The organism is Haemophilus sp. oral taxon 036, assembly GCF_002998595.1.
GTDB classification, from domain to species: Bacteria; Pseudomonadota; Gammaproteobacteria; order Enterobacterales; family Pasteurellaceae; genus Haemophilus; species Haemophilus haemolyticus_K.
The window spans coordinates 1244556-1359898 of record NZ_CP027235.1; the positions used below are offsets into that span (position 1 = coordinate 1244556).

121 protein-coding genes, 1 tRNA gene, 1 other RNA gene, 1 pseudogene and 1 riboswitch (2 of these 125 cut by a window edge) are annotated in these 115343 nt (G+C 37.9%); of the genes and pseudogenes, 77 read left to right on the top strand and 47 right to left on the bottom strand.

The features are described 5' to 3' along the window. From C3V42_RS06020 to C3V42_RS06030, 3 genes are all read left to right on the top strand, one after another. Positions 1-274: the 3' portion of an ATP-binding cassette domain-containing protein gene (locus tag C3V42_RS06020; RefSeq protein WP_106013971.1), read on the top strand. It extends 488 nt beyond the left edge of the window; the window shows 274 of its 762 coding nt (coding positions 489-762); the start codon falls outside the window, past its left edge; the stop codon is at positions 272-274. A gap of 10 nt (positions 275-284) precedes the next feature. Continuing rightward, positions 285-1193: a siderophore ABC transporter substrate-binding protein gene (locus C3V42_RS06025; protein ID WP_106013972.1), complete on the top strand. Its 909-nt coding sequence runs from the start codon at positions 285-287 to the stop codon at positions 1191-1193. A gap of 112 nt (positions 1194-1305) precedes the next feature. Further along, positions 1306-2121, top strand: coding sequence for an alpha/beta hydrolase-fold protein (locus C3V42_RS06030; protein WP_106014320.1), 816 nt, complete (start codon positions 1306-1308; stop codon positions 2119-2121). Positions 2122-2189: 68 nt separating this feature from the next. Here the strand turns inward: C3V42_RS06030 and C3V42_RS06035 are convergent, their stop codons facing one another. Then, positions 2190-2477 carry a YfcZ/YiiS family protein gene (locus C3V42_RS06035; protein WP_106013973.1) on the bottom strand — a complete coding sequence of 96 codons (288 nt, stop codon included), beginning with the start codon at positions 2475-2477 and terminating at the stop codon, positions 2190-2192. 198 nt (positions 2478-2675) lie between these two features. Between C3V42_RS06035 and C3V42_RS06040 the strand changes: the two genes are divergently transcribed. The 5 genes from C3V42_RS06040 (at position 2676) to tsf (ending at position 7247) form a co-directional block, all read left to right on the top strand. Further along, the gene (locus C3V42_RS06040) at positions 2676-4061 is read left to right on the top strand and encodes an outer membrane protein transport protein (RefSeq protein ID WP_106013974.1); all 1386 of its coding nucleotides are present in this window, start codon (positions 2676-2678) and stop codon (positions 4059-4061) included. Positions 4062-4138: 77 nt separating this feature from the next. Then, positions 4139-4678: a methylated-DNA--[protein]-cysteine S-methyltransferase gene (locus tag C3V42_RS06045; protein WP_106013975.1), complete on the top strand. Its 540-nt coding sequence runs from the start codon at positions 4139-4141 to the stop codon at positions 4676-4678. Next, entirely contained in the window at positions 4675-5340 is a 666-nt protein-coding gene (gene mutH / locus C3V42_RS06050; protein ID WP_106013976.1) for a DNA mismatch repair endonuclease MutH, read from the top strand. Before C3V42_RS06045 ends, mutH begins: the two co-directional genes overlap by 4 nt. 199 nt (positions 5341-5539) lie before the next feature. Then, complete coding sequence (rpsB, locus tag C3V42_RS06055; RefSeq protein WP_046949980.1) at positions 5540-6262, top strand: 30S ribosomal protein S2; 723 nt, start codon at positions 5540-5542, stop codon at positions 6260-6262. A 133-nt stretch (positions 6263-6395) separates the two neighbouring features. Beyond that, a complete protein-coding gene (gene tsf, locus C3V42_RS06060; RefSeq protein WP_005627519.1) occupies positions 6396-7247 on the top strand; it encodes a translation elongation factor Ts in 852 nt (283 codons plus the stop codon). A 185-nt stretch (positions 7248-7432) separates the two neighbouring features. Here the strand turns inward: tsf and C3V42_RS06065 are convergent, their stop codons facing one another. Next, entirely contained in the window at positions 7433-9001 is a 1569-nt protein-coding gene (locus tag C3V42_RS06065; protein ID WP_106013977.1) for a sulfatase-like hydrolase/transferase, read from the bottom strand. A gap of 215 nt (positions 9002-9216) precedes the next feature. On the opposite strand from C3V42_RS06065, the gene pyrH reads away from it, so the two are divergent. The 5 genes from pyrH (at position 9217) to C3V42_RS06090 (ending at position 14024) form a co-directional block, all read left to right on the top strand. Then, the gene (gene pyrH, locus C3V42_RS06070; RefSeq protein WP_048952828.1) at positions 9217-9930 is read left to right on the top strand and encodes a UMP kinase; all 714 of its coding nucleotides are present in this window, start codon (positions 9217-9219) and stop codon (positions 9928-9930) included. 211 nt (positions 9931-10141) lie between these two features. Further along, positions 10142-11089, top strand: a complete 948-nt coding sequence (gene accA / locus C3V42_RS06075; RefSeq protein ID WP_106013978.1) for an acetyl-CoA carboxylase carboxyl transferase subunit alpha — start codon at positions 10142-10144, stop codon at positions 11087-11089. A 73-nt stretch (positions 11090-11162) separates the two neighbouring features. Beyond that, positions 11163-12029 carry a pyridoxal kinase gene (pdxY, locus tag C3V42_RS06080; protein WP_106013979.1) on the top strand — a complete coding sequence of 289 codons (867 nt, stop codon included), beginning with the start codon at positions 11163-11165 and terminating at the stop codon, positions 12027-12029. Next, positions 12029-13327 carry a tRNA lysidine(34) synthetase TilS gene (gene tilS / locus C3V42_RS06085; RefSeq protein ID WP_106013980.1) on the top strand — a complete coding sequence of 433 codons (1299 nt, stop codon included), beginning with the start codon at positions 12029-12031 and terminating at the stop codon, positions 13325-13327. Before pdxY ends, tilS begins: the two co-directional genes overlap by 1 nt. A 79-nt stretch (positions 13328-13406) precedes the next feature. After that, a complete protein-coding gene (locus C3V42_RS06090) occupies positions 13407-14024 on the top strand; it encodes a MarC family protein (protein WP_106013981.1) in 618 nt (205 codons plus the stop codon). 66 nt (positions 14025-14090) lie between these two features. On the opposite strand, the gene znuB is transcribed toward C3V42_RS06090, so the two are convergent. Both znuB and znuC read right to left on the bottom strand, forming a co-directional pair. Beyond that, positions 14091-14876, bottom strand: coding sequence for a zinc ABC transporter permease subunit ZnuB (gene znuB, locus C3V42_RS06095; protein WP_106013982.1), 786 nt, complete (start codon positions 14874-14876; stop codon positions 14091-14093). Beyond that, the gene (gene znuC, locus C3V42_RS06100; RefSeq protein WP_106013983.1) at positions 14876-15682 is read right to left on the bottom strand and encodes a zinc ABC transporter ATP-binding protein ZnuC; all 807 of its coding nucleotides are present in this window, start codon (positions 15680-15682) and stop codon (positions 14876-14878) included. The genes znuB and znuC overlap by 1 nt, the downstream gene beginning before the upstream one ends. A gap of 177 nt (positions 15683-15859) precedes the next feature. On the opposite strand from znuC, the gene mepM reads away from it, so the two are divergent. Together mepM and C3V42_RS06110 are read left to right on the top strand one after the other, a co-directional pair. Then, on the top strand, positions 15860-17302 hold the full coding sequence (mepM, locus tag C3V42_RS06105) for a murein DD-endopeptidase MepM (RefSeq protein ID WP_106013984.1): 1443 nt from the start codon (positions 15860-15862) through the stop codon (positions 17300-17302). 120 nt (positions 17303-17422) lie between these two features. Beyond that, positions 17423-18379 (top strand): sigma 54-interacting transcriptional regulator, encoded by a 957-nt coding sequence (locus C3V42_RS06110; RefSeq protein WP_106013985.1) that lies wholly within the window; start codon positions 17423-17425, stop codon positions 18377-18379. Between the two features lie 11 nt (positions 18380-18390). Here the strand turns inward: C3V42_RS06110 and hflX are convergent, their stop codons facing one another. The 6 genes from hflX to cmoA all read right to left on the bottom strand — a co-directional run bounded on the left by hflX (position 18391) and on the right by cmoA (position 23099). Continuing rightward, positions 18391-19752, bottom strand: a complete 1362-nt coding sequence (hflX, locus tag C3V42_RS06115) for a ribosome rescue GTPase HflX (protein ID WP_106013986.1) — start codon at positions 19750-19752, stop codon at positions 18391-18393. A gap of 14 nt (positions 19753-19766) precedes the next feature. Beyond that, on the bottom strand, positions 19767-20042 hold the full coding sequence (hfq, locus tag C3V42_RS06120; RefSeq protein WP_106013987.1) for an RNA chaperone Hfq: 276 nt from the start codon (positions 20040-20042) through the stop codon (positions 19767-19769). A 91-nt stretch (positions 20043-20133) separates the two neighbouring features. Continuing rightward, complete coding sequence (gene rluC / locus C3V42_RS06125; protein ID WP_106014321.1) at positions 20134-21102, bottom strand: 23S rRNA pseudouridine(955/2504/2580) synthase RluC; 969 nt, start codon at positions 21100-21102, stop codon at positions 20134-20136. A gap of 49 nt (positions 21103-21151) precedes the next feature. Then, entirely contained in the window at positions 21152-21820 is a 669-nt protein-coding gene (gene rnt / locus C3V42_RS06130; protein WP_106013988.1) for a ribonuclease T, read from the bottom strand. A 73-nt stretch (positions 21821-21893) separates the two neighbouring features. Continuing rightward, on the bottom strand, positions 21894-22301 hold the full coding sequence (gene gloA / locus C3V42_RS06135; RefSeq protein WP_005628548.1) for a lactoylglutathione lyase: 408 nt from the start codon (positions 22299-22301) through the stop codon (positions 21894-21896). Between the two features lie 75 nt (positions 22302-22376). Continuing rightward, on the bottom strand, positions 22377-23099 hold the full coding sequence (gene cmoA / locus C3V42_RS06140; RefSeq protein ID WP_106013989.1) for a carboxy-S-adenosyl-L-methionine synthase CmoA: 723 nt from the start codon (positions 23097-23099) through the stop codon (positions 22377-22379). 198 nt (positions 23100-23297) lie between these two features. On the opposite strand from cmoA, the gene aspS reads away from it, so the two are divergent. The 8 genes from aspS to ruvB all read left to right on the top strand — a co-directional run bounded on the left by aspS (position 23298) and on the right by ruvB (position 30679). After that, positions 23298-25064 carry an aspartate--tRNA ligase gene (gene aspS / locus C3V42_RS06145; protein ID WP_106013990.1) on the top strand — a complete coding sequence of 589 codons (1767 nt, stop codon included), beginning with the start codon at positions 23298-23300 and terminating at the stop codon, positions 25062-25064. Positions 25065-25336: 272 nt separating this feature from the next. Further along, positions 25337-26605 (top strand): NRAMP family divalent metal transporter, encoded by a 1269-nt coding sequence (locus C3V42_RS06150; RefSeq protein WP_106013991.1) that lies wholly within the window; start codon positions 25337-25339, stop codon positions 26603-26605. 100 nt (positions 26606-26705) lie between these two features. Further along, a complete protein-coding gene (gene nudB, locus C3V42_RS06155; RefSeq protein WP_106013992.1) occupies positions 26706-27158 on the top strand; it encodes a dihydroneopterin triphosphate diphosphatase in 453 nt (150 codons plus the stop codon). Between the two features lie 12 nt (positions 27159-27170). Further along, on the top strand, positions 27171-27911 hold the full coding sequence (locus tag C3V42_RS06160; RefSeq protein WP_048952842.1) for a YebC/PmpR family DNA-binding transcriptional regulator: 741 nt from the start codon (positions 27171-27173) through the stop codon (positions 27909-27911). Between the two features lie 16 nt (positions 27912-27927). Then, positions 27928-28362: a hypothetical protein gene (locus C3V42_RS06165; protein WP_106013993.1), complete on the top strand. Its 435-nt coding sequence runs from the start codon at positions 27928-27930 to the stop codon at positions 28360-28362. 52 nt (positions 28363-28414) lie between these two features. Further along, complete coding sequence (gene ruvC / locus C3V42_RS06170; RefSeq protein WP_106013994.1) at positions 28415-28987, top strand: crossover junction endodeoxyribonuclease RuvC; 573 nt, start codon at positions 28415-28417, stop codon at positions 28985-28987. Positions 28988-29049: 62 nt separating this feature from the next. Then, a complete protein-coding gene (ruvA, locus tag C3V42_RS06175) occupies positions 29050-29664 on the top strand; it encodes a Holliday junction branch migration protein RuvA (protein WP_046938633.1) in 615 nt (204 codons plus the stop codon). Between the two features lie 7 nt (positions 29665-29671). Next, entirely contained in the window at positions 29672-30679 is a 1008-nt protein-coding gene (ruvB, locus tag C3V42_RS06180) for a Holliday junction branch migration DNA helicase RuvB (RefSeq protein WP_106013995.1), read from the top strand. Between the two features lie 7 nt (positions 30680-30686). Here ruvB and C3V42_RS06185 read toward each other — a convergent pair whose 3' ends face one another. From C3V42_RS06185 to C3V42_RS06210, 6 genes are all read right to left on the bottom strand, one after another. After that, entirely contained in the window at positions 30687-31121 is a 435-nt protein-coding gene (locus C3V42_RS06185) for a SoxR reducing system RseC family protein (protein ID WP_106013996.1), read from the bottom strand. Next, entirely contained in the window at positions 31115-31888 is a 774-nt protein-coding gene (locus tag C3V42_RS06190; RefSeq protein ID WP_106013997.1) for a class I SAM-dependent methyltransferase, read from the bottom strand. Before C3V42_RS06190 ends, C3V42_RS06185 begins: the two co-directional genes overlap by 7 nt. Continuing rightward, positions 31870-32961, bottom strand: a complete 1092-nt coding sequence (trmA, locus tag C3V42_RS06195) for a tRNA (uridine(54)-C5)-methyltransferase TrmA (protein ID WP_106013998.1) — start codon at positions 32959-32961, stop codon at positions 31870-31872. The genes C3V42_RS06190 and trmA overlap by 19 nt, the downstream gene beginning before the upstream one ends. A gap of 143 nt (positions 32962-33104) precedes the next feature. Further along, positions 33105-33440 (bottom strand): DUF413 domain-containing protein, encoded by a 336-nt coding sequence (locus tag C3V42_RS06200; protein WP_106013999.1) that lies wholly within the window; start codon positions 33438-33440, stop codon positions 33105-33107. 61 nt (positions 33441-33501) lie between these two features. Then, the gene (locus tag C3V42_RS06205; RefSeq protein ID WP_106014000.1) at positions 33502-34119 is read right to left on the bottom strand and encodes a DsbA family protein; all 618 of its coding nucleotides are present in this window, start codon (positions 34117-34119) and stop codon (positions 33502-33504) included. A 12-nt stretch (positions 34120-34131) separates the two neighbouring features. Beyond that, positions 34132-34398 carry a YihD family protein gene (locus C3V42_RS06210; RefSeq protein WP_005631120.1) on the bottom strand — a complete coding sequence of 89 codons (267 nt, stop codon included), beginning with the start codon at positions 34396-34398 and terminating at the stop codon, positions 34132-34134. A 64-nt stretch (positions 34399-34462) separates the two neighbouring features. On the opposite strand from C3V42_RS06210, the gene mobA reads away from it, so the two are divergent. The 12 genes from mobA to C3V42_RS06270 all read left to right on the top strand — a co-directional run bounded on the left by mobA (position 34463) and on the right by C3V42_RS06270 (position 47509). Continuing rightward, entirely contained in the window at positions 34463-35059 is a 597-nt protein-coding gene (mobA, locus tag C3V42_RS06215; RefSeq protein ID WP_106014001.1) for a molybdenum cofactor guanylyltransferase MobA, read from the top strand. Positions 35060-35061: 2 nt separating this feature from the next. Beyond that, a complete protein-coding gene (locus C3V42_RS06220; protein WP_106014002.1) occupies positions 35062-36861 on the top strand; it encodes an ATP-binding protein in 1800 nt (599 codons plus the stop codon). Positions 36862-37013: 152 nt separating this feature from the next. Beyond that, complete coding sequence (locus tag C3V42_RS06225; RefSeq protein ID WP_106014003.1) at positions 37014-38453, top strand: sodium:alanine symporter family protein; 1440 nt, start codon at positions 37014-37016, stop codon at positions 38451-38453. 75 nt (positions 38454-38528) lie between these two features. Then, a riboswitch (PreQ1 riboswitch) is annotated at positions 38529-38573 on the top strand. Between the two features lies 1 nt (position 38574). Next, complete coding sequence (queC, locus tag C3V42_RS06230; protein ID WP_106014004.1) at positions 38575-39258, top strand: 7-cyano-7-deazaguanine synthase QueC; 684 nt, start codon at positions 38575-38577, stop codon at positions 39256-39258. Then, entirely contained in the window at positions 39251-39676 is a 426-nt protein-coding gene (gene queD / locus C3V42_RS06235) for a 6-carboxytetrahydropterin synthase QueD (RefSeq protein WP_106014005.1), read from the top strand. Before queC ends, queD begins: the two co-directional genes overlap by 8 nt. Beyond that, positions 39677-40312, top strand: coding sequence for a 7-carboxy-7-deazaguanine synthase QueE (locus tag C3V42_RS06240; RefSeq protein WP_106014006.1), 636 nt, complete (start codon positions 39677-39679; stop codon positions 40310-40312). A 174-nt stretch (positions 40313-40486) separates the two neighbouring features. Continuing rightward, positions 40487-41242 carry a Nif3-like dinuclear metal center hexameric protein gene (locus C3V42_RS06245; protein ID WP_106014007.1) on the top strand — a complete coding sequence of 252 codons (756 nt, stop codon included), beginning with the start codon at positions 40487-40489 and terminating at the stop codon, positions 41240-41242. A gap of 106 nt (positions 41243-41348) precedes the next feature. Then, on the top strand, positions 41349-43529 hold the full coding sequence (gene uvrD, locus C3V42_RS06250) for a DNA helicase II (protein WP_106014008.1): 2181 nt from the start codon (positions 41349-41351) through the stop codon (positions 43527-43529). An 88-nt stretch (positions 43530-43617) separates the two neighbouring features. Beyond that, positions 43618-44619, top strand: coding sequence for an ABC transporter permease subunit (locus C3V42_RS06255; RefSeq protein WP_164994225.1), 1002 nt, complete (start codon positions 43618-43620; stop codon positions 44617-44619). Positions 44620-44633: 14 nt separating this feature from the next. Beyond that, positions 44634-45521 (top strand): ABC transporter permease subunit, encoded by an 888-nt coding sequence (locus tag C3V42_RS06260; protein ID WP_106014009.1) that lies wholly within the window; start codon positions 44634-44636, stop codon positions 45519-45521. Positions 45522-45530: 9 nt separating this feature from the next. Beyond that, the gene (gene dppD / locus C3V42_RS06265) at positions 45531-46523 is read left to right on the top strand and encodes a dipeptide ABC transporter ATP-binding protein (protein WP_106014010.1); all 993 of its coding nucleotides are present in this window, start codon (positions 45531-45533) and stop codon (positions 46521-46523) included. A 2-nt stretch (positions 46524-46525) separates the two neighbouring features. Beyond that, positions 46526-47509: a peptide ABC transporter ATP-binding protein gene (locus C3V42_RS06270; protein ID WP_048952861.1), complete on the top strand. Its 984-nt coding sequence runs from the start codon at positions 46526-46528 to the stop codon at positions 47507-47509. 28 nt (positions 47510-47537) lie between these two features. Here C3V42_RS06270 and C3V42_RS06275 read toward each other — a convergent pair whose 3' ends face one another. Then, complete coding sequence (locus C3V42_RS06275; RefSeq protein WP_048952862.1) at positions 47538-48344, bottom strand: DNA ligase; 807 nt, start codon at positions 48342-48344, stop codon at positions 47538-47540. A gap of 207 nt (positions 48345-48551) precedes the next feature. Between C3V42_RS06275 and lpcA the strand changes: the two genes are divergently transcribed. From lpcA to artM, 5 genes are all read left to right on the top strand, one after another. Further along, on the top strand, positions 48552-49136 hold the full coding sequence (gene lpcA / locus C3V42_RS06280; protein WP_065265332.1) for a D-sedoheptulose 7-phosphate isomerase: 585 nt from the start codon (positions 48552-48554) through the stop codon (positions 49134-49136). A gap of 125 nt (positions 49137-49261) precedes the next feature. Continuing rightward, a complete protein-coding gene (gene artP, locus C3V42_RS06285) occupies positions 49262-49993 on the top strand; it encodes an arginine ABC transporter ATP-binding protein ArtP (protein ID WP_106014011.1) in 732 nt (243 codons plus the stop codon). Positions 49994-50010: 17 nt separating this feature from the next. Next, positions 50011-50730: a lysine/arginine/ornithine ABC transporter substrate-binding protein gene (locus C3V42_RS06290; protein ID WP_046950422.1), complete on the top strand. Its 720-nt coding sequence runs from the start codon at positions 50011-50013 to the stop codon at positions 50728-50730. A 3-nt stretch (positions 50731-50733) separates the two neighbouring features. Further along, a complete protein-coding gene (gene artQ, locus C3V42_RS06295; protein WP_048952864.1) occupies positions 50734-51399 on the top strand; it encodes an arginine ABC transporter permease ArtQ in 666 nt (221 codons plus the stop codon). Next, the gene (artM, locus tag C3V42_RS06300) at positions 51399-52082 is read left to right on the top strand and encodes an arginine ABC transporter permease ArtM (RefSeq protein WP_048952865.1); all 684 of its coding nucleotides are present in this window, start codon (positions 51399-51401) and stop codon (positions 52080-52082) included. Before artQ ends, artM begins: the two co-directional genes overlap by 1 nt. A 425-nt stretch (positions 52083-52507) precedes the next feature. Here the strand turns inward: artM and C3V42_RS06305 are convergent. From C3V42_RS06305 to C3V42_RS06350, 10 genes are all read right to left on the bottom strand, one after another. Next, a tRNA-Lys gene (locus C3V42_RS06305) sits at positions 52508-52583 on the bottom strand. A gap of 155 nt (positions 52584-52738) precedes the next feature. Next, the gene (gene pal, locus C3V42_RS06310) at positions 52739-53200 is read right to left on the bottom strand and encodes a peptidoglycan-associated lipoprotein Pal (protein WP_048953946.1); all 462 of its coding nucleotides are present in this window, start codon (positions 53198-53200) and stop codon (positions 52739-52741) included. Between the two features lie 24 nt (positions 53201-53224). Beyond that, a complete protein-coding gene (tolB, locus tag C3V42_RS06315; protein WP_048953945.1) occupies positions 53225-54508 on the bottom strand; it encodes a Tol-Pal system beta propeller repeat protein TolB in 1284 nt (427 codons plus the stop codon). Positions 54509-54549: 41 nt separating this feature from the next. Beyond that, complete coding sequence (tolA, locus tag C3V42_RS06320) at positions 54550-55737, bottom strand: cell envelope integrity protein TolA (RefSeq protein WP_048953944.1); 1188 nt, start codon at positions 55735-55737, stop codon at positions 54550-54552. Positions 55738-55751: 14 nt separating this feature from the next. After that, positions 55752-56171, bottom strand: a complete 420-nt coding sequence (gene tolR / locus C3V42_RS06325) for a colicin uptake protein TolR (RefSeq protein WP_106014012.1) — start codon at positions 56169-56171, stop codon at positions 55752-55754. Positions 56172-56235: 64 nt separating this feature from the next. After that, a complete protein-coding gene (tolQ, locus tag C3V42_RS06330) occupies positions 56236-56922 on the bottom strand; it encodes a protein TolQ (protein WP_106014013.1) in 687 nt (228 codons plus the stop codon). A 17-nt stretch (positions 56923-56939) separates the two neighbouring features. Further along, positions 56940-57350 carry a tol-pal system-associated acyl-CoA thioesterase gene (gene ybgC / locus C3V42_RS06335; protein ID WP_106014014.1) on the bottom strand — a complete coding sequence of 137 codons (411 nt, stop codon included), beginning with the start codon at positions 57348-57350 and terminating at the stop codon, positions 56940-56942. 78 nt (positions 57351-57428) lie between these two features. After that, entirely contained in the window at positions 57429-57722 is a 294-nt protein-coding gene (ybgE, locus tag C3V42_RS06340) for a cyd operon protein YbgE (protein ID WP_005641612.1), read from the bottom strand. Positions 57723-57832: 110 nt separating this feature from the next. Continuing rightward, the gene (cydB, locus tag C3V42_RS06345) at positions 57833-58969 is read right to left on the bottom strand and encodes a cytochrome d ubiquinol oxidase subunit II (protein ID WP_106014015.1); all 1137 of its coding nucleotides are present in this window, start codon (positions 58967-58969) and stop codon (positions 57833-57835) included. 14 nt (positions 58970-58983) lie between these two features. Continuing rightward, positions 58984-60549, bottom strand: coding sequence for a cytochrome ubiquinol oxidase subunit I (locus tag C3V42_RS06350; RefSeq protein ID WP_106014016.1), 1566 nt, complete (start codon positions 60547-60549; stop codon positions 58984-58986). A 455-nt stretch (positions 60550-61004) separates the two neighbouring features. Here C3V42_RS06350 and C3V42_RS06355 point away from each other — a divergent pair, with 455 nt between their 5' ends. From C3V42_RS06355 to pdxH, 5 genes are all read left to right on the top strand, one after another. Then, complete coding sequence (locus C3V42_RS06355; RefSeq protein ID WP_048953940.1) at positions 61005-61292, top strand: DUF5339 domain-containing protein; 288 nt, start codon at positions 61005-61007, stop codon at positions 61290-61292. Between the two features lie 92 nt (positions 61293-61384). After that, on the top strand, positions 61385-61900 hold the full coding sequence (gene mobB / locus C3V42_RS06360) for a molybdopterin-guanine dinucleotide biosynthesis protein MobB (protein ID WP_106014017.1): 516 nt from the start codon (positions 61385-61387) through the stop codon (positions 61898-61900). Then, a complete protein-coding gene (locus C3V42_RS06365; RefSeq protein WP_106014018.1) occupies positions 61897-63285 on the top strand; it encodes an MDR family MFS transporter in 1389 nt (462 codons plus the stop codon). The genes mobB and C3V42_RS06365 overlap by 4 nt, the downstream gene beginning before the upstream one ends. 150 nt (positions 63286-63435) lie before the next feature. Continuing rightward, on the top strand, positions 63436-65079 hold the full coding sequence (locus tag C3V42_RS06370; protein ID WP_106014019.1) for an ABC transporter substrate-binding protein: 1644 nt from the start codon (positions 63436-63438) through the stop codon (positions 65077-65079). A gap of 55 nt (positions 65080-65134) precedes the next feature. After that, positions 65135-65767, top strand: coding sequence for a pyridoxamine 5'-phosphate oxidase (gene pdxH / locus C3V42_RS06375; RefSeq protein ID WP_106014020.1), 633 nt, complete (start codon positions 65135-65137; stop codon positions 65765-65767). An 86-nt stretch (positions 65768-65853) separates the two neighbouring features. On the opposite strand, the gene C3V42_RS06380 is transcribed toward pdxH, so the two are convergent. The 3 genes from C3V42_RS06380 to C3V42_RS06390 all read right to left on the bottom strand — a co-directional run bounded on the left by C3V42_RS06380 (position 65854) and on the right by C3V42_RS06390 (position 68238). After that, a complete protein-coding gene (locus tag C3V42_RS06380; RefSeq protein ID WP_106014021.1) occupies positions 65854-66399 on the bottom strand; it encodes a YggT family protein in 546 nt (181 codons plus the stop codon). Continuing rightward, positions 66399-67346 carry a magnesium/cobalt transporter CorA gene (corA, locus tag C3V42_RS06385; protein WP_106014022.1) on the bottom strand — a complete coding sequence of 316 codons (948 nt, stop codon included), beginning with the start codon at positions 67344-67346 and terminating at the stop codon, positions 66399-66401. Before corA ends, C3V42_RS06380 begins: the two co-directional genes overlap by 1 nt. Positions 67347-67638: 292 nt before the next feature. After that, positions 67639-68238, bottom strand: a complete 600-nt coding sequence (locus tag C3V42_RS06390; RefSeq protein ID WP_106014023.1) for a YajG family lipoprotein — start codon at positions 68236-68238, stop codon at positions 67639-67641. 92 nt (positions 68239-68330) lie between these two features. Here C3V42_RS06390 and C3V42_RS06395 point away from each other — a divergent pair, with 92 nt between their 5' ends. From C3V42_RS06395 to mnmA, 10 genes are all read left to right on the top strand, one after another. Beyond that, positions 68331-68642, top strand: coding sequence for a BolA/IbaG family iron-sulfur metabolism protein (locus C3V42_RS06395; protein ID WP_106014024.1), 312 nt, complete (start codon positions 68331-68333; stop codon positions 68640-68642). A 293-nt stretch (positions 68643-68935) separates the two neighbouring features. Further along, complete coding sequence (locus C3V42_RS06400; protein WP_005636870.1) at positions 68936-70279, top strand: Na(+)-translocating NADH-quinone reductase subunit A; 1344 nt, start codon at positions 68936-68938, stop codon at positions 70277-70279. 2 nt (positions 70280-70281) lie between these two features. Next, positions 70282-71517, top strand: a complete 1236-nt coding sequence (locus tag C3V42_RS06405) for an NADH:ubiquinone reductase (Na(+)-transporting) subunit B (protein ID WP_005636872.1) — start codon at positions 70282-70284, stop codon at positions 71515-71517. Beyond that, the gene (locus tag C3V42_RS06410) at positions 71510-72295 is read left to right on the top strand and encodes a Na(+)-translocating NADH-quinone reductase subunit C (protein ID WP_005633382.1); all 786 of its coding nucleotides are present in this window, start codon (positions 71510-71512) and stop codon (positions 72293-72295) included. The genes C3V42_RS06405 and C3V42_RS06410 overlap by 8 nt, the downstream gene beginning before the upstream one ends. Continuing rightward, positions 72295-72924: an NADH:ubiquinone reductase (Na(+)-transporting) subunit D gene (locus C3V42_RS06415; protein WP_005633380.1), complete on the top strand. Its 630-nt coding sequence runs from the start codon at positions 72295-72297 to the stop codon at positions 72922-72924. The genes C3V42_RS06410 and C3V42_RS06415 overlap by 1 nt, the downstream gene beginning before the upstream one ends. 3 nt (positions 72925-72927) lie before the next feature. Continuing rightward, positions 72928-73524: an NADH:ubiquinone reductase (Na(+)-transporting) subunit E gene (gene nqrE / locus C3V42_RS06420; protein ID WP_005633378.1), complete on the top strand. Its 597-nt coding sequence runs from the start codon at positions 72928-72930 to the stop codon at positions 73522-73524. 10 nt (positions 73525-73534) lie between these two features. Next, positions 73535-74770, top strand: coding sequence for an NADH:ubiquinone reductase (Na(+)-transporting) subunit F (gene nqrF / locus C3V42_RS06425; protein ID WP_005636875.1), 1236 nt, complete (start codon positions 73535-73537; stop codon positions 74768-74770). A 144-nt stretch (positions 74771-74914) separates the two neighbouring features. Next, positions 74915-75955, top strand: a complete 1041-nt coding sequence (locus C3V42_RS06430) for an FAD:protein FMN transferase (protein ID WP_048953932.1) — start codon at positions 74915-74917, stop codon at positions 75953-75955. Positions 75956-75957: 2 nt separating this feature from the next. Next, positions 75958-76218, top strand: a complete 261-nt coding sequence (gene nqrM, locus C3V42_RS06435; protein WP_005633372.1) for a (Na+)-NQR maturation NqrM — start codon at positions 75958-75960, stop codon at positions 76216-76218. 116 nt (positions 76219-76334) lie between these two features. Further along, on the top strand, positions 76335-77489 hold the full coding sequence (gene mnmA, locus C3V42_RS06440; protein WP_106014025.1) for a tRNA 2-thiouridine(34) synthase MnmA: 1155 nt from the start codon (positions 76335-76337) through the stop codon (positions 77487-77489). Positions 77490-77534: 45 nt separating this feature from the next. On the opposite strand, the gene rplS is transcribed toward mnmA, so the two are convergent. From rplS to rpsP, 4 genes are read right to left on the bottom strand one after another with little or no spacing between them, the layout of a single operon-like run. Beyond that, positions 77535-77885: a 50S ribosomal protein L19 gene (gene rplS / locus C3V42_RS06445; RefSeq protein ID WP_005626422.1), complete on the bottom strand. Its 351-nt coding sequence runs from the start codon at positions 77883-77885 to the stop codon at positions 77535-77537. Positions 77886-77921: 36 nt separating this feature from the next. Further along, the gene (gene trmD, locus C3V42_RS06450; protein ID WP_048953930.1) at positions 77922-78662 is read right to left on the bottom strand and encodes a tRNA (guanosine(37)-N1)-methyltransferase TrmD; all 741 of its coding nucleotides are present in this window, start codon (positions 78660-78662) and stop codon (positions 77922-77924) included. A 37-nt stretch (positions 78663-78699) separates the two neighbouring features. After that, entirely contained in the window at positions 78700-79227 is a 528-nt protein-coding gene (rimM, locus tag C3V42_RS06455; RefSeq protein WP_065265330.1) for a ribosome maturation factor RimM, read from the bottom strand. 44 nt (positions 79228-79271) lie between these two features. Continuing rightward, positions 79272-79520 (bottom strand): 30S ribosomal protein S16, encoded by a 249-nt coding sequence (rpsP, locus tag C3V42_RS06460; RefSeq protein WP_005626429.1) that lies wholly within the window; start codon positions 79518-79520, stop codon positions 79272-79274. A 310-nt stretch (positions 79521-79830) separates the two neighbouring features. Between rpsP and C3V42_RS06465 the strand changes: the two genes are divergently transcribed. Together C3V42_RS06465 and nadN are read left to right on the top strand one after the other, a co-directional pair. After that, the gene (locus C3V42_RS06465; protein WP_048953928.1) at positions 79831-80610 is read left to right on the top strand and encodes a hypothetical protein; all 780 of its coding nucleotides are present in this window, start codon (positions 79831-79833) and stop codon (positions 80608-80610) included. A 24-nt stretch (positions 80611-80634) separates the two neighbouring features. Further along, positions 80635-82446, top strand: coding sequence for an NAD nucleotidase (nadN, locus tag C3V42_RS06470; RefSeq protein ID WP_048953927.1), 1812 nt, complete (start codon positions 80635-80637; stop codon positions 82444-82446). A gap of 145 nt (positions 82447-82591) precedes the next feature. On the opposite strand, the pseudogene C3V42_RS08720 reads toward nadN, so the two are convergent. Then, a pseudogene (locus tag C3V42_RS08720) lies at positions 82592-83432 on the bottom strand (transposase); the annotation flags it as partial. Between the two features lie 310 nt (positions 83433-83742). Between C3V42_RS08720 and C3V42_RS06475 the strand changes: the two are divergent. Genes C3V42_RS06475 through fecE form a run of 4 tightly spaced genes read left to right on the top strand, consistent with a single transcriptional unit; the run spans position 83743 to position 87372 of the window. Continuing rightward, on the top strand, positions 83743-84633 hold the full coding sequence (locus C3V42_RS06475) for a Fe(3+) dicitrate ABC transporter substrate-binding protein (RefSeq protein WP_106014026.1): 891 nt from the start codon (positions 83743-83745) through the stop codon (positions 84631-84633). Next, on the top strand, positions 84633-85622 hold the full coding sequence (gene fecC / locus C3V42_RS06480; protein WP_106014027.1) for an iron-dicitrate ABC transporter permease FecC: 990 nt from the start codon (positions 84633-84635) through the stop codon (positions 85620-85622). The genes C3V42_RS06475 and fecC overlap by 1 nt, the downstream gene beginning before the upstream one ends. Then, positions 85622-86605, top strand: coding sequence for a Fe(3+) dicitrate ABC transporter permease subunit FecD (gene fecD, locus C3V42_RS06485; protein ID WP_106014028.1), 984 nt, complete (start codon positions 85622-85624; stop codon positions 86603-86605). Before fecC ends, fecD begins: the two co-directional genes overlap by 1 nt. Then, positions 86605-87372: a Fe(3+) dicitrate ABC transporter ATP-binding protein FecE gene (fecE, locus tag C3V42_RS06490; protein ID WP_106014029.1), complete on the top strand. Its 768-nt coding sequence runs from the start codon at positions 86605-86607 to the stop codon at positions 87370-87372. The genes fecD and fecE overlap by 1 nt, the downstream gene beginning before the upstream one ends. Before the next feature lie 65 nt (positions 87373-87437). On the opposite strand, the gene clpB is transcribed toward fecE, so the two are convergent. The 3 genes from clpB to ssrS form a co-directional block, all read right to left on the bottom strand. After that, complete coding sequence (clpB, locus tag C3V42_RS06495) at positions 87438-90005, bottom strand: ATP-dependent chaperone ClpB (RefSeq protein WP_048953922.1); 2568 nt, start codon at positions 90003-90005, stop codon at positions 87438-87440. 128 nt (positions 90006-90133) lie between these two features. Continuing rightward, positions 90134-90697, bottom strand: coding sequence for a 5-formyltetrahydrofolate cyclo-ligase (locus C3V42_RS06500; protein WP_106014030.1), 564 nt, complete (start codon positions 90695-90697; stop codon positions 90134-90136). A 17-nt stretch (positions 90698-90714) separates the two neighbouring features. Further along, positions 90715-90912: non-coding RNA, 6S RNA (ssrS, locus tag C3V42_RS06505), on the bottom strand. A 184-nt stretch (positions 90913-91096) separates the two neighbouring features. Between ssrS and yaaA the strand changes: the two genes are divergently transcribed. The 3 genes from yaaA to pfkA all read left to right on the top strand — a co-directional run bounded on the left by yaaA (position 91097) and on the right by pfkA (position 93519). After that, entirely contained in the window at positions 91097-91873 is a 777-nt protein-coding gene (yaaA, locus tag C3V42_RS06510) for a peroxide stress protein YaaA (RefSeq protein WP_048953920.1), read from the top strand. Beyond that, positions 91866-92447 (top strand): hypothetical protein, encoded by a 582-nt coding sequence (locus tag C3V42_RS06515; protein WP_048953919.1) that lies wholly within the window; start codon positions 91866-91868, stop codon positions 92445-92447. The genes yaaA and C3V42_RS06515 overlap by 8 nt, the downstream gene beginning before the upstream one ends. 106 nt (positions 92448-92553) lie before the next feature. After that, positions 92554-93519 carry a 6-phosphofructokinase gene (pfkA, locus tag C3V42_RS06520; protein ID WP_048953918.1) on the top strand — a complete coding sequence of 322 codons (966 nt, stop codon included), beginning with the start codon at positions 92554-92556 and terminating at the stop codon, positions 93517-93519. 87 nt (positions 93520-93606) lie between these two features. On the opposite strand, the gene C3V42_RS06525 is transcribed toward pfkA, so the two are convergent. Beyond that, positions 93607-94377: a M48 family metallopeptidase gene (locus C3V42_RS06525; RefSeq protein WP_048953917.1), complete on the bottom strand. Its 771-nt coding sequence runs from the start codon at positions 94375-94377 to the stop codon at positions 93607-93609. 140 nt (positions 94378-94517) lie between these two features. Between C3V42_RS06525 and mtr the strand changes: the two genes are divergently transcribed. Then, positions 94518-95774: a tryptophan permease gene (gene mtr, locus C3V42_RS06530; RefSeq protein ID WP_106014031.1), complete on the top strand. Its 1257-nt coding sequence runs from the start codon at positions 94518-94520 to the stop codon at positions 95772-95774. Positions 95775-95859: 85 nt separating this feature from the next. Here mtr and ychF read toward each other — a convergent pair whose 3' ends face one another. The 4 genes from ychF to C3V42_RS06550 form a co-directional block, all read right to left on the bottom strand. Further along, positions 95860-96951: a redox-regulated ATPase YchF gene (ychF, locus tag C3V42_RS06535; protein ID WP_005627284.1), complete on the bottom strand. Its 1092-nt coding sequence runs from the start codon at positions 96949-96951 to the stop codon at positions 95860-95862. A 47-nt stretch (positions 96952-96998) separates the two neighbouring features. Then, complete coding sequence (gene pth, locus C3V42_RS06540; RefSeq protein WP_106014032.1) at positions 96999-97583, bottom strand: aminoacyl-tRNA hydrolase; 585 nt, start codon at positions 97581-97583, stop codon at positions 96999-97001. A 126-nt stretch (positions 97584-97709) separates the two neighbouring features. Then, a complete protein-coding gene (locus tag C3V42_RS06545; protein WP_106014033.1) occupies positions 97710-99017 on the bottom strand; it encodes an MFS transporter in 1308 nt (435 codons plus the stop codon). 47 nt (positions 99018-99064) lie between these two features. Next, positions 99065-99766: a 7-cyano-7-deazaguanine/7-aminomethyl-7-deazaguanine transporter gene (locus C3V42_RS06550; RefSeq protein ID WP_106014034.1), complete on the bottom strand. Its 702-nt coding sequence runs from the start codon at positions 99764-99766 to the stop codon at positions 99065-99067. 209 nt (positions 99767-99975) lie between these two features. On the opposite strand from C3V42_RS06550, the gene C3V42_RS06555 reads away from it, so the two are divergent. The 3 genes from C3V42_RS06555 (at position 99976) to purN (ending at position 104341) form a co-directional block, all read left to right on the top strand. After that, positions 99976-102198 carry a FepA family TonB-dependent siderophore receptor gene (locus C3V42_RS06555; RefSeq protein WP_106014035.1) on the top strand — a complete coding sequence of 741 codons (2223 nt, stop codon included), beginning with the start codon at positions 99976-99978 and terminating at the stop codon, positions 102196-102198. A 372-nt stretch (positions 102199-102570) separates the two neighbouring features. Next, complete coding sequence (gene purM / locus C3V42_RS06560; RefSeq protein WP_106014036.1) at positions 102571-103608, top strand: phosphoribosylformylglycinamidine cyclo-ligase; 1038 nt, start codon at positions 102571-102573, stop codon at positions 103606-103608. Positions 103609-103702: 94 nt separating this feature from the next. Then, on the top strand, positions 103703-104341 hold the full coding sequence (gene purN / locus C3V42_RS06565) for a phosphoribosylglycinamide formyltransferase (RefSeq protein ID WP_106014037.1): 639 nt from the start codon (positions 103703-103705) through the stop codon (positions 104339-104341). A 36-nt stretch (positions 104342-104377) separates the two neighbouring features. On the opposite strand, the gene cpdA is transcribed toward purN, so the two are convergent. Together cpdA and nudF are read right to left on the bottom strand one after the other, a co-directional pair. Next, positions 104378-105202: a 3',5'-cyclic-AMP phosphodiesterase gene (gene cpdA, locus C3V42_RS06570; protein WP_048953908.1), complete on the bottom strand. Its 825-nt coding sequence runs from the start codon at positions 105200-105202 to the stop codon at positions 104378-104380. A 9-nt stretch (positions 105203-105211) separates the two neighbouring features. Next, positions 105212-105844: an ADP-ribose diphosphatase gene (gene nudF / locus C3V42_RS06575; protein WP_106014038.1), complete on the bottom strand. Its 633-nt coding sequence runs from the start codon at positions 105842-105844 to the stop codon at positions 105212-105214. A 376-nt stretch (positions 105845-106220) separates the two neighbouring features. Here nudF and acpP point away from each other — a divergent pair, with 376 nt between their 5' ends. The 9 genes from acpP to hflC all read left to right on the top strand — a co-directional run bounded on the left by acpP (position 106221) and on the right by hflC (position 113633). Then, positions 106221-106451, top strand: a complete 231-nt coding sequence (gene acpP / locus C3V42_RS06580) for an acyl carrier protein (protein ID WP_005627318.1) — start codon at positions 106221-106223, stop codon at positions 106449-106451. Positions 106452-106654: 203 nt separating this feature from the next. Further along, a complete protein-coding gene (locus C3V42_RS06585; protein ID WP_046949579.1) occupies positions 106655-107986 on the top strand; it encodes an anaerobic C4-dicarboxylate transporter in 1332 nt (443 codons plus the stop codon). A gap of 60 nt (positions 107987-108046) precedes the next feature. Further along, positions 108047-108754 carry a 4'-phosphopantetheinyl transferase superfamily protein gene (locus C3V42_RS06590; RefSeq protein WP_106014039.1) on the top strand — a complete coding sequence of 236 codons (708 nt, stop codon included), beginning with the start codon at positions 108047-108049 and terminating at the stop codon, positions 108752-108754. Positions 108755-109105: 351 nt separating this feature from the next. Next, on the top strand, positions 109106-109501 hold the full coding sequence (locus C3V42_RS08725) for a hypothetical protein (RefSeq protein WP_240610342.1): 396 nt from the start codon (positions 109106-109108) through the stop codon (positions 109499-109501). 19 nt (positions 109502-109520) lie between these two features. Continuing rightward, the gene (locus tag C3V42_RS06600; RefSeq protein WP_106014040.1) at positions 109521-109724 is read left to right on the top strand and encodes a hypothetical protein; all 204 of its coding nucleotides are present in this window, start codon (positions 109521-109523) and stop codon (positions 109722-109724) included. 277 nt (positions 109725-110001) lie between these two features. Then, positions 110002-110172: a polymorphic toxin type 50 domain-containing protein gene (locus C3V42_RS06605; RefSeq protein WP_106014041.1), complete on the top strand. Its 171-nt coding sequence runs from the start codon at positions 110002-110004 to the stop codon at positions 110170-110172. A gap of 6 nt (positions 110173-110178) precedes the next feature. Then, positions 110179-110481, top strand: a complete 303-nt coding sequence (locus C3V42_RS06610; protein ID WP_106014042.1) for a hypothetical protein — start codon at positions 110179-110181, stop codon at positions 110479-110481. A gap of 1029 nt (positions 110482-111510) precedes the next feature. Further along, a complete protein-coding gene (gene hflK, locus C3V42_RS06625) occupies positions 111511-112746 on the top strand; it encodes an FtsH protease activity modulator HflK (RefSeq protein ID WP_164994226.1) in 1236 nt (411 codons plus the stop codon). Beyond that, the gene (gene hflC, locus C3V42_RS06630; RefSeq protein ID WP_106014045.1) at positions 112746-113633 is read left to right on the top strand and encodes a protease modulator HflC; all 888 of its coding nucleotides are present in this window, start codon (positions 112746-112748) and stop codon (positions 113631-113633) included. The genes hflK and hflC overlap by 1 nt, the downstream gene beginning before the upstream one ends. 42 nt (positions 113634-113675) lie before the next feature. On the opposite strand, the gene C3V42_RS06635 is transcribed toward hflC, so the two are convergent. Next, entirely contained in the window at positions 113676-114110 is a 435-nt protein-coding gene (locus C3V42_RS06635) for an isoprenylcysteine carboxylmethyltransferase family protein (RefSeq protein ID WP_106014046.1), read from the bottom strand. 63 nt (positions 114111-114173) lie between these two features. Continuing rightward, positions 114174-115343 carry the 3' portion of an N-acetylglucosamine-specific PTS transporter subunit IIBC gene (gene nagE / locus C3V42_RS06640; RefSeq protein WP_106014047.1) on the bottom strand. The gene runs 294 nt beyond the window's last position, so 1170 of the gene's 1464 nt are visible here — the last part of the coding sequence; its start codon lies off the right edge, out of view — the gene reads right to left on this strand; it ends in the stop codon at positions 114174-114176.

A 115343-nucleotide genomic window follows, 5' to 3' on the forward strand; every position in this document is an offset into this window, starting at 1 on the left:
ACTGAATAATTTAGATATGAAACATTCGGTACAAATTATGCAAGTATTGAGAAAGCTTGTGACGGAACTGAACAAAACAGTAGTCATTGTGATTCATGATATTAATTTCGCCTCTTGCTATTCTGATTATATGGTTGCGATGAAGCGAGGGAAGCTGGTCGCTCAAGGCTCAGTAGATGAGATAATGCAGTCAGAGGTGTTGCTGAATATTTATGATATGGAAATTCCAATTCAAGAAATTAACCAACAAAAAATTGCCGTGTATTTTAAATAGGAGATCCCTTATGAAAACATTAAAAAAATTAACCGCACTTAGCTTTATTTTGTTTGCTTCTACGATGGCAAATGCGCAGGATATTATTGTTAAAAATGCAGCAGGAGAGCAAACCGTGCCGCAAAATCCACAAAAAGTAGTTGTGTTAGATTTTGGTGTAGCTGATACCCTACGCGCATTAGGAGAAACTGATAAAATAGTGGGCTTCCCTAAAGCAGGACATATTCCAACTTATTTAGATGAGTTTAAACAAGATAAATTTAAAGATGTTGGTTCATTACCTGAGCCAGCATTTGAGTCGATTAATGAACTGAATCCTGATCTAATTATTGCCGCACCGCGTCAACAAAAATTATTGGATAAATTGAAAGAAATTTCGCCCGTGTTCTATGTGGAAAATGATTACTCGAATTATTATCCAAGCTTCCAAGAAAATGTTACTGCATTAGGTAAAATCTTTAATAAAGAAGCACTAGCAAAAGCAAAATTAGATGCATTAGATGCTAAAGTGTCACAAGTCGCGAATGAGACAAAAGGAAAGACTGCCTTACTTGTGTTAGTGAATGAAAGTAAAATTAGTACCTTTGGTGATAATTCTCGTTATAGTATGGTCTTCCAGAAATTTGGTTTTAAACCTGCTGATCCCAATATTAAGTCATCGACACATGGTATGAGTGTTGGATTTGAGTATATTTTAGAAAAAAATCCAGATTATTTGCTTGTGGTAGATCGTACGGCGGCGGTGACAGATAAAGTCAATAATGCACAAAAGGTATTAGATAATGCCATTGTTCAACAGACTAATGCTTATAAAAATAAGCACATCATATATTTAGATGCGGCGAATTGGTATTTGGCGTTTGGTGGACTAGAATCGATGGCAGTGATTGCCGCAGAACTTGAGAAAGCCATAAAATAATTTTGACTATATCATCGGCCGTAGTAATACGGTCGATATTTTAATAATGAAACGAATCTTCTTAACTCTTTTGGCATGTATTGGTGCGTTATTGAGTGTTTTTTATACGCCCATGATTTTTGCAACTCCTGATTTTATCATTCCTAAAATTAACGAAAATATGAATACACTTTATAAGATTCATCAAAAAGACTTTCTTTTTGAAAGTAAGCCATATCGTTTATTTATTGCGGAACCTAAGGCTAACAATAAACCATTATCAGTGCTTTATATGCTTGATGGTAATGCACAATTTCCCATTGCGGTTAATACGGTGGATCCCACTCAAGCGTTGCCGCTTATTGTCGGAATTGGTTATGTGTCAGAGAATGCCTATGCCATAGCAGAACGTCAACGGGATTATACTTTTCCAGTGAATGGGGAGGATTTTAAAAATGGTGGAGGGGCTTCAGATTTTCTGCGTTTTATCCAAACCCAAGTTAAACCAGAAATTGAACAGCAATACCATATTAATCCAGAGAAACAGTTTTTCTTCGGGCATTCATTTGGTGGCCTATTCGGATTATATGTATTATTTCACCAACCTGATTTATTTCAATATTACGCATTAGCAAGTCCATCACTTTGGTGGGGGAATGGTTCATTTTTACCACAAACAATGCCTTGGATTAAGTCAAGTCCTAAGCATATATTGATCACTTTAGGTGAGTATGAAGAATATCCTGAGCGAGATCCCAAGCTTACATCAGAACAACTTCAACGTATTGAACAACGTAAGAAAATGCGACCGTTTAATGCGCCAAAATTGGCAGAGAAATTAGTACAGCAGGGTTATCCTGTGATATTTCGATGGATTTCTCATAAAAATCATGGGGATTCAATTGAGGATGCAATAAAACAAATGATGGAAGATTTACAATCAAAATAGGAAGAAGAAATTAACCGCACGTTAAAAAGTGCGGTTAATTTTTTGAGTATTTAGTGTGTTATTAAATACTAACGATTCGCCAGTTCAAAAATCATCGCTTCTGCTTGGCAACTAAAAGTGAAAGAGGCATTTAATTGAAAGCCGTTTTCAACTGCCACGATTTCGCTTTTAATTTCGCAAGGATCACTTTCTGTATCGCGAGCTTTCTTTGTTAATTGTTCCAGAGCTGCATTGGCATCAGCTTCAGTACTATAAAATTGATGTACTTCTACAGTGCAGTCAGAACCATCAATAATTGTGCCCACATCAACGCAGCTACAGGTTAAGGATTCTTCTGCTTTACATTTTACGGTCATTTTCTTTTCCTTATATGAATTTTTGTACATTTTATCATTTTTCTTATGAATGACAAAAATTGAACAAAATAGCCCATTAAATGCAAAAAGTTCCCGATAACTGGTCGGAACTCTAATAAAAACAAGGAAATGGATTTGCACTCAATAGATTCGGGTTTTAGAATCGCCCAGATTTTTATTTATAACAAAGGTTTCCAAATGAAAAAATTTAATCAATCTGTCTTAGCAACCGCAATGTTATTCGCTGCTGGTGGGGCAAGTGCGGCAGCGTTTCAATTATCTGAAGTATCGACTTCTGGTCTTGGTCGAGCATATGCAGGTGAAGCGGCGATTGCGGATAATGCCTCTGTCGTGGCAACTAACCCAGCGTTGATGAGTTTATTTAAAACGAATCAATTTTCTGTGGGGGGCGTTTATGTGGATTCTAAAATTCACATGAGTGGTCCAGTTACAGTGACTTCTCCGCTGAATCGAACCCAAAAAAATCCAACAGGTACTTTAGTAACAGGTTCTGCGCATTATAATAATGTTGTTCCTGGTTCATTGATTCCGAATATGTATTTTGTAGCACCAATCAATGACAAATTTGCTATCGGTGGTGGTATGAATGTGAATTTTGGATTGAAAAGCGAATACAGTAATACCTATGATGCAGGTACATTTGGTGGGACTACAGATTTAAGCGCAATTAATTTAAATTTAAGTGGTTCATATAAAGTAACTCAAGGGTTAAGCGCAGGATTAGGATTTAATGCTATTTATGCTAAAGCAGAAGTTCAACGTCGAGCTGGGATTTTATCAGATGCAGCGAAGAATCCAGATGTTATGACTGTTATGCTTCCTAATCTTAGAAAGATGGGACTATTTGATCGAAATACAGCAGTATCATTGAAGAGATTACGAGCACTAGAGAAAGATAGCACTATTACACATTTACAAGATAAAAATGCATGGGGTTTTGGTTGGAATGCAGGTTTAGTGTATGAGTTCAATGAAAATAACCGTGTTGGTTTAGCCTATCATTCAAAAGTTGATATTGATTTTAAAGATGATTCAGCGATTGGAAATGGGCGTACTGGTCCTGGTGGATTAACATTACACTTACCAGATTATTTAGAATTATCAGGTTTCCACCAAGTGACAGATAATTTAGCATTGCACTACAGCTATAAATTTACACATTGGAGCCGTTTCAAAGAGTTACACGCAACCTTTAATGACGGTGAGCTCGCTTTCCATAAAGATGAAAAATATCGTAGCAATTCTCGTTATGCATTAGGTGCAACCTATAATGTAAATGATAAATTAACGCTTCGTACTGGTATTGCTTATGATGAAGCTGCTGCACCAACAGAACATGCAAGTGCATCTATTCCAGATACTAATCGTATGTGGTATAGCGTAGGGACAACTTATAAATTTACCCCTAATCTTTCTATTGATGCGGGCTTTGCGCACTTACGTGGTAAAAAAATTCACTTTACCGAAAGCCAACCAATTCGAGGGTTAGCGACAATAACAGCGAATTATACCTCTAAAGCAAGCGCAAATCTTTACGGCTTAAACTTAAATTATAGTTTCTAATCCGTTAAAAAATTTAGCATAATAAAGCACACTTCCAATCGAGGTGTGCTTTTCTTTTTTATAAAACAAGGCGAAAAATGACCGCACTTTATTACACTTATTACCCCTCGCCAGTCGGACGGCTTTTGATTTTATCTGATGGTGAAAGTATTACACATATTGATTTTGAAAAAGAACAATATGTGCCTAATCCCAAATGGCTCAAGCAAGATGAATTGCCAGTTTTTCAAAAAGTGCGGTTGGCTTTTGAACGATATTTTAATGGGGAAGTTGAGCGTTTTTCCGACATTCCCTTAAAACCAGAGGGCACGGCGTTTCAACAAGCCATTTGGCAAGCCTTGCTCGAAATTGATTATGGCGAACTTTCAAGTTATGGTGAGCTGGCGTTAAGGATTAATAATCCTAAAGCAGTTCGTGCCGTGGGAGGTGCTGTAGGGAGTAATCCGATTAGTATTATTATTCCTTGTCACCGCATTTTAGGCAAAGATCGTACTTTAACTGGTTTTGGTGGTGGCTTAGAGGCAAAACGTTTTTTATTACAGTTAGAGAAAATTCCCTATATTGATAAAGGTACAGAAAATACTAAGCCTCGCTTTTTTAAGAAATATCACGAATGATTCCACAAACCCTTGAACAATTACTTTCCCAAGCGCAATCAATTGCGGGCTTAACTTTTGGAGAGTTAGCTGATGAACTGCATATTCCTGTCCCACCAGATTTAAAACGTGATAAAGGCTGGGTGGGCATATTATTAGAGCGTGCTTTAGGCGCAACGTCAGGGAGTAAAGCTGAACAGGATTTTTCTCATTTAGGTGTTGAACTTAAAACATTGCCGATTAATTCTGAGGGTTATCCTCTCGAAACGACCTTTGTGAGCCTTGCCCCATTGGTGCAAAATTCAGGGGTTAAATGGGAAAATTCTCACGTTCGTCACAAACTTTCTTGTGTACTTTGGATGCCTATTGAAGGCAGCCGTCATATTCCATTACGTGAACGCCATATCGGTGCACCAATTTTATGGAAGCCAACTGCTGAGCAAGAACGTCAATTAAAACAAGATTGGGAAGAATTGATGGATTTAATTGTACTTGGCAAATTGGATCAAATAACGGCTCGAATTGGTGAAGTGATGCAACTTCGCCCGAAGGGGGCAAATAGTCGGTCGATAACGAAAGGAATTGGGCGAAATGGTGAAGTGATAGAAACTTTACCTTTAGGATTTTATTTAAGAAAAGCATTCACAGCGGGTATTTTAAACGATTTTTTATTAAATGATTAGGCTTACTAAAGTCGCCTAAATGCCAAAATTAACTAGCATTCTACTGTGCTTTATGATATAAATCGCACCGCTGTTTTTGCCTTTCAAAAGCAGTTTTTTAATTACTAACAACACACACATATCAACAAGGCTTAATCGGGGTGCCAAACGGTCGATTAGCTGATATGTGGAGGCTCAACCCCAACAAAAGGAAAATATTATGGCACAAGTTTCAATGCGCGACATGATCAACGCGGGCGTACACTTCGGACACCAAACTCGTTACTGGAACCCACAAATGAAACCTTTCATTTTTGGTGCTCGTAACGGTGTTCACATCATCAATCTTGAAAAAACTTTACCTTTATTCAACGAAGCTTTAGCGGAATTAACTCGCATTGCTAGCAACAACGGTAAAGTATTATTCGTTGGTACAAAACGTGCAGCGTCTGAAGCAGTTCAAGCAGCAGCATTAGATTGTCAGCAATATTACGTAAACCACCGTTGGTTAGGTGGTATGTTGACTAACTGGAAAACCGTTCGTCAATCAATTAAGCGTTTAAAAGATTTAGAAACCCAATCTCAAGACGGTACTTTTGACAAATTAACCAAAAAAGAAGCGTTAATGCGTACCCGTGAGATGGAAAAACTTGAATTAAGCCTTGGCGGTATCAAAGATATGGGCGGCTTACCAGATGCGTTATTCGTTATCGGTGCAGACCACGAACATATCGCAGTTAAAGAAGCAAACAACCTAGGTATTCCTGTGTTTGCTATCGTTGATACTAACTCAACTCCAGCTGGTGTAGATTTCGTTATCCCTGGTAACGATGATGCGACTCGTGCTATCCAACTTTACGTTTCTGCAGCTGCAGCAGCGGTTAAAGAAGGTCGTGGTAACGAAGCTCAAGTTGCTGAAGAATTAGCAGCTGACGCAGAATAATTTAAGTTTTGCAATAAGGCGAAGCCCTTAATAATCAAACGATTAATTGGCATAGGGGCTAAAATTTAGCCTCTATATTTTTATCTAAAAGTGCGGTCGAGATAAACCGCATTTTCGACAGAGGATTTTAAAAATGGCTGAAATCACAGCATCATTAGTAAAAGAACTTCGTGAACGTACCGGCGCAGGTATGATGGAATGTAAAAAAGCATTAGTTGAAGCAAACGGTGATATCGAGTTAGCAATCGACAACATGCGTAAATCTGGTCAAGCTAAAGCAGCTAAAAAAGCAGGCCGTGTTGCAGCTGAAGGTGTTATCCTTGCTCGTGTAGAAAATGGTTTCGGTGTATTAGTTGAAATGAACTGTGAAACTGACTTCGTAGCAAAAGATGCTGGTTTCTTAGGTTTAGCAAACGAAGTGGCTGATTTCGCAGCAGCAAACAAAGGTACAACTATCGAAGCATTACAAGCACAATTCGAAGAAAAACGCGCTGCATTAGTCGCTAAAATCGGTGAGAACATGAATATTCGTCGTGTTGCTTACTTAGATGGTCAAGTAATTGCTCAATACTTACACGGTGCGAAAATCGGTGTATTAGTTGCAGGTCAAGGTTCAGCTGACGAACTTAAAAAAGTAGCAATGCACGTAGCTGCATCTAAACCAGAATTCGTAAATCCAGAAGATGTATCAGCAGAAGTAGTTGAACACGAACGCCAAATCCAAATCGACATCGCAGTTAACTCTGGCAAACCAAAAGAAATCGCAGAGAAAATGGTTGAAGGTCGTATGAAGAAATTCACTGGTGAAGTTTCATTAACTGGCCAACCATTTGTAATGGATCCTTCTGTATCTGTAGGCGACTTCTTAAAATCAGTAAACACTTCTGTTTCTAATTTCATCCGTTTAGAAGTAGGTGAAGGTATCGAGAAAAAAGAAGAAGATTTCGCAGCGGAAGTTGCAAAAATCACTGGCGGTAACGCATAATTTATTTTCATATTTCATGTTGAAAAAGCGGACATTATGCCCGCTTTTTTTATATAGAGAAAAAGGTTATAAAAGTTATTCTTATTTGTTCTCACAAGCGAGTTTTGTATTTTTAGTAAAGAAAAATCCTCTTGAGAGGAAAGTTTTTATGTCTATCCAGTCAAAAGGATTTAAGTATATTGATATTACTGAGCGTTAATGTTTGGGCGAATATCTATTGCTGGGTCATCATCTTTCCGATATTTCTCGTTAATTCGTTTTTGTAAACCAAAATCATCCTTATCGCTTTCATTAGAAAATAAGTCTTCCTCATGATTCAATTTGGGATTTTTAATTCCTACCCAATGTGCAATGCCTTCGAGGAAATTTAGTCCAGATTTGAAAACCTTGTATTCTTTACGTTCAGTATCGTCAGAAGATACTTTAAACAATGGAATATTGTGATGTTCACGGCTGAAACAATTTTGGTTAAACAACAAAATATTTTGTTTTTCATCTTGTTGGTGGCATAAACCATGATCAGAGAAATAAACCATAGAGAAGGTGCGGTGATTTTTTAGATTGTTTTCTTTAAGTTGCTCATATACGCGTTTTAAAAATTCATCAGTTTTTTTAATTGAGGAGATATAACAATTTAAGTAGCCATATTTAGGCGCAATCTTATTATCATCAAAGATTTTTGGGTAATCCTCTACACGATCGCATGCTAATGGGTGTGAGCCATAGATATGGAGCACGATAAAACGTTTTCCCTGAATAGGGTTTTCTAACACTTTGGCAAATTTTGGTAATAAATCAAAATCGCTGAAGTTGGTTGAATTAAAGCTTCCTCCTTTTTTTAAAAATATCGTTTCATCTGCTTTTGAGGCCAGTGATGAAACGGGGGTATCGAATTCTCCTAACATACCTTGATTTGAAAGCCAGTATGTTTTAATTCCTGCTGATTTTACTAAATCAATAAGACTTAAATTATAATTTGGTTCCCATTTTTCTTTGTTTGGTAAGGTTAGCATGAGACGAAGTGATGATACGGTATTGGTTCCTGCAGAGCGAAAACCATCAATTAATATGCCTTTTGAATTTGACATAAAGGGGGTATTTTCAATTGGATACCCATAAGCATGATGATAATCTTTACGGGCACTTTCACCCAATACAATGACGTAATCATCATAAGGAGAATTTTCCAAAGTAGATTTTCCCCAATCATCTGATTGAGACATTTTTTTGAGTTTTTGCACCTCATCGAGAATTTTGACAGTGGAATCAATGGTTTCTTTTAATGGGGCTGAAATAGGTAAATGATAAGCAAAGAGTAAGGTAGTAAAAACAATAAAGGTTTTATTTTGATAAAATTTTATGTCAAATTTGACCGCACTTTTATATTGCACAAAGATAAGAATAGGAATAGAAAAAGCAATTAAATAGCTACTTATAGGAATCTGTAAGAGAAATTCTTTAGTTTCTAACATATCTGTTGCAAAAAGAGAGGCGATATATTGATAACTTGGTGCACCAAAATTTAACCCCGTAGGCGTATAAATTGCATGAAGTAATGAAAGAGGAAGTAAAATAAAATAGAATGTTTTTTTACTGCTACTAAGTAAAATAATGACCGCTGCCGTTAGTAAAATGAGCGTCAAATTTGGTTGGTTAAACATACCTGAACCAATCAAAATAAAATAGCCCGCAAGTAATGCGCAAATGAGTATAAAAAGTGCGGGAAAAACTAGCCATGTTTTTTTAGTGTTCATAATTACCTTCTGTTAAAAGAAAAGTGTAGGGTTTGTTGATATATCAAAACTATTTGTATTGGTTGCTTGAAATAGCCCTATCGTAAATATTTTAGATTAGACTTATGCGCTCAATATTATCCACCTTTTACACATAAATTCCATCTTAAACTTCTTCACTCTTGCTAGGTTATTTTATAAAATAAGCCGATTTTTAAAGCCAAAAGGAAAAAATAATGAGCCAACCAATTTACAAACGTATTTTATTAAAATTAAGTGGTGAAGCATTACAAGGGGAAGAAGGTTTTGGCATTGATCCATCAATTCTTGATCGTATGGCATTAGAGATTAAAGAGCTTGTAGAAATGGGGGTTGAAGTCGGTGTTGTCCTTGGTGGCGGAAATTTATTCCGTGGCGCGAAATTAGCAAAAGCGGGAATGAATCGCGTTGTAGGCGATCATATGGGAATGCTTGCTACCGTAATGAATGGTTTAGCAATGCGTGATTCGTTATTTCGTGCGGATGTAAATGCGAAATTAATGTCTGCATTTCAGTTAAATGGAATTTGCGACACTTACAATTGGTCTGAGGCGATCAAAATGTTACGCGAGAAACGAGTTGTGATTTTCTCTGCAGGGACTGGAAGCCCATTCTTTACAACCGATTCTGCTGCTTGTTTACGTGGTATTGAAATTGAAGCAGACGTGGTATTAAAAGCGACAAAAGTCGATGGGGTTTATGATTGTGATCCAGCAAAAAATGCTGATGCAAAACTTTATAAGCAACTAAGTTATGCAGAGGTTATTGATAAAGAATTACAAGTGATGGATTTAGCCGCATTTACACTTGCACGAGATCATCATATGCCGATTCGAGTGTTCAATATGGGAAAACCGGGTGCATTACGTCGTGTTGTAATGGGAACGGAAGAAGGAACAATCATTTCTTAATCATTTAAAAAGATAGAATATAGCTTCATATAAAAATGGTATATACGTATAAGCAATACCATTTTTGCTTTTTAATGTGTGGTTATAGATCTGTTTTTTTCCTATTATTTTCTCCGCTACTTATCTTCCCCAACCAGTGAAAACCATTTGCGCCATACTTTAATTCTTGATAAAGTGCAGTCGGTTTTTACGGTCTTTTTAGGATAAGAAAATGAGCCAAGAATATTTAGATTTTGAATTGCCGATTGCAGAATTAGAAGCAAAAATTGAAGCATTACGAGCAGCATCGGATGATAAAGTTGATTTAACTGATGAAATCAAACGCTTACAAAAGAAAAGTAACGAACTCACTAAAAAAACCTTTGCTAACCTCGATGCTTGGCAAGTTTCACGTATGGCGCGTCATCCAAACCGCCCTTATACACTCGATTATATCGAACATATTTTTACTGAATTTGAAGAACTTGCAGGTGATCGCGCATTTGCTAATGATAAAGCGATCGTGGGCGGTCTTGCACGTTTAGATGGCCGCCCAGTGATGGTGATTGGCCATCAAAAAGGTCGTTCCGTAAAAGAAAAAGTACAACGCAATTTTGGTATGCCAGCACCTGAAGGCTATCGTAAAGCTTTACGCTTAATGGAAATGGCGGAACGTTTTAAATTGCCAATTATCACATTTATTGACACGCCGGGAGCTTATCCAGGTATCGGCGCAGAAGAACGTGGTCAAGCGGAAGCTATTGCTCGCAATTTACGCGAAATGGCACAACTTACCGTTCCCGTTATTTGTACCGTTATCGGTGAGGGCGGTTCTGGCGGTGCGTTAGCTATTGGCGTGGGCGATAAAGTTAATATGTTGCAGTATTCCACTTATTCTGTTATCTCGCCTGAAGGCTGTGCTTCTATTCTTTGGAAAAGTGCAGAAAAAGCATCAACAGCAGCTGAAGTAATGGGATTAACCGCAAGCCGTTTAAAAGAATTAAATCTCATCGATAGCATTGTGCAAGAACCTTTAGGTGGCGCACATCGTAATTATCTAGAAATGGCTGAAAACTTAAAACTTCGTTTAAAAGAAGATTTGGCTGAGCTCGATGAACTAAGCAAAGAAGAATTATTAAATAGACGCTATGAACGTTTAATGTCTTACGGTTATTGCTAACTAACATTCTAAAAGAGCGGTGATTTTTGCCGGTCTTTTTTGATCTAAATATAACAACAAAGGAGCAAACATAATGAAAAACGTACTTTCGATCCAATCCCACGTGGTCTATGGTTTTGCGGGAAACAAATCCGCGACTTTTCCAATGCAGTTGTTAGGCGTCGATGTATGGGCATTAAATACCGTTCAATTTTCTAATCACACCCAATACGGAAAATGGACAGGCATGGTCATTCCACAAGAACAAATCCGAGAAATTGTGACCGGACTCGATAACATTGAAAAACTACAAGAATGTGACGCCTTACTATCAGGTTACTTAGGTTCTGCGGAACAAGTTGATCAAATTCTTTTTGCCTTAGAACAAATCAAACTGCGTAATCCAAATGCGCTTTATTTATGTGACCCAGTGATGCCACATCCGAAAAAAATCTGCGTAGTTGCCAATGGTGTTCGCGAAGCGCTTATTGAAAAAGCTATCCCAGTGGCGGATATCATGACGCCAAACTTGCATGAATTACGCCAACTAACCGAATTCCCAATTAATACCTTTGATGATGTGTTAAAAGCGGTGAATGCATTAATTGCAAAAGGCGTGAAGAAAGTTCTCGTTAAACATTTGGGCAGTGCAGGTAAAATTAACGATCCTGATACATTTGAAATTATTATGGCAACCCCTGAAGGGGTTTGGCATTTAAGCCGTCCACTTTATCAATTCAACTTTGAACCAGTGGGCGTGGGCGATTTAATCGCTGGGACATTCTTAGCAAATTTACTCAATGGAAAATCTGATGTAGAAGCCTTTGAAACGATGAATAACGAAGTAGCAGGCGTAATGAAAACCACCTTTGAACTAGGTTCTTACGAATTACAACCGATTGCCGCACGTTTTGAAATCCTCAATCCAAGCAGCCATTATAAAGCTGAAAAAGTTGCCTAATGGACTTACTTTTAGGCATTGAAAAACAACTCAAACAAACCTCTGCTCAAGGGTTTCTTATCGCCTTGAGTGGTGGTTTGGATTCCACTGTACTCCTTTCTTTATTTGCAAAACTTCGTCAAAAACGACCGCACTTACAACCTTTATCTATACGAGCAATCCACATTCATCACGGCTTAAGCCCTAATGCAGACAGTTGGGCTAAACACTGCCAAGACTTATGCGATCAATTTCAAATTCCGTTGATTGTCGAGCGAGTACAAGTAGATAAAACCAATGGTATTGAGGCTGGGGCGCGTGAAGCACGCTATCAAGCCATAAAAAAATATCTTCAAACGCAAGAAATGCTGGTTACTGCGCATCATCTAAACGATCAAACAGAAACCTTTTTCTTAGCGCTAAAACGTGGCAATGGGCTACAAGGCTTAGGCGCCATGCAACAACAAAGTGTATTATTCGGCATGTCAATTTTTCGCCCTTTGTTAGGTTTTACTCGCCCACAGTTAGAAGATTATGCGCAAAAAGAAAAACTTAACTGGATTACAGATGAAAGTAATGAGGATAATCGATACGATCGTAATTTCTTGCGCAATGAAATTTTGCCAGAATTACGTGAACGCTGGGCTCATTTTGATTTAGCCGTACAGCGTTCTGCTCAACATTGTTTTGAGCAACAACAGTTAATTAATGATTTATTGAGTAAAGCCTTTGCAGAACATTGTCAAATTAAAAACCAATTTAAACTGCTCCAATTTTGCCAATATTCATCCGCAAAACAGACCGCACTTTTGCGTATGTGGCTTGCGGAGAACCAACTTGAAATGCCAAGTAAACGCCAGCTTACACAACTTATTAATAATGTTATTTTAGCAAGGGAAGATGCGAATCCTCAATTTCAGCTTGTAAATAAAGTCATTCGACGTTATCAGGGCAGTTTATATTTAACTAATCCGTTTTCTGATCTAACCAAATGCTGCCTAAAATTAGAAAAAAGCACGTTAAGTTTACCTGATAATTTAGGCAATCTCACAGTTCAAGAAAATGAACACAATCTGATTTTCTACTGGCAGGATTACTCTGTTACGCTAGAAAAAACGGACTTGCCTATTTCTATTCGCTTTGGCTATTCTGGAAAAATTAAACATCATCCGAAACGCCCAAGAGAAGATATAAAAAAAATTTGGCAATCACTTGATATTCCCCCTTGGCAGAGAAATCGAATTCCACTTATTTTTTATGGTGATGAATTAAAAAGTGCGGTAGGTTTTTTCTGTGTTTTTAAATCAAATGAAAAATGATAGAAAACCAACCGCACTTCATATCATTTCTTTGCTAGAATCAGAAACTATGGTTTTTAGTGATAAATAAGGAACGTAAATGTTTGATTCTCTTGTTGTTCAGTTTGTCGTGTTATGGGCTGTGATTGATCCTATCGGTTCTATTCCTGTTTATCTTTCGAAAACGATTGGTTTTTCATTAGATGAACGTAGGAAAATTGCGCGTAATGCGGTGATTATTTCAGCCGGTATTTTGCTTTTCTTTTTGATTGGTGGACAAATTCTTTTTGAAGCGATGAAGGTGCCTTTACCTGCATTCCAAATTGCGGGTGGTTTAGTGCTTTTTTTATTTGCTTTAAGTATGATTTTTGGTGAAAGTAAGCTAGAACAAGAAATAAAGATGAAGGTGAATATTACGGAAATTGCGGTTTATCCTCTTGCGGTTCCCTCTATAGCCTCTCCTGGTGCAATGATGGCCATTGTACTTTTAACAGATAACCATCGTTTTAATTTTACAGAACAATTTATTACGGCGGGAATTATGTTAGCAGTATTATTAATCACTTATTTATTATTACTTGGTGCAAATCGCATTCAACATTTTATTGGTAATGCAGGGGCTGCAATTATTAGTCGTGTGATGGGATTAATTTTAGCGACAGTTGCTGTGAATAATGTGTTAATTGGTTTAAAAGATTTTTTTGTACAAATAGCATAGTTAGCAATGTTATTTCATAATTTTAGGACAGACACTGAATTTGGTGTCTGTCTTTTTTATTATGTTTTATAAGCGTTCTTTTTTAATCAAGGATAATACAAATAAAAATGCAGAACATATTACAACAGAAGGACCTGCTGCAGTATCGTAAAATACTGAGAGTATTAAACCACCGATAATGGAAAGCATACTGATTATGGTGGCATAACACACCATTGATTCAGGGGTTCGTGCAAAACGACGCGCAGTAGCGGCAGGGATAATCAAGAGTGATGTAATGATTAATGCACCAACAAATTTCATACTAAGTGCGATTGTCAGTGCGGTTAAAATCATTAAAACAAAGCGCATTTTTTTTATATTGATACCTTCTACTTGGGCAAGTTCAGGCGATACGGTTGTAGAAAGTAAGTCATGCCAAAAATATACTAAGGTTGCTAATATGATGATAACACCTATACCAATATAAATAAGATCGGTATAGTTAATTGCTAGTAAATCACCAAATAAATAACTCATTAAATCAACACGAACATTTTTTAATAATCCAACTGTTACCACCCCAAGAGATAAACAGCTGTGAGCAATAATTCCAAGTAATGTATCAATAGAAAATTGTGTATTGCTTTCTAACCATACCATTGCAATGGTGAGAATGAGGGTAAGTATAATGATTGCGATATAGGGATTTACTTGAAAGAAAATACCTAAGGCCACGCCAAATAATGCGGAGTGAGATAGCGTATCACCAAAGTAAGCCATTTTCCGCCATACCACGAAAACACCGAGTGGGGCAGTAATAAGTGAAAGTAAAATGCCTGTTAGAAAAGCAGGAAATAAAATTTCAAACATTATTTATCCTTATTTTGACAATGCACTGCTGATGAATTACAACCGCACACATCACCGTGTAAGGTATGGTGATGATTGTGATGATGGGTATAAAAGCCGACATTTTGTGCGAGCTGATTTCCCCATAAACGCATAAATTTTGGATCATTTGAGAGAACATCGGGTGTACCTGCACAGCAAATATGTTGGTTAATACACAATACTTCTTTACTATCCGCCATCACAATGTGTAAATCGTGTGATACCATCAATACGGCACAATTTAATTTTTGTTGGGTCTGATGAATGAGCTGATAAAGCTCTTCTTGACCCGTAATGTCTACACCTTGGGTGGGTTCGTCTAGCACAAGTAAATTTGGTTTATTTAAAATTGCACGCGCCAATAATACGCGTTGCATTTCACCGCCAGAAAGTTTTTGCATATTACTTTTGCGTAAATGTGAAATCGAAAGTTGCTCAAGTGCGGTAGATATTTCTTGTGTTTTAAGACCTCTTTTTAGCGAAAGAAATCGCTCAACCGTAATAGGCAAACTATGATCCAAATGAATTTTTTGTGGCACATAGCCAATGCGAACATTTTTACTGTAAATCACTTCACCGGAAGTGGGTGTTTGTAGTTTTAATAAAGTTTTTAATAACGTTGATTTGCCGCCACCATTTGGCCCAACAATAGTGATAATAGAATTTGGATAGATATTTAAATTGATATTTTGTAATGCTGTTTTTTGTGAAAAAACGACACTAATATTTTTTAGCTGAATTAATGGGGGTAAATCAGGTTGACTGTGAATAGCTGTTATATTCATAAAATCGCTGCACTTTTGAGATTAGCTGGTCAAAATAGCGCATTTTGATCGATTCCTCAAGAACTTATGCTTTATGATGAATATTTAGGCGTTTGATTGAGACTTTTTCAGGTAAAATGAATTTTCTTTTTAATTTGCAGTCTGAGTGCTGAAAACTTTTTAATTTTAGGAAATCCTGTGCAACACGTAAAATTAGCTCGAGATAGACGGAAAAAGCGTTCTCGCATTAAAGCGGGCGTTTTTTTTATTGCTATTTTGATGATTTTTACTGGGATTTTACTTACGCTTAAAGATAATGTTGAAAACCATTCTGAATCCAGTCAAATGATGCCGACTGTTGTTGATGGTGTGGCATATCAATCTTTGAACTCATCACCTAAGGATGAGACGATTACAACGCATCCAGTTTCTCATGATGAAGCAACCTCTTATGATGATGAATTACAGGCTCATGATGATGAGGTTGAAGAAGTAAAACCATTCTTAGATGATTTGGATGATCTTCCACAAAATGCCCAAGATGCACTAAGTGGTTTATTAGATGCAGCTGATCAGGCTATTCGAATTACCGATCAATTTAGCCATACCGTTACAAGTGGTGATACTTTAAAAGATGTACTTGAACTTTCTGGTTTGGAAGATGATACTGCAAAGCGTTTAATTGACACGGATTCTCAATTGGCCCATTTGAATGCAGGTCAACAAATTTATTGGATTTTAGATAAAAATGATAATTTAGAATACTTAAATTGGCTTGTTTCAGAAAAAGAAGAGCGAGTTTATGAGCGTTTAGAAAATGGAACGTTTAAACGTCAAGTTATTGAGAAGAAAAGTGTTTGGCGGAAAGAAGTATTAAAAGGTGAGATTAATGGTACTTTTGCCGCAAGTTTGAAAGCTCAAGGATTGGATAATCGTCAGATTAATCAATTAACAACTGCACTTCAATGGCAAGTGAGTATTCAGAAATTGAAAAAAGGAACTAAATTTGCAATTTTAGTTTCTCGTGAATATTTAGATGATAAATTAACTGGACAAGGTAACGTTGAAGCGTTGCACCTTTCATTTGAAGGTAAGAGTTATTATGCTGTGCAAGCAACAAATGGTCGTTATTATAGTCAACAAGGGGAGACCCTAGGTAAAGGTTTTGCTCGTTATCCATTACAACGTCAAGCACGGGTTTCTTCACCATTTAATCCGAATCGTCGTCATCCGGTAACTGGACGTATAAGACCACATAAAGGGGTGGATTTCTCTGTTCCACAAGACACACCGATTATCGCCCCTGCAGATGGCGTAGTTGAAAAAGTAGCTTATCAAGCTGGTGGTGCTGGTCGTTATATTGTCGTTCGACATGGTCGAGAATATCAAACGGTTTACATGCATTTAAGCAAGCCACTTGTGCGTGCAGGACAAGAAATCAAAAAAGGGGAAAGAATAGCACTTTCAGGTAACACTGGCATTTCAACAGGCCCACATTTGCATTATGAATTTCATATTAATGGGCGAGCAGTTAATCCGTTGACGATTAAATTGCCAGGCACAAGTAGTGGAATGGGCACTGCTGAACGGAAACAATTCCTTGTTCGTGCACGTGAAGCAGAGCGAATGTTAAAATTATAGTCACATAAAGTGCGGTCAAGATTGGCCGCATTTTTATTTTCCGATGTGTAAAATAATATTTACACTTTTCTGTAAAAAAATTATCATAACCACATATTATTTTTCTCATATTTCCGATATATGACAACCTTCAAATTTGATCCTCAAAAACCTTTCGATTGTTTTATTGTGCAAAGTGAATCTATGAAAAGTGCGGTAGAAAATGCGAAACGTTTTGCTGTGTTTGATGCGCCTTTGTTAATTCAAGGTGAAACTGGAACTGGAAAAGATTTGTTGGCGAAAGCCTGTCATTATCAGAGTTTGCGTCGTGATAAAAAATTTATCGCAGTAAACTGTGCGGGTTTGCCTGATGAAGATGCGGAAAGTGAAATGTTTGGTAGAAAAGTCGGAGACAGTGAAACCATAGGTTTTTTTGAATACGCGAATGAGGGAACTGTATTACTAGATGGAATTGCCGAACTTTCATTGAGCTTGCAGGCTAAATTATTGCGTTTTTTAACGGATGGCTCTTTCCGTCGAGTAGGTGAAGAGAAGGAACATCATGCAAACGTACGAGTGATTTGCACATCACAGGTTCCACTTCATTTTCTTGTTGAGCAAGGCAAAGTTCGTGCTGATTTATTTCATCGCTTAAATGTTCTCACTATTAATGTGCCACCATTACGCGAACGCATGGCTGATATTGAGCCACTGGCACAAGGTTTTTTACAGGAAATCAGTGAAGAATTAAAAATTGCAAAACCAACTTTCGATAAAGATTTTCTTCTTTATTTGCAGAAATATGATTGGAAAGGGAATGTTCGTGAGCTTTATAACACCCTTTATCGTGCCTGCTCTCTGGTACAAGATAATCATTTAACTATCGAAAGTTTAAATCTTGCTCCGCCACAAAGTGCGGTGATTTCTTTGGATGAATTTGAAAATAAAACCTTAGATGAAATCATCGGTTCTTATGAGTCGCAAGTCCTAAAATTATTTTATGCAGAATATCCAAGCACGAGAAAATTAGCTCAACGTTTAGGCATTTCCCATACTGCGATTGCGAATAAATTGAAACAATATGGAATTGGAAAATAATTTTCTATAAATTAGGCATTGTCTGATTGTATTTTAATATCTGCTAACCTAGAAAATTGCTTACATAACTTTAACCACATAATTTTATCAATCTGTATATCTAACAAGAATTCTCCTTGTTCAGAAATTTGTTCATGGCGTACACAATCAAGTTGATAAAAAGCATGGCGAAGTTTGCCTTCATGTGGTTGTAAAGTTAAAGAAAGAGAAAGTATCTCGTTTTTTAACCGCACTTTAATGGCTTCAAACAATAAATGAATACCCAGCTCATCTTGCGCGGAGAGATAGACTGCAACAGGCTGATTTTCATCATTGTATTCGATATGCGGTACAACATTTTCCAACAAATCAATTTTGTTATATACCAATAGAACAGGCACTGCTCCTGCACCAATTTCCTCTAGCACATCATTGACTGCATCGATATTTTCTTGTTTTCGCGAGTCAGCCGCATCAATCACATGGAGTAATAAGCTGGCCTCTACCGTTTCTTGTAAAGTCGATTTAAAGGCTGAAACAAGATCATGAGGAAGCTGTCGAACAAATCCTACTGTATCCGCTAAAATTGCCGTGCCTACATCTTGAATCTGTAATTTTCGTAAAGTGGGATCTAATGTTGCAAACAGTTGATCAGCCGCATAAACCTCTGCATTGGTTAAACGATTAAATAAGGTTGATTTTCCTGCATTGGTGTAGCCAACAAGTGAAATTGTTGGAATGTCTGCTTTTTGACGTGTTTGGCGATTTTGATTGCGCTGTTTCTCCACTTTTGCCAATCGATTTTGTAATTGAGAAATGCGCACTTTAATCAATCGACGATCGGTTTCTAATTGAGTTTCACCCGGTCCACGTAATCCTACTGCCCCTTTTTGTTGATCTAAGCCTGTTTTTCGACGAACTAATCGAGTAGATAAGTGTTTTAGTTGAGCGAGTCCAACCTGTAATTTTCCCTCATGAGAGCGTGCTCGTTGGGCGAAAATATCTAAAATGACGCCAGTGCGATCGACCACTCGACAATGACATAAACTTTCTAAGTTACGTGTTTGTGCAGGGGTTAATTGATAGTTAAAAAGCACAACATCAGCATTATGTGATTGCACCGCATCTGCAATTTCTTGAGCTTTTCCCTCACCTACAAAATATTTAGCTTGAGGCGTGCTACGACTGGTGGTGATAGTATCCTGGACATCTACATTGGCTGAATCGGCGAGTAGCAAAAACTCTTGTAGATTATCAGTGTTTTTATCTTGTGCAAAGAAAACGTGAACCACGATGGCGGTATCACGCATTTTTTCAGATTGTTGAGATGAAGAAAGTGCGGTTGAAATTTCCTGAGAATTTTCAACCGCACTTAATAAATATTGATTATCCATTGATGGAGCTGTGATTATTCTGCTTGAGTTTCCACGCTTTCAACGGCTTCAGGTGTTGCTACATGATGGTTGCTATTGTGATGAGAAACAGAGCGCGCAGGCACAACGGTTGAAATTGCGTGTTTATATACCATTTGGTTTACAGTGTTTTTTAATAAAATCACGAATTGATCGAATGATTCAATTTGACCTTGAAGTTTGATTCCGTTTACAAGGTAGATTGATACAGGAATGCGTTCGCGACGAAGCGCATTTAAATAAGGATCTTGTAAAGATTGTCCTTTTGCCATTTTGCTATCCTTTGTTGTCGTTATTATGAAATTTTGGTGATAGAAACGAGTTGTCTCCGCGCGCAAGTGTAGCAATAAACACAAATGTTGTCTATTTGCTTTCCCGTAACTTTTGCAAAATTGCTTTCATTTTATGATCTAGTGGTGCATTGAAGCGTAGTGTTTCGCCATTTTTAGGGTGCTCAAACCGAATTGAAAAGGCATGTAAGAACAAACGATTCAATCCCAATTCGCTCATTTGTTTATCAAAATCTTTATCACCATATTTATCATCTAATGCAATGGGATGTCCGGCATATTGTGTATGTACGCGAATTTGATGTGTACGCCCGGTTACTGGTGAAGCCTTTATGAGCGTAGCATTTGTATAGCGTTCTTCAATGCTAAATTGGGTTTCAGATGGTTTGCCTTGCTCGCTGACACGCACAATGCGTTCTCCGCTGGATAATTCATTTTTCAAAAGCGGTGCTTGAACAACTTTTACATGGGATTGCCATTGCCCACGTACTAACGCTAAATAATCTTTTTGAACGGTTTTGACGCGAAGTTGTTCATGCAAATTACGTAATGCTGAACGTTTTTTAGCAATTAATAAAATGCCTGATGTATCGCGATCCAAACGATGAACTAGTTCTAAAAAACGCGCTTCTGGACGCAGTGCTCGTAAGGCTTCAATCACACCAAAATTTAAACCACTCCCGCCATGCACAGCGATTCCTGAAGGTTTATTTAAAACAATCAAACAATCATCTTCAAACAAAATTTGGTTTTCAAGTGCGGCGACTTTATTGAGATTTTTTGAAATCGATGCGTTGTTTTTTTCAGCCACACGTACTGGCGGAACGCGAACGATATCACCTGTTTGAAGTTTATATTCTGGCTTAATCCGGCCTTTATTTACCCGCACTTCACCTTTCCGCACAATACGATAAATTAAACTTTTAGGCACACCTTTGAGTTTTGCTAATAAATAATTATCGATACGTTGGCCGCTTTCATCTTCACTAATTGTCAGCATTTTTACTGATGAATTAATGATTCTTTCATTTTGTTCAGTCATATTTTTCTCTTTTGGCAGACTAAGCGGAGTTTGTTCCTTGAATTTATTCTTATTTGTCATTTACTTCACTGTCTGGAATGATATGGGGATAACCACCTAAATCTTTTAAATGATTGACCATATAGCAGAATAATTCCGCTGTACGTTCGGTGTCGTATAGCGCGGAGTGCGCCTGCTTCCCATCAAATGGAATTTTAGCGGCAAGACAGGCTTTAACGAGAACAGTCTGACCAAACATCAAGCCTGCTAAACTTGAGGTGTCAAACATTCCAAAAGGATGGAAGGGATTACGCTTTACGCCGGTACGTTCAGCGGCAGCCATCACAAAACTTTGGTCAAAAGCAGCATTGTGCGCCACAATGATAGAACGTTGGCAATCTGCATCTTTTTGTCCTCTGCGCACCATTTGAAATAACCCTGTGATTGCATCGAGTTCAGACACTGCGCCACGTAATGGATTGTGAATATCAATGCCATTAAATTTCAAGGAGTCTGGATTAATATTTGCGCCTTCAAAAGGCTCGATATGAAAATGGCATTTCTGATCAGGATGCAAATAACCGTTTTCATCCATTTTTAATGTGATGGCGGCTAGTTCGAGTAACGCATCTTTTTTTGCATCAAAACCTGCAGTTTCAACATCAATAATGACGGGGAAATAGCCACGAAAGCGATTTCTTAATTGGTTGTGATAAGGGATTTCTTGAGAATCGGACATAATCTATCTCTTAAAAATAAAATAACGTAGGAATCCCTACGTTATTAAAAATACAATAAAAATTGACCGCACTTTAGTTGCCTAAACCAGATTTAGTACTTTTGTTTTCGATAAATTCAATTTTATAACCATCTGGATCTTCAACAAAAGCAATGACGGTTGACCCACCTTTAACTGGACCTGCTTCGCGAGTAACGTTACCACCGCTTGCACGAACGGCTTCACAAGTCGCATAAATATCATCCACGCCGATAGCGATATGTCCATATGCTGTGCCGTGTTCATATTTATCTACGCCCCAGTTGTATGTTAATTCAATTTCTGCCGCACTTTCACCATCTTCGTAACCTAAAAAAGCTAGCGTATATTTGTATTCTGGGTTTTCACTGGTGCGTAATAAGCGCATACCTAAAACATCCTGATAGAATTTGATTGAACGATCTAAATCGCCCACGCGTAACATAGTGTGTAAAATTCGCATTGGTTTAATCCTTTTGTGATAAAAAGTGCGGGCATTATGCCATAAAAAAGTTGAATTAAATAAATTTGTTATGAATTATTTAACCGCAATCATTGAGCCAAAATTAAAGCATTGAAACCAAAGTTCTACTTGTGAAAATCCTACGTTTTTTAACCGCACTTTGTGTGTCTCGATAGAATCTGTACGCATCACATTTTCAAGTGCGGTGCGTTTCTGACTCACTTCAAGTTCGCTATAACCATTAGCACGTTTGAATTGGTGGTGGAGATCAATCAGTAGCTCATTTACCTTTTCATCTTCGAAACGGAATTTTTCTGATAACACGAGCACGCCATTTGGATTTAAACCTTCATAGATTTTAGTAAGCAATGCGATGCGATCTTCTGGCGGTAAAAATTGCAAGGTAAAATTGAGAATGACCATTGAGGCATTTTTAATCTCAATGTGGCGAATATCGTCACAGAGAATTTCTACAGGTACTTCACTATGATATGCCGCAATATGTTGACGACAACGTTCAACCATAGGTTGAGAATTATCGATGCCAACAATTTTTACGTTTGGTTGATGAATATTTCGACGTGCAGAAAGTGTGGCGGCCCCTCGTGAGCAACCAAGATCATAAACATAACTATCAGCAGTAACGAAACGTTCTGCCAGCATACCGATTGCAGTGATAATGTTGGAATAGCCCGGTACGGAGCGTTGAATCATGTCTGGAAAGACTTCGGCAACGTTTTCATCAAAGGTAAAATCGCCGAGTTTTTCAATGGGCGCGGAAAAAATAGTATCTTTCATGGTTTACATTGTGTGTGGGATGTGTGTTTTTTCAACTTTCCACACCCTACAGATTAGAAAATATTTAAAAAGTGCGGTCATTTTAAGGAAAGTTTTCAAGGGGTCAAATAAATTTCCGTTTAAGATTTAAAAGACGCGCCTTTTTCCGTATAATTCTGCGGTATTTTTCCATTTTTATAGAGAGTTAAGGAATTGAATATGATGCGTACACATTATTGCGGAGCATTAAACCGTAACAATATCGGACAAGACGTCACATTAAGCGGTTGGGTTCACCGCCGTCGTGATTTAGGTGGCTTAATTTTTATTGATATGCGCGATCGTGATGGTATCGTGCAAGTTTGTTTTGATCCGAAATATCAAGATGCATTGACTGCAGCTGCGGGTTTACGTAACGAATTCTGTATCCAAATTAAAGGTGAAGTGATTGCGCGTCCTGAAAACCAAATCAATAAAAATATGGCAACAGGCGAAGTGGAAGTTTTAGCAAAAGAATTACGTGTTTACAATGCTTCTGATGTGTTACCTCTCGACTTTAACCAAAACAATACTGAAGAACAACGTTTAAAATATCGTTATTTAGATTTACGTCGCCCTGAAATGGCGCAACGTTTGAAAACTCGTGCAAAAATCACCAGCTTTGTGCGTCGTTTTATGGATGACAATGGTTTCCTTGATATTGAAACCCCAATGCTTACCAAAGCAACGCCAGAAGGTGCGCGTGACTATTTAGTGCCAAGCCGTGTACATAAAGGCAAATTCTATGCATTGCCGCAATCACCACAGCTTTTCAAACAGCTTTTAATGATGTCTGGTTTTGATCGTTATTATCAAATTGTGAAATGTTTCCGTGATGAAGATTTACGTGCAGATCGTCAACCAGAATTTACCCAAATCGATGTGGAAACCTCTTTCTTAACTGCGCCAGAAGTTCGCGAAATTATGGAACGTATGGTTCACGGCTTATGGCTTGATACCATTGGTGTGGATTTAGGTAAATTCCCAGTGATGACTTGGCAAGAAGCGATGCGTCGTTTCGGTTCAGATAAGCCAGATTTACGTAACCCATTAGAAATGGTGGATGTCGCTGATATCGTAAAAGACGTTGATTTTAAAGTATTTAATGAGCCAGCAAACAATCCAAATGGCCGTGTTGCAGTAATTCGAGTTCCAAATGGTACAGAAATCACCCGTAAACAAATTGATGAATATACACAATTTGTTGGTATTTATGGTGCGAAAGGTTTAGCTTGGGCGAAAGTAAACGACATCAATGCGGGTCTTGAAGGCGTACAAAGCCCGATTGCGAAATTCTTAAATGAAGATGTATGGAAAGCATTAGCAGAACGTGTGAATGCACAAACTGGCGATATCTTATTCTTTGGTGCAGACAAATGGCAAACCACGACAGATGCAATGGGGGCGTTACGTTTGAAATTAGGTCGTGATCTTGGCTTAACTCGTTTAGATGAGTGGCAACCACTTTGGGTGATTGATTTCCCAATGTTTGAACGCGATGAAGAGGGTAATCTTGCAGCAATGCACCATCCATTTACGTCGCCAAAAGATTTTAGCCCTGAGCAATTAGAAGCCGATCCGACAAGTGCGGTAGCAAATGCTTACGATATGGTGATCAATGGCTACGAAGTGGGTGGTGGTTCAGTACGTATTTTTGATCCGAAAATGCAACAAACCGTGTTTCGTATTCTTGGCATTGACGAAGAACAACAGCGCGAAAAATTCGGTTTCTTATTAGATGCGTTAAAATTCGGTACACCGCCACACGCAGGTCTTGCATTCGGTTTAGACCGTTTAACCATGCTTTTAACTGGCACGGAAAATATCCGCGATGTGATTGCATTCCCGAAAACTACCGCAGCAGCGTGCTTGATGACAGAAGCACCGAGTTTTGCGAATCCGCAAGCGTTGGAAGAGTTGGCAATTTCTGTCGTTAAAGCAGAATAAGTTTGAAATATTAGGAATGAAGTGCGGTCAGATTTGGCCGCATTTTTGCATTTTGGTGAAAAAATTTTATTCACTTAAACATATTACTTTTCTGGTATGAATATGCTTTAATGTCATTTATTTTAAAATTATATTCTGAAAAATATCCATAATTAGATTTTTGTTCTTTTATTTGTCCTTTTTGTTAGGCTTTTTCTACTTTACCCAAGGATAAAATTCTATTATAAATAAGGCCTTTTTCGGTTTATGGTCAATTTATAAGAGAAAATTTTATGAGTGAAGTTTCAACTCCAGTAGAAAAATCAACATGGGCGAGTAAATTCTCAGCCTTAGGTCCTGGCATCGTGATGGCATCTGCGGCTGTCGGTGGTTCACATATTATTGCATCAACCCAAGCGGGTGCGATCTATGGTTGGGAATTAGTGAGTATTGTTATTCTTGCTAACTTATTTAAATATCCTTTCTTCCGTTTCGGTGTTCAATATACCCTAGATACCGGTAATACTTTGTTAGAGGGGTACCGCCAAAAAGGAAAATTCTATCTTTGGTTATTCTTAGCTCTAAACATTTTTGCAACAGTGATTAATACTGCTGCAGTAGGGTTATTAACAGCAGCAATTTTAACCTTCATTATACCAATTCCACTCCCAATGCCCGTGTTAAGCTCATTAGTGATTCTTGTGACAACCGGCATTTTGTTGTTAGGGAAATACCGTCTATTAGATAGTTTATCGAAAATCATCATGATTGCTTTAACGGTGACAACCGTGAGCGCAGTGGTGATTGCTTTTATGCGTAACGGGATTAATGGTGTAGCCACTCCTGATTTTGTCGCGCCTTCTCCATGGGAATTAAGCAAATTAGCTTTTTTAGTTGCGTTAATGGGCTGGATGCCTGCACCAATTGAAATCTCTGCAATTAATTCCATGTGGGTGGTGGCAAAACGTCGTTTAACCAAAGTGTCTTATCAAGATGGTTTATTTGACTTCAACGTGGGTTACATCGGTACCGCCATTTTAGCCGTTGTTTTCTTAGCCCTTGGTGCATTGGTGCAATATGGTTCGCCTGAAACCGTAGAGATGGTGGGCGGAAAATATATTGCGCAACTTATCAATATGTATGCTAGTACTATCGGTGAATGGGCGCGTTTGTTAATTGCGGTGATTGCGTTCATGTGTATGTTTGGTACAACAATCACGGTAATTGATGGTTATTCGCGTACCAATGTTGAATCTTTACGTATTTTATTCAGTAAACAAGAAAGCTCAGTGAGAATTCTTAATATCGGTATGATTTTGGCAGCATTGTCTGGTTTAGCGATTATTTTCTACTTTAATAATGCCGTTGGGCCGATGTTGAAATTCGCAATGATTGCCTCATTTGTTTCAGCACCAATTTTTGCTTGGTTAAATTTATCTCTGACTAAGCATGCGAAACACAGTGTAAAAGGCGGGTTGTTATGGTTATCTCTTATCGGTTTATTCTACTTAACCGCCTTTGCAGGATTATTTATTGTCCAACAAGTTGGCTGGTTAAACTAAAATAATTAAGATGATTACCGCACGTTAGTTTTAAAGTGCGGTAATTTTTTTGAAAGTTTTTAATAGAAAAGGTATGATGCGCCCATTCTCAATCATGTAAATGATAAGTTTGAAATATAAAAATAATCAATCGGTTCTCGTGGTAATTTATGCGAAAAGCTCGAATCGTGTTCTTATGCTTCAACGTCAAGATGATTCCACTTTTTGGCAATCTGTCACAGGTACATTGGAAGCGAATGAAACACCAAGAGCAACTGCGATTCGAGAAGTTTGGGAAGAAGTCGGATTAAAAATGGAAGAAAATTCCACCGCACTTTTTGATTGCAAAGAGAGCATAGAATTTGAAATTTTTCCACATTTCCGATATAAATACGCACCGAATGTGACTCAATGTCATGAACATTGGTTTTTATTGGCAGTTGAGCAGGAATTTGAACCGATATTAAGTGAGCATTTGGCGTATCAATGGGTTTCACCTGAACAAGCGATCCAAATGACGAAATCTTCCAATAATGCGGAAGCAATTAGAAAATATATTCTTAAAGTTAAATAGAAGGAAAACAACATGGCAGGCCATAGTAAGTGGGCTAATATTAAACACCGCAAAGCAGCACAAGATGCACAACGCGGTAAAATTTTTACTAAATTAATTCGTGAACTTGTTACTGCAGCTAAAATTGGTGGTGGCGATGTGAGTGCTAACCCGCGTTTACGTGCAGCAGTTGATAAAGCGCTTAGCAATAATATGACGCGTGATACTATCAACCGCGCCATTGATCGTGGTGTAGGTGGTGGCGATGACACTAATATGGAAACCAAAATTTATGAAGGTTATGGTCCAGGTGGAACTGCTGTGATGGTTGAGTGTCTAAGTGATAACGCAAACCGTACGATCTCACAAGTTCGCCCAAGTTTCACTAAATGTGGTGGTAATTTAGGGACTGAGGGATCGGTTGGTTATTTGTTTAGTAAAAAAGGTTTAATTCTAATTACTGAAGCAGACGAAGATGCGTTAACTGAAGCGGCAATTGAAGCAGGTGCTGATGATATTCAACCCCAAGATGATGGTTCATTTGAAATTTACACCGCTTGGGAAGATTTAGGTTCGGTGCGTGATGGTATTGAAGCAGCTGGCTTTAAAGTTCAAGAAGCTGAAGTGACAATGATTCCATCAACTACTGTCGATCTTGATCTTGAAACTGCGCCTAAATTGTTGCGTTTAATTGATATGTTAGAAGACTGTGATGATGTACAAAACGTATATCACAACGGTGAAATTAGTGATGAAATTGCAGCTCAGCTGTAATTTTAAGGAGATAATAATGAAATTAGTGAAAGTATTGCCCGTAATGGCTGCGTTTGTTGTATTATCCGCTTGTGCAAGTGAAACAGTAAAAATGGAATCAAAACCAGCCCAAGCTGCAATGCCAACCGTAACAGATAAAACAGTTGTTTATTCTTGTAATAAAAAAACGGTTACGGCAGTTTATCAATTTGAGAATCAGGAAGCCACAGCTGCAATGGTGATGGTTGGTAACAAAGTTATCGCGAAAGATTTTTCTCGTGATACAGCGCAAAAAGATTTTACTTCATTTACTTCAGGCAAATATGTTTGGAACGTAGATAGTGGTTTAACGTTAAATAAATTTGATTCTGTAGTGCCTGTAAATCTTTTAGAAAAAGGTGAAAAATCAGACAAAATTCTAGTAAAGAATTGCGATGTTAATGTAAAAGCTACAGCAAAAGCAAACAAATAATAAAAAAATAAAACGGCTAATGTTAATAGGTTAGCCGTTTATTTTTATTCTTATGAGTATTATTTTAGGCATTGATCCCGGCTCTCGTGTGACAGGTTATGGTGTGATTCGTCAAATAGGAAGACATTTGGAATATCTCGGTAGTGGCGCAATTCGTACTCAAGTTGAAGATTTACCAACCCGTTTGAAACGCATTTATGCTGGAGTAACTGAAATTATCACGCAATTTCAACCTGATATGTTTGCAATTGAGCAAGTGTTTATGGCGAAGAATGCGGATTCAGCTTTGAAACTCGGGCAGGCTCGCGGCACGGCGATTGTTGCAGCGGTAAATCATGATTTACCTGTTTTTGAATATGCCGCACGTTTAGTAAAACAAACAGTGGTGGGTATTGGTTCCGCAGATAAAATACAAGTGCAAGAAATGGTGACTCGTATTTTGAAATTGTCAGATAAACCTCAAGCCGATGCCGCGGATGCGTTGGCTATCGCAATTACACATGCTCATTCTATTCAACATTCTTTACATATTGCTAATTCTGTGAAAATGACAGAAACGCAAGAAAAAATGACCGCACTTTTAAAGACCAGATATAGCCGAGGACGCTTTAGATTAAAAATTTAACTGGATGTTCGTCCAGTTTTATTTTATTCTATGCGTTAAGTTTTTTATCATTCGGAAGAATTATGATCGGTCGCTTACAAGGCATTCTTTTAGAAAAACAACCTCCAGAAATTTTACTTAATGTGCAAGGCGTAGGCTATGAATTGCTTTTGCCTATGACGAGTTTCTATGATTTACCAGAAATTGGTCAAGAAACTACTTTATTCACCCATCTTGTTGTTCGGGAAGATGCTCACTTACTCTTTGGATTTGCCCAGAAAACAGACCGTACTTTATTTCGTGAATTAATTAAAACAAATGGGGTGGGGCCTAAATTAGCCTTAGCGATTTTATCAGCCATGTCGGTCGAACAATTTGCTTATGCGATAGAGAGAGAAGAGCTTTCTAAACTCACCAAAATTCCTGGTGTTGGCAAAAAAACAGCCGAACGTTTGTTAGTTGAACTCAAAGGTAAATTCAAAGGCGTAAAACAAAGCGATTTCTTTGTCGAAAGTACTCATATTCCATCAGCGCCATCTATTGAATCACGTGCAGAAAATTCATCTGATGAAGCTATTTCAGCCTTGATTGCTCTAGGTTATAAACCTTCAGAAGCAGAAAAAATGGTGAAACGAGTAGCTAAACCTGATTTAACAAGCGAGCAAGTTATTCGCGAAGCTTTAAAAGCCGCACTGTAGGTGAGACATGATTGAAGCAGATAGAATTATTAGCGGGCAAGCTAAGATTGATGAAGATGTTATTGACCGCGCTATTCGTCCTAAATTATTAGCGGATTATGTTGGGCAGCCGCAAGTACGCGAGCAAATGGATATTTTCATCAAGGCAGCCAAATTACGTCAAGATGCCTTAGATCATTTATTGATTTTTGGCCCTCCAGGTTTGGGAAAAACAACGCTTGCTAATATTGTAGCAAATGAAATGGGCGTGAATATTCGTACGACATCAGGACCTGTATTGGAAAAAGCGGGGGATTTAGCCGCAATGCTTACTAATCTTGAACCGCATGATGTGTTATTTATTGATGAAATTCATCGACTTTCCCCTGCTATTGAAGAAGTCCTTTATCCGGCAATGGAAGACTATCAATTGGATATTATGATTGGTGAGGGGCCTGCTGCTCGTTCTATTAAATTAGATTTGCCACCTTTTACTTTGGTTGGCGCGACGACTAGGGCGGGTTCTTTGACTTCACCATTGCGTGATCGTTTTGGTATTGTGCAACGTTTGGAATTCTACTCTGTAGAAGATTTAACATCTATCGTTGCAAGAAGTGCGGGGTTTTTGAATCTTGAATTAGAACAGCAAGCTGCTTTTGAGGTGGCTCGTCGTTCACGAGGCACGCCTCGAATTGCAAACCGTTTATTACGACGCGTGCGTGATTATGCAGATGTGCGTAATGGGGGAGTAATTTCTGTAGATGTGGCAAAACAAGCACTTTCAATGCTAGATGTAGACGATGCCGGATTTGATTATTTAGATAGAAAATTATTGTCTGCAGTTATTGAGCGTTTTGACGGCGGGCCAGTAGGGCTGGATAATCTTGCTGCCGCAATTGGTGAAGAACGCGATACCATTGAAGATGTTTTGGAACCTTATTTGATTCAGCAAGGTTTTTTACAACGTACCCCACGTGGGCGAATTGCTACATCACAGACTTATCGACATTTTGGTTTGCAGAAGTTAACAGATTAAATATTATTTATGAGAGAACGCGTAATAAAGTTGGATGAAACTCCGTTTTTTGTGCTAAATTTCTACTATATATTTTCACAAAGATAAATGAAATAGCGGTGGAAAAAAATATTAATATTGTACGAAGAATTTCATTGTGGCTAATATAATCAGAAATTAATGTACTTAATACCAGTGTTAAAAGTGGCACAATATACATTAACAAGGCAGAAAGTAGCATTGATTTTTCTTCTAATCCAATTTCAACAATTTGACCTTCGCGTAATGGCATTAATGTTTCCACATTAAAAATATGCTCGCCACGTTTACCGTTTAATTCTGAAAGGCTTGATGTTCCACAACTGTTTTTAGCTGCGCATTGGCCACAGGCACTTTGGGATTGGCATTTCACTTTGGCAATGCCATTTTCATAGCTAATAACAACGGCACTTTCTCTTAGCATTGGGATGCTCCCATATAAATATCAAAGCGATGATTTTTCGTTTCACGGCTAAAGTGCGGTTGTTTTCCACCAAGAAATTCTGCATAGTCAGGACGCTTAACGACCACACGTTTTTTAGTTAATCGTAGTGCAGGTAAAAGTAATTCATCGGCATCTAAATCAGCCCCGACTAAATGCTGAAATACACGCATTTCTTTTTTTACTAACGCAGATTTTTGTTTATGCGGATACATTGGGTCGAGATAAACCACATCGGCATAATCGCTATTAGGATCAAGTTCATTAATATGCTGAACATTCAGCAAGCGCAAATTTTGTTGCAACATCTCGCCGATTTCCTCATCTTGATAAGCACGATTTAAACCATCTTGCAGAAGTAAAAAAACAACAGGATGACGCTCTACTAAACGAACTTGGCAGCCAATCGACGCCAGCACAAAGGCATCTCGTCCTAGACCTGCTGTGGCATCAATAACTGTTGGCAATTCCGAACCTTTAATCCCTACTGCTTTCGCTACGGCTTCTCCACGTCCACCACCGAACTTACGACGGTGAGCCATTGTGCCACCAACAAAATCAACATAAACTGCTCCGAGTTTAGGTTCGTCTAATTTACGAAGCTCTAAACGTTCATCGGTTTGAACAAGCGCAAGTGGGCTTTGTTCATCATGAATAATGTTATGTTCAGCACAAAGTGCGGTCAATTCTGCTAATGTTTTTTCTGAAGATTCAGAAATTAGTTGAATACCTACTTGCGAATGAGCCATACGCCGCTTTCCATGTGGTCAGTGTAAGGGAATTGATCAAATAACGCTGCTTTTTCAATACGGTGCGTTTTTGAAAGTTCAACAAGATTATCGCACAGCGTATGTGGATTACAGGAAATATACAAAATGCGATCGTAATTTTGTACAAGTTTCACTGTATCAGGATCAAGCCCAGCGCGAGGTGGATCAATAAAAATGGTATTGCACTCGTAAGCTTTCAAATCAATCCCTTTCAAGCGGTTAAAGGCTCGAACCCCATTCATAGCCTGCGTAAATTCTTCTGCTGACATACGGATAATTTGTAAATTATCGACTTTATTTTCAGCAATATTAAATTGTGCGGCGGCTACGGAAGGTTTCGCGATTTCTGTTGCTAATACCTTACGGAAATTTTGTGCAAGTGCGATAGAAAAATTACCGTTTCCACAGTAAAGTTCTAATAAATCACCTTCGCTATTTTGGGTGCAATCAATTGCCCATTCAAGCATTTTGCAGTTTACCGTTGCGTTTGGCTGCGTAAAACTATTCTCGACTTGACGATAGACATAATTTCTGCCATTCACAGGTAAAACCTCATCCACATAATCTTGCTCAAAACAAATTTTTTGTTTACTTGCACGTCCGATTATTTGCACATCAAAATCTTGCTTTTCGAGTAAATCTTTCAGATTTTTAGCCGCACTTTCCCATTCTTCAGTGAGTGTTTTATGATAAAGCAAGCTCACAATAATCTTATTACTCAAGGTGCTAAGGTAATCAATTTGGAATAATTTTTTGTGTAGCACCTCTTGTTGTTTTAACAAAGGTAATAAGGTTTGCATCATGCGATTAATCAGCGTGCTGGCGATTGGAAACTCATCCACGCGGTAACGCTGCAACGTCGCTTGATCAAACATAATATGGTAAAAATCATCTTGCTCGTGCCAAATACGAAATTCCGCACGCATACGATAATGACTTGTTGGAGAGTCAAAAACTTGAATATCAGGCGCATTGAAAGGGCGCAAAAGTGCGGTTAATTTTTCAAGTTTTTTTTGTAGCAGTTCGTTGTATTGAGAAATCGGTAATTGCATAGAAATTAGTATTCATAGGGCGTATGAAGACGAATCGTTCATACAAAGATAGGAGAATAAAGTTATCAGCTGTGAATTACGCGTGATTTCACAAGCTATTCAAAAACAAAAGGCAGACTTCCGCCTGCCTTGTTCAACATATCTTATTCGCCGGAATAATCTTCACCGCCAGAGGCAGCTTCACTCACATCACCAGATAAGGTGTAAACACGTTTTTTAGTATTAATACGAGTACGATATTTATTCCAAGTTTTTTCAAAGAAAGTCTCTGCTGCGCGCTCACCACGGCAAAACGCGACGAAATCTTTTTCTTCTTTAGTCACTGGCTCACGTTCCCCTAAGTCTAATGCTTTGAACGCTTGACCATATTGCTCAAGCACCTGTGATTCTTTGATTGTGTAATCACCGTGACGGGAAAAACCACGTGGGTAGTTTTTGTCGTCAAAGAAACGACGCGTTACGCTAAAACTTGCAGCCATAATATTCTCTCTTCTTTCATTAATATTTACAAAATAGGGCAGGCATTAAACCAATTTTTCGTTATTTTTGCAATAAACCTTTTACGGTTTGCACATAATCTTTCACGAAATCATCGTAATTTAAACCTTCAGGGTTTACACGGAATTTACCATTTACATAAAAATCAGGTACGCCACGCACTTTAAATTGTTCTGCGGCGTTTACTTGTTTATTGACTAAACCATTCACTGCAAAACTATTAATTCCACCATCAAATTGCTCGGCGGTTACACCATTCGATAAGAAAATAGTTCGAATATCATCCATTGATTTCAAGGCATCCTTTTGAGCCGCTTCAAACAATGGTGCCTTTACTTTGCTTTCAGTACCTAATGCCATTGCTAACGCCCAAGCACGCGTTAAGTTTTCAGACTGGCGCCCCAAGAAATTCACATGATATTGTTTAAATTTCACGTCTTTTGGTAAAGCATCTGCGACTTGTTGTGGAATTTTATATTCCATTTCAAAGGCGTAACAATGCGGGCAGTAGAATGAGAAAAACTCAATCACTTCTTTTTGTTGTGAAGCCTGTTGGCTCACTTGAACATATTGTTTGCCTTCTTGTAAATCTGCGGCAAAACTATTTACAGACACAAGCATGCTGATACCTAAACCTAACGCAAGTAATACTTTTTTCATTTGCTTTCCTTCTTATTTAATGATACCGCGAGCACGGAGCAATGCGGTTTTAAAATCTTCTTCGTAATCTTTTTTGAGACCAGGAATTGGCTCATGTTTATCTGTACCATCCATTTTTAACTGATAAATAATCACTTCATCAGTTAATTCATTTAATGGCTTTTGGAAACCTGATTCATTGGCAATTTTTTGCAAAATTTCCATTAAGCTCAAATCCGGGTCTTTAGACCAATAAGGCTGTAAAAGTTCCAAAACTTCATTTAAACGCTTACATTTCATTGCTATTTCCTTTTTAATCGTAAAAAATAGGCAAATGATACTTGAAATAACGATAGATTAAAATATGACGAGCACAATAAGCACGGTAATTTTGGCTGGTGGTAAAGCACGCAGAATGGGCGGGCAAGATAAAGGGTTACAGATTTTAGGTAAACAATCTTTAATTCAACATGTTATTCATCGCTTGCAACCACAAGTTCATGATATTTCGATTAACGCTAACCGAAATCAAACAGAATATGCAAAATTTGGTTTTCCTGTTTTTTCCGATGAACTACCCGATTTTCAAGGGCCATTAAGTGGCATGCTAACAGCCCTAGAAAAGACAAAAAGTGACTTTATCCTTTTTACACCTTGTGATACGCCTTTTTTCCCTACGAATCTTTTAGATAAACTTAAAAGTGCGGTTAAAAATAACCGCACTTTAATTGCCTATGCTTGCGATGAAGAACGTGAACATCCCGTTTTTTGTTTGATGTCCGTTCAGCTAAAAGAAAAATTGCGACACTACTTAGCATCGGGTGAACGACGTCTTTTACAGTTTATGAAAGAAAATGATGGAATTTCAGTAAAATTTACGAAAGAAGAAGGGCATTTCGAGAATTTTAATACATTGGATGATTTAGATTCTTATAGTTCGGATGATTTTAAAGAGGGCTAATAATGAAAAATATAAAGCATTTTGCACAGCGTTACGTTGATTGGGTCATTCGTTTAGGACGAATTCGTTTTTCTTTATTAGGCGTAACGATTTTGGCTATTTTTGCACTATGTACCCAAATTTTATTTAGTTTTTTTATTGTGCATACTATCTCTTGGGGCGATATTATTCGATCAGTTACATTTGGATTGCTCACTGCACCCTTTGTGATTTATTTTTTTACGTTGCTTGTTGAAAGATTGGAACGTTCACGTTTAGAGCTATCTTGTTCTGTTAATCGATTAGAAAAGGAAGTAAATGAGCGAATCATTGCTCAGCAAAAACTTTCCGATGCGCTAGAAAAATTAGAAAAACATAATAGAGATAAAAGCACTTTACTTGCTACTATTAGCCATGAGTTGCGTACACCATTAAATGGTATTGTGGGTTTAAGCCAAATTTTACTTGATGATAAATTAGATGATAAACAACGCAATTATTTGAAAACGATCAATATAAGTGCGGTAAGCTTAGGGTATATTTTTAGTGATATTATTGATTTAGAGAAAATTGATGCAAGCCGGATAGAGTTAAATCTACAACCAACAGATTTTCCTGCATTATTGAATGATATTTATAATTTCGCTAGTTTTTTAGCAAAGCAAAAACATCTTACCTTTCATTTGATTACAGAGCCGGGTTTACCTAATTATTTAACCTTAGATCGTGTTCGTTTAAGCCAGATTTTATGGAATTTAATTAGTAATGCAGTGAAATTTACTGAACATGGGGAAATTACATTAAAAGTAAGTAGGGAAAAAGATTATTATTATTTTAATGTGATTGATACAGGAATGGGGATCGCACCAAAAGAGCAGTCTCGTATTTTTGAACTTTATTACCAAGTAAAAGAGAGTCGTCAGCAAAGTGCGGGCAGTGGTATTGGGTTAGCAATATCTAAAAATCTTGCTAGATTAATGCGGGGGGATTTGATAGTTGAAAGTGAATTAGGAAAGGGATCAACATTCTATTTATCTATTCAGGCGGAAGAAACGCAAATTAACACAATTAATCATCAAGTTATTCCTCATTTACATATTCTTTTAGTTGAAGATGTTGAACTCAATGTTATTGTTGCAAAAACAATTCTAGAGAAGTTAGGGCATCGGGTAGATGTGGCGATAAATGGTCAGCAAGCCATCGCACTATTTGAAAAAAACTCCTATGATTTACTATTGCTTGATATTAAATTGCCAGATATGACGGGGTTTGATATTGCGCAATATTTACGAAAAAATTATGAAGAAGGGATTTATGATTTTTTACCACCGATGATCGCATTCACGGCTAATGTGATGCATAGTGAGAAAGACTATCTTGAAATGGGGATGGATGGTGTATTGCGTAAACCTATTTTAATTAAAGACTTACAGCATTGTCTGCAATACTTTTTCTCAGATGAATCTCATTCTATTGTAAAAATACAAGAAAATGATAATACAGAAGTATTTGATTTGGATCTCATTGAAACTTTAGGTAAAGCACAAGTTTTGGCTAATTTAGATATTTTTAAACAAGTAATGCCCACCTATTTGTCTAAACTATCAGTTAATAATTTAAAAGAAACGGAATCCTTTGCTCATAAAATTAAAGGAGCTGCAGCATCGGTAGGACTCATTCAATTACATAAGTTGGCTGAAGATTTAGAAAAGGCAGCTCAGGTTTCTAATAAGATTATTATTGAGAAATGGATTGAATTAATGAATAAGAACTGGAAAGATGAGGTGGATAGTTTAATTCAATTTTTAAATTATAAACGTTAACTTCAATTTTGATTTTTGAAAATATCTAAAATATTTCTCATTTATTAGATTTTTTCTTTGTTATTGCTGTTTTTTTTGTTGGGTCGCTTAAAAATTATCGAAATTATACCTTGAATTCATATAATTAGATTTTTACTTTTTGAGGGGGTTTTATGGAGTTTGAATTTTCTAAAATTTTGGAACTAGCATTAAGTTGGATTGTTTCACACATTGATGCTCCTTTATGGGATATCACTATTATTATTTTATTAGGTACAGGATTGTTTTTTACTATAACAACTGGATTTGTACAGTTTCGCCTTTTCCCAGCAAGTATTCGAGAAATGTGGTTTGGTAGAGCAACCGAGGGGAATTCTCTTACACCATTTCAAGCCTTTGCTACAGGATTAGCTAGCCGTGTAGGAGTAGGCAATATTGGTGGGGTAGCAACGGCTATTGCATTGGGTGGAGAAGGTGCAGTATTCTGGATGTGGGTGACTGCATTTATTGGTATGTCAAGTGCTTTTGCTGAATCAACCTTGGCACAATTATTTAAAGTTCAAGATAAAGATGGCTCATTTCGCGGTGGCCCCGCATACTACATTATTCAAGGATTACAATCACGTTGCATGGCAGTCTCATTTGCCGTGGCATTAATTTTTACCTTCGGTTTCGCATTTAATTCTGTTCAGGCTAATTCTATTGTTGAAGCAACTCAAAATGCTTGGAATTGGCAAGGTGAATACGTTGGTCTTGCATTAGTGATTTTAACTGCGCTTATTATTTTTGGTGGAATTAAGCGTATTGCAGTAATTTCAAGTAGCTTAGTCCCAATGATGGCACTTTTTTATCTCATTATGGCTGTGATCATTTTGGGAATGCATACAGAAATGATTCCCAGTGTTTTAAGTAATATTATTAAAAGTGCATTTAATTTTGATGCTGCAGCAGGAGGCATGTTTGGAGCATTAGTGTCAAAAGCTATGATGATGGGGATTAAACGTGGGTTATTTTCGAACGAAGCAGGAATGGGATCGGCACCAAATGCTGCAGCCGCAGCCCATGTAAAACACCCAGTTAGTCAAGGATTAGTTCAAATGCTGGGAGTGTTTGTTGATACCATGATTGTTTGTACTTGTACGGCAATTATTATTTTGCTTTCCAATAATTATGGTAATGAAACACTTAAAAGTATTTCTCTTACGCAAACGGCATTACAATATCATGTCGGTGAATTTGGCGTGCATTTTCTTGCTTTTATTTTATTGTTATTTGCTTATTCTTCCATTATTGGGAACTATGCCTATGCGGAGAGTAATATTCGTTTTATTAAGAATAAACCTTGGTTTATTTTTTTATTCCGATTAATGGTACTCTTTTTCGTTTATTTTGGTGCAGTGCGATCAGGAAATGTTGTTTGGAGTTTTGCGGATACTGTGATGGCGGTGATGGCTATTATTAATTTAGTGGCTATTTTAATGCTTTCTCCTATTGTATGGAAATTAATGAAAGACTATCAATGTCAACTTAGATCTGGAAAAACACCTGAATTTAATATCAGTAATTATCCAGAGTTAAGTAAGAGAGTATTAGATTATCGTATTTGGAAGTAAATATTTAAATGGCTACTCAATTAGGTAGTCATTTTTATTGTAAAAGATCTTATTTAGCACTAGAATGCTCGCCCTCAATTCGTAGTTCGCAAACCTCCTACATAAAAAAACTAGGTAAAATATGAATATTTCCAATCCAAATTATAATCGTAAAGCGATTGTTATCTTTTCTGGTGGGCAAGACTCCACCACCTGTTTGTTTCAAGCTATTGCTGAATATGGCAAAGAAAATGTTGAAACTATGACATTTCAGTATGGACAACGTCATTCAATTGAATTAGAAAAAGCAAAATGGATTGCACAAGATTTAGGCGTGAAACAAACATTTATTGATACTTCTGTTATTAAAGCTATCACTCACAATGCTTTAATGGATGAGAACATGCATATTGAACAAAAAGACAATAAATTACCCAATACTTTTGTTGATGGCCGTAATGCATTGTTTTTGCTTTATGCTGCAATTTATGCCAAGGGACAGGGTATTCAGGATATTATTACCGGTGTTTGTGAAACGGATTTTAGTGGTTATCCTGATTGTCGAGACGTGTTTATAAAGTCTATGAATGTCACATTAAATCTTGCAATGGATTATCAATTTAACATCAAAACGCCATTAATGTATCTCACCAAAGCACAGACTTGGCAACTTGCTGATGAATTAGGAGTGCTAGACTATGTGCGTAACTATACTCATACTTGTTATGAAGGTGTAGATGGAGGATGTAGTCAATGCCCAAGTTGTATTTTACGCGGTAAAGGTCTGAAGGAGTATTTGGCTCAGAAAGGTGGAAAAAATGTTTAAAATTTCCAAAGAATTTAGCTTTGATATGGCTCATTTATTAGATGGGCATGATGGGAAATGTCAAAATTTACATGGACACACATATAAATTACAAGTTGAAATTTCGGGTGATTTATATGAGTCTGGTGCAAAAAAAGCAATGGTCATTGATTTTTCAGATCTAAAGTCTATTGTGAAAAAAACTATTTTAGATCCGATGGATCATGCATTTATTTATGATCAAACCAGTGAGCGAGAAAGTCAAATTGCCGCGCTATTGCAAGAGTTAAACTCAAAAACCTTTGGTGTTCCTTTTAGAACAACGGCAGAAGAAATGGCTCGTTTTATTTTTAATCGTTTAAAACATGATGAACAACTGGCTATATCAGCCATTCGTTTATGGGAAACTCCAACTTCGTTTTGTGAGTATCAGGAGTAAGTGTTGGTGGAAAAATATCATGAGTTTGAACCGTACTTTAATATAGTTGAGATTTTTGAAAGTCTGCAAGGAGAAGGGTTCAATACGGGAATGCCAAGTATTTTTGTTCGATTTGGTAAATGTAATCTGGACTGTCCTTGGTGTGATACGCCTTATAATGATTTTAAACGCTGGTCTGCATCACAGATTTTGGAAAAAGTGCGGTCCTTTCCATCAAGAAATATTATCATCACTGGTGGTGAGCCAACAATTGTGCCAAAAATTGAATACTTACTTGAGCAATTTAAAGCAGATGGCTATTTTCTTGCAATTGAAACTAATGGTCTAAAGACAGTTCCTGCTCAAATAGATTATATTGCGGCGAGTCCTAAGAGCCTTTATGCGCATAAGTATGAAAAGCGCTGTATTCCATTTGCAAATGAAGTACGTATTGTCATGGATGGTAATGTATCATCATTTTGTGAATTGATTGAGAAAAAAATAAAAGCAGAGAATTACTATCTTTCACCTTGTGAAATTGCGGGGGAAATGAATTTACTTGAGACTATCACTTTACTTGGTCAGTTGAATCAACGCCCAAATAAACCTAAATGGCAGCTAAGTTTACAAACACATAAATTGATTGGTATTGAGTAATAGAAAGAAATATTATTTTTTTATTGATCGATATATAATTTAGTATATAATGATTCCTGTTTTAGATAGTAATCATAATCAAACCTGGCTAGCACACTTCCCCCACTCCTTTGTGCTAGCCATTTTTTTTGGAATTTTGTACCATATCTTATCTTTTTCCTATTTATATTAATTATGAATAACATTGAACTTGAGCAACTTCTTAACCTAAAACTTAATTCTGAAAAAATCACTGACTATGCGCCAAATGGTTTGCAAGTAGAAGGCAAAGCAAATGTTCATAAAATCATTACAGGAGTTACAGCAAGTCAAGCATTGATTAATTATGCCATTGAGCAAGATGCTGATGCTATTATTGTTCATCATGGCTATTTTTGGAAAAGCGAAAATCCTTGTATTCGAGGAATGAAAGGTAAACGAATAAAAAGTTTGCTTGTGAATGATATAAATTTATATAGCTATCATTTACCATTAGATATTCATTCTGAATTAGGAAATAACGCCCAGTTAGCAGAATTACTTGGTATTGAACAGTTACACCCACTAGAAAAGCCGCCGATGAGCATTCCTGTTTGGGGGGAATTGCGATCCCCTATGACGGGAGAAGAATTTGCAGAGAAAATAGAAAAAGTTTTGAATAGAAAGCCATTAATTTGTATTGAAAATGGTCCGTGCCTGATTCGAAAAGTAGGAATTTGTACAGGAGGAGGACAAGGTTATATTGATCTTGCTGCTGCGCAAGGCTGTGATGCATTTGTTACAGGTGAAGTATCTGAGCAAACTATTCATTCTGCACGTGAACAGGGCATTCATTTTTTTGCTGCTGGTCATCACGCAACAGAACGCTATGGTATAAAAATATTAGGAGAATGGCTTTCTAAAGCATATGGTTTTGATGTTGAGTTTAAGGATATAGATAATCCTGCTTAATATTATTCGAAAATGTTTTACCCTACTTTTGATATACCTACAAATCTTATTGTTTCAAAAGAGAAATAGGATTATAATAACTGTAAATTTGAACAGTTTAATTGTTATGGATATTTCTGAATTACTTGACGGACTTAACGATAAACAACGCGAAGCCGTAGCTGCTCCTCTTGGTAATCACTTAGTGCTATCAGGTGCAGGCTCTGGCAAAACGCGTGTATTGACACACCGTATCGCTTGGTTAATTGCGGTAGAAAATATTTCTGAAGGCAGCATTATGGCAGTAACGTTTACCAATAAAGCAGCAGCAGAAATGCGTCATCGTATTCAAGCTACCCTTGCTAAACACGCACAACATCAATTATTTGGTATGTGGATTGGCACCTTTCACAGCATTGCCCATCGTTTATTGCGAGCTCATCATTTAGATGTAGGATTGCCACAAGATTTCCAAATTTTGGATTCAGAAGATCAACTTCGTTTAATTAAACGGTTATTAAAATTACATAATTTTGATGAGAAAGCTTTTCCGCCGAAACAGGCTTGTTGGTACATCAATAACAAAAAAGATGAAGGCTTGCGACCAAACGACATTGAAGATTTTAATGATCGTCAAGAGCGTGAATGGATTAAAATTTATAAGATCTATCAAGACACTTGCGATCGTGCAGGATTGGTCGATTTTGCTGAATTATTAATTCGGGCCTATGAATTATTTGAGAAAAAACCATTAATTCTGCAACGTTATCAACAACGTTTTCAGCATATTTTGGTGGATGAATTTCAAGACACCAATAAAATTCAATATAAGTGGATTAAAATTCTTGCTGGAGAAACGGGCAAAGTCATGATAGTAGGCGATGACGATCAATCTATATACGGTTGGCGTGGCGCACAAATCGAAAATATTCAAAAATTCTTGAAAGATTTCAAAGCCGAAACAATCCGCCTTGAACAAAACTATCGTTCTACCGCCAATATCCTAAACAGCGCAAATGAATTAATTGCAAACAATACTGATCGTCTTGGTAAAAATTTATGGACAGAGGGTGAAAAAGGCGATCCTGTGGGCATCTATGCCGCCTTTAATGAATTGGACGAAGCAAAATTCGTTGCTTCACAAATTCAGGATTGGGTAGAACATGGTGGAAAACTTGATGATTGTGCTGTACTTTATCGTAGTAATAGCCAATCACGCGTTATTGAAGAAGCCTTAATTCGTTGTCAAATTCCATATCGTATTTATGGCGGTATGCGTTTCTTCGAACGTCAAGAAATTAAAGATGCTTTAGCCTATCTTCGTTTAATTAATAATCGTCAAGATGATGCTGCTTTTGAGCGTGTAATTAATACGCCAACCCGTGGTATTGGTGACCGCACTTTAGATATATTGCGCAACTTAACACGCGAACGTCAAATTACCTTATGGCAAGCAGTACAAATCGGGACACAAGAAAATATGTTGGCAGGGCGAGCCTCAACAGCATTATTGCGTTTCCAAGAATTAATTAATTCACTACAACGTGATACCGCAGAAATGCCGCTTTTCGCACAAACTGATTTTGTGATTAAACATTCGGGTTTATATGAAATGTATAAACAAGAAAAAGGTGAAAAAGGCGAAGTCCGTATTGAAAACTTGGAAGAATTGGTTACCGCAACCCGTGAATTCATCAAACCTGATGATGCAGAAGATATGACTGAGCTTACCGCCTTTTTAACTCACGCCTCTTTAGAAGCTGGTGAAGAACAAGCCTCTCCGCATCAATCTTGTGTAGAAATGATGACATTACACTCCGCTAAAGGCTTGGAATTTCCTCGTGTATTTATGGTTGGCGTAGAAGAAGGTTTATTCCCAAGTTTCCGTTCTTTTGAAGAACCTGGGCGTTTAGAAGAAGAACGTCGTTTAGCTTACGTCGGTATTACTCGCGCGAAGAAAAAACTGACCATCTCTTATGCGGAAAGCCGTCGATTATATGCCAAAGAAGAACGCCATTTACCATCACGTTTTATCGCCGAATTACCTAGAGAATGTATCCAAGAAATTCGTTTACGAGGAACTGTCACGCGCGCAATGAATCTAGCAAAAGTCGGTTCATTGTCTAATACAAGTGCGGTCGAAAATGAATGGAAAATGGGTCAAAAAGTCAAACATGAAAAATTCGGTTTTGGCACCGTCATTAATGTCGAAGGATCAGATAACAATACTCGCCTCCAAATTGCCTTCCAAGCGCAAGGCATTAAATGGCTCATTGCACATTTGGCAAAACTGGAAAAAGTGCGGTAGAATCCAAGAGAGTTTTACTTCTACCGATTAATTTCTTTGAAAAGTGCGGTGAATTTTAACTGCACTTTTTTTGTATTTGAGTGATTGAATGTTTAAATTTTTCTTCAAGCGTATCTTAATGGTAATTCCAACCTTTATTGCCATTACTTTTATCACTTTTGCCCTTGTGCATTTTATTCCTGGCGATCCAGTTGAGATAATGATGGGGGAACGTGGCTTAACACCTGAAATACATCAACAAATGATGCATCAATTAGGATTAGATCTTCCTTTGCATGAACAATATTTTCATTATATTGCTAAAGTGCTACAAGGTGATTTTGGGGCATCATTCCGCACTCAACAATCTGTTCTTACTGAATTTTTTACACTTTTCCCTGCCACAGCTGAATTAGCATTTTTTGCGTTATTTTGGTCGTTATTAGGCGGGGTGATTTTAGGGACGATTGCAGCAGTAAAAAAAGATAGTTGGATTTCTCACACGGTTACAGCTGCATCGCTCACAGGTTATTCTATGCCAATTTTCTGGTGGGGATTGATTTTAATTTTATACGTTTCACCACAACTCGGTTTACCGCAAGGCGGACGTTTAGATAATGAATTTTGGATCGATACACCAACAGGATTTATGCTCATTGACAGCTGGCTTTCTGGTATGCCAGGCGCCTTCGAAAATGCAGTTAAATCATTAATTCTTCCTGCAATCGTCCTAGGCACAGTTCCTTTGGCTATTATTACTCGTATGACACGCTCTGCGATGTTGGAAGTATTAGGCGAAGATTACATTCGCACGGCAAAAGCAAAAGGCCTAAGTTATACTCGAATCGTCATTGTTCATGCATTGCGTAATGCGTTAATTCCTGTTGTCACTGTGGTCGGATTAATCATTGGTCAATTGCTTTCCGGTGCCGTACTCACAGAAACCATTTTTTCATGGCCGGGAATTGGAAAATGGATTATTGATGCGATTCAAGCGCGCGATTATCCGGTATTACAAGGTTCTGTACTGATTATTGCGACAATTATTATTGTGGTGAATTTAACCGTCGATTTACTTTACGGCGTGGTCAATCCGCGTATCCGTCATTAATTGTGGGAGAGATTATGTCTGGCACGCCTTCAACTTTCGCGCCGAAAACGCCCTTACAAGAATTTTGGTTTTACTTCAAACAAAACCGAGGCGCGCTAATCGGTTTAACCTTTATTGTGATTGTTGCCTTAATCAGCATTTTCGCACCTTATATTGCGCCTTTTGATCCAACAGAACAAAATCGTACCGCACTTTTACTTCCTCCCTCTTGGTATGAAGGAGGCAATCCGGCCTATTTACTCGGCACAGATGATATTGGGCGAGATATCCTTTCTCGCATCATTTACGGAACGCGAATTTCTGTCTTTGCGGGATTTGTTATCGTATTGCTATCCTGCGCCTTTGGTACTAGCCTTGGCTTGATTTCTGGCTATTATGGCGGTGTGCTAGATACAATTATTATTCGCCTAATTGATATTATGCTCGCGATTCCAAACTTACTCTTGACGATTGTAGTCGTCTCTATTTTAGAGCCATCACTCGCCAATGCCACTTTAGCGATCGCCGTTGTATCAATTCCTAGCTATGTGCGTTTAACTCGAGCAGCGGTGATGAATGAAAAAAATCGTGATTATGTCACCTCCTCTAAAGTCGCTGGCGCAGGTGTTCTTCGCCTCATGTTTATTGTGATTTTACCCAACTGTTTAGCACCCTTGATTGTGCAAATGACGATGGGGATTTCTAATGCAATCTTAGAACTCGCAACACTTGGTTTCTTAGGCATTGGAGCAAAACCACCGACACCTGAGCTTGGCACAATGCTTTCAGAAGCACGTGGTTTTATGCAAGCAGCAAACTGGTTGGTTACAATTCCTGGCTTAGTTATTTTATCTTTAGTGCTCGCCTTTAACTTAATGGGTGATGGCTTGCGTGATGCACTTGATCCGAAACTCAAACAATAGGAAAACAGAATGGCATTATTAGACGTAAAAGAACTTTCTGTTCACTTTGGCGATAAAAATACGCCATTTAAAGCAGTGGATCGCATCAGCTATCAAGTCGCACAAGGTGAAGTGCTTGGCATTGTGGGAGAATCGGGGTCAGGTAAATCTGTGAGTTCTCTCGCAATTATGGGGCTAATTGATCATCCAGGACGTGTATCTGCAGAATACTTGCAATTTGAAAACACAAATTTACTCACTTTAGAGAGTAAAGCTAAACGCCAGCTTATTGGTGCTGATGTAGCAATGATTTTCCAAGATCCGATGACAAGCTTGAATCCAGCTTATACTGTCGGTTTCCAAATTATGGAGGCGTTAAAAACTCATGAAGGCGGTACAAAAAAGGCAAGAAAAGACCGCACTTTAGAGCTTTTAAGATTGGTCGGTATCCCAGATCCTGAATCTCGGATTGATATTTATCCCCATCAGCTTTCTGGCGGAATGAGCCAGCGTGTAATGATTGCGATGGCAATTGCTTGCAGACCTAAATTATTGATTGCTGACGAGCCAACTACTGCATTGGACGTAACCATTCAAGCACAAATTATGGAGCTCTTACTCGAATTGCAGAAAAAAGAATGCATGTCGCTGATTTTGATTACCCATGATCTTGCGCTTGTTGCTGAAGCTGCAGATCGAATTATCGTGATGTATTCAGGACAAATCGTTGAAGAAGGCACCGCAAAAGATATTTTCCGCGAGCCAAAACACCCTTACACTCAAGCCTTATTACGTTCATTACCTGAATTCGCAGAAGGAAAATCTCGCTTAGAGTCATTACAAGGTGTGGTACCTGGAAAATACGATCGCCCAACAGGCTGCTTATTAAATCCTCGCTGTCCTTATGCAACCGAATACTGTCGCCAAGTCGAACCTCAATTGCACCATATCGGTTCGCGTAAAGTAAAATGCCATACTCCGCTGAACGAACAAGGCAATCCTGTTGAATATCAAGGAGCTTAATAATGACGAATGAAGGAAAAGAAAATACGCCATTATTAAATGCGATTGGCTTAAAAAAATATTACCCTGTAAAAAAAGGCTTGTTTGCAAAACCACAGCAAGTAAAAGCGTTAGATGGTGTCTCTTTTCAGCTTGAACGAGGTAAAACTTTAGCTGTCGTGGGAGAATCCGGTTGTGGTAAATCAACGCTAGGGCGTTTATTGACAATGATTGAAGAACCCAGCGAAGGCGAATTGTATTATAAAGGGCATAATTTTTTAGAAAATGCTCATGAAACAAAGGCTCTACGTCGTAAAAAAATTCAAATAGTTTTCCAAAATCCTTATGCGTCATTAAATCCACGCAAAAAAATTGGTTCAATTTTGGAAGAACCATTGATCATCAATACAAAACTTTCTGCCAAAGAACGTCGAGAAAAAGTTTTATCAATGATGGAAAAAGTGGGGTTGCGCGCTGAATTTTATGATCGTTATCCTCATATGTTTTCAGGCGGACAACGCCAGCGTATCGCCATTGCTCGTGGTTTAATGTTAGATCCCGATGTTGTTGTTGCCGATGAACCTGTTTCTGCATTAGATGTTTCCGTGCGTGCGCAAGTACTGAATTTAATGATGGATTTACAAGATGAATTAGGCTTGTCTTACGTTTTCATTTCGCACGATCTTTCCGTGGTAGAGCATATCGCCGATGAAGTGATGGTGATGTATCTAGGTCGTTGTGTTGAAAAAGGAACAAAAGAACAAATCTTCTCTAATCCTCAACATCCTTATACCAAAGCGTTACTTTCAGCGACCCCACGTTTGTCACCAAACTTGCGCCGTGAACGTATAAAGTTGACGGGTGAATTGCCAAGCCCGATTAATCCGCCAAAAGGCTGTGCATTTAATCCTCGTTGTTGGAAAGCAACAGAAAAATGCCGTGAAAATCAACCGCACTTGGAGCAACATATTGATGGCAAATTAATCGCTTGTTTCCATATTGATTAAATTTATTTTGTCAGACTGATAAATAGGCTCATTTTTTCTCTCGCCAATAGGTTGCAAATCGAGGTTTTCCACTATTCGTAAGGCCTCGATATTTATAAGTAATCATTGTTCCAATTGGAGGAGGATTTTCTCGTTCGTTTAAATTAAAACCCGAACCAATTTTAAATTCTCCCCGATGATTTTTACAAGTTAAAGCACCCATCACATTTTCAAATTGTCCTTTGCCTTTATGATGTGCAATGACCGTACATTCTTCATCTTGAGCCGTTTTTAATTTTAAAATTCGATGGCTACGTTTTCGTTCATAAGGTGCATAAGGATCTCGAACAACGACGCCTTCCCCCTTCAAAGACTCGATTTGACTAAGAAACTCATATAAATGCGCTTTATCTCTCACTGGGATTTGTTCAATAATTTCAATGTAAGTTGTTGGATGTTCAAGTAAATACGCTTTCAATTTAGCTAAACGATCAAATAAATTGCCTTCTGCATCAGGCACATCAAAAACATACAATTTCAGTTTTTCCCAACCATCGCCTTTAAAAGATTTTGTGATTGATGAAATTTCTTCAAAATGATTCCGCTCACTAAATAATTCACTATCAATCGCAAAAGGCGGAAAATCCTTAATGAAATAGGATGGCGGTGATAAACGTTGCCCCTGCCGGGTTAATAATTGCTTTCCATCCCAATAACCGCGTACACCATCTAATTTTTCAGACATCACCCAACCTTCTATTGGTTGATTATCGTAGGTATGAAGAAGCATTAAATCTGGGTTAGCCAAAGCGAAAGAGCTCACGAAGAAAAGTAACAAAGTGCGGTAAAATTTCATGATGTTTTTGTAAATTTAAGTGCTGGTCACTTTTCTCAGAATAAGTTTATCTAGAATAATCTAAAAGCACGCAAATTCACTATTACGATCTAAATCGCAAAAAATCATCACTTCATCGGGAAAAGATGAATTTTTATTTACTCTAGCGAAGAATGTTTATCTGCTATACAATGCCATCGCGATTTTATTCCCAACAAGGAGCAATCAATGTATTTAGAGCAAATCAAAGCAGAACTTGTGGAAGCACAAGATGTGTTAAACAAATTTATTTCTGATGAAAATAACATTAAATTAATTCAAGAAGCCGCATTATTAATTTCAAATAGCTTCAAACAAGGAGGCAAAGTGCTTTCTTGTGGTAATGGCGGTTCGCACTGTGATGCGATGCATTTTGCAGAAGAATTAACGGGTCGTTATCGTGAAAATCGTCCTGGCTACCCCGCTATTGCGATTTCAGATGTAAGTCATTTAAGCTGTGTAAGTAATGATTTTGGTTATGAATATGTCTTTTCACGCTATGTTGAAGCGGTGGGTCAAAAAGGTGATGTGTTATTCGGTTTATCAACCTCTGGCAATTCAAAAAACATTTTAAACGCCATTGAAGCTGCAAAAGCAAAAGGCATGAAAGTTATTGCGATGACAGGTAAAGACGGCGGAAAAATGGCTGGATTAGCAGATGTTGAAATCCGTGTACCACATTTCCGTTATGCAGATCGTATTCAAGAAATCCATATCAAAGTCATTCATATTTTAATGATGTTAATTGAGTTTGAAATGGCTAAAGAAGCTTAAAGTGCGGTTGATTTCAATCGAATTTCTAAAATCCCAAATTTTTTTGGGATTTTTTATTCACACCACTTGCATAATTATTCATAAAAATGTAATATTTTTTCATCTTAAAAGACGAGAAAATTGAAATGACTATTCGTGTTAAAAATCTAAATTTCTTTTACGGTTCATCTCAAGCATTATTTGATATTAATCTTGAAGCTAATGAGGGTGATACCGTTGTATTGCTTGGCCCAAGTGGCGCAGGTAAAAGCACATTGATTCGCACATTAAATTTATTAGAAGTACCAAAATCTGGCGAATTAAGTATTGCAAATAATGATTTTAATTTATCCAATGCAATGGCAAATCCCAAAGCAATCCGACAATTACGCCAAGATGTAGGAATGGTATTTCAACAATATCACCTTTGGCCGCACTTAACTGTTATTGAAAACTTAATTGAAGCGCCAATGAAAGTGCGTGGCGTAAGTGAAAATGAAGCCAAAGCAGATGCAATGGAGTTGTTAAAACGTTTACGTTTAGAACAATTTGCAGATCGCTTTCCGTTACACTTATCAGGCGGTCAGCAACAACGTGTTGCAATAGCCCGCGCACTGATGATGAAGCCACAAGTTCTACTATTTGATGAACCAACGGCTGCATTGGATCCTGAAATTACGGCACAAGTTGTAGATATTATTAAAGAATTACAAGAAACCAGCATTACTCAGGTGATTGTGACCCACGAAGTCAATGTTGCACAAAAAGTAGCAACGAAAGTAGTATATATGGAACAGGGAAAAATTGTCGAAATAGGCTCGGCAGATTGTTTTGAAAACCCGAAAACTGAACAATTTAAACAATATCTTTCTCACTAGAGAATAAGGATTTTATTATGAAAAAAACATTATTAACTGCAATTTTATTCGGCGCATCCGTAACAGCAAGCGCACAAGAGCTTACTTTTGCAATGGAACCTAGCTATCCACCATTTGAAACCACAAATGAAAAAGGCGAGATTATTGGTTTTGATGTCGATGTGGCGAATGCAATTTGTAAAGAAATCCAAGCAACCTGTAAATTCAAAGGCGAAGCTTTTGATGCATTAATTCCAAATTTAAAAGCAAAACGCTTTGATGCATCCATTTCCGCTATTGATATTACCGATGCAAGAGCAAAACAGGTTTTATTCTCTGATGCATATTACGATAGCACTGCAAGCTATGTAACCCTTAAAGGAAAAGCAACGTTAGAAAGTGCAAAAAATGTTGGCGTTCAAAATGGAACCACATTCCAACAATACACAGTAGCAGAAACCAAACAATATACAACTAAGGCTTATGCTAGCTTACAGAGCGCAATTTTAGACTTAAAGAGCGGTAGAATTGATATGATTTTTGGTGATACCGCAGTACTTGCAGATATGATTAGCAAAGAACCAGAAATGCAATTTGTAGGCGAAAAGGTAGCAAATAAAAAATATTTTGGTAATGGTTTAGGCATTGCAATGCATAAATCAAATAAAGAATTAGCGGAGCAATTAAACAAAGGTTTAGCTGCAATTAAAGCAAATGGTGAATACCAAAAAATCTATGATAAATGGATGACAAAATAATCTATGAGTTCTGATTTTCTTTCTTTAATGTTTACCGCAGCCCTAATGACTTTAGGGCTTGCGGTCTGTTCATTAATCCTAGGGTTATTTTTAAGCCTAATTTTTGCCGTACTTGAAGCAAATCGTTTTGTTGGAAAACCAACGGCAGTATTCATTGCCTTATTGCGTGGCTTACCTGAAATTCTCGTTGTATTACTCGTATATTTTGGTTCCACTGAATTAGTAGAAATGCTAACAGGAGAATACATTGAATTTGGGGCATTTGGCTGCGGTGTATTTGCGCTTTCTCTGATTTTTGCAGCTTATGCTTCACAAACATTACGTGGTGCAATTCAAGCTATTCCGAAAGGTCAATGGGAGTCTGGTGCGGCGTTAGGCTTAAGCAAAAGTTATACGTTCATCCACATTGTCATGCCACAAGTATGGCGTCATGCCTTACCAGGTTTAAGCAATCAATGGCTTGTATTACTAAAAGATACAGCATTGGTTTCATTGATTGGTGTGGACGATTTGATGCGCCAAGCGGATCTGATTAATACCAATACACATCAACCCTTTACTTGGTACGGTATTGCTGCGTTAATTTATTTAGCGGTAACATTAATTAGCCAAGTTGGTATTCGAAAATTAGAGCTACGTTTTACTCGTTTTGAAAGGGGCGTGAAATAATGTTTCAAGAATATTTAAGCGTGATCGCACAAGGGATTCCAACGAGTTTGTTGCTTACAGTCGTATCATTACTGATTGCCTTCTGTTTGGCATTATTTCTCACTTTTTTACTTTCAATGGAAAATAAATGGGTAAAAAGAGCGATTAATTTATACCTTACTTTATTCACTGGCACGCCACTGTTAGTTCAGTTCTTTTTAATTTATGCGGGGCCGGGCCAATTTCAGTGGATTATTGACAGCCCATTATGGTATCTCTTATCCAATGCCTGGTTCTGTGCAGCATTAGCTTTAGCGCTAAACAGTGCAGCCTACTCCACACAATTATTTCATGGTGCAGTGAAAGCCATTCCAAAAGGACAATGGGAAAGTTGTGCAGCATTAGGATTAAACCGCATACAAACTTTAAAAATTTTAATTCCTTATGCCTTAAAACGTGCTTTGCCGTCTTACAGTAACGAAATTATTTTGGTATTTAAAGGCACGGCATTAGCCTCCACTATTACAATTATGGACATTATGGGCTATGCTCGCCAACTTTATGGTACAGAATATGATGCACTGACAATTTACGGCATTGCGGGAGGCATCTATTTAATTATTACGGGTATTGCGACTTTATTGCTACGTAAATTAGAGAAAAAAGTATTGGCATTTGAACGTTTTGAAGTAAGCAAAGCATAAAGTGCGGTAGAATCTTTAGTCATTTTTAAATCCCAACCTAGGTTGGGATTTTTTAATTAAATTTATTTATAAGTCTTAAATTCATTGAAATTGAGAGCAAGCTTAAGTCTCAAAATAGTTACTCTGATATTAATTAGTAATACAGGGAGCCAGAATTCTTTATATTAATAGAGAAGAGGATTTTGAAAGTATTGTTGATTATTGTGGACAGTAAAAAAGAGGGGTGAGTAGAGCAAGAGAGAATGTTTGAACAATAATATAAATAATTTTAAATAGAAGCCGTTAAACATAATCAATTCATAATCTTTTTTTAGAAAGGATTTAATGATAAGACTCTTAGTTATAGAAGATAAATAGACACTAATAATTTGACGTATGGAAGAAGTATAGATTTAGATTTTAGAGATGTAATATGAGTGGTTATTTGGTGGGTCGTGAAGGATTCGAACCTTCGACCAACGGATTAAAAGTCCGCTGCTCTACCGACTGAGCTAACGACCCATAAAAATAAAGAGCGTCTATCATATCCAGTTTATTTTTATATGCAAGAATAAATTTATCTTTTTTCTATGAGTGAGTAAATTATAATCAGAAAATAAAACAGGGCCTATCATTTGATAGGCCCTGTTCCTTGTTAGTATTAAGAATACTAAAAATTAGTATGCTAACACTGCACGACGGTTTTTAGAGTATGCAGCTTCATCGTGACCTTGAACTGCTGGTTTTTCTTCACCGTAAGATACAGTGCTTAATTTACCTGCTTCTACGCCTTTACCTGCTAAGTAACCCTTAACAGCATCAGCACGACGTTGACCTAACGCAATATTGTACTCAGGAGTACCACGTTCGTCGGTGTTACCTTCAACTAATACTTTAGCTGATGGTGTTGCTGTTAAGTATGCTGCGTGTGCATCTAAGATTTGAACGTATTCACCTTCGATGTTGTATTTGTCAAAACCGAAATATACGGTGTTGTAACGTTGTTGAAGATCAGCAACAGAGTATCCACCGAAAGTTTGACCAGCACCATTGCCTGCAGCATCGTTGTTAGATGAGCTACAAGCTGCTAATGCAGCTACAGAACCTGCAACTAATAATGATTTAACAAATTTGTTCATTAGATTTCTCCTCAATGAGTTTTTTTATTTAGTTAAGTATGGCGACCAAGCTGGAAATTTTACTTGGCCATTACTTCCTGGAAGGCTCGCCTTAAAGCGACCATCTGCAGAAACCAATTGTAACACCTTTCCTAGGCCTTGTGTAGAGCTATAAATAATCATAATTCCATTTGGTGAAAGACTTGGACTTTCACCTAAGAATGATGTGCTGAGTACTTCAGAAGCTCCAGTTGTAAGATCTTGTTTAACTACATTATTGTTACCATTAATCATTACAAGGGTTTTACCATCAGCACTAATTTGTGCACTACCACGACCACCAACAGGCGTTGCACTACCACCATTCGCACTCATGCGATAAACTTGTGGTGAGCCCCCTCTATCAGAGGTAAAAAGAATTGAACTACCATCTGGTGACCAAGATGGTTCAGTATTATTACCTGCCCCACGAGTTAATTGAGTTGGTGTACCACCATGAGAATTCATCACATAAATATTTAATAGTCCATCTTGCGAAGAGGCAAACGCTAAACGTGAACCGTCCGGTGAAAATGCTGGTGCACCATTATGACCAGGGAAAGATGCTACCACTTTACGAGCACCAGAATTTAAATCTTGTACAACAAGTTGTGATTTTTTATTTTCAAAAGACACATAAGCTAAACGTTGACCATCTGGAGACCAAGCTGGTGACATAATTGGTTGAGAGCTACGATTTACGATAAATTGATTATAGCCATCGTAGTCTGCAACACGAACTTCATAGGGCTGTGAACCACCATTTTTTTGCACAACATAAGCGATACGAGTTCTAAATGCACCACGAATCGCAGTTAATTTTTCAAAAACTTCATCACTAACAGTATGAGCACCATAGCGTAACCATTTATTTGTCACTGTATAGCTATTTTGCATTAATACCGCTCCAGGCGTACCTGATGCACCAACGGTGTCAATTAATTGATAAGTAATACTATAACCATTACCAGATGGAACAACTTGTCCGACCACAATTGCGTCAATTCCAATATTAGACCAAGCTTCAGGATTTACCTCTGCTGCTGAAGTTGGACGTTGAGGCATCTGAGATACTGCAATAGGATTAAATTTACCGCTGTTACGTAAATCATCAGCAACAATTTTGCTAATATCTTCTGGTGCAGATCCAGCAAACGGCACAACAGCTATAGGACGTGCACCATCAACCCCTTCATCAATTACAATGCGAACTTCATCATCAGCGAATGCATTGTTTGCAACAGCAAGTACAATCGCTAATACGCTCACTAAACGTTTTAATAATTTCATTTTGTTACCTTTAAAATTTAACAATAAATTTTTATAAAGAATTATCGAATATCAAAGTCAATAATTGGCGATTTATATTTCTCATAAATAGCATCCGATGGAGCTGCAGGAACTTTTTTCGTTCTAGCCACCGCACTTAATGCTGCTGTACAAATATCATCAGGACCTGAAATTTTTTGATATCCCAAGATTGTTCCATCTCGACTCAATTGAATTTTAATACGACAAACTTTTCCTGCAAAACTTGGATCTTTTAAGAAACGACGTTGAATCTCTTTCTTAATTACTCCAGCGTATTGATCTCCTACTTTGCCACCATCGCCAGAACCAAGCGCAGCACCGCTACCTTGAGTTCCACCTTTGTTAGCATTTCCGCCTTTAGATGCACTACCGCCACCAATATCTCCGCCATTTAAGAAATCATCTAAACTGGCTTGGTCCGCTTTTCGTTTTGCTGCATCCGCTTTAGCTTTAGCATCGGCAGCAGCCTTAGCTTTCGCCTCTGCATCAGCTTTTGCTTTAGCATCAGCTGCGGCTTTAGCTTTTGCATCGGCTTCAGCTTTTGCTTTAGCATCGGCAGCGGCTTTAGCTTTTGCATCTGCTTCAGCTTTCGCTTTAGCCTCAGCTTTTGCTTTAGCTGCGGCTTCAGCTTTTGCCTTGGCTTCAGCCTCTTGTTTTGCTTTTTGTGCTGCAAGTTCTGCTGCTTTAGCTTTCGCCTCTTCTTCAGCTTGTTTTGCTGCTGCAGCTAAACGTTTAGCTTCTGCATCTGCTTTTAATTTTGCAGCTTCAGCAGCTTGTTTTGCTTTTGCCTCTTCAGCTTGTTTCTGTTTTTCCAACGCTTCTTGACGAGCTTGCTCTTGTTGTTTTTTTATTTCTTGCTGACGTTGCTGTTCTTGCTGACGTTTTAACTCTTCTTGTCGTTGAACTTCCTGTTGACGCTTAATCTCTTCTTGATTAGGTTGTGGCGGTTTTTCTTCAACAACGGGTTCTGGACGTTTCTGTTTATCCGCTTGCCCTTTTTTCTGTTGTTGAATTCTACCCCATTCTTGCGCTGCAGAGCCAGTATCGACCATTACTGCGCCCATAGCATCACCATCACCTTCGCCACCACCCATAATTTCAACTGTATGGTAGAAAGAGCTGACAATCAACAATCCAAACAAAACAAGGTGCATCACTATAGAAATAACAAATGCATTTGCGCCTTTTTTTTGTCGATTATTTTGCACGGTTACCTACTTAGTTAAATTGGGTTTGTCATTAAACCAACAGATTTAATTCCAGCAAGGTGGAGCAGATTAAGTGCTTTAATCACTTCTTCATAGGGAACTTCCTTAGCTCCACCCACTAAAAATAGTGTGTTATTATCTTTATCAAATTCTTGTCGAGATAACTGTGTCACCATTTCTTCCGTTAACCCTTCTTGACGTTTTCCGCCAATAGAAATCGCATATTGTCCAATCCCTGAAACCTCAAGAATTACCGGCACTTTATCTTCATTAGATACATTTTGACTTTGCACTGAATCCGGCAATTCCACTTGTACGCTTTGGCTAATAATTGGTGCTGTTGCCATGAAGATCAACACAAGCACTAACAATACATCCAAAAACGGTACAATATTAATTTCAGATTTAATATCTTTACGCTGACGACGAGCCATAATTCAAATCTCTCTTATTTTTCACCGCACTTAACGAAATAGTGCGGTGTATTTTTTCTATATTTTAGTGTGGTGCTTTGCCGAAAGCTTGGCGATGTAAAATCGTCGTAAATTCATCAATAAAGTTACCGTAATTCTGTTCGATAGCATTCACGCGTAAACTTAAACGGTTATAAGCCATTACAGCCGGAATCGCAGCAAACAACCCGATTGCAGTAGCAATCAAAGCCTCAGCGATACCAGGAGCAACCATTTGTAAAGTTGCTTGTTTAGCACCACTTAATGCCATAAAAGCGTGCATGATACCCCAAACAGTTCCGAATAAACCAATATAAGGACTAACAGAAGCTACTGTAGCCAAAAATGGTACGCGACTTTCAAGGCTTTCAACTTCACGATTCATTGTAAGATTCATTGCTCGCGTGGTTCCTTTAATAATCGCCTCAGGCGCATCAGGATTCACTTGTTTCAAGCGAGAAAACTCTTTGAAACCAACAAAGAAAATTTGTTCACTACCCGTTAAAATATCACGACGATTTGATAATCCTTCATATAGCTTATTCAAATCTTCACCAGACCAGAAACGGTCTTCAAAAGAATTCGCTTCTTTTAAAGCAGCCGTTAAAACTCGGCTACGTTGAATAATAATTGCCCAAGAAATAATTGAGAATGAAATCAAAATCACAATTACAAGTTGAACAACAATACTTGCTTTTAGAAAAAGATCTAAAAAATTCAATTCTGCAGTCATTGCATACTCCGAAAAGTTTATTTTAAGTTGTAAAACGCAGCTTTTACTTCTTTAGGAAGCGCTACAGGTTTCATATTGCCAAGATGAACACTGGCTACCTTGACTGTAGCCTTTGATAACATCACCGTATCACGCATAAGTCGTTGCTCAAAAAGGATTGTTGCACCTTTTATCTCTATGACATCTGTTTCTACCGTGAGTAAATCATCCAATTTTGCCGCAACGCAATAATCAATAGCGAGCGATTTGACAACAAACGCGAGTTGTTGTTCTTGTAATAAAGTTTGCTGCGTAAAATTTAACGCTCGCAAATATTCTGTTCTAGCCCGCTCAAAAAAATGCAAATAACGAGCATGATACACAACGCCACCAGCATCAGTATCTTCATAATATACTCGAACGGGAAGATAGAAGGTTTTTTTTGACATTATTAAGCTTTGCCCACCGCAATAGGTCGGATATTTTAGAACCTGTTTTTTAGATAAGCAATATGCCGAAGAAAAAAATCATCCTCGTAAATAAAAATGCTCTACAGCACTAATCAATATAATGATATAAGCGATATAAGGTAAGAAAATTAGTTTCCAAATTACGCTTTTAATTTCAAATCCTATTCCATGAATCCAAACTGTAATCAATCCCCAAAAGATCATCAAAATCCACCAAGGGGAATCATTTCGTAACAATGTTGAAAAATTATCAATATTAAAGAAAAATACGGCTGTTAGTCCTAGCGCTAAAATAAATGAAAGGGTTCGAAACGAACCCTTATTAATTAATTGATAGAGTGAATGAATCATATTACTCGTCAAATTTTCCTGCTTTTTCTTTGCCAATGGTTAATTTTGCACTGGCAAATATAGCTAATAACACACCCACTACCCAAATTACATATAACATATTAATCTCCTTAGTATAATGAGTGTTTATTTTCATCAATGAAATTCGCATCTAAGCGACCAAACATCTTCGAATAAGACCAAATGGTATAAACCAAAGAAATAGCCACAAAGATAAGTGCAAAAATCAACATTAACGTTAATGTTAATTCACTTGAAGTTGCATCCCACATTAACAAACTCTGTTCAGGGTGTGAGCTTGAAGGCATCACAAATGGGAACATAGATACTGCAGCAGTAATAATTACTCCAGCCATTGTTAATGCAGAGAAAAAGAATGCGAAACCACAACGATTAGCTTTAGAAAATGCCGCATTTAATAGCGCAGCAACTACTGCTAATGCAGGTAAAATCCAAAGAATTGGCATTTCATTGAAATTTCTAAACCACGCACCAGTTTCAACAGCAACTTCTTTATTCATTGGAGAAGATGGCGCGTAGTGATCCACAACACTAGTTACTACATAACCCTCTTTAAAGTATAACCATGCTCCAGCTAATACGAATGCAATTAAAGTCACAATAGCACCGATTTGGCTCACTGAACGAGCGCGATCACGCAATTCTTCTGTAGTTTTCATTTGTAACCAGTTCGCACCGTGAGTAACAAGCATTGATAAGCTAATAACACCACACAATAATGCAAATGGATTTAATAATTCAAAGAATGAACCGGTATAAGTTACTTGAGTCAATTCGTTGAAATGGAATGGAACGCCTTGTAATAAATTACCAAAAGCCACCCCAAATACTAATGATGGTACAAAACCACCTGCGAATAGTCCCCAATCCCAAACAGAACGCCAAGTCGGGTTATCAATTTTTGCACGATATTCAAAACCCAATGGGCGTAAGAATAACGCAGCTAAAACCAATACTAAAGCGATGTAGAAACCTGAGAATGAAACTGCATATACAATTGGCCATGCCGCAAATACTGCGCCGCCCGCAGTTAACAACCAAACTTGGTTACCATCCCAATGTGGGGCAATAGAGTTGATCATAATACGGCGTTCCACTTCTTTTTTGCCTGTTACAGGTAAAAGTGCGGTCACGCCCATATCGAATCCGTCGGTAACAGAAAAACCGATCAACAATACAATAACTAACACCCACCAAATAAAACGTAGAAATTCATAATCAATCATAATTCATCTCCTGCTTATTTAGATGATTGTTCAAAGTAGTATTTGCCGGTTTTTAACGCACTTGGACCCAAACGTGCATATTTAAACATCAAATACATCTCAACAATAATGAACGCAAGATAAAGCGCACAAATTAAACCAATAGAGAACCATAAATCGCCAGTACTTAACTGAGACGCTGATACCCCAACAGGTAAAACTTCATAGATTGCCCAAGGTTGACGACCAGACTCAGCTAAGAACCAACCAAATTCAATTGCTAAGATTGGCAATGGGATACACCAAAGCAATGCTTTAAGCAATAAGCGAGAAGAAGTGACTTTGTTACGTAAATTTTGAACAAATGCTCCGAAGGTCAGTAAAATAATTAAACCACCGGCTGCTAACATCCCACGGAATGCCCAGAAGTTAGGACCTACGTTTGGAATAGTATCGCGAGCAGCTTGTTTAATTTGTTCATCTGTTGCATCTACAACTTTATCTGTGTAACGTTTTAATAATAAACCAAAACCTAAATCACCTTTTACTTCATCAAATTTTGCTTTAGTTTCTGGATTTACGTGGCCTGCTGATTTTTTCTCTGCTTTTAATTGCGTGAATAAATCGTAAGCGACCATACCGTTACGAACACGACCTTCATTTTTCGCTTGAATATCTTTCAAACCAACAATTTCAGTATCTAAAGAACGCGTTGCAATTACCCCCCCCAAATATGGGATCTCAATCGCAAAATCATTTTTCATTTCTGCAGTATTTGGAATTGCAACTGGATGAAATGGCGCTGGCGCAGGATGAGTTTCAAACTCGGCTTCCATTGCCGCCAATTTCACTGGTTGTGCTTTACCAATGTCGTAACCTGATTCATCCCCCATAATTAACACCGCTGATGCCGCGATAAAACCAAAGGTTGCAGCAACAGAGAATGAACGTTTGGCAAAACCAATATCACGACCTTTTAATAAATAGAATGCACTAATACCTAATACAAACATTGCACCAGTCGAATAACCTGCTGTTAACGTGTGCAAGAATTTACTTTGGGCAACTGGATTTAGCCAAAGGTCTAAGAAGCTCGTCATTTCCATACGTACTGTCTCAAAATTAAATTCTGAGCCAGCTGGAGACTGCATCCAACCATTAGCAACTAAAATCCACATTGCAGATAAGTTCGAACCGAAAGCTACACAATATGTAGCAAGTAAGTGTTTACCTTTAGTTAAACGATCCCAACCAAAGAAGAATAACCCCACAAAAGTTGATTCTAAGAAAAAGGCTAGTAACGCTTCAATCGCTAATGGCGCACCAAAAATATCACCTACATAATGAGAATAATAAGACCAGTTAGTACCGAATTGGAATTCCATAATGATACCTGTGGTCACCCCAAGGGCGAAGTTAATACCAAATAACTTACCCCAGAATCTTGTCATATCTTTATAAACTTCTTTGCCTGTCGCCACATAAATAGTTTCCATAATCACAAGGACGAATGACAAACCTAATGTCAGCGGCACGAAAATGAAGTGATACAACGCAGTTAAAGCAAACTGCAAGCGAGAAAGGTCAACAACGTCCAACATTCTCAACTCCTCTGTATAAACAACATTAGTTCCAACAATGATTAAAAAGGCAAAGCCTTAAATAATCCCTAATCACTCAACTCCAATTAGCTAAGTTTAAATTGGTTTATCTACATAATCACTACACAACGATGAAAAATAGAAAATCACTACAAAGATAACCCAAATTGGTGGTTATTTTACTACTAAACGTAAGGATAAAAAATACTAAAAAACGTTATCTGGTTCATATTTTTGATGTAAGTTATGAAATACCTATTATTTGTTAAAGTTTGTAAAATTGATCTATATCAAATTTGTGACTTTTTCAAAAAAATATAGCTCTAGTTTAGATTCTATTATTAATTAGCATAGTAAAATCCGTTTAAGTCTGGACATATTGATTGTATTTTGTTATTTTCTTACTATCTTCAGTTTTGAAATTTTCTAGGATAAAGAGAAGAAAGGATCTAAAAATGAAAAAAACATTCCTTATTTTGACTGCATTTTTCTCTGTCATATCACCTACTGTTTTAGCTGTGCCTAACTCGGTTCCACAGCAATGTGAACAGTTGTTTAAAGAAACAGAAAGTTTAATAAATCAGGCCGAGAGACAGCCTGGTACACATATTCAGGTAAATAAAATTAAAAGTAAACTTAACCAGAGTAAACAACAAATTCTACAAATGGAACTTGCTACTCAATTGAAAAGCTGTGAGCTTGGTTTAGCAAAATTAAGTAATTTGAAAAGTTATAGTGAATAGTAAAAAGCCTTATTGAATACAATAAGGCTTTTTATATTGGAGTTTATTCCACTTGGTTAAAACTCGAGTAATTAGAATTTAAGGATTACATGATGAATAGAGCAATACCTTTGTTAGGGATTACTGGTTATAGCGGTAGTGGTAAAACAACATTATTAGAAAAACTTATCCCAGAACTTATCGCTCGCCACATTCGCGTTTCAGTGATTAAACATAGCCATCACAATATGCAAGTTGATAAGGAAGGAAAAGATAGTTGGCGTATGAAAGAGGCGGGTTCCTCTCAAGTCATTTTAGCGAATGATGAACGCTGGGCGATCATGACGGAAACACCCAAACCTGTTTCATTGGATTATTTAGCACAACAATTTGACCGCACTTTAACGGATTTAGTGTTGGTAGAAGGCTTTAAACAAGAGCCAATTCCAAAGATTTTGCTCCATCGTCAGGAAATGACAAAACCTTTACCCGAAATTGACGAATATGTGCTCGCAGTTGCAACGAATTATCCCCTTGAAATTGACCGCACTTTGTTGGATATTAACTGTATTCCGCAAATTGCCGATTTTATTGAAAATTGGTTGCACCATTTTCACGGAGCACGATGACTGAATCCAATGCTTATCGCGGTTTAGCTTGGGTAGCGGCAATGGCGCTTTTTATGCAGAGCCTAGATGCCACTATTCTTAATACCGCCTTACCGGCGATATCCTCCGATTTACATAAACCCGCCTTTGAAATGCAAATGGCGATTATTGCTTATTCTTTAGCCGTTGCATTATTTATTCCTCTTACCGCTTGGGCGGCTGCAAAATTTGGGACATTGACCGTTTTTCGCGCTGCAGTGTTGACTTTTATTTTAGGTTCTATTGCTTGTGCTGCTGCGCCTAATTTAGAAAGTTTAATCTTAGCCAGAGTGATTCAGGGGATGGGCGGTGCTTTTATGATGCCGGTGGCGCGTTTAGCTATTATTCAAGCTGTCCCGAAACAACAATTAGTGAATGCTTGGAATTTAATGGCAACTGCAGGTTTGATTGGGCCAATTCTAGGGCCTATTTTAGGGGGATGGTTAGTCATTCACGCCAGTTGGCACTGGATTTTTTTAATTAATATTCCAATTGGTGCACTAGGGATTTTGGCATCGGGCAGCGTGATGAGTAACATCAAAGGCGAAGCAGAGAAACTAGATTGGACAGGTTTTTTACTGTTTGCATTGGGGTTAGTTAGCATCACGCTTGGTTTGGATTTACTCGGTGAAAGCCAACATAGCCCAATTACAACCTATAGTGTGTTAGTTGTTGGCGTTCTGTTACTCGTGGCTTATTTTAGTTATGCTAAAAACAATGAAGATTCCATTTTACCTTTATCCCTTTTCCGCACTCGTACATTCAGATTAGGCATCATTGCCAATATTTTTATCCGATTATCTGCATCTGGCGTTCCCTTTTTATTACCTTTGATGTTCCAATTATCTTTCGGTTATAGTGCTGAAATGTCAGGCTGGCTATTAGCACCGATTGCGTTAATTTCTGTGATTTTGAAAATATTAATTGGACGAATTTTAAATCGTTGGGGATATAAAACAACGCTAATTTCATCCGCACTTTTGATGGCTGGCTCAGTGATTTCCATGGCTTGGTTGGATAAACAAAGTTCTCTGACTTGGATTATTTGTAATCTCATGTGGTATGGCGCTTGCATGTCGATAATTTTCACTTCAATCAATACGTTGACTGTAGGCGATCTTTCAAAACAACAGACAGGCACAGGTTCTACAGTATTAAGTATTGTGCAGCAAGTTGGGATTGGATTTGGTATTGCCATTTCATCGATAATTCTAAATCTTTATAGACATTTCTTTAGCGCGAGTGATGGTTTACAACAGGCATTTAGCTATACTTTCTTAACCTCATCACTTTTTGCAATCGCCTTAGTTTGGTCGCTTATGAAATTACATAAAAATGATGGGGATCATTTACGGAAGAATCCTTAGATTAATTTGTTATAATCCATAGAATTTTTTTATTTAAAAAAAGCGATATTTGCTTATATCTTATTAAACATTTATTTTAGATAGGATTTATCTAGCATTTTGGTATCACTATGCTCAAATAAATCTCTGCCAACAAAGTGAGGAACTATCATGAAGCTAAAAGCAACACTAACTCTTGCGGCTGCAACGCTTGTATTAGCAGCTTGCGATCAATCAGGTTCAGCAAATAAACCGACCGCACAAGCTGAAACTAAATCTGCATCTAACAATACTTTTGTTTACTGTACAGCAAAAGCACCTTTAGGATTTAGCCCTGCACTTGTGATGGAAGGGACGTCTTATAATGCAAGTTCACAACAAGTGTATAACCGCTTAGTTGAATTTAAAAAAGGCTCAACAGATATTGAACCTGCCCTAGCTGAAAGCTGGGAAATTAGCGATGATGGTTTAACTTACACATTCCATTTAAGAAAAGGTGTTAAATTCCATACAACAAAAGAATTTACCCCAACACGTGATTTTAATGCGGATGATGTTGTGTTTTCATTCCAACGTCAGTTAGATCCAAATCATCCATATCACAATGTATCTAAAGGGACTTATCCATATTTCAAAGCAATGAAATTCCCTGAGTTGTTGAAATCAGTGGAGAAAGTAGATGACAATACAATTCGTATTACCTTAAACAAGAAAGATGCGACTTTCTTGGCAAGTTTAGGCATGGATTTTATTTCTATTTATTCCGCAGAATATGCTGATGCAATGCTGAAAGCAGGTAAGCCAGAAACAATTGATAATCGTCCAGTGGGGACGGGGTCATTTGTGTTTGTTGATTACAAAACGGATCAAGCTGCCCAGTATGTAGCAAACGAAAACTATTGGAAGGGTAGAACACCATTGGATCGTTTAGTTATCAATATTGTGCCAGATGCGACAACACGTTATGCAAAATTACAGGCTGGCTCTTGTGATTTAATTTTATTCCCGAATGTAGCGGATTTAGCCAAAATGAAAACAGATCCAAAAGTACAACTTTTGGAACAAAAAGGTTTGAACGTAGCGTATATCGCATTCAATACCGAAAAAGCACCATTTGATAATGTCAAAGTTCGTCAAGCACTGAACTACGCAGTGGATAAAAAAGCGATTATTGAAGCGGTTTACCAAGGCGCGGGTACACCAGCTAAAAATCCACTTCCTCCAACAATTTGGAGTTACAACGATGAAGTTCAAGATTATCCGTACGATCCAGAAAAAGCAAAACAACTTTTAGCAGAAGCGGGTTACCCAAATGGTTTTGAAACTGATTTTTGGATTCAACCTGTTGTACGTGCGTCTAACCCAAATCCAAAACGTATGGCTGAACTTATCATGGCGGACTGGGCAAAAGTTGGTGTAAAAACTAACCCTGTTACCTATGAATGGGCGGATTACCAAAAACGTGCGAAAGCGGGTGAGTTAACTGCTGGTATCTTTGGTTGGTCTGGTGATAATGGTGATCCTGATAATTTCTTATCTCCATTATTGGCAAGTTCAAATGCGGGTAATTCCAATATGGCTCGTTTCAAAAATCCAGAATTTGATGCATTACTAAATAAAGCAATCGGATTAACAAATAAGGAAGAACGCACCGCACTTTATAAACAAGCGCAAGTTATCGTTCATAATCAAGCACCTTGGATTCCAGTGGCGCATTCTGTTGGTTTTGCACCACTTAGTACACGCGTAAAAGGCTATGTACAAAGCCCATTTGGTTATGATTCATTCTACGGTGTGAGTGTTGATAATAAGTAAGTAATATTTTAAAGCCTTAGTTTTATACTAAGGCTTTTATTTTGACGGAGGGAAAATGGATTTACATCATATTCGTGAAGAATATAGAAAACGTGTGTTATCACAACAAAATTGTCAAGATAATCCGATTTCGCAATTTGAATTGTGGATGAATGAAGCTATTAATAGCCAGGTTTGCGAACCGACAGCAATGAATATCTCGACAGTAGATAAAGAGGGGAGACCTAGTAGTCGAGTCGTCTTGTTGAAAGAAGTTAATTCAGATGGTTTTGTCTTTTTTACGAATTATCATAGTCATAAAGGACAAAATATAGCCAATAATCCCAATGTGGCAATTGCTTTTTTCTGGCCTGAGTTAGAACGTCAAGTTCGAATTGAAGGGAAAGCGGAAAAAATTCCTACAGAACAATCAGATGAGTATTTTGCTAGTCGTCCTTATACCAGCCAGATAGGGGCTTGGGCAAGTGAGCAAAGTACTGTTATTTCGGGCTATAAATTTTTATTAAGCAAAGCAGCATTAATTGCCGCTAGATATCCATTTCATGTACCTCGGCCGATGCATTGGGGAGGCTATTTAATTCGTCCAGAAATAGTTGAGTTTTGGCAAGGTCGTCCAAGTCGTTTACATGATCGGATTTATTATAGAAAAGTAAATGGCAATTGGATCCGTGAAAGGTTATCACCTTAAATTTTGAATTTGGTTGCTTTAAGAGAAATTAGGTTAAGTATAAAAATGCTTAACCTAATTAATATAAATAATTTTTGAGTAATTGTTTAACCAGAGATCATCCAAAGTCCACCTAACATATCAAGCATTAGGTTATTTAAGAACAATAAGATAAATACGACGACCATAGGGGAAAAATCAATCATGCCTAATGTTGGCAAGAATCGACGGATAGGTCTTAAAAGTGGTTCTGATAGTTGGTAAAACGCATAAATCACAGGGCTATTGCCACGATTAAACCAACTTAGAACAGCGCCAATAAAAAGCACATAAAAAATGGCTAAACCAATGCTTTTCAATACAGTTAATACACCCAATATTAAGAGAAAATTAACTGATAAACTAAAATAAAAAATACCTTTCAACATACCGATAATAAATACTAGCAGTAAAGCAGAAGTATCGATATTTTTCACAGTAGGCGCAATTTTACGCAGAGGTTTTAATACTGGATCAGTCATTTTTACTGCAAATGTTGAAACAGGATTGTAATAATCCACTCGAGCAAACTGTAACCAAGCTCGTAAGATTAATACAAGTGCATAAAGATTAATAATTGATCCAATAAATAATGCGGTTTGGGATAATTCCATCATAACCATCCTTTTCTTCTAAAATAAATATATGGCGTCAATGCTGCTGCGATCATTAATCCAATTGCCATTGGATAACCATATTTAAAATGTAATTCAGGCATAAAATCAAAGTTCATACCATAGGTAGATGCGACTAATGTTGCAGGAAGGAACATCACAGAAACAACTGAGAAGAATTTCATAATTTTGTTCTGTTCAATATTGATGTAACCCATTGCAGCTTGCATTAAAAAGTTTACTTTTTGGAACAAGGATTCATTATGCGGCTGTAAAGATTCAATATCTCGTAAGATTTCCCGTGCTTGTTCTAACTGATTAGTTGGTAAGCGAGTTTTGCGAACCAAGAAGCCTAATGCACGTTGGGTATCCATCAAGCACAAACGAACTTTTGAGCTAGTATCTTCTTGTTCCGTGAGCGTATTTAATGCTTCATCAAAGGCTTCATCTTGCTTTCCGTTTAAAATAACACGACTCAACTCTTCCAAATCTGCATAAACGTTTTCAATCACGTCTGCTAATTGCTCGATTTTCGTTTCAAATAAATCTAGCAAAACTTCATAAGAATTACATTCTAATAAACGCTGGCTACGTGAGCGCATACGATATAAACGGAATGCGGGTAGCTCACGATCACGCAACGTAAATAAACGACCATCACGAATAGTAAAAGCAACGCTAGCTAAATCAGCATAATTGTCTTCATCTTCGCAATAAAAAAATGAGTGAAGGTGCAGACCATCTTCATCTTCAAAGAAACGGGCGGAAGCTTCGATATCTTCCAATTCTAGAAAAGATGCTAAGCTCTGGCCTAAGCCTTCTTGTAGCATTTCACGTTCTTCGCCTGTCGGCTCAAGTAAATCAAGCCAAATGGCAGTATTGAGATCGGTTTGGTCTTCGTCAATGCGAATCAAGCGGGAATCATTGATAGCAAACGCGTTGATCATTTCATACTCCTTATAGGATTATGAACAGCTAACAGTGAACAAATTAAAGAAGAAACGAAAGTGCGGTGAAAAATCGCAAAGTTTTCGTTAGGAGATGCCGAAACAACGGTAAATTTACCGGCGAACGCGCGCCGATAATAAAAAGGCGGGCGTCTAGAGCGATATTCGGTATCGACTATGACTGTCCAAAGTGTGTGTCCTTCTCGTTAAAAAATCGGGCGAATGTTACGCTTGAAAGCGGTGTTCGTCAAGTTTTAATCTTAATAAAAAAAGGGCAAAATTGCCCTTATAATTAGTTTGTATATTGATTAATCGCAGCGGATACTTCTTGATCTTGATAAATGTTATTCACAATATCGTTAAATGTTTGAGACAGAACTTTTTGAATTTCGTCATTATCCGCGTTTAATGCGCCTTCTTGTGAACGAGTAGCATTAAATGCTTTGTTATATGAACCTTTTGCGCCTTGAACATAAACAGTTGCTTGAATTTTTGTATTAAGTTTATAACGAAGATTACCTTGTTCTACTTGCGTAGCAAATTCACGGACATCCACAGTTACCCACGCATTTGAACCATTGGATTGCCCAATTCTGAAACCTTTACTAATAAGATTTTGTTGCATCACTTGTTGGAATAATTGTGTAACACTTGGTGATGAATTTAATTTAATGAGTTCTCCACGTTTGGTATAGCTCGCGATATCTTGCGTTGTGCGGCTATCTTTCGTTGTCACATACACAATCGCATTTTGATTAATATTCATTGTGGCATTCGGTGCCGGTGGTGTGAACGTTAATGTATTTGATTGTGCTTGGCAGCCAGCAAGAAGCAGCGTAGCGGCTGCAATACTTACTGCTGATAATGTTTTGATTTTGTTTGATAATGTCATAATTTCCCCAATGAGCCAGTTAAAACTGTGTTATTCTTACAAACTTCATTGCTAATGTATAGCGTTTCATTGTGATTTTGTGGAGATTTATGATGTCTTTTCAACAAACTATCGAACAAAAAATTCAACTAGAATTTCAACCGCACTTTTTTAGTGTAGAAAATGAAAGCCACTTACATAGTTCTGGTCGTGGTGCAGAGTCTCATTTTAAATGTGTGATTGTGAGTAATGTTTTTGAAGGAATGCGTAAAGTACAGCGTCATCAACGTGTTTATCAATTGCTTTCAGATGAGCTTAATGGCGGTGTTCATGCGTTAGCATTGCACTTGTTTACCGTAGAGGAATGGCGCGAATTAAGTGAGAAAATTCCCGCTTCAACGAAATGCGCAGGCGTTGGACATTAATTTTTATGTTATGAAGATGTAACATTTTTTTGATATATCGCAAAAGGTTTTTACAAAAAACTAGGCGTTTAAGTAGCGAAAAAAGCAGATTTTCGCTAAAATAAGGCGTTTAATTTTATCCAAATTCAATTTCTCGATAAGGATGTTTATCGTGAAGTTAACCGATTTGAGTTTTTTATTTTTATGGCATTGATGCCTTTATTAAAGGTGTTTTGTCACGCTCAAACACGAGATTGCATTTAACTTGTTTATTTGCAATTGTATTTTTAACCTTGAAAAGTAGTGCAAACAGTATGATTACAATTAAGAAAGGCTTGGATCTCCCAATTGCGGGAAAACCAGCACAAGTAATCCACAACGGAAATGTTGTGAATCAAGTTGCGATTCTAGGTGAGGAGTATGTGGGGATGCGTCCTTCGATGAAGGTGCGCGAAGGCGATGTTGTAAAGAAAGGCCAAGTGCTTTTTGAAGACAAGAAAAATCCTGGTGTGATTTTTACAGCCCCTGCAAGTGGTACTATCACTGTAATCAATCGTGGTGAGAAGCGTGTATTACAATCTGTCGTAATTAATGTGGAAGGAAATGAGCAAATCACTTTCGCAAAATATAGTACAGAACAATTGAATACGCTTTCTTCTGAACAAGTAAAACAAAACCTTGTTGAATCAGGTTTATGGACTGCATTACGTACTCGTCCATTTAGCAAAGTACCTGCGATTGATAGTGAACCAGCCTCAATTTTCGTGAATGCAATGGATACCAATCCATTAGCCGCAGATCCTGCAATCGTGCTAAAAGAATTTTGGCAAGATTTCACGAATGGTTTAACAGTATTAAGTCGTTTATTCCCTTCAAAACCGTTACACTTGTGTAAAGCAGGTGATACCAATATCCCAACTGTTGATCTTGAAAATTTACAGATTCATGATTTTGGTGGCGTCCACCCAGCTGGTCTTGTTGGTACTCATATTCATTTTATTGATCCTGTTGGTGTAAATAAAACTGTATGGCACATCAATTATCAAGATGTGATTGCAGTGGGTAAATTATTTACAACAGGTGAGCTTTATGTTGAACGTGTAATTTCTCTTGCTGGTCCGCAAGTGAAAGAGCCTCGTTTAATTCGCACTGTAATTGGTGCTAATCTCTCTCAATTAACCCAAAATGAATTAAGTGCGGGTGAAAATCGCGTAATTTCTGGTTCAGTGCTTTGTGGACAAACTGCAAAAGGTGCGCATGACTATTTAAGTCGCTATGCATTGCAAGTCTCGGTAATCGCTGAAGGTAATGAGAAAGAATTCCTAGGCTGGATTACACCTCAATCAAATAAATATTCAATTACTCGTACAGTGTTAGGTCACTTCGGTAAGAAATTATTCAACTTCACTACGGCTGAAAATGGTGGTGAGCGTGCAATGGTTCCAATTGGTAGCTATGAGCGTGTTATGCCGTTGGATATTTTACCGACATTATTATTACGTGATTTAATCGTGGGTGATACCGATGGTGCGCAAGCGTTAGGTTGTCTTGAATTAGATGAAGAAGACTTAGCGTTATGTTCTTTCGTTTGCCCGGGCAAATATGAATACGGTTCAATCTTGCGTCAAGTATTAGATAAGATTGAGAAGGAAGGTTAAAAATGGGTTTAAAAAATCTTTTTGAAAAAATGGAACCCGCGTTTTTACCAGGTGGTAAATACAGCAAGCTTTATCCGATCTTTGAATCGATTTATACCTTGCTTTATACACCAGGTACGGTAACGCACAAAAATACTCACGTTCGTGATGCGTTAGACTCAAAACGTATGATGATTACGGTTTTCCTTGCGTTGTTCCCTGCGATTTTCTACGGGATGTACAATGTGGGTAACCAAGCGATTCCAGCCTTAAATCAATTAGGCAATTTAGATCAACTAATTGCTAACGATTGGCACTATGCACTTGCAAGTTCATTAGGTTTAGATTTAACTGCCAATGCAACTTGGGGCTCGAAAATGGCGCTGGGAGCGATCTTCTTCTTACCAATTTACTTAGTGGTTTTTACCGTTTGTACAATTTGGGAATTGTTGTTCTCAGTGGTGCGAGGTCATGAAGTAAATGAAGGGATGTTCGTTTCAACCATTTTATTTGCGTTAATCGTTCCACCAACATTGCCATTATGGCAAGCCGCATTAGGTATTACTTTTGGTATCGTTGTTGCAAAAGAAATTTTTGGTGGCGTTGGTCGTAACTTCATGAACCCTGCACTTGCAGGCCGAGCTTTCTTGTTCTTCGCCTATCCAGCTCAAATTTCAGGTGATACTGTTTGGACTGCTGCTGATGGTTTCTCTGGTGCAACCGCACTTTCACAATGGTCACAAGGTGGTCAGGGAGCATTACAACATACAGCCACTGGCGCTCCAATCACTTGGATGGATGCTTTTGTTGGTAACTTACCTGGTTCAATGGGTGAAGTTTCTACGCTTGCAATTTTAATCGGTGGCGCAGTGATTGTGTTCACTCGTATTGCTGCATGGCGCATCATTGCTGGTGTGATGATTGGTATGATTGCAACTTCAACTCTATTCAATTTAGTGGGTTCTGATACTAACCCAATGTTCTCAATGCCTTGGCATTGGCACCTTGTTTTAGGTGGATTTGCATTAGGTATGGTATTTATGGCAACAGACCCTGTTTCAGCATCCTTTACCAATGCAGGTAAGTGGTGGTACGGTGCATTAATTGGTGTAATGGCTGTATTAATTCGTACTGTAAACCCAGCTTATCCGGAGGGAATGATGTTAGCGATTTTATTTGCAAACTTATTTGCACCGATTTTCGACTACATCGTTGTTCAAGCAAATATCAAACGTCGGAGAGCAAGAACAAATGGCTAAGTTTAATAAAGACAGCGTTGGTGGTACAGTTACCGTTGTTGTATTGCTAAGTTTAGTGTGTTCTATCATTGTTTCCGGTGCCGCGGTGGCATTGAAATCGAAACAAGATGAGCAAAAAGCACTGGACGTTCAACGTAATATTTTAACGGTTGCTGGCTTAATGAAAGAAGATAATGCTTCCGTCATTAAAGACACTTATAACAAGTTTATTGAACCACGTTTAGTGGATTTGCAAAGTGGTGATTTTGTTCAAGCATCAAAAGAGGATGTAGAAAAATTTGATCCAAAAACAGCAGTAAAATCGACCGCACTTAGTCAAGCCATTCCGGTGGAACAAGATAAAGCCGGAATTAAAGTGCGTGCCAATCAAGCGCGAGTTTATCTTGTAAAAGATGAACAAGGTCAAGTCAATCAAGTCATATTGCCGATGTACGGTCGCGGTTTATGGTCAACAATGTACGGTTTTGTTGCGGTTGCCCCAGATGCCAATACCATCAAAGGCATTACTTACTATGATCAAGGTGAAACAGCAGGTCTTGGTGGTGAAATTGCCAATCCGCGTTGGCAAGCACTTTTCGTAGATAAAAAACTGTTTGATGATGATCAACGTGTGGCTATTCGTATTGCTAAAAATGCTTCTTCTAACAAAGAATACGGTGTTGATGCTTTATCAGGTGCAACTTTAACCTCAAATGGTGTGCAAGGTTCCTTTGATTATTGGTTTAGTCAAAACGGTTTTGGTCCATTCTTAGCAAAATTTAAAGCGGGGGCAAGATAATGGCTGATGCAAAAAGCAATTTAAAAGCACTTTTGCTTGATCCGATCGTAAAAAATAACCCGATTGCGCTGCAAATTTTGGGTATTTGTTCTGCATTAGCGGTCACAACTCAATTACAAACCGCGATCGTTATGGCCATTGCGGTAAGTTTAGTAACTGGTTTTTCCAGTATGTTTATTTCAATGATTCGTCATTACATTCCAAATAGTATTCGTATCATTGTACAACTGGCAATTATCGCTTCTTTGGTAATCTTAGTTGACCAAGTATTGAAAGCTTTTGCTTATGGTTTATCTAAGCAGCTCTCGGTATTTGTAGGCTTGATTATTACTAACTGTATCGTGATGGGCCGGGCAGAAGCTTTTGCGATGAAATCTCGTCCACTTGAGAGCTTTGTTGATGGTATCGGTAACGGTTTAGGTTACGGTGCAATTTTATTAATTGTTGCAACGTTACGTGAGTTAATCGGTTCTGGTCGTTTACTTGGCTTTCCAGTATTCCAAACCATTCAAGACGGTGGTTGGTATCAACCAAACGGCTTGTTCCTTCTTGCACCAAGTGCGTTCTTTATTATCGGCTTCATCATTTGGGGTTTAAGAACGTGGAAACCTGAGCAACAGGAGAAATAATCAATGGAACATTATATTAGCCTATTTGTGAAGGCGATCTTCATTGAAAATATGGCGCTTTCTTTCTTCTTAGGGATGTGTACTTTCCTTGCTGTATCAAAAAAAGTGTCAACCGCATTCGGCTTAGGGGTTGCAGTAACAGTTGTGCTTGGCATTTCTGTGCCAGCGAACCAATTTGTATTTGAACATGTGTTAAAAGATGGCGCCTTAGTTGAAGGGGTAGATTTATCCTTCTTAAGCTTTATTACGTTTATCGGTATTATCGCGGGTATCGTTCAAATTCTTGAAATGACGCTCGATAAATTCTTCCCAGCACTGTATAACGCATTGGGGATTTTCCTTCCGCTTATTGCCGTAAACTGTGCGATCTTTGGTGGCGTATCCTTTGCGATTCAACGTGAATATACCTTCGCAGAATCTGCCGTGTACGGTATTGGTGCAGGCTTGGGGTGGATGTTAGCAATTGTTGCGCTTGCAGGTTTAACTGAAAAAATGAAATATGCTGATGTACCAGCAGGCTTGAAAGGATTAGGAATAACCTTTATTTCTGCTGGATTGATGGCGCTTGGCTTTATGTCATTCTCTGGTATTCAATTATAAGGAGGCATAAATGAGCGAATCTTCAATTTTATTATTAGGTGTTGCAGCATTTACCGCTATTATTTTAGTACTCGTTGCGATTATCTTGTTTGCCAAGTCAAAACTAGTCGATTCTGGTGATATTACTATTGGTATCAATAACGATCCAGAGAAAGCGATTACATTACCTGCAGGTGGCAAATTATTAGGTGCTCTAGCGAGTAAAGGTATTTTCGTGTCTTCTGCTTGTGGTGGCGGCGGCTCTTGTGGTCAATGTGTGGTAAAAGTGAAAAATGGTGGCGGAGAAATTCTTCCAACCGAACTTTCTCACATTAACAAACGTGAAGCAAAAGAAGGTTATCGTCTAGCTTGTCAAGTTAACGTGAAAGGTAATATGGAAGTTGAACTTCCAGAAGAAATCTTCGGCGTGAAAAAATGGGAATGTACTGTTATTTCTAACGATAACAAAGCAACCTTTATCAAGGAGCTTAAATTGGCTATTCCTGAAGGCGAGGAAGTGCCATTCCGCGCGGGTGGATATATCCAAATCGAAGCTGATCCACACGTGGTGAACTATAAAGATTTCGATATTCCTGAAGAATACCACGAAGACTGGGATAAATATGATTTATGGCGTTATGTCTCTAAAGTTGACGAGCATATTATCCGTGCTTACTCAATGGCTTCATACCCAGAAGAGAAAGGCATTATTATGCTTAACGTTCGTATTGCAACGCCTCCTCCGCGTCAACCTGATGCACCTCCAGGTCAAATGTCTTCATACATTTGGTCATTAAAAGCGGGTGATAAAGTCACTATTTCTGGTCCATTTGGTGAATTCTTTGCGAAAGAAACTGATGCTGAAATGGTATTTATCGGTGGTGGTGCGGGTATGGCTCCAATGCGTTCTCATATTTTTGACCAGTTAAAACGTCTTCATTCTAAACGTAAAATGTCGTTCTGGTATGGTGCACGTTCTAAACGTGAAATCTTCTATCAAGAAGACTTTGACCAATTACAAGCTGAAAATCCAAACTTTGTATGGCATGTTGCATTATCGGACGCATTGCCTGAAGATAATTGGACCGGCTATACAGGCTTTATTCACAATGTGCTTTATGAAAACTACTTGAAAAATCATGAAGCACCAGAAGATTGTGAATACTATATGTGTGGACCTCCGGTGATGAATGCAGCTGTAATTAAAATGTTGAAAGATCTTGGTGTTGAAGATGAAAACATTTTATTAGATGACTTTGGTGGCTGATTTTAGTTAATCAATTCATCATAAAAACTGACCGCACTTTGTGATGAAGTGCGGTCAAAATTTAAGGTGTTTTTAGAAAATTTTCTATGATTACAGGTAAGTTTTGTTGAGTTTGCCAGTAATTCACAGATGTAGGAAATCCAGATGAAAAAATTAATAAGCGGTATCATGGCGGTAGCAATGGCATTAAGTCTTGCAGCCTGTCAAAAAGAAACAAAAGTTATCTCATTAAGTGGTAAAACAATGGGAACAACTTATCATGTTAAATACCTTGATGAAGGCTCAATGAAAGCAACATCTGAAAAGACGCATGAAGAAATTGAAGCAATCTTAAAAGATGTAAACGCGAAAATGTCCACTTACAAAAAAGATTCGGAACTGAGCCGTTTCAATCAAAATACCCAAGTGAATACACCGATTGAAATTTCAGCAGATTTTGCCAAAGTATTAGCTGAAGCGATTCGTTTAAACAAAGTGACTGAAGGTGCATTGGATGTAACTGTTGGTCCTGTTGTGAATTTATGGGGATTTGGTCCTGAAAAACGCCCAGAAAAACAACCTACGCCAGAACAATTAGCTGAACGCCAAGCTTGGGTTGGTATTGATAAAATTGCCCTCGATATGAGTGGTGCAAAACCGACATTAAGCAAAGCACTTCCTCAAGTTTATGTCGATTTGTCCTCGATTGCTAAAGGCTTTGGCGTTGATCAGGTGGCTGAAAAGTTAGAACAACTAAATACTCAGAATTATATGGTTGAAATCGGTGGTGAAATTCGTGCGAAAGGAAAAAATATTGAAGGCAAACCTTGGCAGATCGCAATCGAAAAACCAACTACAACAGGTGAAAGAGCGGTTGAAGCTGTAATTGGATTAGACAACATGGGAATGGCAAGTTCTGGCGATTATCGTATTTACTTTGAAGAAAATGGTAAACGCTTTGCTCATGAAATTGATCCGAAAACAGGTTACCCAATTCAGCATCATTTAGCCTCAATTACGGTCCTTGCGCCAACCTCAATGACTGCAGATGGCTTATCAACAGGTTTATTTGTGCTGGGTGAAGACAAGGCGTTAGAAGTGGCAGAGAAAAATAATATTGCCGTTTACTTAATCATTAAAACAGATAATGGTTTTATCACAAAATCATCCTCTGCTTTCAAAAAATTAACAGAAACAAAAGAATAGTTATGCAAACTTTATTTTTTACTTTAATCGCTTTTGTCGCAATTATATTGTTGATGTCTATCGGATTTATTATCAAAAAACAAAGTTTAAAAGGCAGCTGCGGTGGTTTATCTGCCCTTGGTATTGCCAAAGCTTGCGATTGTGATAAACCGTGTGACACGCTTCAATCAAAATTAGATGCGGGCGATGAACAAGCGAAAGCTGAATATGAGCAAAAATTTGCGAAAAAAGATGATGATTCGCAATTTTATGAAGTGAAATAACTTGCTCAAAAATGACCGCACTTTATGTGCAAAATAAAATTAACGGCAAAATTATTTTGCCGTTTTCTCATTCAATGACCAATGTGCTTCGCCTTAACCGAAGTTACGGGAGAACTATGTTAATTTCAAATACTTATAATCAACACTTTCCTCAACTGACGCAAGAGCAGCTTGCGAGAAATGCGACAAAAAAAGTGATTTGTGGTATGTCTGGCGGAGTGGATTCTTCTGTGTCAGCTTTTATTCTTCAACAGCAAGGCTATCAGGTGGAAGGCCTGTTTATGAAAAACTGGGAAGAAGATGATGATACGGATTACTGCACTGCAGCAGCTGATCTTGCAGATGCTCAGGCTGTATGTGATAAGTTGGGTATTAAACTACATAAAATTAATTTTGCGGCAGAATATTGGGATAATGTCTTTGAGCATTTTCTGACTGAATATAAAGCAGGGCGCACGCCGAACCCAGATATTTTGTGTAATAAAGAAATTAAATTTAAAGCATTTTTAGAATATGCAGCTGAAGATCTTGGTGCCCATTACATTGCAACAGGACATTATGTACGTAGAGCTGGTGATGATGAAAATGTAAAATTATTACGTGGTCTAGACGCCAATAAAGATCAAAGTTATTTTCTTTATACCTTAAGCCATAAACAAGTAGGGCAAAGTTTATTCCCCGTTGGTGAAATCGAGAAGCCCATTGTTCGCGCTATTGCTGAAGATCTTGGTTTAATTACAGCGAAGAAAAAAGACTCTACAGGTATTTGTTTTATTGGTGAGCGTAAATTTAAGGATTTCTTAGCTCGTTACTTACCTGCTCAACCTGGCGATATTCGTACTGTTGATGGTGAAATTATTGGTCGCCATGATGGTTTGATGTATCACACGTTGGGACAGCGCAAAGGATTAGGCATTGGTGGTTTGAAAAATGCGGGTGATGAGGCTTGGTATGTGGTAGATAAGGATGTGGAAAATAATGAACTTATTGTCGCTCAGGGGCATGACCATCCTCGTTTATTTTCAAAAGGTTTGATTGCTAGCCAATTACATTGGGTTGATCGTGAACCAATTCGAGAGTTATTACGTTGCACGGTGAAAACACGTTATCGCCAACAAGATATTTCTTGTGTGATTGAACCGATTGATGATGAAACTATTCGAGTGATTTTCGATGAACCTCAATCAGCCGTCACACCAGGGCAATCTGCCGTATTTTACCTTGGTGAGGTTTGTTTGGGCGGCGGGATTATCGAAGAACGGATTAAATAACCTAACAAAAAAGGCTTGGAATTCCAAGCCTTTTTCTTTGCGAAATTATTCGCCCAAACGCTCTTTAATACGAGCAGATTTACCTGAACGTTCACGTAAGTAGTAAAGTTTAGCTTTACGTACTGCACCTTTACGTTTAACAGCGATAGAATCTACAGCTGGAGAGTGAGTTTGGAATACACGCTCAACGCCTACGCCGTTAGATACTTTACGTAAAGTAAATGCTGAGTGCAAGCCACGGTTACGAATTGCAATAACCACGCCTTCGAATGCTTGCAAACGACGTTTGCTACCTTCAACTACCCATACTTTAACTTCTAAAGTATCACCAGGGCGGAAGCTAGGTACGTTTTGTTTTAATTGTTCTTGTTCAAGTTGTTTGATAATGTTAGACATTGTTTGATCCTTTATTGATCCTAGATGTAACTGAAACTAACTGCTATGCTCGGCTTGCGCCTCTTTTAACAGTTTACGTTGTTCGTCAGTCAGAGCTAGGCCCTCTAAGAGCTCAGGGCGTCGGAGCCACGTTCTTTTTAGCGATTGTTTTAATCGCCATTTCCGAATTTCTTCGTGGTGTCCCGACATCAGCACGGGTGGTACAGTTAATCCTTCTAACACTTCCGGTCTGGTGTAATGCGGGCAATCTAATAAACCATCTGCAAAAGAATCTTCTTCTGCGGAGGCTTGCTTGCCTAGTACACCGGGAATAAAACGCGCAACAGCATCAATTAATGTCATTGCCGGCAACTCCCCACCGGTCAGAACGTAATCGCCGATTGACCATTCTTCATCGATTTCAGTTTGAATCAATCGCTCATCAATACCTTCGTAACGTCCACATAACAAAATCAATTTCTGATTTTGAGCAAGCTCGGTTACGCCGCCTTGATCGAGTTTACGTCCTTGTGGCGAAAGGTAAATCACCTTTGCGCCTTCTCCTGCAGCTGCTTTCGCAGCATGAATCGCATCCCGTAAAGGTTGCACCATCATCAGCATTCCCGGGCCACCACCATAAGGGCGATCATCCACGGTTTTATGCTTGTCGAATGTAAAATCTCTTGGATTCCAACATTCCACTTGCAGAAGATTATGTTTTACAGCTCTAGCTGTAACCCCAAATTCCGTAATCGCTTTAAACATTTCGGGGAATAATGAAATCACCCCTATCCACATAAAAAGCCTACTACATTACGTTTGTGCATACTTGAGATTAGAAACCAGCGTCCCAATCCACTTCAATTGTTTTCGTGGTGAGATCGACTCTTTTAACTACTTGTTCATACAAAAACGGAATTAACCGCTCTTGTTTTCCAAAAGCATCTTTCGTATTGGCTTTAACTACTAACACGTCATTAGAACCGGTTTCCATCATTTCTGTTACCGTTCCCATTGTATAACCTTCTAGGTTTACGACTGAGCAACCAATTAAATCGTGCCAGTAATAATCACCCTCTTCTAGTTCTGGGAAAACAGATAAATCCACACCAATTTCAACATTTGCTAAAATTTGTGCGACTTCACGATCATCAACGCCTTTTAATTTCACGATGATTTCGTGGTTATGATGACGCCAGTTTTCTAATTCTGTTGGCTGCCACTCACCTTTGATTTTTAAAAACCAAGGCTGATACTCAAAAATGCTTTCAGCTTGTTCTGTTGATGAATAAATACGTAACCACCCACGGATACCGTAGGTTGAGCCTAATTTGCCCACAACTTCAATACGTTGTTGTTCCATATTTCTCACCTATCTTAGTTTAAGAACTAAATCAAAAAGCAAAACTATGCTGCTTTTTGAGCTTCTTTTACCAAGCTCGCAACACGATCAGAAAGTGATGCACCTTGACCAACCCAGTGGTTAACACGGTCTAGGTCGATACGAACACGTTCTGCGTTACCTTGTGCGATTGGGTTGAAGAAACCTACACGCTCAATGAAACGACCGTCACGTGGTGAACGGCTGTCAGCTACTACGATTTGATAAAATGGGCGTTTTTTAGCTCCGCCACGAGATAAACGAATGGTTACCATAACCTTCCTCTAAATGTTTAATTACTAAAAGAATATTCCCAAACTCGAAAGCGATTTAAGAATATAGCTTACTTTTTTCTCTGTATATATAGACAAAAAGCTTAAAGATTTTATACTTTTTGAACAAAATTGCAAGTTTTGGATGACCATTATAATAGGTACGTTATTTTCTCTTGAAAAGGTAAATATTATCATTCACATACAATTTTGTTTTACGTATAATCTAAGAAACTCTCAAGCAGTTTTAGGTCAAGTTTACGCGTTAAGCGGTATTTCACATTGATAAAATATCAGTTAAATGAGGTTTATTATGAAAATCGGTTTTCATTCAGTGTTACTTGGATTAGCGTCATGTATTGGCATTCAACAATCTGTGGTAGCGAGTCCTCCTTCGTCTTCTCAACAATCAGTATCTGCTGAGTCACCTGAAGCTTTAAAGCAACAATTTTCAATCGCTTTAGCCAAACAAGAAAAGCAACAAGTTTCGATTTTACAGAAAAAACTCACCGCGCTTTTTTCTTTACCTCCTCAATTCCTAGATAATCAGATCCAAATAAGCGAAAAAATCCTCACTCGCATTTTTAAAACAGATAAAAATCTCACCCCTAAATTTCTTGATTATTTATACTTTGAACCGATAAATACTGGCGATGCTAATTTAATTCAGGAAATGAAGAAAAACTTGCTAGTGTCTTTTTTGGCGAATGAGCAGGCAAAAATTTATATTCGTCAAACAGATAATTCGGAGCAATTTGTTCAGGCTTTGCTAGAACGGGGAGCCAAACCAGATCAAATCATATTATTGTCTTTGGATGCTAAAGGCATATTTCAAAAAATTATTGAACAGATACATCAAGATTTTCCTAATCAAACAACTTTTTCTATTACTGAGAATCGAGTGAGTTTGATAACCCCATCTTCTGAAATTAAGCCCCGCCTCGCTCTAGCTAATATGATGTTTGCTCGCCAATTTAAAGGGGTGGAGGTTGATGATTTTTCGTATTTAGATCAAGCGCGTGAAAATCTTCAACACAATAACTATACTATTCGTTATAAGACTTTCCAAGCAATGCTTGAAGGCTTAAATTAATCCGTTTACTCATAAGGAGCCATTATGTTTTTATCTAAAAAATCAGTTACCTTTGCAGTTAGTGCATTAGCAATGCTTTGCTCAGGCACAACCTTTGCTAAAGAAGTGCCGCAAGCACATAAAGCTGTGGAGTTAAGTATCTTGCATATTAATGACCATCATTCTTACTTGGAACCGCACGAAGCGAGAATTAATTTAAATGGTCAACAAACAAAAGTGGATATTGGTGGTTTTTCTGCTGTGAATGGAAAACTTTATGAGTTACGCAAAAAGTATAAAAATCCATTAGTGCTACATGCTGGTGATGCGATTACTGGTACGCTGTATTTCACCCTTTTTGGTGGTTCCGCTGATGCGGCTGTCATGAATGCAGGTAATTTTGATTATTTTACTTTGGGTAATCATGAATTTGATGCGGGTAATGAAGGTTTATTAAAACTACTCGAGCCATTAAAAATCCCAGTACTTTCAGCTAATGTTATTCCTGATAAAAATTCAATTTTATATAACAAATGGAAACCTTACGATATTTTCACTGTGGATGGAGAAAAAATTGCTATTATCGGTTTAGACACCGTGAATAAAACGGTTAATTCCTCTTCACCAGGTAAAGATGTGAAGTTCTATGATGAAATTGCTACCGCACAAATTATGGCAAATGCGCTAAAACAACAAGGTATTAATAAAATCATCCTACTTTCACACGCAGGTAGTGAAAAAAATATCGAAATCGCGCAAAAAGTTAATGATATTGATGTGATCGTTACTGGCGATTCGCATTATTTATACGGAAATGATGAATTACGTGGTTTAAAATTACCAGTAATCTATGAATATCCGCTTGAATTTAAAAATCCGAATGGCGAACCGGTGTTTGTAATGGAGGGTTGGGCTTATTCTGCTGTTGTGGGGGATTTAGGTGTTAAATTCAGTCCTGAAGGTATTGCGTCTATTACTCGTAAAATTCCTCACGTGTTAATGAGTTCTCATAAACTTCAAGTGAAAAATGCGGAGGGTAAATGGACTGAATTAACTGGCGATGAACGTAAAAAAGCACTTGATACTTTAAAATCAATGAAGAGTATTTCACTTGATGATCATGATGCAAAAACAGACATGCTTATTTCAAAATATAAAAGTGAAAAAGATCGCTTAGCACAAGAAATTGTTGGTGTTATCACTGGTTCTGCAATGCCGGGTGGTTCAGCAAACCGTATCCCAAATAAAGCAGGCTCAAATCCAGAAGGTTCTATCGCAACGCGTTTTATTGCAGAAACAATGTATAACGAACTCAAAACAGTGGATTTAACCATTCAAAATGCAGGTGGTGTGCGTGCGGATATTTTACCGGGCAATGTGACTTTTAATGATGCTTATACTTTCTTGCCTTTCGGTAATACGTTATATACCTATAAAATGGAAGGTTCGTTAGTGAAACAAGTGCTTGAAGATGCGATGCAATTTGCTTTAGTTGATGGTTCTACAGGGGCATTCCCTTATGGAGCAGGTATTCGTTACGAAGCGAATGAAACACCAAATGCGGAAGGTAAACGCTTAGTGAGTGTGGAAGTCTTGAATAAACAAACCCAACAATGGGAACCAATTGATGATAATAAACGTTATCTTGTTGGTACCAATGCTTATGTAGCTAGCGGTAAAGATGGTTACAAAACTTTTGGTAAATTATTTAATGATCCAAAATATGAAGGCGTTGATACATACTTGCCTGATGCGGAAAGTTTCATTAAATTTATGAAAAAACATCCGCACTTTGAGGCTTACACTTCATCAAATGTAAAATTTAATGCTTCGACTGATGCGTTACCTAAAAAATAAAATTTAAAAATAGCGTGTATTTAACACTCGATTTTATACCTCAGGCAAACCCACTTTATAGACCATCTGGTATAAAGGTGGGTTTTGTCTCTTTCTATTACATTTCACTTTAGATTGCCATTCAAGCAGTCAGTTTCGTAGAGTTTTTCCCTTGCTCCGATGACTTAACTGTATCGACGTTTTCTATCGTAGCTTGATAAGTGTGTCAGGTAATCAGCCTTTCGGTTTTTTGATTTTGCTCGGGCGATGATAATCAAATACACTAATAACCTCTCGGCGAGCCAAGCTTTCTGTGATAGGGGCGGTAAAATAGTCAGCATCAAGCCTGACGGCTTTTTTGGGAGGAGCTGAAAGCGTTATGTCGAGGAATTAAGGTGAGCAATATAGGGTTAGTTGTCATTGATATTACCTGCCCGAGGCAAAGGTATTTAAAATAATCCTATGCTTGCCTTGATGTCTTTGATTTCTGCCACTTTTTCACTCGCTTTTAACGGCTTCTTTCCTTTTTTCGTATTTTCACCACATCTTGGGTGAGCATATCAATATACTGACTGACTTGTACCTTATACTTTTTATTATGTTTTTCGTTCTTATTAGCGCTAGCTTTAAATGGGTACTGTCTGTAAACGGATACTTGCCCCCATCAAGCCTTTTTCAATTGCTTTCCATACGATACAAGTAAAAAATATGCTCAAATACATCCGCACCATTAAAACGACGAAGATTATTTTGGCTAAGTGTGCTGGTGTCAATCACTTTTTTGTTAAGGACATCCCTAAAACCAGTGGTAAACCACATTGGCTTATCCATTGCCGTTCACTTTTAATACCAAAGAGATAGCCCAACAGTATTATTTTAAACTATCAAATAGGGTCAACAGCTGGATGACCGTTATCCTGACAATAAAGATGAGCGCCCTCATCATGGATAAATTCAAAATCAATGGATCTCGCTACTTTGTGAACAAGATGGTCTTGTTGAACCAATTGCTAAAGACTTATCATCTTGAGTTCATATAGAGGAGGGGCAGTATTTTTAAGCATAGGCATTTTCTTGTTTGATATGTCTATTAGATCAAACTTCTAGAGCTATGTTAGCGGTCTAAAATAACACGTATTTAACGCGCTATTTCTGTTTTAAAGTAGCCTCTTAGTAATTAATATTTAGATGTTATTAGAAATAACAAAATGCTATATAGCAAGAATTCAGTAATTTTAGGATTCAATCAAAAGAAAATCATTATCAATTCATTTTTTTGTGTATAATTACCTCGTTTTTATTACTGGAGGACATGTCATGAAAAAATTATTAAAAACAACTCTCACTTCTGTATTGTTAATGGCATCTACTTTCGCCGGTGCAGTAACGGTAAAAGATGCTAATGGTGAGTTTACCCTTGATAAAACCCCAACCAGAGTGGTGGCATTAGAGTATTCTTTCGTAGATGCCCTAGCACAAGTGGGGGTAAGTCCTGTGGGAGTGGCTGACGATAATAAAGTTGAGCGTATTTTGCCGCAAGTACGCGAAAAAATTGCTGCATGGCAATCCGTTGGTACGCGTTCTCAACCGAGTCTTGAAGTGATTGCTTCTCTCAAACCAGATTTAATTATTGCTGATCCTTCCCGTCACACAGCGGTGTTTGAAGAATTGAAAAAAATTGCGCCAACAGTGATGTTCGATTCTCGTCATGAAAGTTATCAAGAAAATCTTGAAACTGCGCAAAAAATTGGTGATTTAGTGGGTAAAAGTGCTGAAATGAAAGCAAAAATTACCGAACACAATGATTATATTGCGAATATTGCGAAACATTTGGGAGTAAAGGATAAGAAAGCATCATTCGGTACATCACGAGAAGATAAATTTAATATTCAAAGTTCAAATGGTTATGTCGGTAGTTTCTTAACTGCTCTTGGATTTGCCCCAACTAAACTTGATGGAAATAAATCGTTAGTAGAAATTAACCTTGAACAATTAGTAATAGAAAAACCGGAATATCTCTTTATTGCTCATTACCGTGATGAAAGTATTGCGCGAAAATGGGAAGCTGAGCCACTTTGGAAAGCCATTCCTGCCGTAAAAGCAAACCATGTTTACAGCGTTGATGCCGACATGTGGGCTCGCGGTCGTGGCTTAGAAGCGAGCAAAATTATGGCAAAACAAATTGAAGGTTTCGTGAAACAAAAATAATGATGAAGTCCACTTTCCGTTGGGGACTTCCCCTTATCATTCTGGCTTTACTATTATGGGGAAGCCTGTTTTTGTATTATCCCATCGAAATTCGACCGCTTGCAGCTTTACAAGCGCTCCTCCCCGATGGCGATGAAATTGCCAAAATTACGGTAACCGATTTACGCTTACCGCGCGCATTAGTTGGCATGATTTTAGGTGCCAATCTTGCGGTGGCAGGTGCGTTGTTACAAACCATTACGCGCAATCCACTAGCCTCCCCTACATTACTCAGCGTGAACTCAGGAGCCAGTCTTTCCATGGTGACCGCCAGTGCGTTTAGCCCCTTAATTCTTTCTGGTTATAGCATTGCTTTAGTGGCTAGTATCGGTGGCGGTCTGAGTTGGCTTGTGGTGATGCTGATCAGCAACGGATGGAAAGACAACAGCGGGGATCGTAGCCGGGTGATTTTAGCGGGGATTGCCGTATCACTACTTTGTGCCGCGCTCACGAAATTGGTGCTGATTATCGCGGAAGATCATGCCTTCGGTATTATGAGCTGGCTAGCTGGTGGCATTGCACATGCCCGTTGGAATGAATTATTGATATTATTTCCGTTCTTTATTTTGACCGCACTTTTCTGCCTGTTTTTTGCCAGCCGTTTAAATTTACTCAATTTAAGCGATGAATCCGCTCGTTCACTAGGCATCAATCTCTTCCGTTTACGTTGGTATGCTAACATCATGGCGTTATTGATTGTAGGTTCAAGCGTAAGTGTTGCCGGCCCCGTGGCCTTTATTGGCTTACTAGTGCCCCATCTTGCCCGCTATTGGATTGGTTATGACTTGCGAAAATCGCTCCCCATGGCGATGCTACTCGGCGCAATTTTAATGCTCGCTGCAGATACCATTGCCCGCGCGGTCAACTTCCCTAGTGAAGTGCCTGCCGGTGCGGTGCTTGCCTTAATCGGTGCCCCAGTTTTTGTATTATTTGCCAGAGGAAGACACTAATGCGAACCTCTCATGTATCTTTTCGTGTTATCGGCTTTTATGTCGTCACGCTCAGTCTGATGGTACTACTCTTTGGATTGAGTATTCGCCTTGGCACTTATACGCTTTCCTTTGAGGAAATTTGGGTGGCCTTTCAGCCTGATGATAAAAACTATTTTACCTTGATGGAATATCGCCTCCCCCGTGCTGTGTTAGCCATTTTATTAGGCGGAGCCTTAGCAATTTCTGGTGTATTAGTACAAAGTGTGGTGCGCAATCCACTTGCCTCTCCCGATATTTTAGGGATTAACAATGCGGCAGGGTTGGTTGCCGTTTCGGTATTGATGTTCTTGCCAAACTTAGCATTTTACTGGATGCCAATTTTTGCCTTTTTAGGCGGTGTACTCTCTTTTGTCATTTTATGGGTCGTGTGCGGTTTTAACTTCCGCCCTATCAAAATGGCAATTATTGGGGTCGCACTATCCGCGTTATGGGCAGCCATTAGTCATTATCTGATGCTTACTAATCCAGTCGAGATCAATACGGCAATGTTATGGCTCACAGGAAGCCTGTGGGGGCGCAGCTGGTCTTATTTAAATGTGGTATTACCATGGTTAGTAGTGTTGCTACCCTTGCCATTTATTTTCTGTCGCGATCTCGATACCCTTGGTTTAGGTGAAAACAAAGCTTCCACCTTGGGGGTGACCGTAAATAAAGTGCAAATTAGCGTTTTAGTGCTAGCGGTAGCCCTTTCTACTACAGCCGTGGCAATTTGTGGTCCGATTGCCTTTTTAGGCTTAGTTGCTCCGCATCTTGCTCGCCGTTTAGTCGGTGGCAGGCATCGCACCCTATTACCGGCAGCCTTGATTATTGGCGCCCTCTTATTACAACTTTCGGATATTTTGGCGCGGGTAATTGACCCACCAACTGAACTCCCAGCGGGTATTCTGACTGCAATTATCGGTGCGCCATATTTCTTCTACTTATTGATGAGAACTAAATAATGAGCATTGAAATCAATAATTTATCTTTGGGTTATCAAGATAAACTCGTGGTTAAAAATCTGTCGCTAAAATTCCCGAAAAATAAAGTGATTGCATTAATCGGCCCAAATGGTTGCTGTAAGTCCACCACATTAAAAGCGGTGGCTCGCTTGCTCAAACCGAAGCAAGGTTCAATCACCCATAAAGGTCAGGATATTTGGCAAAAAAGCCCTAAAGAATATGCCCAAGAATTGGCTTTTCTCCCGCAGCAACACCTGGTACCAGAAGGGATTAAAGTGCGAGAATTGATCGCCTACGGGCGTTCGCCTTACTTAAATCTCTGGGGCAAACTCAGCCAAAAAGATGAAGAATTGGTCACTTGGGCGATGGATCAAACACAAACTGCCGAACTTGCCGAACAGTTGGTTTCTGATTTATCTGGTGGTCAGCAACAACGCGTCTTCTTAGCCATGACTCTTGCGCAAGATGCTGAATTAGTGCTACTCGATGAGCCTACCACTTATCTGGATTTAAACCGCCAAGCTGAACTCATGGGCATGATGCGACAAATGCAGCAGAATGGAAAAACAGTGATTACTGTATTGCATGATCTTAATCAAGCTTGTCGTTATTGCGATTATTTAATTGTGATGAAAAGAGGTGCTGTAATGGCACAGGGAGCCCCGGATGAAGTGATGACAGAGGATTTGTTAAAAGAAGTGTTTGATTTGGACGTCATTATTCACCGTGATCCAATCAGTGATACGCCGATGTTTATATTAAAATAAATCGAAATTTGGTTGTACTTATGATAAAGCCATTTAGTATTAACTAAATGGCTTCTTTTAATTGGTTATTGTCTTGTTTGGACTTTGTTATCTATATAATCAACAATGACTTGTCCTGGCAATAAGTGACCTGATAATATTTCCTGAGCTAAACCATTTTCAATTTCTTGTTGAATTGCACGTTTCAATGGACGTGCACCATAAATTGGGTCGTAACCCACTTCACCAATGAAATCTAATAAAGCGTCAGTAAACACCAATTCATAGCCGCGAGTTTCCATACGTTTTGCTAAGCGCTCTAATTGAATATTTGCAATCGCACGAATATTCTCTTTACCAAGCGGATGGAATACCACTGTCTCATCAATACGGTTGATAAATTCCGGACGGAAATGTTGGCTAACAACCGACATCACTAAGGACTTCATTTCGCTATAGCTTTCCTCTTTGTTACCTTGGATTAAATCAGAACCTAAGTTAGAGGTCATGATCACCACGGTATTACGGAAGTCCACGGTACGACCTTGCCCATCAGTTAAACGGCCATCATCCAATACTTGTAACAAGATATTGAATACATCCGTATGGGCTTTTTCTACTTCATCTAACAAGATCACTGAATACGGACGACGGCGAACAGCTTCAGTTAAATAACCACCTTCTTCATAACCAACATAACCTGGAGGTGCCCCGACTAAGCGAGAGACACTGTGTTTTTCCATAAACTCAGACATATCAATGCGCACCATGGCATCTTCACTATCAAACAAGAATTTAGCCAAAGTTTTGCAAAGCTCTGTTTTACCTACACCTGTCGGACCGAGGAACAAGAAAGAACCAATTGGGCGGTTAGGATCGGAAAGACCAGCACGACTACGACGAATCGCGTTTGCGACGGCATCAACTGCTTCTTCTTGGCCAATCACTCGTTTATGTAGTTCATCTTCCATGCGCAAGAGTTTTTCTTTCTCGCCTTCCATCATTTTTGATACTGGAATGCCTGTAGCTTTAGAAAGCACTTCTGCGATTTCTTCATCCGTGACGCGATAGCGTAAAAGCGTCATTTCTTTTCCTTCACTGGTTTCAGCTTGCTCGAGTTGCTTTTCAAGAGCAGGGATGCGGCCATATTGCAACTCAGACATTTTAGCTAAATCACCCGCACGACGAGCTTGTTCTAGTTCGGTTTTTGCAGTATCTAATTCTTGTTTAATATGTTGAGAGCCAGAAAGCGTTGCTTTTTCAGATTTCCACACTTCTTCAAGTTCAGCATATTCACGTTCTTTTTCGGTCAATTCTTTCTCTAACATTTCTAAACGTTTGCGACTTGCTTCGTCTTCTTCTTTTTGTAACGCCTGTTGTTCCAATTTTAGTTGGATAATACGACGTTCAAGACGATCAAGCGGTTCAGGTTTAGAATCTATTTCCATACGAATGCTAGACGCCGCTTCATCGATCAAATCAATGGCTTTATCAGGTAACTGACGATCAGAAATATAACGGTGTGAAAGCGTTGCTGCAGCGACAATCGCAGGGTCAGTAATATCTACATGGTGGTGAATTTCATAACGTTCTTTCAAACCACGTAAGATCGCAATAGTATCTTCTACACTTGGTTCGTCCACAAAGACTTTTTGGAAACGACGCTCAAGTGCGGCATCTTTTTCGATATATTGACGATATTCGTCTAACGTTGTTGCACCCACACAATGTAATTCACCACGCGCTAAACTTGGTTTTAATAAGTTACCCGCATCCATCGCACCATCGGTTTTACCCGCGCCGACCATAGTATGAATTTCATCAATAAAGAGGATAACGCGACCTTCTTCTTTCGAAAGTTCATTGAGAACCGCTTTTAAACGCTCTTCAAATTCACCACGATATTTCGCACCAGCAATCAACGCCCCCATATCTAATGAAAGTACGCGTTTATTTTTCAAACCTTCTGGAACTTCACCATTTACAATGCGTTGTGCCAAACCTTCCACGATAGCGGTTTTACCTACACCCGGTTCACCAATTAACACAGGGTTGTTTTTGGTACGACGTTGTAATACTTGAATCGCTCGACGGATTTCTTCATCACGCCCAATCACAGGATCAAGCTTGCCACTTTCTGCACGAGCAGTTAAATCAATCGTATATTTTTCTAATGCTTGTCTGCTTTCTTCTGCATTTTGATCATTCACGTTTTGTCCCCCTCTAATTTGCTGGATGGCTTGCGAAATTTGTTCTTTTTTCGCACCGCACTTTTTCAAAATATCGCTGAGCGCTCCTCGTTCTTCTAAAGCTGCAAGCAAAAATAATTCGCTTGAAATAAATTTATCTTGGTTTTGTTGTGCAAATTTATCGCATAGATTGAGTAAATTAATGAGCTGGCGTGAAAGTTGTACATCACCGCCATTGCCAATCACTTGCGGCAATTTATTTAGTTCAGTCTTTAACTCATTACGCAATAAAGTTACATTTACGCCACTTGCAGTTAAAATTGGTGCAATTGAGCCGCCCTGTTGATTTAAAAGTGCGGTCAATAAATGCACGGGTTCAATAAATTGATTATCTTTTCCGATAGCAAGTGATTGTGCTTCGCTTAAAGCTTCTTGGAACTTTGTTGTAAATTTTTCAATGTTCATATACTTTCCTCAATTTGGTTTTGGCTTTCGCCGTTTGCCTAAATTAAGTAAGATCGTTTAAAGGGATTTCAAGAGAAAAATTGAAATATTTTTGATTTTATCTATCAATAAAAATTTGATGATAGGTTTCAACCCACCAAAATATCGAATAGTGGGACATCCCAATGCTCAGTGGGAAGATTTTCTACTTGCTGACATTGATGTGCTAAACCTACCGGAATAAAAGATTTATCTTGCCAATTCTGTAACGTGCGATCATAAAACCCACCGCCCATGCCAAGGCGATTTCCCTGTTTATCAAAAGCCACTAATGGCGTGAATAAAATATCCAGTTCATTTAATGGTAAAACATTTTGAACATTCAGCTTCGGCTCCCAAATACCAAACTGATTTTGTTTCATTGGCGTATTAGGTAAATAGTGTAAAAACAATAAATGATGTTGAGTAAAAGGATGTAAAACAGGCAAATACACATTTTTGTTTTGTATCCAAAGGGATTGTATTAAGGTTTTTGTCGAAATTTCACCATCAAAAGAAAAATATAATGCAATATTTTTGGCTTGTCGTTGATCGATAAGATTTAACGCCTGTTGAGTCACTGATTGTTCAGCTTGTTGCTGTTGAAGTGCGGTTAAATTTGCTCGTATTTTTCGAATTTCAGAGCGGATTTGCTGGCGTTTTTGAATATTCATAGAAATGAAAGGAGAAGATAGGACCCAGAGTGCCGCTGCGGGCAGTAGTCCTTGAACCCGACGGTTCAAGGAAATCAGTTGATACCGTTTTCAGGTTTCTTAGCCCAATGAACGAGTCAAAGGTTAAGCCTACACACCAACGATAGGAAACCAATTTATAAGATTTAAAGTATCGGCTCAGGGACATAGCCCACTGACGAACACCCCAGGTAATTCTTATGGGATTATACTAGCCCAATTTTATTAGCTTGACTAGCATTTATTTTTTTATGTTGTAGAGTTGGTTATAAAATGAACCTTGGTGTTTGTGATAGTTTCAAAAAAGACCAAATCATTGTCTGCCTCAGACTATTAACTTATGCTAAAATACCGAGGATTATCTCTGATAAAAGGATGACTATGTTAGCTATTATTTCTCCCGCTAAAACTCTTGATTTTGAAAGTGCGGTAAAAAATTTTTCTGTTTCTCAACCGCACTTTACTGATTACAGCGAACAGCTTATTGAAGTTTGTCGTAAACTTTCTCCGCAAGATCTTTCATCACTTATGTCTATCAGCGATAAGTTAGCCGGTCTAAATGTTGCACGCTTTGCTGAATGGACAAAAATTCACAATGAAAACAATTCCCGTGCTGCATTATTTGCATTTAAAGGAGATGTTTATACTGGTTTAGATGCTGATTCACTTTCTGAGGATGATGTTGCCTTTGCACAATCCCATTTACGTATGCTTTCTGGCCTTTATGGACTTTTAAAACCGCTTGATTTAATGCAACCTTACCGATTAGAAATGGGCACAAAATTAGTCAATCCAAAAGGAAAAGATCTGTACGCCTTTTGGGGAAATGTGATTACCCAAGCGGTTCAACAAGCTATTGATGAACAAGGTGATAATATTCTGATAAATTTAGCCTCAGATGAATATTATAAATCGGTTAAAGAAAACCATCTTAATGCCCAAATTATTAAGCCTGTTTTCTTAGACAATAAAAATGGCAAATACAAAGTAATTAGCTTTTATGCTAAAAAAGCTCGAGGCTTAATGTGCCGTTATCTTATTCAAAATCGTTTAACCGAAATTGAACAATTAAAAGAATTTGATTTAGGTGGTTATTGGTTTGATTCAACATCATCAACTGAAACCGAATTTGTATTTAAGCGAGATATCAATGAATAAAATTTTTATCATATTGACCGCACTTTTACTTTCAGGCTGTGCAACTAAATTAACACAACTTAATATTCCTACCCAAATTGAGCATAATGGAAAAAATTATGTACTTGCGGGTAGTCAAGATTTAGATACGATAGCTCGATATGTTTATGTTGCGAAGCCAGATACCTTAGAAAATTGGCAGTCACAAATAGAAGTGCTTTTTGATCGTAATCATCCTCCGCGTTCAATAACATCGCGTATTGCGTTACGTGAGCGTATTTATCGCAATACGGGGGTAAAGCATTTTCATTTTGATATTGTTCCTGACAAATCTCCTAATGCGACTGAACTAGAGGGGTATGTTGTGTATTCACCAACAAAAGAAAATCCCTCTTGGCAGGTAAATATGATGAGGGGCCGTGATTTGCCTCAGTGTGGTTTTGTGCAGTTTCAATATGCTCAAAAAGTACAACAACCTTATCTTTCAGCTCGTTTTTCTGATGAAAAAGTACGTAAATATATCCAAAAATATATTGTCGAAAAAGAGATTAAGCATTTGCAAGATCTAGAATGGTTATGGGATTGTAAGCATTAATATAAGTGTTACACATAATCAAAATCTTGTAAGATTTCACTAGAGTAGATACCTCAAATGGTGTAATCTTAACAGCATTTTCAATTGAGATTAGAAGTAGAAAATTATGATTAAAAAAATTGCAGTATTAACAAGTGGAGGCGATGCGCCAGGTATGAATGCAGCAATCAGAGGGGTTGTTCGTTCAGCACTTGCCGAAGGCTTGGAAGTGTTTGGAATATATGATGGTTATCAAGGTTTATTTAATAATAAAATTAAACAACTAAACCGTTATAGTGTTTCTGATATTATTAATCGAGGCGGTACGTTTTTAGGTTCCGCCCGTTTTCCTGAATTTAAAGATTCTACTGTAAGAGCAAAATGTGCGGAAATTTTGCGTTCTCATGATATTGATGCATTAGTTGTTATTGGTGGTGATGGATCTTATATGGGGGCAAAATTATTAACAGAAGAGCATGGTTTTCCTTGTGTTGGTTTGCCTGGTACGATTGATAATGATGTAGCGGGTACTGATTATACAATTGGTTATCAAACTGCTTTGCAAACAGCTGTTGATGCTATCGACCGCTTACGTGATACATCAAGTTCTCATCAACGTATTTCAATTGTAGAGATTATGGGACGCCATTGTAGTGACTTAACAATTTCTGCGGGGATTGCGGGCGGATGTGAATATATTGTGGCGTCAGAAGTTGAATTTAATCGAGAAGAACTTATTCAACAAATAGAACGTAGTATTATCCGTGGTAAACGTCACGCAATTATTGCGATTACAGAACTATTAACTGATGTGCATTCTCTTGCGAAAGAAATCGAAGCGCGTGTAGGGCATGAAACTCGTGCAACCGTATTAGGTCACATTCAGCGTGGTGGTTCACCTTGTGCATTTGATAGAATACTTGCATCTCGTATGGGCGCATATGCCGTTGATTTGTTACTTCAAGGCAAAGGTGGTTATTGCGTGGGAATTCAAAATGAACGACTTGTTCATCATGATATCATTGATGCTATTAACAATATGCAACGTGAGTTTAAAGCTGATTGGTTAGAAGTAGCAAAACGTTTAGAATAATCTTTTATTTTATCTTGAGCAGGCGCATATTGTGCCTGTTTTTTTATATTTCAGGGTTAATAATAGAATTTGATTAGTCTATTCTATCTACTTAGAACTTTTATAAAGTTCAATCGCTTTCGGCAATAAACGTCTCAAATTTTCTTGTCGAGACTCATCAGTAGGATGCGTTGATGACAGTGCTGCCAATACACCACCTGTATGGTCAGATGCCGTTTTCATTTTATCCCATAGCCCTGGCGCAGCCTGAGGATTAAAACCTGATTTAGCCATTAACATTAATCCAACTTCATCTGCTTCTGTTTCTGCACTACGTGAATAAGGTTTATCTAAAGCGTAATCTTTTACTAATCCGACAGCCAATCCGCTAGCCTCTTCTCCAATGGTTGTTGAAAGAGCTACATGAGTAAGCTGTGCAGCAATATTGGTGACTATTCCAAAATTTGTTTGAGATTTACCATGTTCTTTTAATGCATGTGCCATTTCATGTCCCATAACAGTCGCGATTTCATCATTAGTAAGTTTTAAACGATCCACTAATCCTGTATAGAATGCCATTTTTCCACCAGGCATTGCCCATGCATTGAGTTGATCCGATTTAATAACATTTATTTGCCATTTGAAAGGCAGATTAGTGTGATTTTCACGATCCGCATAAGGCACCATTTTTTCAAAGATTGAGTGAATACGTTTTGCTGTTGTGGAGCTATAGTCTATTTTACCTCTTACTTTCATTTTATTAATTTCTTGAGTGTAGTTGTGTTCTGATTGTTGGTTAACTTCAGCTGAACTTACGCAAGCAGCAAGAACAAAAGAGTTGAGAAGGATAAAAAACGGCTTTTTATAGTCTTTAAGCATATTGAATAATCTTATAAAAATATCTAGTAAACAATATAGATTGATTATAGGGATATTGTAACCATTTTACGAGAGATAAAATATTGCGTTTTATCATTGCACTACTATAATAGTGCGAATTTTTATTTTGAGAAAAGATTATGACACAAAAAAAACATCCTTCTTTGCTTGGTGGAGCGATGATTATTGCCGGAACAGCAATTGGTGCAGGTATGTTAGCCAATCCAACTTCAACAGCTGGTGTATGGTTTATTGGTTCCATTTTAGCTTTGATTTATACCTGGTTTTGTATGACTACGTCAGGATTAATGATTCTAGAGGCTAACTTGCATTATCCGACGGGCGCAAGCTTTGATACGATTGTGAAAGATTTGCTAGGCAAGGGATGGAATCTTATAAATGGCTTATCGGTTGCTTTTGTTCTTTATATTTTAACTTATGCCTATATAACTTCTGGTGGTGGTATTACGCAAAGTTTATTAAATCAATTTTTGAGATCACCAGAAAGTGCGGTAGAAATTGGGCGTACTTCAGGTTCCTTAATTTTTTGTGTTGTTTTGGCTGTATTCGTTTGGTTTTCTACAAAAGCCGTAGATCGATTTACGACGGTTTTAATTGCGGGAATGGTTGTTGCTTTTTTTCTTTCAACGACGGGATTGCTTAGTTCGGTAAAAACAGAGGTGTTATTGAATACCGTAAGCTCTGGTGAACAGCAATATTTACCTTATATATTGACCGCACTTCCTGTGTGTTTAGTCTCTTTTGGATTTCATGGCAATGTACCAAGCTTAGTGAAATATTATAATCGAGATGCTCAGCGAGTAATGAGAGCGATTTTTATTGGAACCAGTTTAGCGCTCGTTATTTATATTTTATGGCAATTAGCGATTCAAGGTAATTTACCGCGTACAGAATTTGCACCAGTAATAGAAAAAGGCGGTGATGTATCTGCTTTACTGGAAGCGTTACATAAATATATTGAAACTGATTATATCGCGATTATTCTGAATTTTTTTGCTTATATGGCGATTGCAAGTTCATTTTTAGGGGTAACATTAGGGTTATTTGATTATATTGCTGATTTATTAAAGTTTGATGATAGCTTTCTCGGACGAACAAAAACAACAATAGTGACATTTATTCCGCCTTTGTTGTTAAGCCTCCAATTTCCCTATGGATTTGTGATTGCGATTGGTTATGCTGGGCTTGCTGCAACAATTTGGGCTGCTATTGTGCCTGCCTTATTGGTTCGTGCAAGTCGTAAAAAATTTCCAATGGCAGATTATAAAGTCTATGGGGGAGGTATGATGATTGGTTTTATTATTTTGTTTGGATTATTAAATATAATTGCTCAAGTTGGTATAAATTTGGGATGGTTATCTAGCTTTACAGGCTAGTATTAAAAGGTATTAGAATTAAATAAAATGGTCGATAATTTTGTTTATCGACCATATAAATTTTTAATAGAGTGATATTAACGGCTTACACGTTAAAACGGAAGTGCATTACATCGCCATCTTGTACGATGTAATCTTTGCCTTCTAAACGCCATTTACCCGCTTCTTTTGCACCATTTTCACCGTTGAATTGGATAAAGTCTTCATAAGCGATAACTTCTGCTCGGATAAAGCCTTTTTCAAAGTCGGTGTGGATTACTGCTGCTGCTTTTGGTGCGGTTGCTCCAACTGAAACTGTCCAAGCTCGTACTTCTTTTACGCCAGCAGTAAAATAAGTTTGAAGATTTAAAAGTGCGTAACCCGCACGAATTACGCGGTTCAATCCCGGTTCTTCAATGCCTAAATCTTGTAAAAATTCGACTTTTTCTTCATCATCAAGTTCCGCAATTTCAGATTCAATCGCCGCACATACTGGAACAACAACTGCACCTTCTTTTGCAGCAATTTCACGAACGCGATCTAAGTATGGATTATTTTCAAAACCATCTTCATTTACGTTTGCGATATACATTGTTGGTTTTAAAGTTAAGAAGTTGTAACTCTTGATTGCTTGCAATTCTTCTTTATCTAACCCAACAGAGCGAATCATTCCCGCATTTTCAAGTACAGGAAGGATTTTTTCCATAACGGAAAGTTCAAATTTAGCCTCTTTGTCGCCACCTTTGGCACGTTTTTGTAAACGTTGGATCGCGCGTTCGCAGCTGTCTAAGTCTGCTAAGGCTAATTCGGTATTTATGGTATCAATGTCATCTTGTGGGTCAATTTTCCCCGCAACATGCACGATATCGTCATTTTCAAAGCAACGAACGACGTGACCAATCGCATCGGTTTCACGAATATTAGCGAGGAATTTGTTACCTAAGCCTTCACCTTTACTTGCTCCCGCAACTAAGCCTGCGATGTCCACGAATTCCATCGTGGTGGGTAATACACGTTCAGGTTTAACGATTTCTGCCAATGCATCTAAACGCGGATCTGGCATTGGTACGACACCAGTATTTGGCTCGATAGTACAGAATGGATAGTTTGCGGCTTCAATACCAGCTTTAGTGAGCGCGTTAAAAAGAGTAGATTTGCCCACATTTGGCAATCCCACAATACCACATTTGAATCCCATAATTTTTCCTTATTTTGAGTAAAACGGTTGTAAAACTAACCGCACTTTTAAATTTTAAAACTGTTTAAACGGTTGGTCGCTTTGACCACTCCATCTTTGAAAATCATTTCTACACAATCAGTCGCTTCATCTAGCACTTTTTCAAGTGCATCGCGATCTGCCGGTGAGGGTTTATTTAAGACGTAACCTGCCACTAAATCACGATGGCCTGGATGCCCAATGCCAATACGTAAACGGTAGAAATTATTGTTATTGCCTAGTTGAGCCACAATATCTTTTAAGCCGTTGTGTCCACCGTGCCCGCCACCTTGTTTGAGTTTTGCTGTGCCTGGCGGTAAATCTAATTCATCATGAATCACTAAAATTTCTTCAGGTTTAATACGGTAAAAACTTGCCAATGCCCCAACCGCTTTACCACTTAAATTCATAAAAGTTGTCGGTACTAAAAGGCGCACTTCTTTTCCATTCACTAAAGTGCGGGCAGTTTTTCCGAAGAATTTACTTTCTGGATTTAGCAAAACGTTAAAACGACGTGCCAAGCGTTCAATAAGCCATTCGCCCGCATTGTGGCGTGTATCGGTATATTTATCGCCAGGATTTCCTAAACCAACAATAAGTTTTATTTCTGACATTTTTATTTGATGATGTAAAAAATAGTGGCGTATTGTAGCGAAAAAGAGAATGTTTTGAAAGGATAGTCTGTATTGGTAAAGACTGTTATATCAAAGAAAACCCGCTCAAGTGAGCGGGAGATTTGATTAATGGCGACGTTTTAAAAAGAAGAGGGCAATAGTGGAAATTAAGAGGACAAATCCAACACCAATATATAAATTTTGTTTTTCCCAACCACTATCTAAAAGTTTACCTGCAACAGTAGGGGCTAAAATTGCGCCAATACGCCCAACACCGATCGACCAACCTACACCAGTACCACGAATATCAGCATCATAGGTGAGCGGATTTAATGTATATAATCCGCTAATACATCCATTCATTAATGCACCAACAAGAATGCCGAATACCATTGCTAACCATAAAATAGAGGCTGAACCAATAAATAACATCACCGATGCAGAAGATAATAGGGTAAATAAAATTAATACAGAACGGGCCGTCCAACGACTTGCAAGTAAGCCATAAATTAATGCGCCACAGGTTCCGCCTAGTGAGATCATCATGCCTACACTAACACTTTGTTCGGTGGTCATTCCAGCCTCTTTTAGTAGGGCGGGTGTCCATGAGCTGACAAAATAGAAGCTGAACATAATGGCAAAGAACGAAGTCCAAATTAATAAGGTTGAACGCAAGTATTTTTCGCTGAATAACTGAGTAATAGGTAATTTAGTTTTTGTTTTTTCTATTTTAGATGGTAATACCCATCCTTCACCTAAACCAATTTTTTGGGCTATCATATTTAAGCGTATTTCTGCATTTCTAGGCTGCTTGTTCGTTAAGAAATCAATTGATTCAGGTAACCAAATAAGCAAAATAAGAAAGCATAAGGCGGTTAAAATCGCTCCTGCTAAAAAGACGGAGCGCCAGCCATACTCACTTTGTAGCATAACGGAAAACATTCCACCCAATACGGCACCAATACCAAAACCCGCAGCGTATACACTAATGGCAAAACTACGCCATTTTTTTGATGAATATTCACTGGTAATCACATTGGTTCCAACTAAAATTCCACCTACACCAAGGCCTGTAATGACTCGCCAGAAACCGAGCATTTCATATTGGGCAATAAATGCTGAACCTAACATACCAACAGCTGATAAAAATACCGCAATTAAAAGTAATGGACGGCGACCGATTTTATCTGCTAGTGGAGCAAGGAAAAGTGATCCCGCCGTCATGCCAAATAAACCCGCACTTAATAAATAACCTAACTCTATGCCAGATAGACTAAATTCGCCACGAATGGCCGTTGCAGTAAAGGCAAGTGCTAGGACATCAAAGCCATCTAATAAGTTCATAATGGCAGCCATCACGACAATTAACCATTGATAACCGCTCATAGGGCTTTGTTCAATTTTTTCTCGAAGAGAAAGAGAAGGTTGTGTCATTATTGTTCCTTTTTGTTGTTATAAAAAATCATGTGCATATTGCTATATTAAAGGTGCGCAGCGGTAAGTTTTTGCAGTTTTCGCAAAATCATATTTAGCACGATGCCATAAGCTGGCACAAATAGCATAATACCGACAAATAGCTTAAATAAATAATCGACAAAACCAAGTTGAGCCCAGTGTTCAGCCATAAATGGATCGGCACTTTCATAGAATGCAACGCTGAAGAAGACGAACGTATCAGCCATGGAGCCAAATGTCATTGAGCTAGTTGGTGCTATCCACCATGTTTTTAATTGGCGTAAACGGTTGAATACAATGACGTCTAATAATTGTCCAACAACATAAGCGGCAAAGCTAGCAATTGCGATGCGAAATACAAATATATTAAATTGGGTTAATGCGTTAAAGCCTTGGAATTGGCTTTCAGAAAATAAAACAGAGATAACATAACTGACAATTAATGCCGGAAACATAACAACGAAAATAATTTTCCGCGCATCTTTTGCACCAAATACGCGCACTGTGAGATCTGTTGCTAAAAATATAAAAGGAAAAGTGAGGGTTCCCCAGGTGCTATGAAAAGAAAAATCATTGGCTGCACCAAGTGCGGTTAATTTTAACGTTATTTCGAAAGGAATCTGCACAAAATAATTGCTGGCTGCAATGATCAGAATATGAAAAAAACTCAGCCAAATAACGGCTCGATATTTTTGTTGTGCATTAAAGATTGGTGTATTTAATTTCATTTTATACCTTTTTAACCTAAGAATCGGGGTGAGGGAACCCGAGATGTTCAAATGAGGCGGTAGATAATACGCAGATTTATTTGGATTGCAAGATAGTATCAGCGAAATAGCATGACAAAAATTTTCATTTTTTCTATGAAATTTATTACTTGACAGAAAATACAAAAAAAAACGATAATTTTTATCAATTATTAACTTAAGGAAATAATATGAAAAAAACTAAATTTGCATTACTGCCTTTATCTGTTTTTATTGCAACTGTTAGCTATGCAAATCAGACCGAATCTTTAGATGAAATTAAAATTACTGCTGAGAATCAGGTAAAACAATCACTTGGTTCTTCTCTTGTCACTGCAAAAGATTTAGAGAAACGCCCTGCGACAAATGATATTTCTGAAGTATTACGTACCATGCCTGGTGTGAATTTAACGGGTAACTCTTCCACCGGACAACGTGGTAATAAACGTCAAATTGATATTCGTGGTATGGGGCCTGAAAATACATTGATTTTAGTGGACGGAAAACCTGTCACCTCTCGTAATGCAGAACGTTATGGTGTGCGTGGTGAACGTAATTCCCGTGGCGACAGCAACTGGGTACCGGTTGAAGCAATTGAAAAAATTGAAGTATTACGTGGTCCTTCAGCAGCACGCTATGGCTCAGGTGCAATGGGTGGGGTAGTTAATATCATCACTAAACCTGTTACCAATGATTTACACGGTAGCTTAAGCTATTACACTAACCAGCCGGAAGATAGCGACGAAGGCGCGACGAATCGTGTTGGTTTTAATCTAAGCGGGGCATTAATTAAAGATGTATTGCAATTCCGTTTATATGGTAACTGGAACAAAACTCAAGCGGATGAAGTCGGTATTAATGGCAATCCTGCGATTGCTGGTCGTGAAGGTGTACGTAATAAAGACATTAATGGCCGTTTAGTGTGGAATATCAATGAGAAAAATAAATTAACCTTGGATTCTGGCTTTAGTCGCCAAGGTAATATTTATAACGGTGATACACAAAATAGTGCGACTGATCTTTACAATAGTATTAAAGCACCTTATACCAGACAACTTGCTAGCTCAAAGGCGGAAACTGCTCGTTTATACCGACAAAATTATGCGTTAACTTATGAAGGTAAGTTTGATCATTTTGATAACAAAACTTACATTGCATTTGATAAGACTAAAAATAGCCGATTACCTGAAGGATTAGCCGGTGGTCCAGAAGGAAGTTATACCAGCACTACAGGTTTTACTAACTCAATTTTAAAAAATACGCGTTTAAGCTCAGAATTCTATATTCCATTTACACTTGGTGTAGAACACATGGTTACCTTGGGATTTGAAGGTACACATAGCACCTTAGATGATAAGCAGTCAATGACACAAAATCTTGGAGAACAAGTGATTTTTGTGACAGATGCTAATGGGAAAAGAAACAGAATAGTAAAAAAAGACCCAACAGAATCATTCCCAGGTATTACAAAAAATCGCGGTGGTTATTCTAGCCAGATCGAATGGGCTATCTTCCTAGAAGATAATATTTCGGTGAATGATAAGCTTATTTTAACACCTTCAGCTCGTTATGATCATAATAGTTATTCGGGATCAAATGTGAGTGGTGGACTTAATTTTCTTTATGCAGTCACAGATAATGTGAATGTAAAAGGTGGGATTGCTAGAGCTTATAAAGCACCAAATCTTTATCAAACTAATCCAAACTACTTACTTTATACACGTGGACAAGGTTGCCCAACCGCAGGTGATTATGCGTGTTATTTCCAAGGTAATGAAGATTTAAAACCAGAAACCAGTTGGAATAAAGAGATTGGTGTGGAATACAATAAAGATGGTTATCTTGCATCTCTTACATATTTCCGTAATGATTACCGTAACAAAATTGTTCCATCAGATAAGCTCATTGGTGTGACTTCTAATAAAAATGAAGTATACCAATGGAGTAATGCGAATCGAGCACTTGTTGAAGGTCTAGAGGGAAATTTAACCTTACCATTAATCGAGAATAAATTATCTTGGGTGAATAACTTCACTTATATGCACAAAACCAAAAATAAAGATACTGGCAATCCGCTTTCTATTGTGCCGAAATATACGTTAAATTCTAGCTTGAGCTATCAGATTACAGATGGTTTTGATGCAATGCTGACTTATACACAATATGGTAAACAAGTAGGTCGTAAAGTAAAAGAGATTAGAATGGAAAATGCGGTAGCATTGGCTAACTCAACTGAAATCGGTAGTTATGCTGTTTGGGGATTAAGTGCAGGCTATAACTGGAAAGATACGATTAGTGTACGTATTGGTGTGAGCAACTTATTTGATAAACGCATTTATCGCGAAAATAATGGGGCAAGCACTTACAATGAGCCAGGTCGAGCTTATTACGCAACGGTAAAATATACTTTCTAATTAAGAATAGATGATTGAAGCCCTGTTTATACAGGGCTTTTTTATGTGTAGCCAACTTAGATCACAAAAACGCAAAGAGATTTTGATTTAATACACAAAATAAATAACAAATATTATCGAAGCCACAGCCAACGTGCAGGTGTGTCAACATTGCCTGAATCTGGTCGTGATATTCGCTTTAATGTAAATTATACATTCTAGATTAATTATTCAATACTTATAAATATCTGCACCTCAAGAGCCTGAACTTAGGAAACTTTTGAGGTGCAGATTTTTTATTATTGAAGCATAAAAATTTTATCGCAAACGTTTGCTTAACCTGTTAAAATCAATTTAGATTTTATTTCTCCAATATCTCAATAGGAAAAAATAGTGAGTAAACCATCATTAAGCTATAAAGATGCCGGTGTAGATATTAATGCTGGCAATGCCTTGGTTGACCGAATTAAACCGGAAGTAAAACGCACAACACGGCCAGAAGTCATTGGTGGATTAGGTGGGTTCGGTGCCCTATGTTCAATTCCAAGTAAATATAAAGAACCTATTTTAGTTTCTGGCACGGATGGAGTTGGTACGAAGTTACGTTTAGCCATTGATTTAAAAAAACACGATACTATTGGTGTAGATTTAGTTGCTATGTGTGTGAATGATTTAGTTGTGCAAGGTGCCGAACCGCTGTTTTTCTTAGATTATTATGCCACGGGTAAACTTGAAGTAAATATAGCTACTGATGTTGTGAAAGGTATTGCAGATGGTTGTGTAGAGGCTGGTTGTGCTTTAGTGGGAGGGGAAACGGCTGAAATGCCTGGCATGTATCACGAAGGTGATTATGATTTGGCTGGCTTCTGCGTAGGTGTAGTGGAAAGATCTGAAATAATTGATGGTAGTCAAGTACGTCATGGAGATGCTTTAATTGCATTAGGCTCTAGTGGACCACATTCCAATGGGTATTCTTTGGTACGTAAAGTTATTGAGGTTGCAGATGTTAATCCAGCGACAACGCTGCTTGAAGGAAAGCCATTGAGTGAACATTTACTTGCTCCAACCAAAATCTATGTGAAATCAGTATTAGCTTTAGTTAAACAAGTCAATGTTCATGCTATTGCGCATTTAACTGGTGGAGGCTTTTGGGAAAATATTCCTCGTGTTTTGCCCAAAAATGCTAAAGCGGTCATCAGCGAAAAAAGTTGGCAATGGCCTGCAATCTTTAAATGGTTACAAGAAAAGGGCAATATTGATACCTATGAAATGTACCGCACTTTTAATTGTGGTGTTGGAATGGTAATAGCTTTACCTCAAGATCAAATTGATACAGCATTGGCAATATTAAAACAAGCTGGTGAGAATGCGTGGTTAATTGGCCACATAGAAGATGCTAAAGAAAATGATGAAAAGGTTGTGATCTTATAGCATATTATTATTCGGGTTTAGGGGCAGATTTTATATCTGCCCTTATGTTTTAGATATTAAAACTGAAACTTTATACTATTTTATCGATAATATTATGAAAAAAATCGCCGTTCTAATTTCTGGTCAAGGTAATAATTTACAAGCGATAATTGATGTTTGCCAAACACAGCAAATACCCGCGGAAATTGTTTGTGTTATAAGCAATAAAGAAAATGCTTTTGGTTTAATTCGGGCTCAAAGTGCGGGTATTTTTTCACGTGTTTTTTTACGCAATAATTTTGAGAGCAATTTGGCAATGGATCAATCTATTGCTGATGAGTTGGATAAATTTGATGTTGATTTAATTGTGCTGGCTGGTTATATGAAAATCCTGACACCTGAGTTTATACAACGTTTTGAGGGAAAGATTATTAATATTCATCCTTCACTTTTACCTAAATATCCGGGCTTGAATACTTATCAAAGAGCTTTAGACGCATGCGATAGAGAGCATGGTACGACAGTACATTTTGTCAATGAGGAAGTTGATAATGGTGCAATTATATTACAAGCCAAGGTGCCTATTTTTGATAATGATACGGTGGAAGTTATTGAAGCTCGTACTCGTGAACAGGAATATCGTATTTATCCGATCGTGGTGAAATGGTTTGTGGAAAATCGTTTAAAGCTTCAAAATGGTGTGGCTTATTTGGATGATATTCCTTTACCAGAGCAAGGCTATGCAAATCAATAATTAAAAACGACAGGGTTTATTCTGTCGTTTTATGTATTAATAGCCTTCTTCTTGCATATTAGGTAAAAATTGAGCTTCTTGGATACGCTTTACTTGAGTGTAAATTGAACCATTTTCGTGTAGCTCAATTTCACGCCAACCTGGTTGTAGATTATCCAGTGTAAAATGATGGCTATCTGGTTTAAACTGGATACTTGTGGCAGGTGTTGCCATTACTTGGTAGCCATTCCAAAGAGCATTAACTTCTTGATGAATATGCCCATACAAAATACCTTTTACATTGCTAAATTTCCCAAGTACTTCTGCCAGTTCATGTGAATTGCGCAAGTTATGTTGATCAAGCCAAGCAGAATTTGTTGGTAATAAGTGGTGATGTAGGACTACCAACGTATAGCGATTAGGATGTTGTGCAAGTTTTTCTTCTAATAAATTTAATTGGTGTTGGCTGAGCTGACCATGAGGAACACCATAAACTTGACTATCCAATAATAATGCTTGCCAATATTTACCCAACAAAAGATGCTTTGCACTTTCTATTGGTGTTTTGTTTAGGTGTTCTACCATTTTAGGTTGAAAATCATGGTTACCTGGTATCCAAAAAATAGGTTTATTTAGAGGTGTCACCATTTCTACAAAACGGCGGTATCCCTCATCACTTCCATCTTGAACCAGATCACCAGTAGCAAGGATAATATCAAATGTATTATTTTCTTGTTGGATTTCTTTTAATACTTGAGTGAAGCTTGCTTGTGTATTTACACCCAAAAGTGCAGTTTCTTTTTCTTTGAATAAATGCGGATCAGTAATTTGTAATAATTTTATGATAGATTTCTCTGTTTGATAGACAAAGGTATTTTTCATCGATGCCACCTAATTACGTAACCAACGTTTTTGTAATTGAGCATAATTTAATTGAAGCCACTGCAATCCAATGACCGCAATGCCGTTATCAATTTTCCCCTCGCACATCCATTGATACGCTTGCTCGCGCTTTACAACATGTACGCGAATGTCTTCATTCTCATCAGCCAAGCCGTGAATGCCTTTTGCCTGTGAGCTATCTACCTTTCCAACAAATAAATGAAGCCTTTCTACCGTGCCACCTGGGCTATCCCAAACACTTAAGCAATGAGTTAAATTTTTTACGGTTATTCCTGCTTCTTCTTTGCTTTCACGTAAAGCGACTTCCTCTGGTTTTTCATCTTTCTCCACCATGCCCGCAATTAATTCGAGCAACCAAGGTGAACGCATGGGTTCAGGGTGATAAGCTGCACCAATACGTACTTGTTCAACTAAAACGACAGAATCAGCTTTAGGATCATAGGCAATAACTGCAGAAGCTGCACCTTTAATGAGTAACTCTCGCGTGACAATCTCGCTTTCACCACCAGCAAATAGCTTATGTTTAAATTGAATTTGTTTTAGCGTGAAAAAGCCTTTATATAGCGTTTTTTCCGCCACAATTTCCATATCTTCTTGACTAAATTGTTGAATGTCAGACATCTTTTTCTCCAATACTTCTCTGGAGATAATACGCTTAAAAGATGATAAAAAAAATAGAACGGGCTTACTTTTTACTGAAAGTTTGAAGTGAGTCACAAAATATTATTAGGTATTGAGCAGAAAATATTCATTGATAATCACGTTTCCTGTTTTTAGCCGTTATCTAGAACAGTCAGTAAAATTCAGACTATAGAATGTGGTAAAGTGTGATAGATAGTGATAGAATCAGACGTGCTATGCAGCTTTTTTCTCGGTGTATGTTTTTTTATTGTCTATTTCGTGGTGCGACCAGCCTATAAAATAGTTGCAAGTTGATAAAAAATACATACACTAACCGCTCTTTTATGAGTTAAAACCAACAAAATAGGAAAAACAAATGAGTATTGAAGAACGCGTGAAAAAAATCATCGTTGAACAATTAGGTGTTAAAGAAGAAGATGTTAAATCTGAAGCTTCTTTCGTTGAAGATTTAGGTGCGGACTCTTTAGACACAGTTGAATTAGTAATGGCTTTAGAAGAAGAATTCGATATCGAAATTCCAGATGAAGAAGCTGAAAAAATCACAACTGTTCAATCTGCGATTGACTACGTGCAAAACAATCAATAATTTCAAGTTGGGCGACTTTTAAGTCGCCTAATTTTTTTCAAAAATTTCTTTTTAACATCACCGCACTTTTCTCTTATTCCTACATTGTAAAATTGATCTGAGTTACCTTTTCATTAAATTCTTGCTCTAAAATTTAAAAAATATTTAGCTTTATGCCTCAAAAAGGGTATTATTTTTACAGTTTTTTTATTTTTGAGGTACTTATGCTTTATTTAGAATTTTTATTCTTATTATTAATGCTTTATATGGGAAGCCGTTACGGTGGTATAGGATTAGGTGTTGTGTCTGGTATCGGTCTTGCTATCGAAGTTTTCGTATTCCGTATGCCAGTAGGGAAAGCACCGATTGATGTAATGCTCATCATTCTTGCAGTAGTGACTTGTGCATCCGTACTTGAAGCTGCAGGCGGTTTGAAATTTATGTTACAAATTGCTGAACGCATTCTCCGTAAAAATCCAAAACGTGTCACTTTACTAGGCCCATTAGTCGTGTATTTATTAACATTTATGCTTGGTACTGGTCACTCTGTTTACACAATAATGCCAATCATCGGTGATGTTGCATTGAAAAACAAAATCCGTCCCGAACGCCCAATGGCAGCGTCTTCCGTAGCGTCTCAATTAGCCATTACATCTAGTCCACTCTCTGCTGCAGTTGTATTTTATCTAGGTAAAATTACTGCAATGCCTGGTTTTGAGCATATTAGTTTGTTAGATATTATTTGTGTGACGGTTCCTGCAACCTTAGCGGGTACGATAGCGCTTTCTTTATATAGTATGCGTCGTGGTAAAGAGTTAGAACAAGATCCTGAATATCAACGTCGCTTACAAGATCCCGTATGGAGCGAACGAATTTTAAATACCACAAGCACAACATTGAATGAAGCCCTTCCACAAGGTGCTAAAAAATCAGTTTATTTGTTCTTATTAGCATTAGTGGTGATTGTTGCGATTGCGATGATTCCTGAAATTCGTACTATCGGTAGCGGAAAAGCGATTTCCATGTCGCTAATCATCCAAATGATGATGCTTTGCTTTGGTGGTGTGATTTTACTCGCAACGAAAACAAATCCTCAAATTGTGCCAAATGGCGTGGTATTTAAGTCTGGTATGGTGGCCGCTATTGCGATTTATGGTATTGCTTGGATGAGCGATACTTACTTCCAATATGCAATGCCAGAATTTAAAGCCGCGATTACTGATATGGTTCAAACTTATCCTTGGACATTCGCGTTAGCATTATTTGCAGTTTCTGTCGTAATTAACAGCCAAGCAGCAACAGCCGTAATGTTATTGCCTGTGGGGATTGGCTTAGGTATTCCAGCACCAATCTTGGTTGGTTTAATGCCAGCAACTTATGCCTATTTCTTTATTCCAAATTATCCATCAGACATTGCAACAGTAAACTTTGATGTAACAGGTACAACGAAAATTGGTAAATATTATTTTAACCACAGTTTCATGGTGCCAGGTTTAATTGGGGTTGTTGTTGCTTGCTTGGTCGGTGTTTCTGTGGCGGAATTAGTGATTCACTAATTTACACATAAACTAAATCCTTTTAATATAAAAGCACCTTTGAATGGTGCTTTTATTTTTATGACAACCTACATCGCCTACGGCAATATAAATCAACCTTTTTCTTTGGAATCCTTACCCGATGCACTGATTCCAGAAAATCTATATCAAATTGAAACGGATAGCTCGCGTGTTTTTCAGCGTCATCAGTGTCGTCGGCTTGCTCATTTATTACTTTTTCAACTTCTAAAAATATCAGGAAAGTCCACCGCACTTTTATCCCAAATTCAACGTACCGAAAGTGGCAGACCCTATTTTCTTGATGAGCGAATAGATTTTAATATTAGCCATTCTGGTGATTGGGTGGCGGTAATATTAGATATTAGAAATGAAGAAAAAAGTGTGGTGGGAATTGATATTGAATTTCCTAAAATAAGAAATTTTACGGCGTTGATGGAACATATTGCACCAAAAGAAGAAATTGATTGGTTTCATCATCAGCAGGATTCTTTGAAGGCTTTTTATCGTTGTTGGTGTTTGCGAGAAGCTGTATTGAAATCTCAAGGATTTGGGATCGTAAAATTATCCAATGTTCGTCATTTTCCTGAACAACAAAAAATTTTTTCAGATTATTGTCCGCAGGGGCAGTTGTGGTTTACTGATGAACTCCCTGTTTATTTATCCGCTTTTGTCAATCATCAAGAAAAATTACCGCACTTTTATGCGTGGAGTGGGGAACGATTGCAACTTAAAATACTACAAGAATTCAGTTTTTATCATGTGAACTAGAGGGACTATTATTATATTAAAACCTCACCGTAACAAGCTGTCCAGATAGTGACTAAGTGCAAGAAATCAGTAAACAAATTAGCCTCATTAAAAAAGGGATTAATGATGCTTATGGCATTGACGGCGAAAGCGAATGGCACCACAGCAGAACAAGGGGGGAATTTCCTTGCTGCGACTTCTGGGGCGGAGACGGTTAAAAGGTCGGTGGAGAATAATTATGTGATGGCTATAACTAGTGCTAGCGCGCTAGTTTGTTCCTGAGCCTGTATCTAAGCCATTGAAGCTGACTTAGGCATTTCACTAGGTGTCGCTCTCACCACAGATGAGGAGAAAGCAGCATTTTTAGCTGGGATGTCACAAGATCCTGAAAAAATTAGTAGATTAAGTAAAGAACAAGTTGATTATCTTAATAGACAAATTTTATCTAAATGCCTGCTATTTGATAATTCAAGCATGCTTGGTTCTCATGTGTGGATCCATAATGCAGATGGTGGTTTTACACCGATTGACCCGAGCTTAGTGACAACAACCTATGGCGGAAAACAGGTTATTGACCCAAGGATTTTTGTAAATCATACAGGCGGCGTTGAAGATCCAGCAGATTATAATTTGCCGACTCACACTGGTGGACATCAAACAGTAACGAATGATAAAGACAGCCAGATGTTGATGGTCATAATGTTTCCGATGGTTGGAAAATTTTTGATCGAAGAGGAAATAGGCTTGGTACTTATGACAAGGATTTAAAAAGAATTAAGGATTAGTAATGTTTGGTATTTTCTTTAAAGATACATCTTTTGATAATGGATATGGAATGCATATTTTGGCTTCGATCTCTTTAGGTGAATATGTAGAAGAATTACATATTCCAATAGACTATTGGGGTATTGAAGAATATAAAAATAGCTGGGCTACATCTATAGCTGATGGGATAGAAAAAAGAAACATTCAGTACTTATTACATCTATAAATGAGCCAGAATCTTTAAATTTCATTTCTATATGGATTATTTATTATGATGGGGAAATTTCTTATGTTCAAAATAAGATCATATTTGTAGATGATTTCCCAGAGTTTGATGCGTCTAAAATCAATGAATATGTAAATAAACGAGAGGTCTTAAATGAAGATGGTTTTAAGATATCTGAATGGATAGTAAAAACAAAAGATGTAATTGCTTCTAATAAAAAAGCATTATCACTGTAAGTTTAGATTCTTTAAAAGGTTATGTAGTAACTGGATAGCTAGTGGGAAAAACTGAAATTGGGTTTCCCTGTTCTAAAGAAAGGGTGAATTTCAATAAAAATATCGGTATTTATATTGATCCTGTTACAGGAGATCGAACTCCAATAACTATGGGGATTATTCATTATAGTAAAAATGGATATCATGTAGTTCTGGCTAAACCAAAGGAATAATAGTCTATGAATAATGACATTATAAGATTAAGAATTGTTACCCAAAATGCCTTGATAGGCAAAATTACCAAAGAGGTTAGAGGTGTTTATATAAGAATCAATGAAAATTGTATAAGTATTTATGTTGTTATTGATGGCGATATCTCTAACTATTGGAGTGAAGTAATTTATGAAATAGGTACAGATATTATTTCTAATTTTGGTGAAGATTATACTATTGATGAGAATTTAGTTAGGATTGATTACCCTAAATATTTATCTTTTGATAATTATATATGTGTATATAAGCGCCATGAAAAGTATGAATAAGATTGGAACATAAATGAGTATGAACCAACAATAAAGATGATATTCCAAAAACGATGTTTACCCCAGACAACACTCGTCTCTTGATGCGTGCTTATATCTAACTAAAAATAAACAAAATGAAGTTGTTAATGAAAATAGTTAAAATCTGAATCAAACGAAATTTATGTTTTAGGTCCGCGTCAGTAGACGCACGTCATAGAGGTTGAATAAGAATTTGTTAGATCAAAAAATACTAAAAGATAAGGTGTATGCACAAAAAGAAGGGGGTAAATAATGAAATATTTTATTGTTTATTTATTTTCCTGCTTATTATGTTTTATTGTTTTTGAATTGATTATAGGTGTGTTTGATTATTTTATTTATGGACAGTTTACAGGGGGGGTCATACAGGCCGCAATTGTATCTATCATCGTTTCTGTTATAGCTATGCTTATTCATTTGATTTTTGGTATGAAGAAGTAAATTATTATTTTGTGATAATAACAAGGTGGAGTATCAATAATTTGCCATTCATTAAATATTCACGTACTGTACCGTTAGATTTTGGGAAGCTTTTAAGTTTTTTGATACTTGAAAAGTATGAAATATAAAAGTGTAAAGTACAGTCAATTTTCAAAGAGTTTTAAAACTTCTCAAAAATTGACCGCACTTTTTGTATTTTCAATTATGCTTGTGTTAAGTAAACCTTATAACTTTACATCCAATCTAGTATAAGCACACCCGACTTTTTCTACGGAAATATCACGATAGAGCAAGACACCTGAGCTGCGATGAGAATTAACATCGCTTTTTCTGAAAATGTGCATATTGCTATTAAAGGCAATCTTAATTTAAAAATCTGTTAAAGCTGTAACTGCTACGATAGCAAACAGTAAAAGCTATCTAACGCTAACGGAAAAAATCTCCGCTCCTAAGGGGGATAACTTGAAAGTGCGGCGAAATTAATGGTTATCCCCTCTTGCATTTTCATAGACGCGCCCCATTTATTTAGCTAAACTCTTAACAATTTTTTGACAAATGGAGAATGAAATGTCACAGAACGGTTCAGATCGCGATCCTTGGAGTAAACCAGGGCAAAGCAACGACCAACAGCCGGGAAATTCATCCAATAATAATGGATGGAATAACAATCAAAATCGTGGGAATCAAGAACAATCTCCGCCAGATATTGAGGAGATTTTTAATAACCTTCTCAGAAAATTAGGTGGTGGAAATAAAAAGAGCGGTCAAAATAATGGTAGTTCTCAAAACAGTACGCCATTTAATTTTGGAAAAGTGGTTCCGCTTGCTGTTGCCATTGGTGCGATTATTTGGGGCGTAAGTGGTTTCTACACCATTAAAGAGGCTGAGCGTGGTGTGGTGCTTCGTTTTGGTGAATTACATTCTATTGTTCAACCAGGTTTAAACTGGAAACCAACATTTGTAGATAAAGTATTGCCAGTGAATGTTGAGCAGGTTAAAGAACTTCGCACACAAGGTTCAATGCTGACTAAAGATGAAAATATGGTTCGTGTAGAAATGACCGTGCAATATCGCGTGCAAGATCCTGCAAAATATCGTTTTAGCGTGACGAATGCGGATGACAGTTTAGGTCAAGCGACTGACAGTGCATTGCGTTATGTGATCGGCCATATGTCAATGAATGATATTTTAACAACAGGCCGTGGGGTTGTTCGTGAAGATACGTGGAAAGCATTAAATGACATTATCAAATCCTATGATATGGGACTTGAGGTTATTGATGTGAACTTCCAATCTGCGCGCCCACCTGAAGAAGTAAAAGATGCGTTTGATGATGCGATTAAAGCGCAGGAAGATGAACAGCGTTTCATTCGTGAAGCGGAGGCCTATGTCCGCGAGAAAGAGCCGATCGCGCGTGGTGATGCACAACGTATTATTGAAGAAGCAACAGCTTATAAAGATCGTATCGTGTTAGATGCACGAGGCGAAGTGGAACGTTTACAGCGTTTGTTGCCTGAATTTAAAGCTGCGCCAGATTTACTGCGTGAGCGTTTATATATTCAAACCATGGAAAAAGTCATGGCAAATACGCCAAAAGTGATGCTTGATGGCAATAATGGTAACAATTTAACCGTGTTACCGTTAGAACAAATCATGGGTAAAAAAGTATCAGCTAAAGCGCCAGCCGTAACAGAAAGAGCGGTAGAATCTGCGCCTGTTTTATCGCAGCCAGAGCGTATTAATCATTCTTCAAGCCAACTACCAAGCACTGTTGAGCCGATTCGCCAAGGGAGATTTAACTAATGCGTAAATTTTTATTACCAGCTATTTTTGCTATTGCGGCAGTGGTGTATTCCAGTGTCGTGGTCGTAACTGAAGGTACTCGCGGTATTATGTTGAGATTCAATAAAGTACAACGTGATGCAGATAACAAAGTGGTTGTCTATGAACCAGGCTTGTATTTTAAAGTGCCTTTGATTGATAGCATTAAAGTTTTAGATGCGCGTATTCGTACTTTAGATGGTTCGGCAACACGTTTTGTTACTGTTGAGAAAAAAGACTTGCTAGTCGATTCTTATGTGAAATGGAAAATTAGTGATTTTGGTCGATTCTACACATCTACTGGTGGTGGCGATTATACCCAAGCTTCAAGCTTGTTAAGCCGTAAAGTAAATGACCGTTTGCGTTCTGAAATTGGTACAAGAACCATTAAAGATATCGTTTCTGGTACGCGTGGTGAATTAATGGAAGGGGCAAAAAAAGCTTTAAATTCAGGGCAAGATAGTACGGCAGAATTAGGGATTGAAGTGATTGATGTGCGTGTAAAGCAAATTAATTTACCGGACGAAGTATCTTCTTCAATTTATCAACGTATGCGTGCAGAACGTGATGCAGTCGCGCGTGAACACCGTTCTCAAGGTAAAGAACAAGCTGCATTTAAACAAGCAGAAGTAGATCGTAAAGTGACGTTGATTCTTGCTAATGCAAATAAAACTGCACAAGAATTACGAGGCTCAGGCGATGCAGCGGCGGCAAAATTATATTCAGATGCTTTTGCTCAAGAACCACAATTCTTTAGTTTTGTGCGTAGCTTAAAAGCCTATGAAGCGAGTTTTGCAAATTCTGACAATATGATGATTTTAAAACCAGATAGTGATTTCTTCCGCTTTATGCAGGCACCGAAGAAATAGATTTTAAATTGATAAAAACACCTTCCTTGTGAAGGTGTTTTTTTATAGCCATCGTCTTACTTTTTGTTTGTAACGACGATATTCATCGCCAAATTTACTTTCCAAATAGGCTTCTTCGCGGGCTATTTGAAAGCGATTCATAACTAGTATAAAGACAATCACGCCTAACCAAGCCAAACTATTACCCAACCAAAGAGACCAAGCAATTAACATTAACAGCAAGCTTAAATACATTGGATTACGGCTAAATTGAAATATACCTGTAGAAACTAATTGTGTTGTGTGTTTAAAATCATGAGGATTGATGGTCGTTTTGCGTATAAAAAATTGAAGCATACTGTCCCCAGCAATTAAAAATGAAAGAGTGATGGTAAAGGCAATAACTGCAAAATGGACAGAATAACTCGCTACTTTTGGCAAAAAATACATTGCTGTGCCAATTAATAAACAGAGTAGTGGTGGTGGAATAAATAACATCGTTACATCTCATTAATAAAAATGCCGCCTAGTGATAGACGGCATGTAAAGTGCGGTCAAAATTTATTTTAATTTTGCTTTAATCGCTTCTGCCACAAGTTCAGCTTCAGGCCCTAAAATGACTTGTAATCCATCATTACCTAATTTTACATTACCTTTTGAACCAAGCGCTTTAAGTTGATCTTCATGAATATTGTGATGATCAACTAAAGTTAAGCGTAAACGAGTGATACAAGCATCCACAGTTTTGAAGTTTTCTGAACCACCTAAAGCCGCAATAAATTTCACCGCTCTTTCTTCACGAGATTGGTTGCTTTGTGTTGGGGCTGCTGTTGTTTCTGCTTTATCTTCACGTCCCAGTGTTTTGAGATTAAAGGCATTAATTGCAAAACGGAACACAAAATAATAGATAGCAAAGAATACAATACCTTGTACAAGTAACATATACCAGCTAACGGCAAGTGGGTTGCGGCTAGAAAGTACCATATCCACTAAACCAGCACTAAAGCCGAATCCTGCAATCCAGTGCATTGTGGCTGCAATGAATACAGAGATACCTGTTAATAATGCATGCAATACATAAAGTACAGGTGCAACAAACATGAATGAGAATTCAAGTGGTTCGGTGATCCCTGTAAAGAAAGAGGCTAACGCACCCGCAAGCATAATTGAGGCAACTTGTATTTTTTGATTTGGTTTTGCGCAGTGATAAATTGCAAGAGCAGCACCTGGTAAACCAAACATCATCACTGGGAAGAAACCAGCTTGATACATACCCGTTACACCTACAGTTGCAGTGCCTTCGGCAATAGATTTAGCACCCCCCAAGAAGTTTGGAATATCATTGATACCCGCTACATCAAACCAGAAGACAGAGTTCAAGGCATGGTGTAAGCCAACAGGAATTAATAAGCGGTTGAAGAAACCGTAGATACCCGCACCTACCGCACCTAAATCTTTGATGGATTCACCAAATGAAACGAGCGCGTTAAAAATATGAGGCCAAATATAGAGTAAGGCAAATGATACAGCGATCATCACGAAAGAAACCAAAATTGGGACGAGGCGTTTTCCGCCAAAGAACGAAAGTGCCTTTGGTAATTCAACTTGATAGAAACGGTTGTAAAGTTCAGCTGAAATGACACCAATTAAAATCCCGATAAATTGGTTATTGATTTTTTTGAATGCGGCAGGCACTTCACTAATATCAATGTGTTGTAATTGTGCTACACC

Bases quoted from the DNA above. Each gene is read 5' to 3' on its own strand.
- C3V42_RS06025 (WP_106013972.1), top strand. From the start codon at position 285: ATGAAAACATTAAAAAAATTAACCGCACTTAGCTTTATTTTGTTTGCT.
- C3V42_RS06030 (WP_106014320.1), top strand. From the start codon at position 1,306: ATGATTTTTGCAACTCCTGATTTTATCATTCCTAAAATTAACGAAAAT.
- C3V42_RS06035 (WP_106013973.1), bottom strand. From the start codon at position 2,477: ATGACCGTAAAATGTAAAGCAGAAGAATCCTTAACCTGTAGCTGCGTT.
- C3V42_RS06040 (WP_106013974.1), top strand. From the start codon at position 2,676: ATGAAAAAATTTAATCAATCTGTCTTAGCAACCGCAATGTTATTCGCT.
- C3V42_RS06045 (WP_106013975.1), top strand. From the start codon at position 4,139: ATGACCGCACTTTATTACACTTATTACCCCTCGCCAGTCGGACGGCTT.
- mutH (WP_106013976.1), top strand. From the start codon at position 4,675: ATGATTCCACAAACCCTTGAACAATTACTTTCCCAAGCGCAATCAATT.
- rpsB (WP_046949980.1), top strand. From the start codon at position 5,540: ATGGCACAAGTTTCAATGCGCGACATGATCAACGCGGGCGTACACTTC.
- tsf (WP_005627519.1), top strand. From the start codon at position 6,396: ATGGCTGAAATCACAGCATCATTAGTAAAAGAACTTCGTGAACGTACC.
- C3V42_RS06065 (WP_106013977.1), bottom strand. From the start codon at position 9,001: ATGAACACTAAAAAAACATGGCTAGTTTTTCCCGCACTTTTTATACTC.
- pyrH (WP_048952828.1), top strand. From the start codon at position 9,217: ATGAGCCAACCAATTTACAAACGTATTTTATTAAAATTAAGTGGTGAA.
- accA (WP_106013978.1), top strand. From the start codon at position 10,142: ATGAGCCAAGAATATTTAGATTTTGAATTGCCGATTGCAGAATTAGAA.
- pdxY (WP_106013979.1), top strand. From the start codon at position 11,163: ATGAAAAACGTACTTTCGATCCAATCCCACGTGGTCTATGGTTTTGCG.
- tilS (WP_106013980.1), top strand. From the start codon at position 12,029: ATGGACTTACTTTTAGGCATTGAAAAACAACTCAAACAAACCTCTGCT.
- C3V42_RS06090 (WP_106013981.1), top strand. From the start codon at position 13,407: ATGTTTGATTCTCTTGTTGTTCAGTTTGTCGTGTTATGGGCTGTGATT.
- znuB (WP_106013982.1), bottom strand. From the start codon at position 14,876: ATGTTTGAAATTTTATTTCCTGCTTTTCTAACAGGCATTTTACTTTCA.
- znuC (WP_106013983.1), bottom strand. From the start codon at position 15,682: ATGAATATAACAGCTATTCACAGTCAACCTGATTTACCCCCATTAATT.
- C3V42_RS06110 (WP_106013985.1), top strand. From the start codon at position 17,423: ATGACAACCTTCAAATTTGATCCTCAAAAACCTTTCGATTGTTTTATT.
- hflX (WP_106013986.1), bottom strand. From the start codon at position 19,752: ATGGATAATCAATATTTATTAAGTGCGGTTGAAAATTCTCAGGAAATT.
- hfq (WP_106013987.1), bottom strand. From the start codon at position 20,042: ATGGCAAAAGGACAATCTTTACAAGATCCTTATTTAAATGCGCTTCGT.
- rluC (WP_106014321.1), bottom strand. From the start codon at position 21,102: ATGACTGAACAAAATGAAAGAATCATTAATTCATCAGTAAAAATGCTG.
- rnt (WP_106013988.1), bottom strand. From the start codon at position 21,820: ATGTCCGATTCTCAAGAAATCCCTTATCACAACCAATTAAGAAATCGC.
- gloA (WP_005628548.1), bottom strand. From the start codon at position 22,301: ATGCGAATTTTACACACTATGTTACGCGTGGGCGATTTAGATCGTTCA.
- cmoA (WP_106013989.1), bottom strand. From the start codon at position 23,099: ATGAAAGATACTATTTTTTCCGCGCCCATTGAAAAACTCGGCGATTTT.
- aspS (WP_106013990.1), top strand. From the start codon at position 23,298: ATGATGCGTACACATTATTGCGGAGCATTAAACCGTAACAATATCGGA.
- C3V42_RS06150 (WP_106013991.1), top strand. From the start codon at position 25,337: ATGAGTGAAGTTTCAACTCCAGTAGAAAAATCAACATGGGCGAGTAAA.
- nudB (WP_106013992.1), top strand. From the start codon at position 26,706: ATGATAAGTTTGAAATATAAAAATAATCAATCGGTTCTCGTGGTAATT.
- C3V42_RS06160 (WP_048952842.1), top strand. From the start codon at position 27,171: ATGGCAGGCCATAGTAAGTGGGCTAATATTAAACACCGCAAAGCAGCA.
- C3V42_RS06165 (WP_106013993.1), top strand. From the start codon at position 27,928: ATGAAATTAGTGAAAGTATTGCCCGTAATGGCTGCGTTTGTTGTATTA.
- ruvC (WP_106013994.1), top strand. From the start codon at position 28,415: ATGAGTATTATTTTAGGCATTGATCCCGGCTCTCGTGTGACAGGTTAT.
- ruvA (WP_046938633.1), top strand. From the start codon at position 29,050: ATGATCGGTCGCTTACAAGGCATTCTTTTAGAAAAACAACCTCCAGAA.
- ruvB (WP_106013995.1), top strand. From the start codon at position 29,672: ATGATTGAAGCAGATAGAATTATTAGCGGGCAAGCTAAGATTGATGAA.
- C3V42_RS06185 (WP_106013996.1), bottom strand. From the start codon at position 31,121: ATGCTAAGAGAAAGTGCCGTTGTTATTAGCTATGAAAATGGCATTGCC.
- C3V42_RS06190 (WP_106013997.1), bottom strand. From the start codon at position 31,888: ATGGCTCATTCGCAAGTAGGTATTCAACTAATTTCTGAATCTTCAGAA.
- trmA (WP_106013998.1), bottom strand. From the start codon at position 32,961: ATGCAATTACCGATTTCTCAATACAACGAACTGCTACAAAAAAAACTT.
- C3V42_RS06200 (WP_106013999.1), bottom strand. From the start codon at position 33,440: ATGGCTGCAAGTTTTAGCGTAACGCGTCGTTTCTTTGACGACAAAAAC.
- C3V42_RS06205 (WP_106014000.1), bottom strand. From the start codon at position 34,119: ATGAAAAAAGTATTACTTGCGTTAGGTTTAGGTATCAGCATGCTTGTG.
- C3V42_RS06210 (WP_005631120.1), bottom strand. From the start codon at position 34,398: ATGAAATGTAAGCGTTTAAATGAAGTTTTGGAACTTTTACAGCCTTAT.
- mobA (WP_106014001.1), top strand. From the start codon at position 34,463: ATGACGAGCACAATAAGCACGGTAATTTTGGCTGGTGGTAAAGCACGC.
- C3V42_RS06220 (WP_106014002.1), top strand. From the start codon at position 35,062: ATGAAAAATATAAAGCATTTTGCACAGCGTTACGTTGATTGGGTCATT.
- C3V42_RS06225 (WP_106014003.1), top strand. From the start codon at position 37,014: ATGGAGTTTGAATTTTCTAAAATTTTGGAACTAGCATTAAGTTGGATT.
- queC (WP_106014004.1), top strand. From the start codon at position 38,575: ATGAATATTTCCAATCCAAATTATAATCGTAAAGCGATTGTTATCTTT.
- queD (WP_106014005.1), top strand. From the start codon at position 39,251: ATGTTTAAAATTTCCAAAGAATTTAGCTTTGATATGGCTCATTTATTA.
- C3V42_RS06245 (WP_106014007.1), top strand. From the start codon at position 40,487: ATGAATAACATTGAACTTGAGCAACTTCTTAACCTAAAACTTAATTCT.
- uvrD (WP_106014008.1), top strand. From the start codon at position 41,349: ATGGATATTTCTGAATTACTTGACGGACTTAACGATAAACAACGCGAA.
- C3V42_RS06255 (WP_164994225.1), top strand. From the start codon at position 43,618: ATGTTTAAATTTTTCTTCAAGCGTATCTTAATGGTAATTCCAACCTTT.
- C3V42_RS06260 (WP_106014009.1), top strand. From the start codon at position 44,634: ATGTCTGGCACGCCTTCAACTTTCGCGCCGAAAACGCCCTTACAAGAA.
- dppD (WP_106014010.1), top strand. From the start codon at position 45,531: ATGGCATTATTAGACGTAAAAGAACTTTCTGTTCACTTTGGCGATAAA.
- C3V42_RS06270 (WP_048952861.1), top strand. From the start codon at position 46,526: ATGACGAATGAAGGAAAAGAAAATACGCCATTATTAAATGCGATTGGC.
- C3V42_RS06275 (WP_048952862.1), bottom strand. From the start codon at position 48,344: ATGAAATTTTACCGCACTTTGTTACTTTTCTTCGTGAGCTCTTTCGCT.
- lpcA (WP_065265332.1), top strand. From the start codon at position 48,552: ATGTATTTAGAGCAAATCAAAGCAGAACTTGTGGAAGCACAAGATGTG.
- artP (WP_106014011.1), top strand. From the start codon at position 49,262: ATGACTATTCGTGTTAAAAATCTAAATTTCTTTTACGGTTCATCTCAA.
- C3V42_RS06290 (WP_046950422.1), top strand. From the start codon at position 50,011: ATGAAAAAAACATTATTAACTGCAATTTTATTCGGCGCATCCGTAACA.
- artQ (WP_048952864.1), top strand. From the start codon at position 50,734: ATGAGTTCTGATTTTCTTTCTTTAATGTTTACCGCAGCCCTAATGACT.
- artM (WP_048952865.1), top strand. From the start codon at position 51,399: ATGTTTCAAGAATATTTAAGCGTGATCGCACAAGGGATTCCAACGAGT.
- pal (WP_048953946.1), bottom strand. From the start codon at position 53,200: ATGAACAAATTTGTTAAATCATTATTAGTTGCAGGTTCTGTAGCTGCA.
- tolB (WP_048953945.1), bottom strand. From the start codon at position 54,508: ATGAAATTATTAAAACGTTTAGTGAGCGTATTAGCGATTGTACTTGCT.
- tolR (WP_106014012.1), bottom strand. From the start codon at position 56,171: ATGGCTCGTCGTCAGCGTAAAGATATTAAATCTGAAATTAATATTGTA.
- tolQ (WP_106014013.1), bottom strand. From the start codon at position 56,922: ATGACTGCAGAATTGAATTTTTTAGATCTTTTTCTAAAAGCAAGTATT.
- ybgC (WP_106014014.1), bottom strand. From the start codon at position 57,350: ATGTCAAAAAAAACCTTCTATCTTCCCGTTCGAGTATATTATGAAGAT.
- ybgE (WP_005641612.1), bottom strand. From the start codon at position 57,722: ATGATTCATTCACTCTATCAATTAATTAATAAGGGTTCGTTTCGAACC.
- cydB (WP_106014015.1), bottom strand. From the start codon at position 58,969: ATGATTGATTATGAATTTCTACGTTTTATTTGGTGGGTGTTAGTTATT.
- C3V42_RS06350 (WP_106014016.1), bottom strand. From the start codon at position 60,549: ATGTTGGACGTTGTTGACCTTTCTCGCTTGCAGTTTGCTTTAACTGCG.
- C3V42_RS06355 (WP_048953940.1), top strand. From the start codon at position 61,005: ATGAAAAAAACATTCCTTATTTTGACTGCATTTTTCTCTGTCATATCA.
- mobB (WP_106014017.1), top strand. From the start codon at position 61,385: ATGAATAGAGCAATACCTTTGTTAGGGATTACTGGTTATAGCGGTAGT.
- C3V42_RS06365 (WP_106014018.1), top strand. From the start codon at position 61,897: ATGACTGAATCCAATGCTTATCGCGGTTTAGCTTGGGTAGCGGCAATG.
- C3V42_RS06370 (WP_106014019.1), top strand. From the start codon at position 63,436: ATGAAGCTAAAAGCAACACTAACTCTTGCGGCTGCAACGCTTGTATTA.
- pdxH (WP_106014020.1), top strand. From the start codon at position 65,135: ATGGATTTACATCATATTCGTGAAGAATATAGAAAACGTGTGTTATCA.
- C3V42_RS06380 (WP_106014021.1), bottom strand. From the start codon at position 66,399: ATGGAATTATCCCAAACCGCATTATTTATTGGATCAATTATTAATCTT.
- corA (WP_106014022.1), bottom strand. From the start codon at position 67,346: ATGATCAACGCGTTTGCTATCAATGATTCCCGCTTGATTCGCATTGAC.
- C3V42_RS06390 (WP_106014023.1), bottom strand. From the start codon at position 68,238: ATGACATTATCAAACAAAATCAAAACATTATCAGCAGTAAGTATTGCA.
- C3V42_RS06395 (WP_106014024.1), top strand. From the start codon at position 68,331: ATGTCTTTTCAACAAACTATCGAACAAAAAATTCAACTAGAATTTCAA.
- C3V42_RS06400 (WP_005636870.1), top strand. From the start codon at position 68,936: ATGATTACAATTAAGAAAGGCTTGGATCTCCCAATTGCGGGAAAACCA.
- C3V42_RS06405 (WP_005636872.1), top strand. From the start codon at position 70,282: ATGGGTTTAAAAAATCTTTTTGAAAAAATGGAACCCGCGTTTTTACCA.
- C3V42_RS06410 (WP_005633382.1), top strand. From the start codon at position 71,510: ATGGCTAAGTTTAATAAAGACAGCGTTGGTGGTACAGTTACCGTTGTT.
- C3V42_RS06415 (WP_005633380.1), top strand. From the start codon at position 72,295: ATGGCTGATGCAAAAAGCAATTTAAAAGCACTTTTGCTTGATCCGATC.
- nqrE (WP_005633378.1), top strand. From the start codon at position 72,928: ATGGAACATTATATTAGCCTATTTGTGAAGGCGATCTTCATTGAAAAT.
- nqrF (WP_005636875.1), top strand. From the start codon at position 73,535: ATGAGCGAATCTTCAATTTTATTATTAGGTGTTGCAGCATTTACCGCT.
- C3V42_RS06430 (WP_048953932.1), top strand. From the start codon at position 74,915: ATGAAAAAATTAATAAGCGGTATCATGGCGGTAGCAATGGCATTAAGT.
- nqrM (WP_005633372.1), top strand. From the start codon at position 75,958: ATGCAAACTTTATTTTTTACTTTAATCGCTTTTGTCGCAATTATATTG.
- mnmA (WP_106014025.1), top strand. From the start codon at position 76,335: ATGTTAATTTCAAATACTTATAATCAACACTTTCCTCAACTGACGCAA.
- rplS (WP_005626422.1), bottom strand. From the start codon at position 77,885: ATGTCTAACATTATCAAACAACTTGAACAAGAACAATTAAAACAAAAC.
- trmD (WP_048953930.1), bottom strand. From the start codon at position 78,662: ATGTGGATAGGGGTGATTTCATTATTCCCCGAAATGTTTAAAGCGATT.
- rimM (WP_065265330.1), bottom strand. From the start codon at position 79,227: ATGGAACAACAACGTATTGAAGTTGTGGGCAAATTAGGCTCAACCTAC.
- rpsP (WP_005626429.1), bottom strand. From the start codon at position 79,520: ATGGTAACCATTCGTTTATCTCGTGGCGGAGCTAAAAAACGCCCATTT.
- C3V42_RS06465 (WP_048953928.1), top strand. From the start codon at position 79,831: ATGAAAATCGGTTTTCATTCAGTGTTACTTGGATTAGCGTCATGTATT.
- nadN (WP_048953927.1), top strand. From the start codon at position 80,635: ATGTTTTTATCTAAAAAATCAGTTACCTTTGCAGTTAGTGCATTAGCA.
- C3V42_RS06475 (WP_106014026.1), top strand. From the start codon at position 83,743: ATGAAAAAATTATTAAAAACAACTCTCACTTCTGTATTGTTAATGGCA.
- fecC (WP_106014027.1), top strand. From the start codon at position 84,633: ATGATGAAGTCCACTTTCCGTTGGGGACTTCCCCTTATCATTCTGGCT.
- fecD (WP_106014028.1), top strand. From the start codon at position 85,622: ATGCGAACCTCTCATGTATCTTTTCGTGTTATCGGCTTTTATGTCGTC.
- fecE (WP_106014029.1), top strand. From the start codon at position 86,605: ATGAGCATTGAAATCAATAATTTATCTTTGGGTTATCAAGATAAACTC.
- clpB (WP_048953922.1), bottom strand. From the start codon at position 90,005: ATGAACATTGAAAAATTTACAACAAAGTTCCAAGAAGCTTTAAGCGAA.
- C3V42_RS06500 (WP_106014030.1), bottom strand. From the start codon at position 90,697: ATGAATATTCAAAAACGCCAGCAAATCCGCTCTGAAATTCGAAAAATA.
- yaaA (WP_048953920.1), top strand. From the start codon at position 91,097: ATGTTAGCTATTATTTCTCCCGCTAAAACTCTTGATTTTGAAAGTGCG.
- C3V42_RS06515 (WP_048953919.1), top strand. From the start codon at position 91,866: ATGAATAAAATTTTTATCATATTGACCGCACTTTTACTTTCAGGCTGT.
- pfkA (WP_048953918.1), top strand. From the start codon at position 92,554: ATGATTAAAAAAATTGCAGTATTAACAAGTGGAGGCGATGCGCCAGGT.
- C3V42_RS06525 (WP_048953917.1), bottom strand. From the start codon at position 94,377: ATGCTTAAAGACTATAAAAAGCCGTTTTTTATCCTTCTCAACTCTTTT.
- mtr (WP_106014031.1), top strand. From the start codon at position 94,518: ATGACACAAAAAAAACATCCTTCTTTGCTTGGTGGAGCGATGATTATT.
- ychF (WP_005627284.1), bottom strand. From the start codon at position 96,951: ATGGGATTCAAATGTGGTATTGTGGGATTGCCAAATGTGGGCAAATCT.
- pth (WP_106014032.1), bottom strand. From the start codon at position 97,583: ATGTCAGAAATAAAACTTATTGTTGGTTTAGGAAATCCTGGCGATAAA.
- C3V42_RS06545 (WP_106014033.1), bottom strand. From the start codon at position 99,017: ATGACACAACCTTCTCTTTCTCTTCGAGAAAAAATTGAACAAAGCCCT.
- C3V42_RS06550 (WP_106014034.1), bottom strand. From the start codon at position 99,766: ATGAAATTAAATACACCAATCTTTAATGCACAACAAAAATATCGAGCC.
- C3V42_RS06555 (WP_106014035.1), top strand. From the start codon at position 99,976: ATGAAAAAAACTAAATTTGCATTACTGCCTTTATCTGTTTTTATTGCA.
- purN (WP_106014037.1), top strand. From the start codon at position 103,703: ATGAAAAAAATCGCCGTTCTAATTTCTGGTCAAGGTAATAATTTACAA.
- cpdA (WP_048953908.1), bottom strand. From the start codon at position 105,202: ATGAAAAATACCTTTGTCTATCAAACAGAGAAATCTATCATAAAATTA.
- nudF (WP_106014038.1), bottom strand. From the start codon at position 105,844: ATGTCTGACATTCAACAATTTAGTCAAGAAGATATGGAAATTGTGGCG.
- acpP (WP_005627318.1), top strand. From the start codon at position 106,221: ATGAGTATTGAAGAACGCGTGAAAAAAATCATCGTTGAACAATTAGGT.
- C3V42_RS06585 (WP_046949579.1), top strand. From the start codon at position 106,655: ATGCTTTATTTAGAATTTTTATTCTTATTATTAATGCTTTATATGGGA.
- C3V42_RS06590 (WP_106014039.1), top strand. From the start codon at position 108,047: ATGACAACCTACATCGCCTACGGCAATATAAATCAACCTTTTTCTTTG.
- C3V42_RS08725 (WP_240610342.1), top strand. From the start codon at position 109,106: ATGTCACAAGATCCTGAAAAAATTAGTAGATTAAGTAAAGAACAAGTT.
- C3V42_RS06600 (WP_106014040.1), top strand. From the start codon at position 109,521: ATGTTTGGTATTTTCTTTAAAGATACATCTTTTGATAATGGATATGGA.
- C3V42_RS06610 (WP_106014042.1), top strand. From the start codon at position 110,179: ATGAATAATGACATTATAAGATTAAGAATTGTTACCCAAAATGCCTTG.
- hflK (WP_164994226.1), top strand. From the start codon at position 111,511: ATGTCACAGAACGGTTCAGATCGCGATCCTTGGAGTAAACCAGGGCAA.
- hflC (WP_106014045.1), top strand. From the start codon at position 112,746: ATGCGTAAATTTTTATTACCAGCTATTTTTGCTATTGCGGCAGTGGTG.
- C3V42_RS06635 (WP_106014046.1), bottom strand. From the start codon at position 114,110: ATGTTATTTATTCCACCACCACTACTCTGTTTATTAATTGGCACAGCA.